An 81,001-nucleotide genomic window follows, 5' to 3' on the forward strand; every position below is an offset into this window, starting at 1 on the left:
CCGAACTCGTCGCCGACCTCATCCGCCGCACACGCGAACGCATCGCGGCGGAGACCGAGTTGCTCACCCGGCTGCGACGGATCGACGCCGCGGGACCGGCCGGCTGGGAGGAGGTGCTCCAGGTCGTCGCGCTGCTCCAGGCCCTGGAGTCGAAGAGCCCGGGGGCGCGGCAGCGCGCCGCGCTGTCCGCGGGCGAGGACGTCGCGGTGCCGGTGGAGGCGCTGGTCGAGGCCGTGCTGGGCGAGTCGGACCCGAACGTCGCCGGGGCCCTCCGCTGGGCGCTGGCACAGGCCGGCGGCGCCGGGGCGGCCCTGCTCGCGCAGGGCCTGCGCTCGCCCGCGGCCGAGGTGCGCGAACGTGCCGTACGGTCCCTCGCCGAACTGCCGGACGGCACCGCGACCGCACTGCTGCGGGACGCCCTCGGCGGCCCCGACGCCGTGGTCCGCAGGTACGCGGCGCTGGCGCTCGGCGCCCGTGGCGTCGCCGACGCGGTCCCGACGCTCATCGACATGATCGTCGAGGCGGCGAACGACGCCGACGCGGCCGACACCCTGGGCGCGCTGGCGAACGACCCCGCGCTGGCGGACCGGATCGCCACCGGGCTGGTCGACCGGCTCGCCCTCGACGGCGTCGGACCGGACGCCCGCCGGAGGCTGGCCCAGGCGCTCGCGGACGTCCCGGGGAGCACGACGTCGCGCGCCCTCGCGGAGCTGACGCGGGACGAGGACCGTGCGGTCGCGCTGACCGCGACGTACATTCTCAAGCTGCGCGACACGCGGTAGTCGCGACCGCGATCGGGGGATCCGATCGGGGCAGGGGTGACCGGGGGTTCGAGGGTGGGGGTGGCGTGACAGGGGCCGGGCGGTTCCGTCGGCAGCGGCGGCTGTTCCTCTCGGTGGCGATCGACACGTTCGGCTCCGGCGTCTTCCTGCCGCTGTCGCTGCTGTTCTTCGTCACCGTCCAGCACTTCCCGGCGGCCGCCGCGGGCACCGCCGTGACGGTCGGGTCGATCGCGTCCTTCGCCGTCGTGCCGCTCTGCGGACGGCTCGTCCAGGCGGCGGGGCCCAAGTCCTGTCTGCTCGTCAGCAACGTCCTGACCGCGCTCGGGTACGGCCTGTTCCTCGCGGCCGGGAACCTGCCCGCCGTGGCCGCCGTGAGCTTCCTCGTGACGGCCGCCGACCGCCTCTACGGGGCCGCCTGGCCCACGCTGGTGGCGCGGTTCGCGAAACCGGCGGAGCTCACCGAGTGGTTCTCCGCGGTCACCGTGCTCAAGACCACCTCGCTGGGGGTCGGCACGCTGGGGGCGACCGCCCTGATGGCGCTCGCCGGCGGACACGGCCTGCGGGTCGCGCTCGCCCTGAACAGCGCGAGCTCCCTGCTCGCGGCCGTCCTCCTGCTCGGGGTCACCGTGCCGGCCGCCGAGCGGCCCGCGCGCAGGGCAGCCAGGTCGAACACCCGGGCGGCGCTCCGCGACCGGCCCTTCATGTCCCTGGTCGCGTCCCAGACGCTGCTGTCGGCGGCCTGGCTGATCCCGACGGTCGCCTTCCCCGTCTACCTGGTGGAGAGCCTCCACCAGGCCGCCTGGTGGCCGACCGTCGTGGTCGCCGTCCGCTACGCCACCGCCACCGCCCTGCAGATGCGGATCAGCCGCCGGCTCTCCGGCTGGAGCCGCTCGCGGGTCCTGCGCCTGTCGATCGGCGCGGTGGCCGTCGCCATCGCCCTGACCGCGGCCGTCTCCACCGCCCCGCACGCCCTCCAGGGCCCGCTCGCCGTCCTGGTGGCGGCGGTCCTGGCCCTGGCCGAACTGGCCTCGAAGCCCACCGCGGCCGCGGCGGCGGTCGCCATGGCCCCCAAGGGCGACGAAGGCCCGTACATGTCCCTGTTCCAGCTGACCTGGACGGTGTCCTACGCGGTCGGACCGGCCGTCATCGGCCTGGGCCTGCAGAACCCCCCGCTGCTCTGGACCGCACTGGCCCTCTGCGTGGCCGCCGCCGCCCTGGCCCACCGCCTCCGCACCCCACTGCGCCGCCCCGCGGTGCAACTCCCGCACGCCGCACGCGATCTACGGGAGGAGGCCGAAGTCCCGTAGAGCGGCGCCACCCCTTCAACCATCCTGCCGCAGCGATCGGTCGGTGTCTCCGCACGCCGACTCCCCTGCACCGCCCGGGGGATCCGCACCAGCAGGCCGACCCTCCGGGGCCCGGCAGGTGTCAGCGCCGTACCGGCAGCTCGTCGACGAGCCCGTAGGCGCGCAGCTGGTACGGGAGCGCGGCCGGGCGGCGCCACTGGAGATCGAGACCGCAGGCGCCGAGGACGGCGCCGAAGGCGTGCCGCATCGCGTCCTGGACGGCGGTGCGGGCCCGGGCGGCGCGCTCCGCGGCGGGGGTGTCGCCGTCGGCGGCGGCGGACAGCTGGCGGGAGGGGTTCCAGTGGAGGTCGGCGACGCCGGTGGTGTCGTCCCCGTCCTCGACGGCCGGGCACGGCGTGAGGGTGATGCCGGGCGCGTGGAGGTGGTCGGCGACCGGCAGGCCGGCGAGCCCGGCGGTGCGGCGCACCGCGGCGACGACGTCCGCGCCGATGCCGAGGTCCTGCGGGCGGGAGCCGGCCGGGGCCGGGGCGGCGGCGTCCTGGCCGGTGGCCGGAGCGGGTCCGTCGGCCCGGCCGACCCTGGTCTCCCCGCCGAGCCGGCCGGCCACGACCTCGATGCCGAAGGCCGGCAGGAACTCGGCGAGCGCGTTCCGCATGGTGCTGCCGACGACCCGTCGGGCGGCGAACGCCGGCTGCTGGGGCTGTTCCATGGCCGCGGCGGCCGCCAGCCGGAGGCCGGGCTCCCAGTGCAGGGCGATCAGTCCGGCGCAGTCGTCGGAGTCGTCGTGCGGCCGGGCCGGGCGCAGGTGGACGCCGGGCCCGTGTCCGCCGTACCCGACGGGCAGGCCGGCCAGCAGGAGCGCCTCGGTGACGCGGTCGACGAGCACCGGGTCGGTCCGGTGCCCGCCCGGGGACGTGCGTTCCGCAGCCGTGTCCACGCCGTCCTCCTCCGGGCCCCGGGCGGCGGCCGACCGCCGGCGCCCCGAGCGTACGGCGTACCCGGACGGCCCGTCGGCGAATCCCGGAACCGGTCCGCGGCGGCCCCGCCCGGCCGGGAGGCGGCTACAACCAGCCGCGCCGGGCGGTCTTCAGCCCGGCCTCGAAGCGGCTCGCCGCGTCGAGGCGCTCCATCAGGGCGGCCATCTGCCGCCGGACGGTCCGCACCGAGACGCCGAGCCGCTTGGCCGCCGCGTCGTCCGTGAGCCCGGTGGACAGCAGCCGCAGCAGCTCGCGCTCCCCGGCGGTCAGGCTCAGCGGGGCCACCCCGTCCCGGTCGTCGGCGATCGGGACGGCGGTCTCCCAGGTCTGTTCGAACAGGGCGACCAGGGACGCGACGATCCCCGGCTCGCTGGTGCACAGCGCGCCGGCCCGGGTGTTCTCCGGGTCGATCGGCACCACGGCCGTGCTCCGGTCGAAGACCAGCATCCGCGGCGGCAGCACCGGCGCGGTCCGCACCTCGCCGCCGAGGCCGGCCATCCAGCGGACGTAGTCGAGGGTCTCCGGGGCGTCGTGGATGCTGTCCTGGTAGATGGTGCGCAGGCTGACCCCGCGCCGCAGGGCGTCCTCGTCCAGCGGCCGGGACGCGGCCAGGCTGGCCGCGGACTGGGCGCCGCCGGGCATCACCGCCAGGACCTCGCTGGTCAGCCGGGAGGTCAGCACCTCCAGCTTGTCCTGGATGGCGTCCAGGCCGAGCAGCCGCTCGCGGTCGCCCACCGGGTTGTCGGCCCGTACCTTCGCGTACTCCCCCAGGGCGCGCGCGACGGCGGCCTTGGAGGCGGCGACCTCCTGCTGCCGGCGCGCGAGTTCCTCCTCCTGACGGCGCAGCAGGATCTCCAGTCCGCGCTCCGGGCTGACCGGCCGCAGGGTGCCGGGCCGTTCGCGGGAGGCGCGCAGCAGGGTGAGGTCGGCGAGCCGGTCGAGGGCCGCGCGCACGGCGGCCTCGGGGAGGCCGAGCCGCTCGCAGAGTTCCGCGACCCCGCCCTCGGGGTCGGCGAGCATTTCCCGGTAGACGGCTTCCGCAGTGGCATCCAGCCCCAGCAGTTCCAGCACTTCTCGACCCCTGATCCCCGTGGACGGTTCCGTATGCCCGGTCGGCCCGGGGCTGATCATTCCTTCGGCCGGAACGCCCTCGCAAGGGCATGATCCGGTCAACGCCCCACCCGGGCCGTCGACGCCCTCGGCGGGGCCCGCACAAAGGCGGAATTCGGGCCGCTGCCCGGTGCGGTGTTGCAGCATGCTGCCTGTCCTGATCCTGCCCGCGGATTCGCTTCCCGTGACGGGCCGGGGAACGGGAGGATTCCCGGTGCGCGCACTCCCCGTCTTTCCGGACACCCAGAACTGCGGTCTCCCTCAGCGCAGTTCCCGCACAGAACAGGACTCTCCCGTGTCCGTCCGTCCAGTTGCCGCCGTCCTCCTGACCCTCGCCCTCGCCGGCTCCGTCGCGCCGGCCTTCGCCGCCGGTTCGACCGCCCCCGACGCCGCCCCGTCCGCCGCCCAGGGCCCGGGCGGGGGGATCGGCTGGGACGGCCCCGCCGCTCTCTCGATCGGCTGGGACACCCCCTCCACCCGGTCGATCGGCTGGGACGGCCCGTCGGCCGACGCCGCCGTCGGGCAAGTCTGACCTGCCGTGTTCGCGGTCCATCTGACGCTGCCGACCGATGCCGCCGCCTCCTCGGGGGAGGCGGCGGCCGCGGAGGTCCAGGTCGGGCTGTGGGCGTGCGCCGGCCCGGACGACGGTCTGGAGCACGTGCGCGCCCGCGCCGTCCCCGACGGCATCGGCCTGGTGCTCTACGTCCGCGCCCCCGACGAGACGGCGGCTCTGGCTCGGGCGCAGAGCCTGCTGGACCGGGCGCTGGCGCTCACCGGCCGGACCCCGTCCGGCCTCCAGTAGTCCCGCCGACCGACGGGGTCCGCGTCGGCCACCCGTCGTCCCGCCCGAACGGTTTCCGCTGTTCCGGACGGGTTTCCACCGATCCCATCCGGCCCGGAAGTTGGCCGGTTCATTGCTACCGCTTTACCCCGGCATGGCCGATGGGCTGTCGGCGGCCCGGCCGTGCCCCCCGTTCCTCCACCCCCCTCCCCTCCCGCAGAGAACAATCGAGGAGTTCCATGTCACGCCCCCCGGGCGGATCATCACGGCACCGGTCCGAAGCCGGCTCGCCGCCCCCCTCCACGCAGCGCCGTCGCAACGGCGTGCTGCGCAACACCGCCGTCGCGCTGGCCGTGGTGCTCTCCGTCGAGGCCGCCGCCGTCATCATGACGACCGGTCAGGCCGTGGCCGTCACCACGGAGCAGGCCCCGAAGCCCGCCAAGGCCCTGGGCCCGGCCGAGGCCAAGGACATCGCCACCGCCCACCTCAAGGCCCGGCTGGAGAACCGCCGGATCGAGGTCGTGGACGAGCGCACCGAGTCGACCACCACCTGGATCAACCCGGACGGCACCACGACCCTGGACCTCGCGTCCGGGCCGGTCCGCTACAAGGACAGGTCCGGCAGGCTCCAGCCGATCGACACCGACCTCGCCCGGCAGCCGGACGGCAGCGTCAAGGCCAAGGGCCACCCGCTCGACCTCTCGCTGGCCGGCGCCACCCCGCCCGCCGCCGCGTCGGCGTTCAAGGCGGCCGGCGCCCCGGCCGGGGACCCGAAGGCCCCGACCACCCCGCTGGTCTCGCTGGACAACGGCAACGGCACCGCCATGTCGCTGTCCTGGCGCGGCGCCCTGCCCGAACCCTCGGTGGACGGCGCCAGGGCCCGGTACGCGAACGCGCTCACCGCCACCGACCTGGTCGTCGAGTCCACCCGGACCGGCTTCGAGCAGTTCCTGGAGCTCAAGGACCGCTCGGCGGTGGCCGCCAACGGCAGCGTGACGCTCACCCTGGACGCGGCCGGCCTGCGGGCCCGGCAGAACCCGGACGACTCGGTGTCGTTCCTCGACCCGAAGACCGGCGAGGAGAAGGGCCAACTGCCCGCCCCGGTGATGTGGGACGCGCAGGTCGACGAGCGCAGCGGCGACCACACCCGCACCGCGCCGGTCGCGCTGAAGGTCACCCAGAACGGGAACGCGATCGACCTGACACTGACCCCGGACGCCGCCTTCCTGACCGACCCGAAGACCACGTACCCGGTCACCATCGACCCCGCGGTCAACATCGGCGTCGGCTTCGACACCTTCGTGCAGCAGGGCTACGCCACCGACGTCTCCTCGCAGACCGAGCTGAAGCTGGGCAACAACGGCTCCGGCCAGGTCGCGCGGTCGTTCCTGCAGTTCCCGATGGCGAAGATCAGCGGGAAGCAGATCACCGGCGGCAAGCTCAACCTGTGGAACTTCCACAGCTGGTCCTGCACCGCGAAGAGCTGGGAGGTCTGGGACACCGGCACGGCCACCACGGCCACCCGCTGGACCGCCCAGCCCGGCTGGAACAAGAAGTGGGCGACCTCCACCGCGACCAAGGGCTACTCCAGCTCCTGCAACGACGGCTGGGTGAACCAGGACATCACCTCGCTGGTCAAGGCCTGGGCCGCCAACGGGAACACCAACAACACCCTGGGCATCCGGGCCACCGACGAGAGCGACCCGTACGGCTGGAAGAAGTTCAACTCCGGCAACGCGACGTCCAACACGCCGTACCTGTCGGTGACCTACAACACCCCGCCGGCCGTCTCCACCCTGATCTCCCCGGCCGACGCCGCGCTCACCGGCGACTCCACGCCGACGCTGTCCGCCAAGGCGACCGACCCCGACGGCGGCAACATAGCCCTCGACTTCGAGCTCTGGGCGTCCAACGGCACGGCCGCGCTGCAGTCCGGCCGCACCGCCATGGCGGCCTCGGGCTCCACGTTCACCTGGACCCCGGGCACCGCGCTGCCGGCCGGCGCCTACAAGTGGCGCTCCCGCTCCTGGGACGGCACCGCCAACAGCGCCTGGTCCGCCTTCCGCACCCTCACCGTGGACACCACCGCGCCCGGCGCGACCACCGTCTCCTCCGGCGACTTCCCGGCCGGCCAGTGGGCGGGCACCCCGGACGCCAACGGCGACTACAGCGGCACCTTCACCTTCACCCCGCCGAGCAGCGACGTGAAGGACGTCCAGTACAAGCTGGACGGCGGGGCCTGGGTCACCGCGGCCACCACCGGCACGCCGGTCAACGCCAAGCTCACCTTCAAGGCGGGCGCCCACACCGTCACCGCGCACAGCCGGGACGCCGCGGGCAACGTCTCCGCCGACAGGACCTACGCCTTCTACGCCGGCAAGGGCTCCGCCCTGGTCGCGCCCGGCGCGGGCGAGCGCCCGGCCCGCCGCACCTCGCTGCAGGCCGAGGGCAACAGCACCTACACCGGGGTGCGCTACCAGTACCGCCGCGGCGAGACGGACGCCTGGAAGGACGTTCCGGTCGCCAACGTCACCACCACCGCCGGCCAGCCGGTGACCGCCTGGCCGCATCCCGCCCCCGGCGGCAAGGCGGCCGCGCTGACCTGGAACATCACCGACACCCTGGCCGAGAACGGCCCGGTCGACGTCCGCGCGGTGTTCACCGACGGCACCGCCACCGACGCCACCGAGCCGAACACCGTCACGGTGGACCGCAACGCGGGCACCGCGCCGGAGACCAAGGTCGGCCCGGGATCGGTGAACACCCTCACCGGTGACCTCACCCTGTCCGAGACCGACGCCGAGGCCTTCGGCCTGCACGCCGAGCGCTCCTTCTCCTCCCGCCGGCCCGCCAACGGCTCGGCCCAGGAGGGCCAGGCGGCGATCTTCGGCCCGCAGTGGAGCTCCGGCACCACCGCCGAGATCACCGACGCCGACTACTCCTACGTCCGCAAGACCTCGGCGACCTCCCTCTCGGTGGTCTCCGCGGACGGCTCCGAGGTCGGCTTCACCGCCACCGGCGCCGGCGGCTGGAAGCCCGAGCCAGGGGCCGAGAACCTCACCCTGACCGGCGCGTTCACCACTGCCTTCACCCTGAAGGACACCGAGGGCATCACGGTCACCTTCGCCAAGGTCGACCCGGCCGCCACCACCTGGCAGGCCTCCGGCTCCTCGCTGCCCAGCGACAACTCCACCACCTCGGTGGTCTCGGAGAAGGTCGTCTCCGGCGGAAAGACCCTGGCCCGCCCGAAGTACGTCGTCGCGCCCTCCTCGGCGACCGCCTCCGCCAACTGCGCCGCCGTGCCGTCCACGGCCGGCTGCCGGGTGCTGGAGTACGTCTACGCCGACACCACCACCGCCACCGCGTCCGCCCCGGGCGACACGGCCGGCCAGGTGAAGCAGATCCGCCTGTGGTCCACCGACCCCGGCGCCGCCACCGCCACCCCCGTCGTCGTCTCGCAGTACGCGTACGACGACCAGGGCCGGCTGCGCGAGGTGTGGGACCCGCGGACCGGCCCGGCGCTGAAGACCGCGTACGGCTACGACGCGGCCGGCCGGGTCACCACCGTGACCGACCCCGGCGAGCTGCCGTGGACCCTGGAGTACGGCAAGGCCGGCAACGCCGCCACCGCCGGCGACGGCATGCTGCTCGCCGCCTCCCGTCCCACCCTCAAGCAGGGCAGCAAGGACGTCACCGACGGCACCGCCACCACCTCGGTGGTCTACGACGTCCCGCTGAGCGGCGCCAACGCGCCGTACCCGCTGGCGCCGTCCGACGTCGCCGCCTGGGGCCAGACCGACGCCCCGACCGACGCCACCGCCGTGCTGCCGCCCGACGCCGTCCCGGCCACCCACGACGGCAAGGCACTCGGCACCGCCGGCTACAACCGCGCCTCGGTGACGTACACCAACGCCTCCGGCCGCGAGGTCAACACCGCCACCCCCGGCGGCGGCATCACCACCACCGAGTACAACGCCTACGGCAGCCCGGTGCGGACCCTCTCCGCGGAGAACCGCATCCTCGCCCTGGCCACCACCGGCAACGACCTCAACAAGCTGCGCGCCCTCGGCATCGCCGGCCGCTCGACGGCCGACCGCGCCCAGGTGCTCTCCTCCACCTCGCTCCACTCGGCCGACGGCAAGCGCCTGCTGGAGCAGTACGACCCGCTGCAGCTGGTCACCCTGGAGCACGACGTGGCCGCCTCCGGCACCTCCCCGGCGCTCGCCGCCGGCGCCGAGGTCGCGGCCCGCGCCCACACCGTCAGCGGCTACGACGAGGGCCGCCCGGCGGGCGCCGCGGTCAGCGACATGGCCACCTCGGTGACGGTCGGCGCCCGGATCGACGGCTACGCCGCCGACGCCGACACCCGCACCACCGCCACCGGCTACGACTGGGCCCAGGGCCTGCCCGTCACGTCCGTCCAGGACCCGGCCGGCCTGAAGATCACCACCGCCACCGGCTACGACGCCAGCGGTCGGGTGACCTCGCAGAGCCGCCCGAACTCCACCGGCTCCGACGCGGCCACCACCGTCACCACCTACTGGACCGGCACCGGGACCGGCGCCTGCGCCGGCCACCCCGAGTGGGCCGACCTGGTCTGCTCGATCGCCCCGGCCGCCCAGATCGCCGGCGGCGGCGGCAACCCGCCGCAGCTGCCGACGAAGACCTTCCAGTACGACCGCTGGGGCAACGTCACGGTCCAGACCGAGACCGCCAACGGCGTCACCCGCACCACCACCCGCAGCTACGACGCGGCCGGCCGCCCGGTGAAGATCTCGGTCAGCGGCGGCACCGGCACCGCGGTCGCCGACACCGTGCTCGGCTACGACCCCGCCAACGGCGAGCTGGCCTCCCTCAACAACGGCAAGGCCACCATCACCCAGGGCTACGACAGGCTCGGCCGCCAGGTCTCCTACGACGACGGCGCCGGCAACGTCACCACCACCGAGTACGACCGGCTCGACCGCCCGGTGAAGAAGTCCGACTCGGTGCCGTCCACCGTGACCTACGGCTACGACACCGCCAAGGACCCGCGCGGCCTGCCCACCTCGCTCACCGACTCGGTGGCCGGTACCTTCACCGCCGGCTACGACGTCGAGGGCCGGCTGGTCTCGCAGACCCTGCCCGGCGGCAACACCCTGACCAGCAGCTACGACAGCCGGGGCATCCAGACCGGCAAGACCTACACCAACCAGGCGGGCACCGTCCTGCTGGCCGACACCGCCGACTACACCGTCCACGGACAGCAGGCCGGCCGCACCCAGAGCGACGGCAACAGCACCACCAGCGGCTACACCTACGACGCCACCGGCCGCCTCACCAAGGCCGCCGACAGCACCGGCCTGGCCTGCTCCACCCGGACCTACGCGTTCGACAGGAGCAGCAACCGGACCAACCGCACCAGCGTCACCGACGACTGCGACCCGGCCACCGCCGACGCCGTCACCCAGGCCGAGAACCACGGCTACGACACCGCCGACCGCCTCACCGACACCGGCTACGTGTACGACGCCTTCGGCCGCACCACCGCCCTGCCGAAGGGCACCCAGGTCGGCTACTACACCAACGACCTGGTCCGCACCGAGACCCTCGGCGACACCCGCAGGACCTGGGACCTGGACGCCTCCGGCCGCCTCGCGGTCGGCACCACGGAGACCAAGGGCACCGACGGCACCTGGACCGTCACCGAGCAGGAGACCAAGCACTTCGACGGCGGCAACGACAGCGCCTCCTGGTCCAAGGACGCGGCCGGCAAGCTGACCCGCGACGTCCTGGACCTGACCGGCCAGCTCACGGCCGCCACCGGCACCGACGGCGGCGCGATCCTGCTGCTGACCAACCTGCACGGCGACGTGTCCGTCCAGATGTCCCCGGACGGCCTGGAGGACCTCGCGGTCTACCACTACGACGAGTACGGCAACACCGTCGACTCCACCGGCTCGACCGCGTACGGCTGGCTCGGCGGGGCGCAGCGCGAGGCCGACGGCCTCTCCGGCCTCACCCTGATGGGCGTGCGCCTGTACGACTCGACCACCGGCCGCTTCCTGCAGACCGACCCGGTCCTGGAGGGCTCGCCGAACGCCTACGGCTACCCGGTCGACCCGATCACCATGGACGACCTGACCGGTCTGAACTGGAAGAAGAAGTGGACGGCCTACTTCAGCCGGGCCGAGGGCAACACGATCGGTGCCCTGCTGTACGTCTCCGGCAAGATCGCCCAGGGCATCTCGAAGATCCTGCGCAGGCTCCCGCACATCGTCGCCCGGGCCGCCGGCTACGTCCTGTGGGCGCTGTCCTACCTGATGAAGAAGATCGGCAAGCAGTTCATCAAGGCGGCCAACAAGCGCGGCAGCCACGGTGTGATCTTCACCTTCGGGATCTGGCGCTCCAGCCACTGGTGGGTGCCGGACCGTCCGATCTACCGCGTGAACCCGCGGTACTGAGCCGGGAGGAGGCCTCTCCGACGACCAACTGATGCAGGACAGGTAAGGCCGGGCCCGGGGGTGATCCCCCGGGCCCGGCCGCTTGTGCACATCGATGATCATCCCGGCGTAGGCTCTCGGCTGATCACAGGGGCAGAGAGGGAGACCATGGGCCAGAAGATCATCCGGTTCTCGGACCTGACCGGCCGGCACGCGGAGAACGACCGGGACCTGGTGCGGGTGGTGGTGCTCCAGCACCCCGACCTGACGGACGGTCCGGTCGAGATCGACGCGCTCGCCGGGGAGTTGGGCGAGGTGCGGGAGCTGACGCTCGACCTGGTCACGATCGAGCTGCACCACCCGGACCGGGCGGAGCCGCAGACGGTGGTGATGGAGGCCGAGACCTTCAACCGGCTGGCCTCGGCCGCGCCGATGGCCGAGGTGCTGCGCGGCGCCAGGCCGGCCGCCCGGGCCGCCGCCTCCGCGACGGCCCTCGCCGGCAGCCGGGAGCGGGTCAACTACGCCAGCCTGGAACACGCCGGGCGGCCGCACAAGGGCCGCACCACCGACGCGGAGAAGCAGGTCGTCCAGCAGCACCTGGACGAGATCAACGAGCGGCTCGCCGCCGAGGGCGTCCGCACCATCGACCCGGACAACGCCGAGCACGTGACCCGCTACGGCCTGGACACCCTGGCCCGGGAGACCGGCGTGATGTTCGGCTGACCGGCCCGGCCGGCCGGGCGCTCCGTCGGGCTGGCCGGTCCGGGCGGCGCTCCCCGTCGGGCCGGTCGCCCGCGGCCCGCGCCATGATCGGCCCCGCCGCCCGTTCCGGCGACCGCGGTGCGGCCGGGCGGGCGACCGCCGAGCAGGTGAATCGCCGCGACCGCCCCTCGTGTCGCCGACCGGCCCGGCACGGCGATCGGCTGGACTGCGCGCTATGCGTATTCCACACCGGACCGGACGGATCGTCTCGGTCCTGGCGCTGGTGGCGGGCTCACTGCTGAGCAGCAGCGTGCTGGCCCCACCGGCCCAGGCCGCGATCTCCTTCACCAAGAGCGTCGACAAGGCGACCGTCTCCCCGGGGGAGAACGTCACCTACACCCTGCGCTACACCTGCTCCATCACCGAGTGCACGGGCGGGAACATCCTCGACACCCTGCCCTCGAACATGCAGTTCCTCGGCTGGACGCCGGACCCGTCCTCGGTGGACGTGGCCGCCTCCACCGTGCCCGCCGCGGGCGCGATGGGCGGCACGATGGACATCCGGCTGAAGGACCTGAGTCCGGGCACCACCGCCACCGTCACGGTGACGATGAAGTACCCGAACTTCACCACCCCGAACGGCGCCACCTCCACCAACTCGGCCACCATGTCGGCCAACGGCGAGCCCTCGCAGACCGCCACCGCCGACACCGCCGTCCAGGTGCAGCCGCAGTACACGGTGACCAAGGGCGTCCAGACCTCCAGCAGTGACGGACGCACCGTCACCTACCAGTTCAGCGCCTGCGCCACCGACAACGTGCCCAACGTCGACCTGGACACCAGCCGGCTGCTGGACACCCTGCCGCCAGGCGCGGTGGTGGACACCGGCCGCTCACCGGGCTGGTCGCCGGTGGCACCCGGCCCGAACACCTGGGGCTACGACATCGGCCCGTTCGTCTCCGGCAACGGGCGCGGCGGCTGCCGCATCCCCGGCGTCCTGGTCGTCAACTACCCGGAGGCCTCCTTCCCGGACGGAACGACCTCCGAGAACGTCGTGGCCCTGCACGGCGACCCGATCGGGCCGGACCCGGATCGCCAGCTCGACACCGCGAACGCCACCACCAGCCCGTTCCAGCCGCCGGCCACCGGCGTGGTGGTGACCGCCAGCAAGGTCTGGCGCGACACCACCGTCAACGGCGACCTCAACTCCTTCAGCCTGTCGGCCACCAACACCGCCGGACCGGCCACCAGCCTCACCGTCACCGACCCCGGGGCCGGCAGCACCGACGGCATCTACAACTGGATCTTCCCGCAGTCCCTCCAGCTGGAGCCGTGGAACCCCACCAGCATCCTGCTGACCCTGCAGTACCGCCTCAACGGCGACCCCACCTGGCAGACCTTCACCCCGGGCACCCCGTTCAACGGCTCCGACACCCGCCGGATCACCTTCGAACCGGGCGCGGGCGACCCGGCCAACGACGTGCTCGGCATCCCGGCCGGGCGCTGGCTGGACGGCCTCCGGTTCACCTGGAACGGCCCGATCCCCACCGGCTGGAGCCCGGGCAACGCGGTGCAGCTGGTCACCCAGGTCGCCACCCCCGGCCACGACGGACGCCAGGCCCCCGAGCCGCTGACCAACTGCGTGGACACCACCGCCACCGACGGCACCAACAACGCCTCGGCCAACGCCTGCGCGCAGACCACCATCACCCAGGCCACCAACCTCGGCGCGGCCAAGACCACCGTCGCCGGCGAGCTGTCCGCCCCCGGCGGCCGGGCGACCTTCCAGGTCATCCCGTACAACCGCAGCGCCCGCGACCTGGACCGGCCGCTGGTGCTCTACGACGTGCTGCCGGCCGGCGTCGTCTACATCGACGGCTCGGCCCGGCCCGACCCCAACTACCCGGACGCCAAGGCCCCTTCGTCGATCACCGTGACCCCCGGCCCGGACGGCCGGCAGATCCTGCGGATGGAGTGGCCGGCCGGCGCGCCGGACATGACGTACCTGCACGACCAGCTGGCCTACCGGATGCTCTTCGACGTCCAGGTCGCCAACAGCATCCGCTCCGGTGACCTCACCAACGACGTCTACGTCACCGTGGACCAGCCCACCGCCCCCGTCGCCTGCATGTTCTCCGGCTCCGACAGCGGCAGCACCCCGGACGTGCTCGACCTCAACGGCAACGGCAACACCACCGAGCTGCTCTGCCACGCCTCCTCGCAGATCCGGGTGGACGTGCCGTCGGTGCTGCGCTCGTACAAGGAGGTCAAGGGCGACCTGGACTCCGACTACGTGAGCATCGGCACCGCCACCCCGGGCGGCCGGATCTCGTACCGGATGACCGTACGCAACGACTCCCCCGACCCGGTCACCGACTTCATCGCCTACGACAGGCTCCCCACCCCGGGCGACACCTACGTGCTCACCCAGGACGCCCCGCGCGGCAGCGCCTGGACCCCGTCGCTCAGCCAGCCGATCACCAGCAGCGACCCGACCGTGCTGATCGAGTACACCACCGACCCCAACCCCTGCGTGGAGCCCGTCGTCGTCAACCGCACCGGCTGCAACAGCGCGGCAGTCTGGAGCACCACCTTCCCCGGCCCCGGGACGGCCACCTGGTTCCGCATCCACCGCCCCGGCACCATGGCCTCCGGCGAGTCCTTCACCCTGACCTGGCCGATGGTCGCCTCCTACGACGCGCCGGAGGGCGAGTACGCCTGGAACAGCTTCGCGTACACCGCCACCGACGCGGCCGGCCGCCAGCTGCTGCCGGCCGAGCCCGCCAAGGTCGGCGTCGCGGTCAAGCGGGTCACACCCTCCAACAACGCGCTGGGCGACTTCGTCTGGCAGGACAAGGACGGCTCCGGCGTCCAGAAGCCCGGTGACACCGGGATCGCCGGGGTCACCGTGCACCTGCTGGACGGCACCGGCCAGCCGGTGCGGGACAAGGACGGCAAGCCGGTCACCGCGGTGACCGACGCCACCGGCCACTACCTGTTCGACAACCTGCCGGACGGCAGCTACGCGGTCCGCTTCGACCTGGCCACCCTGCCCAAGGGCGCCACCGTCACCAAGCAGCACGCCGGCACCGACCCGGCCAAGGACTCGGACGCCGACCCGGCCACCGGCCTCACCCAGACCGTCACCCTCAGCGGCGGACAGCGCGACCTCGACCTCGACATGGGCGTGATCCTCCAGACCACCTCCCCCTCGCCGTCGCCCTCGCCGACCTCCTCCCCGTCGCCGACCTCCTCGCCCTCGCCGACCTCCTCGCCGACGCCGTCGCCGAGCCCGAGCCCGAGTTCGTCGCCGTCCCACTCGCCGTCCCACTCGCCGAGCCCGACGGCCACCGCCACCCACACGCACACCCACGTCCCGAGCCCGTCGGAGAGCGGCGAACTGCCGCACACCGGCGGCTCCTCCCCCGACACCCTCGTCGCGGCACTCGGAGCCATCGCCCTTCTCGGCGGCGGCACCCTCTGCTTCGTCGCCTACCGCCGACCGGGCCGGCACGGCTGACGCCCACCCGGACCCCGCTGAACGCCAGTGGCGCCGCCCCGTCGAGGGCGGCGCCGCTGGCGCGTTCGGGAGCGGGCCCGGCGGCGGTCCGCGACGGCCCCGGGCCGGCCGGCGGGCGACACGCCCGGCGTCACACGGCCGTCACGTTCCCGCTGGATACTCGGAAGGCCCACCGCCCGCGCCCCGTACGACGGAGGACCACCGCAGATGACCGCCGGCCCCGACCGCCCCGCCTTCCTCCTGGTCCACGGCGCCTGGCACGGCGCCTGGTGCTGGGACGCGGTGCGCACCGCCCTCGCCGCCGACGGGTGGCGCACCCACACCGTGGACCTGCCCAGCTCCGCCGCCCACCCCGATGCCGCCCGCCTCGACGGCGCCCACCCCGATGCCGCCCGCCCGGCGGGCCTGCTGGAGGACGCCGACGCGATCCGCGACCGCCTGCGGCGGATCGACGGCCCGGTGGTGACGGTCGCCCACTCCTACGGCGGCGCCCCCACCACCGAGGCCATCGCGGGCGCCGCCAACGTGGTGCGGGCGGTCTACCTCGCCGCCTTCCAACTGGACGTCGGCGAAAGCGTGTTCTCCTTCCTCGGGGCTCCCGTTCCGGAGGACGACACGGGCCGCACCCCGCCGAACGCCGACGCCCGCCGCGTGCACTACACCGACGTGCCCGCCGCCGAGGCCGACCGCGCCCTGGCCCGGCTGACCCCGCAGAGCGTCCGGTCCTTCACCCAGCCGGTGACCACGGCGGGCTGGCGCACCGTGCCGTCCAGCTACATCGTGTGCGAGCACGACCGGGCCCTCGAACCGTCACGGCAGCGCGAGCTCGCCGCCCGCGCCGACACCGTCCACCGGCTGCCCAGCAGCCACGCCCCGTTCCTGTCCATGCCCGGGGAGCTCGCCACCCTGCTGGGCCGGATCGCCGGCTCCGCCGCTCCGCAGGGTGCCGACGTCCGGAGTGACGAGGGGCGTTGACGGCGGGCGGGGCGGCCCGACCGGCTCCGGGCCGCCCCGCCCGCCCCGCCCCACGGTCTTCGGCTCGGTTCAGCCGGCTTCCGTGCGCGGCTCCAGCCGGGTGCCGCTGCGGAGGGTGATCGACATCAGGTCGCCGGGGGCGTCGAGCTCCAGCCGGTGCCAGCGCCCCCGGGGCACGATCGCGGCGGTGCCCGCCGCCAGCCGCACCACGGACTCGGCGTCGCCGGGCTCGACGGGGCGGAGGTGGAGGCGCACGGCGCCGGCCAGGCAGCAGACCGCCTCCTCCGCCTCGGGGTGCATCTCCCAGTGGTCGGCGTGGACGTCGGCGTCGCTCTCCACGTGGAAGGTCGCGATCTGCCAGACCCCGGCGTCGCCGGCGGCCATCCGGCGCCCGGCCGCCCGGACGTCGCCGTCGGGGTGGATGTGCAGGGCCGAGGCGAACAGGTCCACGGCCGCGAGCGGAGTGGTCGTCATGAGCGGGTTCCTTCCAGTCGGTTCGCTGCGGGGGTGAGCGGGGCGGGGCGCCCTGGGGCCTGCGGCCGCCGCCGGGGCAGCACACCGATCGCCACCAGCGCGGCGAGGGCGAAGAGCCCGGCGGTGACGGCCAGGCCGGTGGCGTAGCCGGAGTTGAGCGCCGACGGGTCGGTGGCGCCGCCGGAGCGGTGGGCGGCGACGGTGGCCAGGGCGGCCAGGCCGACGCAGCCGCCGAGCTGGCGGGAGCTGTTGAGCAGGCCGGAGGCCGTCCCGGCCTCGTGGGCGGCCACGCCGGTGGTCCCGGCGGCGGCGACCGGGGCCAGGACCAGCCCGGTGCCGATGCTGGTGACCAGGGACGGGCCGAGGACGTCGGTGAGGAAGCCGCCGTCCGGGCTGATCAGCGCGAACCAGGCCAGGCCCGCGGTGGCCAGCACCGCCCCGGGCACCAGGGCGGCCCGGGGAGTGCGGCGCGCGACGACGCGCGTGGCGAGCACGGTGCCCGCGACCAGTCCGGCCGAGAAGGGCAGGAAGGCGAGGCCGGTGGCGGCGGCGCCCAGGCCCAGCACCTGCTGGAGGTAGAGCGAGACGAAGTAGAAGGCCGTGAACTGCCCGGCGGCGGCCAGGAACACCAGGACGTTGGCACCGGCCACCCAGCGGCTGCGCAGCAGGCCCGGGCGGAGCAGCGGTGCGGAGGTCCTGGCCTCGGTGACGGCGAAGGCGGTCAGCAGCGCGAGCGCGGCGGCGAGCGTCCCCAGGGTGGCCGGGGAGCCCCACCCCCGGACATCGGTGCGGACGACGCCGAACACCAGCAGCCCGACCCCGGCGGTCGCGAGGACGGCGCCGAGCACGTCCGGCCGCTCCCGCCGTACGGCCGGCGCCTGGGCCGCTCCGGTCTCCTCGGCGGGACCGCCGGCCGGCAGCAGCGCGAGCGCCGTCGCCACGATCGGCAGGTTGACCAGCATGACCCAGCGCCAGCTCGCGTACTCGGTCAGCAGTCCGCCCGCCAGCACGCCCAGTGCCCCGCCCGCGGCGTTGGCCGCGCTCCACACGCCGAGCGCGCGCACCCGCCGGGGGCCTTCGGTGAACGTGGTGGTGAGCATCGCGAGCGCGGCCGGGGCCGCCGCCGCGGCGCCCGCACCCTGTCCGGCGCGGGCGGCGACCAGTTGCCAGGGCGACTGGGCCAGTCCGCCCGCCAGCGAGCAGAGGCCGAACACGGCCAGGCCCAGCAGGAGCAGCCGCCGCCGGCCGTACAGGTCGCAGGCGCGGCCGCCGAGCAGCAGGAGCCCGCCGAAGGTGAGCGCGTAGACGTGCACGACCCAGGAGAGGTCCAGCGGCGCGAATTCCAGGTCGGCCCGGATCGCGGGCAGGGCGACGTTGACCACCGACATGTCCAGGGCGAAGACGAACTGGGCGACCGTCACCGCCGCCAGCACCCGGCCCGGGCGCCCTCGTAAGTTTTTGTACATGTATAGAAAGTAGCCCCGGGCGACCCCAGCTGTCGAGCCCCGGGTGATGATGGGGGCATGCAGCAGCCCTCCGCCCCGCAGCCCGCCGGATCGCAGCCGACCGGACCGCAGCCCGCCGGGGCGCCCGCCGCCCCGCGGCCCGGCGCGCGGCGCAAGGCCACCGGTCGGCCGCCCCGGATCTCCCGGGAGGAGGTCGTCACCACGGCGCGCCGGATCGTGGACGAGGAGGGCGTCGAGCGGCTGACCATGCGCCGCCTGGCCACCGAGATCGGCAGCACGCCGATGGCGCTCTACCACCACGTCCGCGACAAGGAGGAACTGCTCGTCCTGCTGCTGGACGACTACGCCGCGCGGGCACTGCGACCGACCGAACTGCCGGCCGACCCGCGCGAACGGGTCGTCACCGCGGCGGCCGCCATCCACGAGGCGCTCGCCGCCTGCCCGTGGATCGTCGAGGTCCTGACCGGGGACAGCGTGATGTCCGCCCACTCCCTGTGGTTCGTCGAGCAGATCGTCGACGGCCTGGTCACCTGCGGCCTCTCACCGGAACGGGCCGTCCAGGGCTACCGCGCGATCTGGTACTACACCGCCGGCGAGATCATGGTCCGCGCCACGGCCACCCGCCGCCGGCCCGCCGACGACCGCCCCACCCACCGCCAGCAGGTCTTCGCCGACCTCGACCCGGAGCGACTCCCCCGCCTGGCCGGGCTGGCGGACCGCTGGGCACCGCTCACCGCCCAGGACACCTACCGGGACGGCCTCGACGCCCTGGTGGACGGCCTGCTCGCGGCCCGCTGAACGGGCGGACACCCCCACCGGAGACGGCCGCGCGGCGCGCCGGCCGGCGGGGCGCCACGCAAAGGGCGCCGGCCGGCGGGGCGCCACGCAAAGGGCGCCGGCCGGCGGGGATCCCCCACCGACCGGCGCCCACCCTGCGGACGGAAGCCCGACTCCGCCCATTTCCGGGGCCGTTGATCCCGTCAACTGCCGAAGAAGCCGAGCGCCCCCGCCGCGCAGACCCCGCCGGCCCCCATGAACACCGGGGTCAGCACCTTGAGCTCCACCCAGCTGCCGGCCCGGAACCGCATGCCCTTCGGCGGCCCGATCGGGTACCAGCGCCGGCGCCCGATCGGGATCGGCCACAGCACGGGGCAGCCCGAGACGGTCAGCGCGTCACCCAGGCAGTGCACCAGCGCGCCGAGCGCGATCGGCAGCCCGATCCACAGGTACTGCTGCCCAGGCTCCTCGAACAACCACTGCGAGCCGTTGCCGGGCTTGTCGAGGACCTCCGCGAGCATCCACGCGCTGGCCGCCCCCAGCAGCCACACCAGGACGTCACTGGAGACCCGGGCCTGCCGCCACAGCAGACCCTCGATCGCCAGCACCATGTGCACGAACAGCACCACCAGCACACCCCAGCGGCCGCCGAACACGGCCACCGCCGCGGCGCCCGCCCCGCACAGCACCGCCCAGAGCCAGGTGTGCGTCAGCGTCCGGTGCCCGCCCGAGCGCCTCGGGTCACCCTTGCCCCGGGTGGCCTTGTACACCGCGTACGAGAGGTTGTCGATCACCTCGCACAGCGCCCGGGACACCGGCCCGAACGCCCGGGATATCGTCGCCGCCTTGTGGTCCAGGTCCGGCGCCAGCGCCGCCCCCGCGCAGATCAGCGCCCCCGCGAGCAGGACCGGCCAGGGCATCGGCTCCCCCATCCCGGCCGCCACCGCGCCCACCCCCAGCCATGCGGCCGCACCCGACAGCGAATGCGCCGGTCCCATCATGTCCGTACACCACCGATCCTCATCAGCTCGGCCCTCACCGCGAGGACCTGACGTCACGGCAGCCTATCCGTCCAAGATCACCGACCCCGCCCCTCGCCCCCGCCCCACTCCTCCCCTCCCTTCCCCCCGATCCGGCCGGGCGGGCCCCACCCGCTCCGCCCCGCCGGACCCTCCGGCGCCCCGCGGATCAGGCCAGGGCCTTCTCCAGCGCGGCGAGGTAGCTGCGCATCATGTGGTCGCGGATGCCCTCGCCGTCCGGCGAGAACGCCGCCGCGCCCAGGCCCTTGGCCCGGTCGGTCAGCCCGGGGACCAGCCCGACCTTCTCCGTGACGCGGCCCGCGGAGTCGATGTGGCGCAGCGCCTGGACATGGGTGAAGGCGGGCTCCGGCGGCAGCTCGGGGACGATGTCGTTGCCGTGCACGAAACGGTAGGTGCGCCCCCGCAGGCCCTTGTCGTACGCGGCGGCGAGCAGCCGGTCGCAGGTCCGGGGCTGGCCGAAGGTGCAGACGCCGTCGGCCGCCAGGCTCGGGTCCTCCAGGTCGAGCCGGGCGGCGACGAGCATGGCGAGGGCGCCGCCGAGGCTGTGCCCGGTGAACCAGACCGTCTGATGGTCGGTCCGCAGATCGGAGACGGCCTTGGCGACGTCCGGGTAGATCGATTCGAGGGCCTCGGCGAAGCCGTAGTGGACGTAGCCCGTCCGGGCGGGGCCGGGCCAGGGCGGGGTGGTGGCGTCGGTGAGCCAGTCACGGATCTGCGCGGGTTCGGTACCGCGGAACGCGGTGACGATCATGTCGTCGCCGGCCATGGTGTAGGCCTGGGTGTCCTGGAGCGGGAACGGCGGGGTGAAGCGCGTCTGGTGGTGACGCACGGCGTCGAAGCCCCAGGCGTGGGCCTGCTCCTCGATCACGGCCTCGTCCTTGTAGGCGAGCTCGGCGGCCTTCGCCAGCCAGTAGGCGTGCGGGAGGCTGTAGCCGGTGGCCTGCTGGTCGAAGTCGGTGGGTACGGCCATGGGGGCACTCCTGTCGGGTCGTCGGACGGAACAGCGGATCGGCCCCCAGGCCCCGACCGGCATCCGCCGCCGGGTGCGCACCGCAGCGACCTGGTGACCAGGAGTGACGCTACCCCGCACGCAGTTCGTGCGCGACCGTGCCACGCCCTCGCCCCCAACCGCCGGGCGACCGCGGCACGACACCCACCCCGGCCAAGCCCGCCCCGCCCCGCCAAGCACCGGCACAGGGAGCCCGTGCTCCCGCGCCCGGATCACCCGCCGATGCGGCAGCCACCGCAGCGAACTGCGACCGACCTCCTCCTGGAACCGGCACGTCGAGGTGCACAACCTGGTCGCCGCATGGGCGGAAAGGGCTGCCCGCTACAACACCTTGCAACGATCGGTGGTCGGATCACCCCCAAGGCCCTGACCGAGCGCCTCCGTTCACTGGAGAGCAACGGCCTGCCGACCCGGACCGCAGGTCGGGAGCGTGTCGGTCAGGCGTCCGCGATGTCCGCCTTCGCCGTGCCGAGCACGAGGCCGGGGATCACGACGAGCCGCTCACCCGGCCCCAGGGCCACGCCCTCGGGGAGCCGGCCACGGTAGTCCTCCGTGAGGTCCCGACCGATCACGGCGACGTCGCCGTTCGAAAGCTGCCAGATGTCCGGGCATTCGTCCCTGCCGTCGGACATGCCGAGTTCCTTGGCGGACTTCCCCAGGCGCCTCTCGAACGAAGCCGAAGGATCGGCTTGCCATCCGCGGTCCACGACTGCCCCCATTGGTGCTTCTCCCGACACGGAGCCTCGCGCCGCATTCTATACCTGACGGAAAGTCAGCAGTCTGTTTTCGCATGCCCGTGCGCCCCTGCACGGTCGGCGTCGCGGCGCAGCGGCGTGGCCTCAGGGCGTGCGTGTTCCGTTGAGGTAGGCGAGGACGGCGAGGACGCGGCGGTTGTCGTCGTCGGAGGCGCCGAGGTCGAGCTTCGCGAAGATGTTGGAGGTGTGCTTGCTGACCGCGCCCTCGCTGAAGTGCAGCCGTTGGGCGATGGCGGCGTTGGAGCGGCCCTCGGCCATCATCGCGAGGACGTCGCGTTCGCGTGGGGTGAGGAGGGCGAGGGGCTGGTCATAGGCGTTGCGGGCGAGGAGGCGGGAGATGACCTGGGGGTCCATGACGGTGCCGCCGGCGGCGACGGTGTGCACGGCGTCGACGAACTGGTCGGCCTTGGAGACCCGGTCCTTGAGGAGGTAGCCGACGCCGCCGGTGCCGTCGGCGATCAGTTCCCGGGCGTAGAGCTGTTCGACGTGCTGGGAGAGGACGAGGACCGGCAGGCCGGGCCGTTCGCGGCGGGCGGCGAGCGCGACCTGGAGGCCCTCGTCGGTGTAGGTGGGCGGCAGGCGGACGTCGACCACCGCGATGTCGGGGCGGTGGTCGGCGATCGCGGCGGCCAGTTCGGGTCCGCTCTCCACCGCGGCGACGATCTCGTGCCCGTGGGCACCGAGCAGCAGGGAGAGGCCGTCCCTCAGCAGGACGAGGTCCTCGGCGAGGACAACACGCACGGTAGCTCCATGATCAGCCTGGTCGGACCCCCCGGGGGGCTGGTCAGCGTGAGCGTACCGTCGAACGGGGCGAGCCTGCGCCGGATGCCCTTCAGGCCGCTGCCGCCGTCCGGGTCGGCACCGCCGCGGCCGTCGTCGGTGACCTCGGCGCGGAGCAGTCCGGCGGCGTGGGTGAGGTGCACGGCGGCGTGCCGGGCGTCGCCGTGCTTGACGGCGTTGGTGAGCGCCTCGCTGACCGCGAAGTAGACCGCCGACTCCACCGGCGCCTCGGCCCGTCCGGGCAGTTCGGTCCGCACCTCGACCTTCAGCGGGACGTCCAGGGCCAGCGCCCGCACGCCTTCGGCGAGTCCGCGTTCGGCGAGGACCGGCGGGTGGATGCCGCGCACCAGGTCGCGCAGTTCCTGGAGGGCTTGGGTGACGTTCTCCTGGGCGTCGGTCACCACCCGCTTGGCCTGCTCCGGATCACGGTCGATCAGTGCCGCCGCCGCGCCCAGACGCAGGCTCACCGCGACCAGCCGGGCCTGCGCGCCGTCGTGCAAATCCCGTTCGATCCGGCGCAGTTCGGCGGCCTGGGCCTCGGTGGCGTCCAGCCGGATCTCGGTCAGCTGCTCGACCCGCCGGGCGAGCCGGGAGCGTTCGGTGGGCCCGAGCAGGGTGCCGGTCCACCGGCCGTGCAGGCGCAGCGCGGGGCGGGCGAGGGCGAGCCCGGCGACGATCGGTACGGGCGCGAGGAGGCCGAGGAGCAGTGCGGGCAGGCCGCCGAACGGCAGGTCGTACGGCAGCGGCGCCTGGACGATCCCGTACAGGCCGGTGCCGACCAGCAGCACGGGTACGGCCGCGACGGCGCCGCCGACCAGCGGGTCGGCGATCAGCCACAGGGCGTCGCGCCAGGTCGCCGGGTCGTTCCAGAGCCAGCGGACGCGCAGGGCCAGGCCCGCGAACCAGCGGTTCCTGTGGTAGTCGTGGCCGGTCCAGTACCAGCCGTGGAGGGTGCGTTCCAGGGCCGGGCGCGGCCGGTACGGCGGCGGTACGGGCACCTCCGACCAGTGGCCGGCCGCCCACCGGGCCGCCTCGGCGGCGGAGCGGACCATCCGGGTGGCGGCCGGGAAGAGCGGGAAGATCCCGAGGCAGCCCCAGAGCAGGAAGGACAGCAGGAAGACCGTCATCAGCACCACGCCGACGGGTATCAGCACCGTCAGGACGGCGAGCCGCCCGAGTGCCCGGGCGGCGGCGCGCAGCTCGCGGGCCGCGGCGCCCGGCTCACGGACGGCGTCGGCCCATGCGCGGACGGCGTCGGCCCGTTCGCGGGCTTCGCCGCCGGGCCGACGGGCGTCGCTGCCCGGCTCGCGGGCGGCTGGGGTCTGCGGGCTGCTCACGAGTCCTCCGGTCGGGTTCGGTGGTGCGGGTCGTTCATGATCGCAGTCGTCCGCCCGGGCAGCCGCGCCCGCACCCGGACCCGCACCCGGCTCCGCATCCGCCCCGGTGTCGAACGTTGCTGACCGCGGGTCAGCCAGTGGAACGACCCGCGCGGCAGGGGCAGCTCGCCCCCGTCCACGGCCACCACCGAGCCGAACCGCTTGCGCAGCCCCGACAACCGCAGTGCCGGGGCCCTCTGCCCCGCACCCGCCGCTTCCCGCACCTCGTCCTCCCCGCATCGTCACGGCCGCCCGCGGCATCGGGCGGCACGCGATCAACGCTAGGGACGGCGGGACGGCGGCAGAATCCACCTGCACCCCCGCCGGGGGTGGGGCTGGACCCACCCCGCCCCGACGCCTCCTTCGCGGGCGGGGCGCGCCGGGACGCGCGGAGGGAGGCACAGTGACGGGTTTCCCACCACGCACTCCTTCCCCCCGGGCCACAATGGTGAGCCCCAGCACCACCAGGAGGACGTCGTGAGCGACCGGATCCCGCGCGACCGGCAGGGCCAGTGGCGCAGGCAGCGAGGCCTCGGCTCCCGCGGTCCCACCAGGGTGCCCACCCACCCGCCGATGCCGTTGCCATTGCCGTTGCCGTCGCCGGACGGGATCGCGGCACCGGAGGAATCCGAGCAGCGGCCGTCGGGCAAGGGAACCGGCAGGCTCAGCGAGCCACCCCCGGACGGCCCGACCCCGACCCCGCCCGCCGACCCGCCGCAGTAGCCCGGGCCGCGCACCAGGTGTTACGCGGCCTCGAACTTGACCATCGCGTCGCCGGCCACCGCGGCCGCGGCGAAGAAGTCCCTCAGCCTGCGGAGGTCGGCGGTCAGAGCACCGGCCCACGCCTCGGACCACGGGGTGGCGAACCCGAGGGACACGACCTCGGCCGCCACCGCGGTGTCCACGGTCCTCACCAACCCGTCGACGCCCACCGCGTCCAGGAAGCCCGATGCCGTCCGGACCTCATCGGGCCGGAGCACCCACACCTTGATCTCGGTGAACTCGTCGTCACAGTCGGGATCCCCCTCGACGACCACCCGTTCCTCACCACCGAACACCGGCAGTCGGGCTGTCCGCGAGTCCGGGCCCGAGCCGCCGGCCGCCTTCGTCAGCGCGACGTCCATCAGGTACCCGTTGCGCTCCACGCCCAGCACCGCACCGGCCTCGTCCAGCGGCCCGAAGTCGTCGTCGAACCAGCCGGGCACCAGGGCATGGAGCTCCCTCGGCGACAGTTCGTCCAGAACCGCTCCGTCCACCCGCCGCCAGAAGAAGTCCACGCTCATGCCCCGCACTTTCCTGATCTCTGCGCCAGGTTACGCGGGCCCTCCGACAGTCGCCGGCGTGGACGACCGGGCGCCGCCCGGGAGCCCGGGCCTACGGGCGCCGGCCACGGAAGCCGCGGCTCAGGCCCACGGCGGCCTGCCCCGCCCGTCCGCCCACAGGGCGAGCGCCCGCTGGTCGACGGCGCGGATGCCGACCTGGGTGCAGAACGCGGCGGCGGCCTTGGTGAACGAGCTGGTCGTCACCACGGCGGCCAGGTCGCAGTGGTGGACGTCGCGGTAGGTGCCGTTGACCTTCTGGACGTCCTGGGAGCCGACGGAGGTCCGCGGCCCGTACCGCTTGGCCTGGATGAGGATCCGCTGCCCGGCCGGGGTGGTGGCCAGGACGTCCGCCGCGAGGTCGCCGGCCCCGCCGACCACCTTCACCTTCGTGCAGCCGTCCCGGCGGCACAGGTCCGCCAGCGCGTGCTCGAAGGCCTTCGGGGTCATCGCCAGGAACGGCCCGATGTGCCGCAGTTGGGCGGTCCGCGCATCCAACTCCCGCCGCCGGGCCCGCACCCGCGAGCGCAGCACGGCGACACCCGCGCCCGCGCCGGCCGCCAGCAGCACGGCGACCAGCACGAGGTGCTGGGCAAGCCAGCGGACCACCAGCGAGGCCAGAACGACCGCGACCAGCGCGACCGCCCCCAGCAGCGGCGCGTTCCGCTTCATCCACCGCACCCGGCGGGCGGTCATCGACCGACGTCGCCGAACAGGACTACGGGCCACGGCACTCCCCCTCACGCCACGGTATTCGGACGAGCGTAGAAGCAGCCGTGCCCGTACGCCCGCGATCCGGGCGAACTCCGGCTGCCGGACAGCCGAGTTGACCGAATCCCGGCAAACGACGGCCGAACCCCCGCCGCCCCGACCTCCCGCGCGTGCGGGCAAGGGCGCTCTCCGACCTGCGGCGCAGTACAGCCTTTGCCATTTCTTGACTATGCTGCGATGCCGAGGCTGCCGGGTCGGACGGTGCCATGAGGCGTGCCCATCACGCCCATCACGCCCATCGTGCCCGCCGTGCCCGCCGTGCCCGCCGTGCCACGCGTCCGGTGGCGAGGGGCAGCCGCGGACCTCCGCGTCGGCCCGCCGCACTGGATGTCGCCGCGTCAACCCCCTGGAAGGCTCAACACCATGACCCGTCTCTCCTGGCTGTCGCGGGCTGCGGCGACCGTGCTGCTCGTCCTGGAGTCGGTGGCGGTGGTGCTGTACTTCGGCATCGCGGTGCCGCTGCTCTACAACGGCATCGGGTTCGAGGACGAGGTGGCGCCGAGGTCGAAGGTGGTGCCGTACCTGCTCGCGCTCGGGGGGTACACGATGGCCGGGATCAACGGGTTGGCGGTGCGCGAGCTCTGGCGTCTGCGGCCCGGTGACGGCAGGGTCCTCGTCGTGGCGATGGCCGGGGTGCAGGTGCTGCTGCTGGGGTATGCGGCGTTGTCGGGCAACTACCTGTTCGCGATCTTCGCGGCGCCGGTGCTGCTGTTGCTGGGGGCGGTGGCCGCCTCCGAGTACCGGAGCGGTGCCCGCCGGGCCGCCGCGGGGTGACGGGGCCGGCCCGGGGCTTCCGCAGGGCCGGCGGCACCGTCCTGACGGTCACGCGCAGCGAGCCGCGGTCGGCTCAGGCCGGGCCGCTCGGCCCCCGTCCGCGTGCTTCGGCGTACTCCTTGAACCGCCTCAGGTCCCCCTTCACCCGGTGGTCGACCGCGGCCCTGGCCTCGCCGGCCTTCTCCCCCGGCCGCTCGTGCCGGAGGTCGACGGCGAGGGTGACCCGGGTGTGGCCCGGGTCGAGCCGCCGGAAGGTCACCTTCTCCTTCCGGTCCGTCTCGCCGTCCACGGCCCGCCAGGCGATCAGTTCCTCGGGCTCCTGGTCGACGATCTCGGTGTCGTATTCGCGGGTGACGCCGTCGATGCTGGTGCGCCAGTGGATGTGCCGGTCGTCCAGCCGGGTCACCGAGTCGACGCCCTCCATGAAGCGCGGGAACTCCTCGAACTGCGTCCACTGGTTGTAGGCGGTGTGCAGGGGCACGGCCACGTCCACGGATTCCTTCACCGTGCTCATGAGGACCTCCTCGTAGGCTGCGGCCGGGGCCTTCCCGCCCGTCTGTGCACCTGCCCGTCCGGCACCGGCGCAACCGTCCCGCATCCCGCCACCGGCCCCGCCCCGGACCGGACCGGTTCAAGCCGCCGGAGGCCCGGCCCGACCGGCCCGGCTCAGGGCGCGGAGCGCGGCCCGTCGCCCTCGGCCAGGTGCCGGGTCACGGTGTCGAGGTCCGTGCCCAGCCGTTGGGCGGCGCCGACGAGCAGGCTCAGCGCGGTGTGCGGGGTCACGTCGAACCGTTCGGCGGTGATGCCGATGGCGAGGCCGGTGGCGTGCCGCCGGTCCAGCAGGTCGGCGACCGCCCTGGACAGCGCGAAGCGGTCGAGGGCGGCCGACGCCTGGAGGGCGAGCACCTCCACCAGGCCGAGGGCCGGGGTGCCGGGCTCGACCGGGGTGCGCAGGTAGGCGCTGAACACGGTGCAGCCGTGCGGGTGGGTGCGCAGGTGGGCGCCGGCCACGGCCCGTACGCCGCAGCGCCGGGCCCGGTCGGCGAACCGGTCCGACCGGCCGGGGTCCAGCCGGACCACGACCTGTCCTTCGCCCTGGCGGCGGAGCCGGGGCAGCGGGCCCGCTTCCGAGCCGCCCTGCGCCCGTTCGAGGGCGAGCAGGTACGAGGGGGTCGCCGCGAAGGTCTCGACCGAGCCGTCGTCGTGCCAGGTGCTGACGGCGGCGCCCACGCAGTCCGGGACCGTGACCCGGGTCAGCTGCACCACGTCGTGCAGGCTCTGGAGGGGCCCGGACCGGACCCGTTCGTGGGCCGCGAGTTCGCCGAGTTCGGCCAGGAGCGCCGCGCGGGCCCGGTCGTTCGCCGGCGCCCCGGCCGCCGCCGTGGCGACGTCGGCCGGGCCTTGGCGTGCCAGCAGCAGGCGGGCCCTGGCGACCGCGCGGACCGCGTCGGCCTCCCCGGTGTAGATGCCGATCGTGTAGCAGACGTCGCGCAGCCGCTGCCCGGCTTCCGGCGAGCTCGACGGGGACAGGGCCTCGTACTCCGCGACCAGCCGGCCGAGCGCAGCGACATCCACCATGGGCATGAGCACCTCCGTGTGTTTACGGAAAGTATGCGCCGATCACGCAGCGAAACCGCGCCGTCGGTCGCCTCACCCCGGTGGTCGGCCCGCAGACGGCCGCTGACGGCCCGCCGGAGACCGTCAGCGGGCGTCGGGGGCCGTCGAGGGCGTCCGGCCGTCGGCGCAGGCGCGGAGCACCGCGAAGGCGGTCGCCAGCGTCAGGGCCCAGCAGCCCGCGAGGCCCCAGAGGAAGGGGGTCTTCGACGCCCCCAGTCCGGCGGCCAGGAGTCCCAGCGACAGCAGGGCGAGCCCGAGGACGGTCCGCGGCCGCAGGCCTCGCACCAGGTCCCAGGCCCGGCCGCGCAGGCCGAGCCGGACGGCGCGCAGCCACGGTTCCGGGGCGCGGTCGCGGCGCGGCGGCCTTCCGGTTCCGCGCGGTCGCGCCCGCTCGTGTCCGCCCATGGTGTCCGCCTCCTCGCCGCGCCGCCCCCCGTGGTCCCGCACCGGGTACCCCGGATGCGCGATCGCTAACGCCCCGGCCCCGGCCCCGGCCGCAGCCCGACCGCCCAGCGGCCCGACGACAAACCCGAGGCGGACCCGCAGAGGCCACCCGCCGTCTCAACCGGCGCCCTCGACCGCTCCGCCGATTCCGTCGGTTCCGTCGGTTCCGTCGGTTCCGTCGGCCCAACCCGGGGCGTCGCGGTCCTCCAGCTCCTCGCGCAGCCGGGCCAGGGTGGCGCTGAGCAGTCGGGAGACGTGCATCTGGGAGACGCCGATCCGCTCCGCGATCCGGGACTGGGTCCAGCCGTCCCAGAAGCGGAGTTCGAGGACGGTCTGCTCGCGTACGGGCAGCCGGGCCAACAGGGGGCGCACCGCGATGCGGAAGTCGGCGAGTTCGATGCCGGGGTCGCAGCCGCCGAGGTGGTCGAGCAGGGCGCTGCCGCTCTCGTCGGTGTCCTGGTCACGCAGGGCGTCCAGGGAGTTGGGGCGGTAGACGCGGCCCGCCACCAGTCCCTCGGTGGCCTGTTCGACGGTGAGGTCCAGGTCCTCGGCGATCTCCTCGGGGCGGGGCAGTCGGCCGAGTTCCTGTTCGAGGCGGTCCGAACCGCGGGCGACGCAGAGGTAGAGCTCCTGCATGCCGCGCGGGACCCGTACCGGCCAGGAGGTGTCGCGGAAGAACCGTTTGATCTCGCCGGTGATGGTGGGGATCGCGTAGGTGAGGAATTCGACGCCGCGCTGCGGGTCGTAGCCGTCGACGGCCTTGATCAGGCCGATGGTGCCGACCTGGAGGATGTCGTCCATGTCCTCGGCGCGGTGGCGGAAGCGGGCCGCGATGAAGCGCACCAGTGGCATGTTGAGCTCGATGATCGTGCCCCGCACGTAGCTGTAGGCGTGGGTCTCGCGGGCCAGCCCGGCCAGCCGTCCGAACAGCGCGTCGCTCAGTTCGCGGGCCTCGGACTTGCCCATCCGGCGCAGTTCGGCCGCCGTCGGTCTTCGCGGCAGGTCGGGGGGCAGGCCCTCGGGCGGGACCTCCCGGTCGGTCGTTTCCAGGTGGATGGACACGTGATCACTCCTGGGCATACGGGTGAACGCCCGGCGACGCGTGCGGATCCGCACCTCGTGCGTCGCGGACTTCTTCCACCAGGACCCGTGCCCGGTCTCTTCGAGCGCGGTCCCGGCGGCACCGTCCACGGTGCCGAGCGGCCGGAACGGTCACGGCCGCTGCATGAGTGTTCCTACCCCGGGGAGGCGTTTCCGAACTCACGTTCCGGGTGTTCTCCCGCCCGTCTTCCGCGCGGTCGCGCAACGGCACGGCCCGCGCGGGCGGTCGGGCGCGCCTCCCGACCGGTGTCCGCCCGGCCGGGAGGCGGCACGCTCAGTGGTCGAGCGGGCGGGGCCGTCCCGGCCAGGCGGGCCGGCCCGGCTCCCGGGGCCGCCTCGGCTGGACGTAGTCGACCAGCTGCATCATGCCGAGGTCCTCGTGCTGGAGCTGGTGGCAGTGCAGGACGGTACGGCCGGTGAAGTCCTCGTACTTGACCAGCAGGGTGACGGTGTCGCCCGGCTTGCCGCCGACCAGGTCGACGGTGTCCTGCCAGACCGGCGGGTCGAGCCGTCGACCGTTGCGGTGGGTGACGAGGACGTGGTTGGTGTGCAGGTGGAAGGGGTGGTGGAAGGCCGGCATGGAGTCGTCGGTGTGCAGGGTCCAGCGTTCGACGGTGCCGAGTTCCAGGGTGTGGTTGACGAACTCGGGGTCGAACAGGCCGTAGGCGGGGTCGCGGGTGAGGTCGCCGCCGGGGTCGGCCGCGGGGGTGGGGTGGCTGCCGAGGACGCGGTAGGCGTTGGGGAACGGCGGGTCGAAGACCTTCGCGTCGACGTGGAAGACCACCTCGCGGTCGCTGCCCGGGTCGGCGAGGTCCTTCTCGTCGAGGAAGGGTTTGCCCTGCGGCAGCGTGGTCGGCAGTTCCATCGGCGGCCGGACGGCCTCGCCCGCCACCTCGATCGTCATCAGCGGCACGGGCACGCCCTTGGCCCGCAGTTCGTACGTCCCGGGCTCGCCGCCCCGGACCAGCACGTCGGCGCGGTTGCCCACGGCCAGGGACACCGTCTCGGCGGCGACCGGCGCGGGGAAGGTCACGCCGTCCATCGCGATCTGATGCATCGTCAGTTTCTGCTCCCCGGAGGTGACCTGGAGCGAGAGGGTGGTGAAGGCGGTCGCCGCGACCAGGCGCCAGCGCTGGACCTCGCCGGGGCGCAGCGCGAGGGTGGGGTTGACCGCGCCGTTGACGGTGAAGGTGGGCGGGACGGCGGCCAGGGCGTCGCCGGAGGTGAACTCGGGGACCTTCCCGTCCTTGAGCCGGAGTTCGTTGACGCAGACGACCAGGTCGGCGGCGGCCTTGATCTGCGGCACCTCGTCGACGTCGCCCTCGACGATGATGACCCCGGCCATCCCTCCGGCGATCTGTTCGGCGGTGGCGCCGTGCGCGTGGGGGTGGTACCAGTAGGTCCCCGCCGGGTGGCCGGGCGGGATCTCGACGGTGGTCAGGTACCGCGGCTCGGGGGCGCCGGCCGCGGCCTCGTCGGCGCTGCGCGGCGGGAATTCGCGCAGGACGTTGTCGGCGTTCCCGGAGGGCGAGACGTGCAGGCCGTGGGTGTGCAGGTTGAAGCTGTTCGCGCGGTGCGGCCGGTTGTGCCCGCCGTGGTGCGGCGGGTTCGGCGGCAGGCCGTTGACCTGGGTCAGCCAGAGCGTGTCCCCGGCGCGCACCCGCAGGGTGGGCCCCGGGATGGTGCCGTTGTAGGTGCGCGTGGTGACCGTCCCGTAGCCCGGGACGGCGGTGTCCGTGAACCGGACGTCGAGCGCCTGGTCGAGCACCGCCCTCGACCCGTCGGAGGCGGACCGGGAGCTGCGGACGGCCGGCTGCGGGAAGGGGGTCGCGGCCGTCGCGGGCCCGACGAGGATCCCGTCGGAGCCCGCCACGAGGACGGCGACTGCGGGAACGGCCTTGAGCACCGATCGTCGACTGATTCCGACAATTTCTCTCATAGCCGGGCAATCTAGGTCGACTTCCGCGGGCCCCCGGTCAGGCACACCGCGTGCCTGCCGGGGGTTGGGCCTTCCGTACCACGCTACGAACGCTCCGGATGGGTCAGGTTGGCCCCGTCGCGGGGGTCGAAGACATGGATGCGCGACGTGTCCACCCACAGCTCCAGCGGGCCGCCCTCGACGGCGCGGGTGGCCGGGTTCAGCCGGGCCACCACGCGGTGCTCCTGCATGCCGGTGTCGGCCCGGCCCGAGTCGGCGGCGAGTTCGGCCAGTTCGGCAAGTCCACCGAGGCCGGCGAGGCCCTCGGTCGCCGCCGGTCCACCCGCCTCCGCGAAGTGGACGTAGACGTCCGAGCCGACCGACTCCCGGACCTCGACGGTCACGGTGACGGTGACCCCTCCGGTGTGCCCCTCGGCCAGGGCGGCGTCCTCGAAGTCCTCGGGGCGGATGCCGACGATCAGTTCGCGCGGCGCGTCCGCACGCTCCAGGGCGCGCCGGGTGCGGTCGTCCAGCGGCAGGTCGCCCAGCGAGGTGCGCAGGACGCCCCGCTCCAGCGCGGCGCCGAGGAAGTTCATCCCGGGCGAGCCGATGAACCCGGCGACGAAGAGGTTCACCGGCTCGTCGTACAGCTGCTGCGGCGAGCCGACCTGCTGGACGACCCCGGAGCGCATCACCACCACCCGGTCGCCGAGCGTCATCGCCTCGACCTGGTCGTGGGTGACGTAGACGGTGGTGGTGCCCAGCCGGCGCTGGAGGGCGGCGATCTGGGTGCGCATCTGCACCCGGAGCTTGGCGTCCAGGTTGGACAGCGGCTCGTCCATCAGGAAGACCTTGGGGTCGCGGACGATCGCCCGGCCCATCGCGACCCGCTGGCGCTGCCCGCCGGAGAGGTTGGCGGGCTTGCGGTCGAGGTGCCGGGTGAGGTCCAGGATCCGGGCGGCCTCCTCGACCTTGGCGGCGATGGTCGGCTTGTCGACCTTGGCCAGGCGCAGCGCGAAGCCCATGTTGTCGCGCACGCTCATGTGCGGGTAGAGGGCGTAGCTCTGGAAGACCATCGCGATGTCCCGGTCCTTGGGCGCGCGGTCGTTGACCACCTCCCCGGCGATCCGCAGGGTGCCCTCGGTGATGTCCTCCAGCCCGGCGATCATGTTGAGCGTGGTGGACTTGCCGCAGCCGGAGGGGCCGACCAGGATCACGAACTCACCGTCGGCGATGGTGAGGTCGACGTCGCGGACGGCGAGGGCGCCGTCCGGGTAGCGCTTGGTGATGCCGTCGAGGACGATCTCGGCCACGATCCGCCTTCCTGGTCCGCCGGGTGGGGCGGGCTCAACCTCGGGAACTCGATGCGGGAACTCGATGCGGGAACTCGATGCGGGAACTCGATGGAGGTCTCAGCCCTTGACCGCGCCGGCGGTGAGCCCGGCGACGATGCGGCGCTGGAACAGCAGCACGAAGACCACGATCGGGATCGTGATGATCACGGCGGCGGCCGCGATCGAGCCGGTCGGCTGCTCGAACTGGGAGCTCCCGGTGAAGAAGGCGATCGCCGCCGGAACCGTCCGGGCCGAGGTGGTGGAGGTCAGCGAGATCGCGAACAGGAAGTCGTTCCAGCAGAAGATGAAGACCAGGATGCCGGTGGTGAACACGCCGGGTGCCGCCAGCGGCGCGATGACCAGCCGGAACGCCTGCCACGGCGTGGCGCCGTCCACCTTGGCCGCCTTCTCCAGGTCCCAGGGGATCTCCCGGAAGAACGCCGAGAGCGTGTAGATCGCCAGCGGCAGCGAGAAGGTCATGTACGGGATGATCAGCCCGGCCCAGGTGTCGAACAGCCCGAGCGCCCGCTCGATGTCGAACAGCGGCGACACCAGCGAGATCGGCGGGAACATCGCGATCAGCAGCGACACCCCGATGAGCAGCCGCTTGCCGGGGAAGCGCAGCCGGGCCACCGCGTACGCGGCCATGGTGCCGAGCACGACGGCGATGGTGGTGGCGATCACCGCGATGCCGATCGAGTTGATCAGGGCGCGGGTGAACTCGGAGGTCTGGAAGATGCCGCGGTAGTTGGCCAGGGTCCACTGGCGGGGCACGAAGGCGCCGTCGGAGAGGGTGCTCGGCTCCTTGAAGGAGAGCGCCACGATCCACCACACCGGGAAGAGCGCGTAGAGCACGACCACCAGGTTGGCGATGCCCCAGCCGGTCAGGGTCCGGGCGTGCCGGCCGCTCATCGGTGCTCCGGTTCCGCGCCGGGCGCGGCCGCGCCGAACAGCTTGACGAAGACCAGCGCGATGAGGGCCACGCAGACGAAGATCAGCACCGAGATCGCCGAGCCGATGCCCAGGTTGAGCGCCGTGAAGAGGTTGTCGTAGCCGAGGATCGACACCGAGCCGGTGCCGTTGGAACCGCCGGTCAGCACGTAGATGTTGTCGAAGATCCGGAAGGCGTCCAGGGTGCGGAAGAGCAGGGCGACCAGGATCGCCGGCTTCATCAGCGGCAGGATCACCAGTCGCAGCCGCTGCCCGAAGCTCGCGCCGTCGACCATCGCCGCCCGGACCGTCTCGTCCGGGACGAGGGCCAGGCCGGCGAGCAGCAGCAGCGCCATGAACGGGGTGGTCTTCCACACCTCCGCGAGGATGATCAGGCCCACGGCCGGCCACTGCTCCGTCAGCGGGGCGCTGCCCTCCGGCAGCAGGGCGGCCAGGTAGCCGGTGCCCGGGGTCCAGGCGTACTGCCAGGAGTAGGCCGCCACCACGGTGACGATCCCGTACGGCACCAGCACCGCGGTGCGCACCGTGCCGCGCCCGAAGAGCGTCCGGTGCATCACCAGCGCGAGCGCCAGGCCGAGCACCAGCTCGACCGCCACCGACACCACGGTGATCAGCACCGTGACGCCGAGCGCCTGCCACCAGAACGGCGAGGTCAGCACCGCGCCGTAGTTGGCGAGCCCGATCCAGTGCGCCTGCTCGGGGAAGCGCAGGTCGTAGCGCTGCAGGGACAGGTAGACGGCGTAGCCGATCGGGTAGGCGGTGACGCCGAGCATCACGATCACCGCGGGGGCGCACAGCAGCAGGCCCAGCCGGCGTTCCTGGCGGGCCCCGCGCGAGGGCCCGGCCGGTTGCGGTGCGGCCGCGGCGGCGGTCTCGGTGGACGGTGTCACGGGATCAGCCCCTTCGAGCCGAGGGCGTCCTGGATCTGCCCGCGGAGGTCGGCCACGTCCTTCTCCGGGTGGATGCCGGCGGGCGGGGAGAGGGTGTGCGAGATGGCGATGGAGACGTTCTGGTAGGCCGGGGTCTGCGGGCGCACGCTGGCGGAGTCGAGGGCGGCCAGCACGTCGGCGGCGAACGGGTAGCTGGCGGTGAGCTCGGCCGTCTCGTACAGGCTGCGCAGCGAGGGCGGCAGGCCGCCCTTCAGCGCGTTGGTGAGCTGGTTGTCCCGGTCGCGCAGGCAGAGGGTGGCCTCGGCGGCGAGGTCGGGGTGCCGGCTGTACGCGCCCACCGCGAGGTCGATCCCGCCGATGGTCACGCTGGCGGGGCGGTCGGCGCTCACCGCGGGGTACGGGGCCCAGCGGAAGTGCGGGAACAGCTCCGGCCGGTTGGCCTTCATCGAGGGGTAGACGAAGGGGTAGTTGAGTTCGAAGGCGGCCGTCCCGGACTCCATCGCGAGCCGGTTCTGGTCCTCCATCTGGTTCGGCAGCGAGGGGTCGGCGGCCACCGACGTCGCCAGGTCGTGCATCACCCCGGCGGCCGTGACGGCGGGCGCCCCGAGCGAGGGCGCCTGCGCGTCGGGGGTGAGGATCGTGCCGCCCGCGCTGGTGACCAGCGTGTTGAACCAGACCGTCAGCCCCTCGTACTGGGCGCCCTGGATCTCCACGAAGTGCGGCTTGCCCTCGGCGGCCAGCTGCTGCGCCCGGAAGAGCATCTCCGCCCACGTCCCGGGCGGGGTCGGCACCAGGTCGTCGCGGTACCAGAGCAGCTGGGTGTTGGAGTTGTACGGCACGGCGTACAGCCGGTCCCGCCAGGTCGCGGTCCGCACGGCCGCGTCGAGGGTGTCGGCGGTGGCCCGCGCGCGCATCTCCCCGGTCCACTCGCGGATCCAGCCGGCCTCGGCGAACTCGGCGGGCCAGGTGACGTCCAGGCCCAGGACGTCCACCTCGGTGTCGTGCGCCGCCATCCGGCGCACCAGTTGCTGGCGCTGGCCGTCGGCGCCGCGGGGCAGCTTGTTGTAGCGGATCGTGTAGCGGCCGCCGGACTGCTGCCCGCAGCGGTCGGCGGCCTGTTGGAGGGCGCCCGAGTCGTCCGGGAAGTTGTACCAGTTCAGGGTGACCGGGCCGCCGCTCCCACCGCCCCCGCATCCCACCAGGGCGGAGGCGAGCACGGCCAGTCCGGCGGCGGCGCTCGCCCACCGCGAGCGGAACGTGGGGACCCTCGGCATCGTTCTCCCGCGCTGGGACGGACCGGTCCGGCCGACCCTAGCCGGGCTCCCCCGGCCCGCCCCGGCCTGCCGGGCCGCCGGGCCGGGTGACCAGCCGGACGGCGGAACCGGGCCCCGGGCTCCCGGGAGGCGCCGGTCCGGGTCGGCACGGATACTGGCCGCACCGAAACCTCCGGAGGCTGGGACCGCACCGGAACCGAGGAGCACGCCGTGACCGGACCCGTCGTCGTCGGATTCGACGGCTCACCCGAGAGCCTGGCCGCCGCCGCCTGGGCCGCCCGCGAGGCGCAGCGCCGCGGCCTGCGCCTGGACGTCCTCCAGGCCTGGCCCCGACCGAAGCAGATCGCCCCCGGGAGCAGACCCGGCGACCACCCCGCGCTGGCGCAACTCGCCGAACGGGAGAGCGAGTTGCGCACCCTCGCGCCGACGGTGGAGGTCGCCGCCACCTCCGTGGCCGCCGATCCCGTCGAGGCGCTGGAGGCGGCCGCGCACGGGGCCGCCCTGCTGGTGCTCGGCTCGCGCGGGCTGGGCACCCTGCGCGGCTTCCTGGTCGGCTCGGTGAGCCAGGAGGTGCTGCGCCGGGCGGACTGCCCGGTGGTGCTGGTCCGGGCCGGCGGGGACGAACCGGACGGCCCGGTGACGGTCGGCCTGGACCTGGCGCACCCGGCGGACGAGGTGCTGGCCTTCGCCTTCGAGGCCGCCGCCCTGCGCTCGGCGCCGCTGCGCGTCCTCCACGTCTGGTCCCCGCCGGCCGGCAGCGAGTACATGTCCTACGGGGCGATCGGCGGCCTGGAGGGCGAGGTCTCCGCCGTCGAGCGCAGCGGGCTCGACGGGGCCCTGGACCCCTGGCGGGCCCGGCACCCCGAGGTGACGGTGACCACCGACCTGATCCGCGGCAAGCCCGCCGTCGACCTGGTGGACGCCGCCGCGACGGCCCGGCTGCTGGTCGTCGGCCGCCGCGTCCGGCGGATGCCGCTGCGCCACCACCACCTCGGCCCGGTGGCGCACGCCGCGATCCACCACGTGCACTGCCCGGTCGCGGTCGTCCCGTACGGCTGACCGGGAGCCGGCCCGGGCGCGCTACAGTCCGGTGCCATGAGTGAGTCCGTACGCCCGCCCTTCGGGAACTTCGCCTCCGCCGTGGCCGCGCTGGACGCCGGCGCGGAGCTCGCCGCGCCCGTCGCCGACGCGCTGAAGAACTGGGACGACCAGGAGGCGGCCGCCTCGGTGCTCTACGTGGACAGCGATCCGCGGATGGCGGACACCGCCGTTTTCTGCGCGGCCTACGACACCCCGCCGGAGCTCTCGGCGAACTGTGTGGTGGTGGCCGCCAAGCGCGCCGGGGAGGTGACCCTGGCCGCGTGCCTGGCCCTGGCCACCACCCGGGTGGACGTGAACAAGGCCGTGCGCACCCACCTGGGGGCGCGCAAGGCGTCCTTCGCGCCGATGGACACCGCGGTCGAGCTGACCGGCATGGAGTACGGCGGGATCACCCCCGTCGGCCTGCCCGGCGACTGGCCGCTGCTGATCGACGAGGCGGTGGCCGCGGCCCCGTACGTGCTGGTCGGCAGCGGGCGGCGGCGGGGCAAGCTCATCCTGCCCGGGTGGGCGCTGGCGAAGCTGCCGGGCGCCCGGGTGCTGCCGGGTCTGGCCGGCTGACCGGCTGACCGGCTGACCGGCCCGGCGGCGCCCGGGCCCGGAGTCGGCGGGGCCGGAGCCGGCGGGCCCGGGGTCAGCGGGCCCGGGGGGCGAGACCGACCGGGCAGACCACCGGGGTGCCGTGCACCGGGTCGGTGAGGATCACGCTCTCCACCCCGTACAGCTCGCGCACCAGCTCCGGGGTGACGATGTCGCGCGGCGCGCCCTGGGCGGCCACCTCGCCGTCGCGCATGGCCACCATGTGGTCGGCGTAGCGGCAGGCGGTGCTGAGGTCGTGCAGGACGAGGACGACGGTGCGGCCGCGCCCGGTCGTCAGGCCGCGCACCATCTCCAGCACCTCCAGGGCGTGGCCCATGTCCAGCGCCGAGGTGGGTTCGTCCAGCATCAGGATGTCGGTGTCCTGGGCGACGGCCATGGCGATCCAGGCGCGCTGGCGCTGGCCGCCGGAGAGGGTGTCCAGCGGACGGTCGGCCAGCTCGTGCAGGTCGGCGGCGGTGAGCGCGTGCTCGACCGCCTCGGCGTCGGCGGCGGACCACTGCCGCAGCAGGCCCTGGTGCGGCTGGCGGCCGTAGCGGACCAGGTCACGGACGGTCAGCCCGTCCGGGGCGGTGGCGGACTGCGGCAGCAGGCCGATGATCCGGGCGATCGCGCGGGTGGACAGCGACGTCAGCGGCTTGCCGTCGAGCAGCACGGCGCCGGAGCGCGGGGCGATGGTCCGGGCGAGGCCGCCGAGCAGGGTGGACTTGCCGCAGCCGTTCGGGCCGACGATGACGGTGACCTGCTGCCGCGGCAGTTCGAGGTCGAGCTCGCGGACCACGATGGTGCGGTCGTGGCCGAGGCTGAGCGCGCTGGTCGCCAGCCGGGGCGCTCCGGCGGCGGTCCCGTCGGGCGCGGTGGTCCCGGCGGTCGCGGCGGTCGCGGTGGTCGCGGTACGGGCGGTCATGCGGTCCTCCGGGGACGGGTGGTGAGCAGCAGCCAGAGCAGGTACGGGCCGCCCACGACGGCGGTGACCAGGCCGGCCGGGACCTCGATCGGCGACAGGACGGTGCGGCCGATCAGGTCGGCGAGCAGGGTGAAGGCGGCTCCGGCGGCGGCCGAGGTGAGCACCGGAACGCAGCGCGGTCCGGCGATCCGGCGGGCGGCCTCGGGCGCGGCGAGCGCGATCATGCCGAGCGGTCCGGCGACGGCCACCGCCAGGCCCGCGCAGACCACGGCGACCACCAGGACGCCGACCCGCAGGCCGCGCACCCGGACGCCCAGCCCGGTGGCGACGGCGTCGGAGAAGCGCAGCAGCGACAGCCGGCGGCCGAGCAGCACGGCGGCGGGCAGGCAGGCCAGCAGGCCGAGTCGGAGAAGGCCGACGGCGTCGGCGTCCCGGCTGTTGAGGGTGCCGACCGTCCAGGCGTACGCGGAGTTGGCGGCGTCGATGGCGGCGCGGGAGAGCATCAGGTTGGTCACCGCGCCGAAGACCGCGCCGATGCCGAGGCCGACGACCAGGAAGCGGTAGCCGTTGCGGCCGGCCCCGCCACCGAGGGCGAAGGCGAGCGAGGCGGCGGTGGCGGCGCCCACCAGGGCGGCGGCGGAGGGCAGCAGCTGGGTGGCGACGCCGGTGACGGAGGCGACGGCGAAGGCGGTGGCGCCGTCGTTGAAGCCGACGGTGTCCGGGGTGGCCAGCCGGTTCTGGGCGAGGGTCTGCATCAGGCAGCCCGCGACGCCGAGGGCGGCGCCGACGGCCAGTGCGGCCTCGGCGCGGGGCAGCCGCAGCTTCTCCACCAGCAGCACGTCGCGTGCGGTGCCGTCGCCGAAGGCGGCGCGCAGGGCGGTCACCGGGTCGAGGTTCGTCTCACCGACGGCCAGGCAGACGGCGGTCACCGCGACCACGACGAGCAGCAGGGCGGCGCCGCCGAGCAGCGGCCGGACCGGGACGAGCACCGAGCGGCCGCCGAGGGCGAGCAGCCGGGTGCCGGGCGGGGTCGGCAGCCGGGTCGCGGCCGATGGCGTGTCAGGGCTCGCGGCGTTCTTCGCGGCGGCGGCTTTCGCGGTCTTCACGGTGGGGGTCACAGCGCGGGCATTCTGTGCGAGCGGACGACGGCGACCAGGACGGGGGCGCCGCACAGGGCGGTCATCACGCCGAGCGGCATCTCGTACGGGCGGGCCACCAGCCGGGAGGCCACGTCGGCGAGCAGCACGACGGCGGGCCCCAGCAGGGCGGAGACCACGAGCAGTCGGCGCAGGTCCGGGCCGACCAGGGCCCGGGCGGCGAAGGGCACCACCAGGCCGACGAAGGAGACCGGTCCGGCGATCGCGGTGGCGCCGCCGACCAGCAGGGCGACGGCGGTCACCGCGAGGGCGCGGGCCCGGCGGGGCTTGTGGCCGAGGCCGGTGGCGACGTCGTCGCCGAGGCCGAGCGCGGTCAGCGCCGGGCCGGAGAGCAGGGCCAGGACCAGACCGAGCAGCAGCACCGGCAGCACGGCCAGCAGTTGGTCGGTGCCGCGGCCGGCGACCGAGCCGATGGTCCAGAACCGGATCTCGTCGGCGGCCCGGGCGTCGGACAGCAGCAGGACCGAGGAGCCGGCGTTCATCAGTCCGCTCAGCGCCGCGCCGGCGAGCACCAGGCGGACGGGGTCGTCGCCGGCGCCGCGCAGCCGGGCCGCGCCGAGCGCCAGCAGGCAGCCGGCGGCGGCGCCCAGCACGGCGACGTACGGGCCGACGCTCGCGGCGCTGGCGCCGAGCACGATCGCGATCACCACGGCGAAGGAGGCGCCGGTGCTGACGCCGAGCAGGCCGGGCTCGGCCAGCGGGTTGCGGGCGGCGGCCTGCAGCACGGTGCCGGCCACGCCGAGCGCGAGCCCGACCGCGAGGGCCACGGCGGTCCGCGGGACGCGCAGGTGGAAGACGGTGAACCGGGAGTCGGAGTCGCCGTCACCGAGCAGGGTGGCGAACGCCCGTGACGGCCCCACGTCTCCCGCGCCGAGCAGCAGGCTCGCCAGCACGGCGAGCAGCAGTATCGCGCCGGCGGGCAGCAGTCCGCGCAGCAGGAGTGATCGGAATGTCACACCGGGCCTCCCCGTCAGGGCCTTACGTATGGTTAGGCTAACCTCAGAAAAACGGTTCGTCCGTAAACTACCATTCCTCGGAGAACACCCATGCTTGGCACCCGCTTTACCAAGACCCTGCTCGGAACGGCCGTCGTCGGCGCCCTCGCCCTGGGCCTGACCGCGTGCGGCTCCTCGGGTTCCGGCAGCTCCGCGGGTGGCTCCGACTCCTCCTCCACCGCCGCCAAGGGCGGCAAGCGCAGCATCGACACCGCCTTCGGCGCCGTGGAGGTCCCGGCCGAGGCCAAGAAGGTCGTCGCCCTCAACGACACCTCGCTGGACACCGCCCTCGCACTCGGCGTCACCCCGGTGGGCACCAGCGCCAGCCGCGGCGGCACCACCGCCCCCGCCTACCTGAAGGCCGACGCCGTCCCGCTGGTCGCCACGGTCAAGGAGCCCAACATCGAGGCCATCCTCAAGGCCGGCCCCGACCTCATCCTGGCCTCCTCGGGCATCGAGAAGTCCCAGTACGAGAAGCTCTCCGCGGTGGCCCCGACCATCGTCCCCAAGGCCGGCGACTGGCGCTCGGTGCTCGCCGTGTACGGCGACGCCCTCGGCCACAAGGACGACCTGACCGCCAAGCTGGACGCGCTGGACAAGCGCGCCGCCAAGGCCGGCGAGGGCAAGACCGGCAGCGCCGTCGTGATGCGCTGGATGCCCAACGGGCCGATCGTGATGAACACCACCAACATGCCCGGCGACCTGCTGAAGAAGGCCGGCGCCGGCACCATGCCGATCGCCGACGGCCTGGGCGCCCAGCCCCACTCGGACCCGCTGTCCCTGGAGAACCTCAACAAGGCCGACGCCGACCGGGTGTTCGTCGCCACCCTGAACGCCGAGGGCGAGAAGGCCCTGGAGACCGCCCGCAGGCAGGAGGCGTTCACCCGCCTCAAGGCCGTCGGCACCAACCAGCTCATGGGCGTCGACGGCCAGGTGTGGAGCAGCAGCTCCGGCCCGATCGCGGCGGAGAAGGTCGTCGAGGACATCGAGAAGGCCTTCGGCGCGAAGTAGTCGCCCCGGCCGGGGAATTACCCCCCCCCCCCCGAGCATTCTGAAGGGCCGTCATCGCAGCGCATGCGGTGACGGCCCTTCCGGCTGTTCCTACCGGCGGCGCGGGCGAGCGGCAACGCGTTGTGGACGGCGGACCCCCCGGGCAGTCGCCCGGGGGTCCGCCGTCATGCCTCCAGGACCAGCCGCAGGAGTTCGCGCAGCGACCCGCGCTGCTCGGCGTCGAGCCGGGCCAGCGGGTCGCCGGCGAAGGGCATGCGGGCGCGCAGATCCGCGGCGACCTCGCGGCCGGCGGCGGTGGCGGCGACGTGCTTGACACGACGGTCGGCGGGATCGACGCTGCGCTCGACCAGGCCGCGGGACTCCAGGCGGTCGACGATCACCGTCACATTGGACGGCTCCGCGTGCAGCCGCTCGGCGATCCGACGCGTCGGGACCGGGACCTCGGCGGCGAGCAGCGCCTTGGCCTGCAGCGCGGTCAGGTCGTGGGCCGCCGCGGCCGCCTCGGACTCCCGGCCGTAGCGGCGGTTGACGGCCGCGAAGAGTCCGACGATCTCCTGGGTGAGGTCATCCGGTGGGTGGGACATGGCCACCAGACTATCCAGGTGCTTGACAAAGTGAAATGTCAGCCCACATAGTTATGGATCATATTGGTTATGATCCATAAGCACTGGGAGTCCAGCGAGATGAGCGACCGGACCGTCCTGATCACCGGCACCTCCTCCGGCATCGGCCTGGCCACCGCCGTCGCCGCCGCCCGCGCCGGCTGGCGCGTCATCGCCACCATGCGGAACACCGCCAAGGCCGGCCCGCTGCTGGCGGCCGCCGAGGAAGCCGGGGTCACCGTCGACCTCCGGACGCTCGACGTCACCGACCCCGCGTCGGTCCAGGCCTGCCTGGTCGGCGTCGACCGGCTGGACGCGCTGGTCAACAACGCCGGCGCCGGCCACATCGGCACCCTGGAGCAGGAGAGCGTCGACGACGTCCGCGCCGTCATGGAGGTCAACTTCTTCGGGGTGCTGCACACCACGAAGGCCGCCCTGCCCCTGCTGCGGGCGAGCAAGGGCCGCGTGCTGACCGTGACCAGCGTCGGCGGCGTGGTCGGCCAGCCCTTCAACGAGGCCTACTGCGCCGCCAAGTTCGCGGTCGAGGGCTACATGGAGTCCCTCGCCCCGGTCGCGGCCACCGCCGGCGTCTCCGTCAGCGTCGTCGAGCCGGGCGCGGTGGCCAGCGAGTTCGTCAGCAACGTGGGCCTGACGGACGACGCGGCCGAACAGGCCGGGCCGTACGCCCCGGCCCTGGCCGCCTACCTGGACCGCACCCGCGGCGCCTTCGCCAACGCCCAGGCGGCCGAGGACGTGGCCGCCGGGATCCTCGACCTGCTCGCCGCCGAACGACCCGCCTTCCGGGTGCTCACCTCCGACGTCGCCCGGGCCTTCGCCGGGGTCAAGCTCAAGGACCTCGACGGCTCGGCCGTCCAGGGCCTCACCTCCGGCTGGGTCGCATAGGGCCTGGCCCGCGGATCACCGGGGCACGGGGCCCGCGAGCGGCGCGGTGGCCGGGCCGCCCCCGTCACCGGGCGGCGCGCCCGCGACGCCCTGGTCCGCCCGCCCGCGTCCGCCCAGGGGACCGGCCGGCCGGGGACCGGGGTGGGCGCGGCGGCCTTGCCGCGCCCACCCCGGCCGCCGTCAGCCGGCCAGTTCCTCGCGCAGCAGGCGGGCGGCGCCGACCAGGCTCTCCAGCGAGGCCCGGGTCTCCGTCCAGCCGCGGGTCTTCAGCCCGCAGTCCGGGTTGACCCAGAGCCGCTCCGCCGGGATCGCCGCCAGGCCCGCGCGCAACAACGAGACGGCTTCGTCGGTGCTCGGGACGCGCGGGGAGTGGATGTCCCAGACGCCGGGGCCGACCTCGCGCGGGTAGCCCGCCTCGGCCAGCTCGCCGGCCACCTCCATGCGGGAGCGGGTGGCCTCCAGGGAGATGACGTCGGCGTCGAGTTCGTCGATCGCGGTCATGATCGCGCCGAACTCGGCGTAGCACATGTGGGTGTGGATCTGGGTGTCCGCGCGGACGCCGGAGGTGGCGAGGCGGAAGGCCTCGGTGGCCCAGGCCAGGTACGCCGGGCGGGCGGCGGCCCGCAGCGGGAGGGTCTCGCGCAGCGCCGGCTCGTCGACCTGCACGACGGCGGCGCCGGCCGCCTCCAGGTCGACGACCTCGTCGCGCAGGGCGAGGGCCACCTGCCGGGCGGTGTCGGCGAGCGGCTGGTCGTCGCGGACGAAGGACCAGGCGAGCATGGTGACCGGGCCGGTCAGCATGCCCTTGACCGGGCGGTCGGTCAGGCCCTGCGCGTAGCCGAACCAGTCGGTGGTCATCGGGTGCGGACGGGAGATGTCCCCGGCCAGCACCGGCGGGCGCACGTACCGGGTGCCGTACGACTGGACCCAGCCGTGCCGGGTGGCGAGGTAGCCGGTGAGCTGCTCGGCGAAGTACTGGACCATGTCGTTGCGCTCGGGCTCGCCGTGCACCAGGACGTCCAGCCCGGCCTTCTCCTGGTAGGCGACGACCTCGCGGACCTCCGCCTCCATCCGCTCCCGGTAGGCCGGGGCGTCGATCCGACCCGCCGTCAGATCGGCGCGGGCGGTGCGCAGTTCGGTGGTCTGGGGAAAGGAGCCGATGGTGGTGGTCGGCAACAGCGGCAGCCCGAGCCGGGCGCGCTGGGCCTCGGCCCGCTGCGGGTACGCCTGGGCGCGCCGGGTGTCGTCGGCGGTGACGGCGGCGGCGCGGGCGCGCACCGCCGGGTCGCGGGTGATCGGGGAGTTGGCGCGGGAGGCGAGGTCGGCGCGGTTGGCGGCGAGCTCGGCGGTGATCGCGCCGGTGCCCTCGCGCAGGCCCCGGGCGAGCAGTGCCGCCTCGCCGGCCTTCTGTCGGGCGAAGGCCAGCCAGCGGGCGATCTGCGGGTCGATGTCGCGCTCCGCGGCGGCGTCGATCGGCACGTGCAGCAGCGAGCAGGACGGCGCCACGTCGACGGTGCCGGCGAGGCCGAGCAGGGTCGCCAGGGTCACCAGCGACTTCTCCAGGTCGTTGATCCAGATGTTGCGCCCGTCGATCACCCCCGCCACCAGCCGCTTGCCGGGCAGACCGCCGGCGGCGGCGAGGTCCTCCAGGTTGGCGGCGGCCGGGCCGGTGAAGTCCAGCGCCAGGCCCTCGACCGGGGCCTTGGCCAGCACCGGCAGCGCCTCGCCGAGCCGGTCGAAGTAGCTCGCGACCAGCAGCTTGGGCCGCTCGGTGAGACCGCCCAGCTCGCGGTAGGCGCGGGCGGCCGCGTTGAGCTCGGCCGGGGTGCGGTCCTGCACCAGCGCGGGCTCGTCCAGCTGCACCCACGCGGCGCCGGCGGCACGCAACTCGGCCAGCAGCCGGGCGTAGACGGGCAGCAGCCGGTCCAGCAGGGTGATCGGCTGGAAGTCCGCGCCCACCCCGGGCGCCGGCTTGGCGAGCAGCAGGTAGCTGACCGGCCCGACCAGCACCGGCCGGGCGGCGTGGCCGAGCAGCAGCGCCTCGCGCAGCTCGCCGACCGCCTTGGCCGGGTTCGCGGCGAACACCGTGTCCGGGCCCAACTCCGGCACCAGGTAGTGGTAGTTGGTGTCGAACCACTTGGTCATCTCCAACGGAGCGACGTCCTGGTTGCCGCGCGCCATCGCGAAGTACCCGGCCAGCGGGTCGGCGTCGACCGCCTCCCGGTGCCGCGGCGGGATCGCGCCGACCGCCACGGTGGTGTCCAGCACGTGGTCGTAGAGCGAGAAGTCGCCGGTCGGCACTTCTGCGACCCCCGCCTCGACGAGCTGCGCCCAGTTCGTCCGACGCAGGTCGGCGGCGGTCGCCAGCAGCGCCTCGGCCGCGACCGCGCCCTTCCAGTACCCCTCGATCGCCTTCTTCACTTCACGGCCCCGGCCCTGGCGGGGGTAGCCGTGGGCGGTGGCGACGCTCGCCGCGGCTGCGGACTTCGTGGTCAAGGGACTCTCCTTCGCGAGTCTGGATCCTCAAGTGCCCGGTGACGGCACGAGGACGCGAAGGGATGACGGACCGGACGGACGACCGCACCCGTGCGCGGCTCCGCCCGATATGGTCGCCGACCCGCCCACGAGGTCACCGGATGGCCGCGCGCGAACGCTCGCGCACGGGCAGTGGCAGGTCTTCGGACTCGCGGGCACACCCACCTCGGCCGAAACCGGGGCGGACACCTACTGGCCGTCGCTTCCCAGACCCGTCCCGGGTCCAGTGCGTATGACGGCGGTCGTTCCCACTCACCGCTGCGGGGCAGTCCCGGATTCCCACCGGGTTCCCTCTTGCGACGCGCCTGCCTGGCGGACAGGGCGAACCAGCTGCACCGCCAGCTTAGGGGCAAACCGTCGGCGTCGAGGCGGAAATCCCGCAAGGCGTCCGCGTGGTGAGACGCAGACTCCGCGCCCGGCCCCGGGCGGCGCACCCGGGGGCGGACGGCAGAATGTCTCCCATGCGGCACATCTTCGTCATCGGCATCGGCGCGGGCGACCCCGACCACCTCACCCTGCAGGCGATCAAGGCGATCGGTCGCACCGACGTCTTCTTCATCCTCGACAAGAGCGAGGAACGGCAGGACCTGATCGGGCTGCGTCGCCGGATGCTGGCCGACCACGGACGGCCCGGGCACCGCGTGGTCGAGGCGCCGGACGCCGAACGGGACCGCGCCACCTCCGCGTACGCGGCCGCCGTGGACGACTGGCGCGTCCGCCGCGCCGATCTGGTCGAACGGCTGGTCGCCGAGCACCTCGGCCCGGGCGAGAACGGCGCCTTCCTGGTCTGGGGCGACCCCGCCCTCTACGACAGCGTCATCGCCGTGGTGGACGACGTGTCGAACCGGGGCGGCGTGCCCTTCGCGTACGAGGTGGTCCCGGGCATCAGCAGCGTCTCCGCGCTCGCCGCCCGGCACCGCACCACGCTGACCCGGGTCGGCCGGCCGGTGCAGATCACCACCGGCCGCCGCCTCGCCGAGGGGTTCCCCGAGGGGGTGGACGACGTGGTGGTGATGCTCGACGGCCGGGCCGCCTTCGCCGGGATCGACCCCGAGGGGCTGGAGATCCACTACGGCGCCTACCTCGGCACCCCCGACGAGGTGCTCGTCTCCGGTCCGCTCGCCGAGGCCGCCCCGCGCATCCGCGAGCTGCGTGAGCGGGCCCGGGAGCGCAAGGGCTGGATCATGGACACCTACCTGCTGCGACGCTCGGACGGCTGACCCGACGCCTGCCCGACGCCTGACGGACGCCCGGATCGCCGGGCGTCGCCGACGGCGATGGCGATGGCGATGGCGGAACAGTTCCCGAACAGCCCGCACGATCGGCGTGCGGGCCTGCGAAGAACGGCGATTGACGGACCATCAAGGGCAGTGGGCCCCGGCGGTCGGCAGCACGGCAGCGGAACGGGAACAGCGGCCCGGACTCATGCATGCTGTCTCCGTCCTCGCGGAAAACACGGATCACCCGCGGCCGGTGTCCCGACTCCCGGATCCACGCCCGCCGCGTCGGGCGGCAGCCCTCAGTCCAGGAGCTTCGCCATCACCCGGTCGAGCGCGCGGAGGTCCTCCGGCGGCAGCGCGAGCAGCGCGTCCGGCGGCGTGGCGAGGATCCCGGTGGCGAGCGCGGCCTTGGCCTCGCCCTCCTCGGTGAGGTGGACCAGCTTGGAGCGCCGGTCCGCCGGGTTGGTGATGCGCTCGGCGAGCCCGCGCCGCACCAGGTCGTCCACGATGACGCTGGTGTACGGCGGGTCGGCGGTCAGCCGCTCGGCCAGCTCCCGCAGGGTGATCGGGCCGGCGGCGAGCCGGCGCAGCGCCCTGACCCGGCTGAAGCTCATGCCGAGGGCTTCGGCGACGGTCCTGCGGCGGTCGTGGCGCTCCAGCACGAGCGCGTACATCCCCTGCCAGACCCGGGCCGCCGTCGCGGCGTCCGTCCCGCTCCCCTCCGGGTGCCCACCGGTGTCGAGGCGCTCCATCAGGCGTCCACCGTCTCCTTCGTCTCCGTGCTTCCCTCGGTCGCCTCCTCGGCGGCGAGCCGCCGCGCCGTGCGCTCGGCCGTCGCCCGGGCCCAGCGGCCGGAAGTGAGCGTACCGGTGACCAGCACGGCGGCGCCGCAGCCGGCGATGATCCACCATGCCGTCCGGGCCGCCCCGATGAAGGCCGCCGGGTCCGCGAGGGCGCTGCCGGCCATCAGGGCGCCGGTGACCGCGACGCCCAGGGACTGGCCGACCTGTCGGCTGGTGGAGGCCACCGCCGCCGCCACCCCGGCCTGCGAGCGGGGCATCCCGGAGACGGCGGTGTTGGTGATGGGCGCGTTGACCAGGCCGAAGCCCGTGCCGAAGAGCAGGAAGGCGAGGACCAGCAGCCAGGCCGGCAGGTGCTCGGAGTAGCCGACCGCCTGGAGCACGGCGCTCGCGGTCAGCGCCGCCCCGGCCAGCAGCAGCGGCGTGCGCGGCCCCCGGGCGGCCACCATCCGGCCGGACAGCGGCGCGGTGAGCAGCGACATGACCGCCATCGGCAGCATGAACAGTCCGGCGTGCAGCGGGTCGAGCCCGCGGACGTCCTGGAGGTACAGGGAGGTGAGGAAGAGGAAGCCGCCGAGGCCGGCGAAGGCGGCGACCGCGATGACGGTGGCGCCGGAGAAGGGCGCGGAGCGGAAGAACCGCAGGTCGATCAGCGGGTCGGTGCGCCGGGGTTCGTACCGCAGCAGGCCCAGCAGCGCGCCCAGGGAGGCCGCCGTGCAGCCGAGCACCACGGGCGAGGTCCAGCCGCGCTCCGGTGACTCGATGATCGCGTAGGTGAGGGCGGCGAGCACGACGACGACCAGCAGCTGGCCGACCGGGTCCACCCGGCGGGTGCGGGCCGCCCGCGACTCCGGCACGTAGCGGGTGGTGAGGAAGAGGGCGGCCAGGCCGATCGGGACGTTGATCCAGAAGATCGCCCGCCAGCCGGCCGACTCCACCAGCGCCCCGCCGATGATCGGCCCGGCGGCCATGCTGATGCCCACCACGCCGCTCCAGACGCCGATCGCCCGGGCGCGCTGCCGGGAGTCGGTGAAGGTGTTGCTGATGATCGACATGGCGACGGGGTTGAGCATCGATCCGCCGACCGCCTGGAGCATCCGCGCGGCGATCAGCCAGCCGAGCCCGGGGGCCAGGCTGCACAGCAGGGAGGCCGCGGTGAACACCACCAGTCCGATCCGGAACACCCGGCGGCGGCCGATCCGGTCGGCGGTCGAGCCGGAGAGCATCAGCAGGCTCGCCAGCACCAGGGTGTAGGCGTCGACCGTCCACTGCAGGCCGGACACCGTGGTGTCCAGGTCACGCCGGACGGCGGGCAGGGCCACGTTCAGGATGGTGTTGTCGAGGCTGACGATCAGCAGGCTCATGCAGCAGATGGCGAGCACGAGCCAGGGCCGCGGTCGAGCGGCATCGGGCATGGCGAACGCTCCAGAGTTATTTGTGTTGTTGTAATCATTGTGATGCTACAACTAATCCGGGCGGCGGCTCCACCCCCGACCGGCCCCGGACAGCGCAACGGCCGCGCCCCGCCGATCTCCTCGACGGGGCGCGGCCGCTGGGGGCCCGCGGATCAGGCCTTCTTGACCACGCCGGACTTGAGCTGCATGGCACCGAAGCCCTCGATGCGGCAGTCGATGTCGTGCCCGTCGACGCCGTCCACCAGGCGGATGTTGCGGACCTTGGTGCCGGCCTTGATGCCGGAGACGCTGCCCTTGACCTTCAGCGCCTTGACCACCGTCACGGTGTCGCCGTCGCTCAGCACGTTGCCGACGGCGTCCTTGATCACGCGCTCACCGGCCGGCGCGCCGGCCTGGTCGCCGCCGCCGGGCACCCACTCGTGGGCGCACTCGGGGCAGACCATGAGGGCGTTCATCTCATAGGTGTACTCACTGGAGCACTGCGGACACGGGGGAAGGTTGTCGCTCATGTGTTCAGGATATCCAGCTGTTCGGAGCTGATCCGGGCACGAGTGAGGAGGTCAGCGGGGGTGCCGGCACCGGTCGGCCGCCGCTTCCGGTGGGCACGGGGTCATGCCCGGCGGCCGCACCCGCCCGGCCTTCCCCACCCGCCTCCGCCGCCGGGCCGTCACCCGCCCAGCGGCGCGGGCAGCGGACGGGAGTGCAGGACGTCCAGCCGGGAGACCGCCCGCGTCACCACCACGTACAGCCGGTGCAGGCCGCGCGCCTCGGCCTCCACGATGGCGGCCGGCTCCAGCACCACCACGTGGTCGTACTCCAGCCCCTTCACCAGCGAGGCCGGCAGCACCGTCACCCGCGCCGTGGTGCCGACCTGTTCGGCCGCCCCGGTCGGGATCCCCGCCGCGAGCAGCGCCTCGGCGGCCTCCGCCACCGCGCCGTCCGCCGCGATCACCGCGATCGAGCCCTCGCGCTCCAGCGCGGCCCGCACCGCCGCGACCACCGCTCCGCCCAGGCCGCCCCCGGCCACCCGCCGCACCGTCAGCTCCCCGTCCTGCCGCAGCGACACGGCCGGCGGCACGTCCACGTCCAGCGCGCCCAGCAGGGTGTTGGCGAGGGCCGTCACGGCGGCCGGGACCCGGAAGCCGGTGGTCAGCGGCACCACCGCGGCCTGCGGCTTGCCCAGGTGGGCGAGCTGCTCGGGCCAGCTGCGGGCGGCCCACGGGGCGGTGGCCTGGGCGAGGTCGCCGAGAACGGTCAGGGAGCCGAAGGCGCTGCGGCGGGCGATCGCCCGGCACTGCATCGGGGAGAGGTCCTGGGCCTCGTCCACCACGACGTGGCCGAAGCCGGCCGGGCGCTCGATCAGGCCGGCCACCTCGTCCAGCAGCATCAGGTCGTGCTCGGACCACGTGGCGCTCTTCTCCGAGCGCGGCGGCCGGCGCCACAGGATCGCCGCCTGCTCCTCGGGGCCGAGCACCCCCTCGGCGGCCTCGGCCAGCAGGGCGGGGTCGCTCAGCAGCGCGGCGACCACGGCCTCCGGGCGCAGATTCGGCCAGGCGGCCTCCAGGAAGGCGGCCACCGGCCCGCAGCGGCCGATCTTCCGCGACCAGGCGCCGGACCGGACGCCGGTCCGCCGCTCGGCCTGGTCCTGGAGCATCGCCACCACCCGGGTGCGCAGGCTCTCCCGGCCGATCGCGTACGGCGGCGCCTGCTCGCGCAGTTCGGCGACCGTCCGCTCCAGCCGCTCCGGGGGCACCCGCCACCGGTAGGAGCCGTCCGGTACGACCAGCGGCTCCGGGCCCGTCGCCCGGATGCGGCCGTACAGCGCCCGGCGCAGCACCGTCGCCATCCGCGCGTCCTGCTTGACCGCGGCGGCCCGCTCGTCGTCCACGGCGGCGACCGGCCGGGTGGCGACCAGGTCCTCGACGGTGCGCTGGGTGACGTCGATCTCGCCGAGCGCGGGGAGCACCTCGGCGATGTAGCGCAGGAAGGTCCGGTTGGGGCCGATGACCAGCAGGCCGCCGCGCTGGATCCGCTGCGGGAAGCTGTACAGCAGGTACGCGGCGCGGTGCAGCCCGACCGCGGTCTTGCCGCTGCCGGGCGCGCCCTGCACGCAGACCGACTCGCTCAGCTCGCCCCGCACCAGCACGTCCTGTTCGGGCTGGATGGTGGCGACGATGTCCCGCATCGGGCCGGTGCGGGGCCGCTCGATCTCGGCGGCCAGAATGCCGCCGGCACCGCCCTCGCCACCGTCCGCCGCACCGTCACCCGCCGCGTCGCCGTCCGCCGGGCCGTGCCCGCCGTCCGCGCCGAGGGGTTCGTCCTCCAGCCCGGTCAGCTCCTCCGGCGCGCCCAGGCTCCACGGCGCCCAGCCGAACCGGCGGCGCCGCGCGAGCCCGAGCGGGGCGTGGGCGCTCGCCTGGTAGAACGCCCGGGAGACCGGGGCCCGCCAGTCGACCACCAGCGGCGGCACCGTCGGATCCTCGGAGATCCGCCGGCGGCCCACGTAGTAGCGCTGTCGCCGGTGGTCCCCGGCCTCCGCGGTGTCGGCGAAGTCGAGGCGGCCGAAGAAGGACGGGCTCTCCGGCAGCTCCGTCATCCGCTTGGCGCGGGTGCGCAGGTACCGGCCGAGCGCCTCCGCGCTGGCACCGTCGCCGGAGACGTCCTCCGCGGCGACGACCTGGTGGCCCGCGTCCTCGACCTGCCGGGCCGTCGCGACCCGGCAGACCTCGACGTAGGCCCGCTCCCGTTCCAGTTCGCCGTCCAGGTTCCGGATTTCCGAGGTCATCGTTCGCGCCCCTTCCCGCACAACGGGCTCATCTGCCGCTCGGAGTCCAGCATAACTTAACTCAGTAAAAATACTGACTCGGTTGCTGCTCCAGGGGGCGGGTTCGGCCCGGGCGCCTCAGGACACCAGGGGCGCCTCCTCCAGCTCGGTCAGCGTCACGGTGCACAGGCCACCGCGCTCCGCCCGGACGTCGGTGACCTCCAACTGCGTGCCGGGCAGCAGGATGAACTCCTCCTCGCCGGTGAACGCCGAGAAGTTCCTGATGCCGGCGGCCCGCACCGGACGCACCTCGAACAGCGTCCGCTTGCCCCGGCTGCCCAGGAAGGACCGCGCGACCCCGAGCTCGGAGGTGCAGGAGGAGACGCCCCACCACGTCACCGTCCTCCCGAGCGGGTACTGCCGCCGCAGGTCCAGCGAGACCCCGCGCCACAACGGCGCGGTGCGGACGGGCAGCCGCGACACCGCCGCGAACAGCAGCCGCAGGTACGGCAGGTAGGGCACCAGCCGGCTGCGGTCCGGCGAGCGCAGCACCGCGTTGATCTCCCGGTAGAACGCGGACTCGCAGGTGTACAGGTACAGAACGGCGATCTCGTCGGCGGACAGGCCGGTGGCCGCCTCGTCCACCCGCCGCTTGCCGAAGTCGTGCGACAGCGACACGTGCCGGTCCAGGCCGCGCAGCAGCTCGGCGACCGGCGACACCGCCTCCCGGAAGCCCGTCGGCGGGGTGTCGAACACACCGGTGATCGCCGGCAGGACGAGGCCCTCGTCCTTCACCCCGGCGAGTCGGTCCAGGTAGAGCTGGTGCAGCTCCATGGTGGAGGCGATGAAGGCACCCATCCGCTCGGCGACCCCGGCCTCCGCCCCGCCGCCCTGCGCCGACGGCGCGTTCCACCCCGTGCTGGGCAGCCAGTCGACCTCGTCGGCACCGAGCGAGGCCAGGGCGGCGTTCACCGTGGCGAAGTGCTCGCCGTCGCAGAAGATGTCGCCCTGGGCCGCCGGGTTGGCGTGGTCGATGTGGCGGACCTCGACCTCGGGGTACTTCTCCTGCAGCCGCAGCACGACGTTCTTCAGGCTGCGGGCGTGCGCGCCCCACCAGGCGAAGACCACGTAGCGGTCCTCCTCGGCGGCCCGCTGCTTGGCGCGGAGGATCTCCTCGACGATCCGCTCGGCGACCGGCCGCCAGAACCCGGTGTGCTCGTCCGGCCCCATCGCGCCGTCGCTGCTCGCGGTGAGCGCCGCGTTCAGCAGCAGCACGCCCTGGGTCAGCATCGCCTGGAACCACTCCGGCGGCTGGACCGTCTCCTGCTTCTTCAGCAGCGCCCGTATGTCGGCGATCGGCGTCTTCCTGGGGATGCCGTACTTCCACATCGCCGCGGCCTTGATCAGGCAGCGAATGCTGATCACCCGGCCGAACTGGCTGTCCTTCCAGTCGTGGAAGGTGTTGTCGAACATCGCGATGCCGGTGGCGCTCTCCGGCCTCGGGTACGGGTTCTGGCCGAAGACGACGACCTTCCACCGGTGCGGCGCGTGCGGCTTGAGCGCCTGGAAGGTCAGCTCGCGGACCGGGACGACCTCCGGGCCGCGACCCGGGCCGATGAACGAGGCCGCACCGGGCTGCGCCTCGATCACCGGCTTCAGCAGCGGCAGCCACGGCTCGCCGCCGCCCGTGAAGAGGTCGGCGAGGGCGAGCGGGTCGTTCGGGTCGGGCTGGGTGGCGGGGGTGTCGACAGCGCTCATGATGGTGCGACTCCGGCTGATCGGGACCGTACGAATGTCAGACGAACGGCAGGTGATGGACCGTCAGCTTCCCTGGCGGACACCACAGTCCTACCAGCAGGGTCCGACAGTCCGGCCCGCGCCGACCGGCCGCCGACCGGCGCGGGCGAGGTGCCGACGGGACGCCGACGGAGCCCGGACGGAGCCCGGACGGAGCCCGGACGGATTGTCAGTGCCGGGCGCTAGCTTCGTCGGTGTCACCAAGAAACCGGCCCACCGGGCACCCCCGACCGACAGGAGCCCAGCATGACCACGGACCGCACCGAGCCGCCGCTCAAGGTGGTGCTGACCGACCTCAACGCGACGGTCGTGGAGTCCTGGCGGGCGGCCTTCGCCGACGTCCCCGGGATCGACATCCGGCACGCCTCGCTGCTCACCGCGAAGGCGGACGCCTGGGTCAGCCCCACCAACTCCCGCGGCCGGATGGACGGCGGAACGGACGCCGCGATCAAGCGCCACCTGGGCGCGGGCATCCAGCTGCGGGTCCAGAAGGCGATCCGCGAGCAGCACGCCGGCAGCCTCCCGGTCGGCAGCGCGGTCTGCGTCCCGTCCGGCGCCGTCAACCCGGCGTTCCTGATATCGGCCCCGACCATGCGGACCTCCTCGCAGAACGTCAGCGAGACCTTGAACGTGGCCCTGGCCTGCGCCGCCGCGTTCCAGGCCGTCCACCGGCAGAACCGGCTGCGGCCGGGCTCGATCCGGTCCGTCGCCCTGGTCGGCATGGGCGCCGCGACGGGCAAGGTCCCGCCCCGGGTCTGCGCCAACCTGATGTGGTCCGGCTACACCCTGTTCAACGACCACCACTTCGAGGACGACGACGACCTGCGCGCCACCGTCCTGGCCCAGTTGGACGACCTCGAAAAGGCGCCCGCCACCGAGCGGGTGCGCATCGTGCCGCCCGCACGCCGCGGTTCGCCCGCCCGCCGGGCCTGACCCCGCCCCGGAGCGGCCACCCGCACCGCCGCCCACCGCCGCACGGCCGCCGTGCGGCGGTGCCGACTCCGCCCCGCTCGCCCCGGCCGCCCTCCGCCCGGCCCCGGCCGGACACCCGCCCCGCCCCGCCCGCGAGCCCTCAGCCCGCCGTGAGCGCCAGCCGGATCCAGCGCTCGGACTCGGCGACCGCCAGCCCCACGTCAAAGGCCTTCGGAGCGGCCGCGGCCTGCACCACCAGCCCCTTGAGCAGCCCCACGAAGGCCAGCGCGAAGGCGCCCGGGCCCACGCCGGGGCGCAGCTCGCCCTCCCGCTGCCCCTGCCCGACCACCTCGGCCGCCCACGCCCGGGTCCGGGCGTCCAGTTCCGCCACCGCGGCGGTCAGCTCCGAGGCCCCCGCGAGCGCCTCCGCGCCCAGCACCACGAAGGCCCGGCCCAGGTCGGTCGGGTTGCGCACGCCCTCCAGGCAGCCGCGCGCGAACCCGCACAGCTCGTCCACCGCGCCCGCCCCGCTGCGCTCCGGCGCGGCCGCCGCCATCGCCTCGGCCAGCGCCGCCTCCTGGAGCCGGGCGAGCAGTGCGGCCTTCGACCCGAAGTAGTGGGTGGCCAGGCCCCGGCTGAAGCCCGCCTCCTCCCCCACCGCGGCCAGCGTGACCCCGGTGCTGCCGTGCTCGGCGATCAGCCGGGCGGCGGCGGCGATCAGCGCGGACTCGGCCCGGGCCCGCCGTTCGGCCTGGGTGCGGCGCGCGGGCGCCTCCCGGAGCGTCCCGGGTCCTCCGGTTCGGCCCTCATCGTGCGTAGACATGCCACCATGCTACGGTGAACTTGCTTGTTGGATAACAAGTAACTTCCGGAGCGGCGGACACTCCCCCGGCCCGTCGCCCCCGCGAGAAGGGAAGTCCTGATGACCGCCACGATGCTCGCCGGCCGGCTCGACGTCGCCAAGGGCGCCTTCGCCGTGGAGGAGGTCCCCGTCCCGGTGCCCGGTCCGGGCGAGGTGCTGATCAAGGTCGAGGCCGCCGGCGTCTGCCTCTCCGACGTCCACCTGATCGAGGGCATGCTCAAGCCGCTCTTCCTCGAGGGCGACAAGGTCACCCTCGGCCACGAGGTCGCGGGCACCGTGCACACCGTCGGCGAGGGCGTGACCACCGCGGCCGTCGGCGACCGGGTGCTGCTGCAGGCCGGCGAGAACCGCGACGGCGTCGTGCACACCCGCGGCGTGGACTACGACGGCGGCTGGGCCGAGTACGCGCTCGCCACCGCCACCACCCTGGTGCCCATACCGGACGAGCTCCCCTTCGAGCAGGCCTGTTTCATCCCCGACGCGGTCTCCACCCCCTGGGCCGCCATCACCGCCACCGGCGCCGTGCGGCCCGCCGAGGCGGTCGGCGTCTGGGGCGTCGGCGGCCTCGGCGCCCACGGCGTGCAGCTGCTGCGGGCCATCGGCGCCTTCCCGATCGTCGCCGTCGACCCGCTGCCGGCCGCCCGTGAGCGCGCCCTGGCCTTCGGCGCCGACGCGGCCCTCGACCCGACCGACCCCGCGTTCGCCCAGCTGCTGCGCGAGGCCACCGGCGGTCGCCCGCTGTCCGCCGCCTTCGACTTCGCCGGGGTCGCCCCGGTGCGCGAGCAGGCCATGGCCACCCTGGGCGAACACGGCCGCCTGGTGCTGGTCGGCCTCACCGACAAGCCGCTGACCGTCACCAACGGCACCCTGGTCAGCTACCTGCGCCAGCAGATCCGCGGCCACTACGGCTCCGAGGGCCAGGACGTCGTCGACCTGGTCAACCTGGTCCGCGGCGGCCGGCTCGACTTCTCCCGCTCGGTGAGCGGCACCTTCCCGCTGGCCGAGGCGGCCCGCGCGGTCGAGGCGCTGGAGCGCAAGGAGGGCAACCCGATCCGCCTGGTGCTCAAGCCCTGACCCGGCCCCGCCGACCCGGCGCCGCACCTCCGGACTGAGCCCGGCGGGTGCGGCGCCGCCTTTTCCCCGGCCGCTCCACCACCGGGACCCGCGGCACCGGGCCCGGCCCCGTCGCCGCCACCTCGGCCGGCTCCCGGGACAGCACGCCCCCGCACCTCGACCCCACGCGCCCCGACCCCGCGCCCCGACCCCGGAGCACGCAGCACGCAGCCCAAACGCCCCAACTCCACGCCCTCGCACGGAAAATGGCATGCACGCCACTAGCCAACCGGCCAGTAGCACCCCTACCGTCGACTCTTCCGTGAGACTTCGACGGAGGAGTCCGCCTTGCGTTCACGCCAGCGCCCCCGCCCCCGCTCCCTCCGACTCCCGGCCGCCGCCCTCGCCTCGGCCCTGCTCGTCACCGCCGCCCTGACCACCAGCCCCACCGCCACCGCCGCCCCCACCCCGGCGGCGACCGCCGCCGCCAACGACTACTGCGGCGGCCACTGCGCCGACATCCTGCCGCCCGGCGAGAACGGCAACGCCACCCTCGCCGACATCCTGCTCAACCGGGCCTTCGGCACCCGCCCCGCGCACACCGACGACCAGCTCGGCCCCTACGCCGCCCTCGCCTCCGGCTACCCCGGCCTGACCGAGGCCAAGCTGCGCGACTTCTTCAACGACGCCTCCTTCGGCGTCCCCGCCGACCAGGTGGCGAGCACCACCAGCCCGCGTCCGGACGTCACCATCGTGCGCGACAAGGCCACCGGCGTCCCGCACATCTCCGGAACCACCCGCTACGGCACCGAGTTCGGCGCGGGCTACGCCGCCGCCCAGGACCGCCTCTGGGTGATGGACCTCTTCCGGCACGTCGGCCGCGGCCAGCTGTCCGGCTTCGCGGGCGGCGCCGCCGCCAACCGCCAGCTGGAGCAGACCTTCTGGCAGGCCGCGCCGTACACCGAGGCGGAGCTGCAGCAGCAGATCGACGCCATCGCCGCCCGCGGCGGCCGGGCCACCCAGGCACTCGCCGACGCCAACGCCTACCTCGACGGCATCAACCAGTACGCCAAGGAGTCCTACAACGCCCGCACCTTCCCCGGCGAGTACGACCTCACCGGGCACATCGACCCGATCACCAACGCCGGCTCGATCGAGCCGTTCAAGCTGACCGACCTGGTGGCCCTCGCCTCCGTGGTCGGCGCGCTGTTCGGCTCCGGCGGCGGAGGCGAACTGGCCTCCGCCCAGGTCAAGTCGGCCGCCGAGGCCCGGTACGGCAAGGACGCCGGGGACGCGGTCTGGAAGTCGCTGCGCGAGGCGGACGACCCGGAGGCCGTCCAGACCCTGCACGACGGGCAGAGCTTCCCGTACGCGACCGTCCCGGACCAGCCGCAGGGCGCGGCGCTGCCGGACCCCGGCTCGGTGGTGCCCGAGCGGGTCGTCTACGACGCCACCGGCTCGGGCAACTCCGCCACCACCCAGGCGAACGGCGTCCTGCCCGGAAACCTGCTGACCGCCAAGCACGGCATGTCCAACGCCCTGCTGGTCTCCGGCGCGCGCACCGACGACGGCCACCCGGTGGCCGTGTTCGGCCCTCAGACCGGCTACTTCGCCCCGCAGCTGCTGATGCTGGAGGAGATCCAGGGCCCCGGGATCAGCGCGCGCGGCGCCGCCTTCGCCGGCCTGAGCTTCTACGTGCAGCTCGGCCGCGGCCAGGACTACGCCTGGAGCGCGACCTCCGCCGGCCAGGACATCACCGACACCTACGCCGTCCCGCTCTGCACCACCGACGGCTCCCCGGTCACCACCGCCGCCAACTCCTACCTGTGGCACGGCCAGTGCCTGCCCTTCGACCGGCTGGAACGCAAGAACGCGTGGAAACCCACCACCGCCGACTCCACCCCGGCCGGCTCCTACACCCTGGTGATGTACCGCTCCAGGTACGGCCTGGTCAGCGCCCGCGGCACCGTCGACGGCGCGCCCGTCGCCTTCACCTCGCTGCGCTCCACCTACCGGCACGAGGCCGACTCCATCATCGGCTTCCAGGAGCTGAACGACCCGGGCGCGGTGCAGGGCGCGGCGGGCTTCCAGCGGGCCGCGCAGGACATCAACTACACCTTCAACTGGTTCTACGCCGACTCGCGCGACATCGCGTACTACAACTCCGGCAGCAACCCGGTCCGCGCCCCCGGGGTGGACCCGGGGCTGCCCGTCCAGGCCCAACCCACCTACGAGTGGGCCGACTTCGACCCGGTCGCCAACACCGCCCGGTACACCCCGGCGGCCGAGCACCCGCAGTCCGTCAACCAGGACTACTACATCTCCTGGAACAACAAGCAGGCGAACGGCTTCACCTCGGCCGGTTTCGGCAACGGCTCGGTGCACCGCGGCAACCTGCTGGACGACCGGGTCAAGTCCCTGCTCAGGAACGGCGGCAGGGCGAGCCGGGTCTCGCTCACCCAGGCCATGGAGAGCGCCGCACTGGCCGACCTGCGGGCCGAGGACGTGCTGCCCGACCTGATCCGCGTGCTGCGCAGCGCGCCCGTCACCGACCAGGCCGCCCTCACCGCCCTGCAGCAGCTGGAGGCCTGGCTCACCAACGGCGCCCTGCGGAGGGAGACTTCGGCGGGCAGCCACGGCTACGCGGACGCCACCGCGATCCGGGTGATGGACGCCTGGTGGCCGCTGGTCGCCGAGGGTGTCATGCGGCCTGGCCTCGGTGACCCGCTGTTCGGCGCGCTGACCGGCGCCCTCCAGATCAACGAGTCCCCCTCGGGCGGGCAGGCCGGCTCGGCCACCGGCCCGGTGAGCGCCAACGAGGCCATCCCGCACAAGGGTTCGGCCTTCCAGTACGGCTGGTGGAGCTATCTGGACAAGGACCTGCGCGCCGTCCTCGGCGACCAGGTGGCCGGCCCGCTGGCCCGGCCGTTCTGCGGCGGGGGCGACCTCGCGGCCTGCCGGACCGTCCTGCTGAACACCCTGAAGCAGGCCGCCGCCCAGACCTCCGTCCAGGTCTACCCGGGCGACGCGGACTGCTCGGCCGGCGACCAGTGGTGCGCCGACACGATCATCCAGCGCCCGCTGGGCGGCGTGACGGACGACAGGACCACCTGGCAGAACCGCCCGACCTACCAGCAGGTGGTCCAGTTCCCGAGCCACCGCTGACCGACGCGGCCGGTGCCCCCGGCGAGGGGCACCGGCCGCCGGTCACTCCGCCGCGCCCACCCGCTTCGCGACCGCCGCCGTGTCCTCGCGCAGGTACCGGGGCTGGACCCGCAGCCGATCGGCCACCTTGAAGTAGGCCTTGCGGCTGTCGGGCGTGGTCATCCGGTCCGAGGCGGCGGCGGCCAGATCGACGATGGCCTCCATCAGCCCGGCGAGCGCCCCCAGCAGAGCCGCCTCCTCCTTCTCCGGAACCCTCTCCCGGCTGCTGTCCCGCGCCTTCGGCAGCGCGTTCTCCCGCAGCTGCCGCCGCGCCTCGTCCACCGCGTCGACCATCGCCCGTACGCCACTGTCCATCGCGACCCCCTCGTCCCTTCGCTCCTCCGGTGTACTCCGCGAGCCTTCCCACCTCGCCCCCCACTCAGACCCGACCCGACGCGCGGCCCGCGGGAACTGCCCCTAGCGTGGTCCGGGGACCGCCCGACCACCCCCCGGGCCGAGACCCGGGCCCCGCACCAGGAGGCATGCCGACCATGACCGCCAACCTCTCCGAGCTCACCGGCGACTACGTCCTCGATCCCACCCACACCCGGATCGGCTTCGTCGCCCGCCACGCCATGGTGACCAAGGTCCGCGGCGCGTTCCACCGGTTCGAGGGCACCGCCCACCTCGACGGCGGCGACCCGTCCAGTTCCTCCGGCCAGGTGGTGATCAAGGCCGAGAGCATCGACACCGGCGTGGAGCAGCGCGACCAGCACCTGCGTACCAACGACTTCCTGGACGCGCCGAACTTCCCCGACATCACCTTCCGCTCCACCGCGGTCGAGGTGCGCTCCGGCACCGACTACCGGGTCACCGGGGACCTGACCATCAAGGACACCACCCGCCCGGTCACCATCGACTTCGAGTACACCGGCAACGTCGTCGACCCGTACGGCAACCTGCGGGTGGGCCTGGAGGGCTCGGTCACCATCAGCCGCAAGGAGTACGGCGTCACCTGGAACGCGGCACTGGAGGGCGGCGGCGTCCTGGTCGGTGACAAGGTCGTCCTGGAGTTCGACATCTCGGCGATCCGCCAGGGCTGACTCCTCCCCCGAACGGCCGGAACCGGTACCGCCACGAACGGGTTTCCGCCGCGGCCCGCCAACCGCCGGACCGCTCGGCGGCCGCCCGGTTAGTCTCCTGGCATGCCAACAGAAGACTCCCTCGCGACCGGCCAGCGCTCCCTCGGCGACCCCGCCCTCGACTACCCGCTCTGGCCCCCGCTCACCGCCGGCTGCCCGCGCACCGGCACCGAGGACGTCTCCTACCCCGTCGAGGTCGACTACGCCTACGACAAGGCCGACCCGGCGGGCCTGTTCGCCCCCGCCCCGGTGCGCGGCGGCCTGGAGCGCTGGGCTCCGCTGCTGCCCCCGCTGCTCGCACCGGGTCTGGGCGAGGGCGCCACCCCGACGGTGGAGATCGAGCCCGGGGTGTACGTCAAGGACGAGTCCCGCAACCCCACGTGGAGCCACAAGGACCGGCTGAACCGCTGCACCACCAGTGCGGCCGTGGGCGTCGGCGCGCCGGGCCTCGCGGTCGCCTCCTCCGGCAACCACGGCGCCTCGGCCGCCGCCTACGCCGCCCGCGCCGGACTGCGCTGCGTGGTGTTCACCGGCCCGGACCTGCCGCCGAACGTCGACGCCTTCCTCAACGCCTACGGCGCGGTGGTGCTCCCGGTGCCGTGGGAGGCCCGCTGGCCACTGCTGCGCCAGGCGGTCGACCGGCTGGGCCTGCACCCGGTCAGCAACCTGACCACCACCCACACCGGGCACGCGTACGGCCCCGAGGGCTACAAGACCGTCGCGTACGAGATCTTCCAGGACGTCGGCCTGCCGAGCGCGGTGTTCGTCCCGACCGGCTACGGCGAGCTGCTGTTCGGCGTATGGAAGGGCTTCACCGAGCTGCGCCGGCTGGGCCTGACCGACCGCGTTCCGCGCATCCACTCCTGCGAGACGGCCGCCTCCGGGCCGCTCGCCCTGGCGATCGCCGAGGGCCTGCCGGCCGCCCGGGTGACGGTCGGTCCGAGCGACGCGTACGCGATCGCCTCCCCGGTCAGCGGCTACCGGGGCGTGCTCGCCGTCCGGGAGAGCGGCGGCCGGGCGCTGACCCTGGACGACGCTCAACTCGCCGACGCCCAGCGGGAGCTGGCCCGGGCCGGGCTCTGGACGGAGCTGTCCTCGGCGGCCGGCCTGGCGGGGCTGCGCAGCCTCGGCGAGCCGGACCTCGCCGAGGGCCCGGTGGTCTGTGTCTCGACCTCCAGCGGGTTCAAGGACAAGGGCGTCGGCACCGGTCGGACCGAGCCGGTCGCCCCCGACTGGGAGGCGGTCGCCCGCCGCCTGCGTGCGGCCGGCATCACCGGCTGAGCCCGGTCCTCCACCGCCGCGAGGCCCGCTGTTCGCCCGCCCGCCCACGCTCGTAGGGTCTCCGTAGGGTCGGTGTTCGCCGAGCGCCAGCAGGCTTGCACTCTCCGTCAACTCCCGTCACCTGCCGAAGGGTAGCCACCGTGTCGCGTTCCCTCCGCCGCCTGCTGCCGCTCGCCGTCGCCGTCGCGGCGGTGCCCGTGCTCGCCCTGCCCGCCCTCCCGGCCGGCGCGGTCTCGTACGGCACCCCGACGATCACCTTCTCGGCCGGATACCTGTCCGGCGCGGTCGGCGCCACCGGCGACCCGACCGTGACCGTGACGGTCGCCCAGTCCGGCGCCGCGGCCTCGGCGCTGACCGTCGCCGCCTCGGCCACCACCCGCAGCTCCGTGGCCCGCACCGGCGACGTCACGGTGACCGGCACCGGCGGCACCCGCACCCTGGCGGTCGCCGCCCAGGGCGTGGGCTACGCCGACCTCACCGTCAAGGTCACCGGCCTCGGCGGCAAGAGCGCCACCCGCACCCTGCACTACGCGGCCTCCCCCGCCGTGCAGTCCTCCGCCACCAGCCGCTACCTGACCGGCTCCAGCGACGCCTCGGCCGCCGTGGACGCGGGCGGCGGCTACATCCTGGTCGGCGACGACGAGTCCAACACCCTGCGCCTGTACGACCGCGACAACTCCGGTGCGCCGATCCGCACCTGGGACTTCAGCTCGGACCTCGGCGTCTCCAAGGAGATCGACATCGAGGCCGCCACCCGGGTCGGGAACACCGTCTACTGGACCGGCTCGCTGGGCAACAACAAGGACGGCGTGGTCAAGCCCGACCGGCACACCGTCTTCACCACCACCGTCACCGGCTCCGGCGCCGACACCCAGCTGTCCCTGGCCGGCTCCTACCACGGCCTGCGCGACGACCTGATCGGCTGGGACAACGCCCACGGCAAGCGCTACGGCTTCGCGGCCGGCGCCGCCGACGGCCAGGCGCCCAAGCAGATCGACGGGTTCAACGTCGAGGGCCTGGAGTTCGCCCCCGGCAGCACCAGCACCGCCTACATCGGCTTCCGCGCGCCGCTCACCCCGGCCGTCACCGGCGGCCGGGCGCTGCTCGTCCCGGTCACCAACCTCCCGTCCCTGCTGAACGGTTCGGCCGCCCACGCGACCTTCGGCGACCCGATCGAGCTGGACCTCGGCGGGCTGTCCGTCCGCGACATCCGGCGCAACGACCTCGGCCAGTACCTGATCGTGGCCGGTTCCTGGGCCGCCGAGGACAACTCCGCCCCGTACGCGCTCTACCGCTGGAACGGTCAGCCCGGCTCCGCCCCGACCAAGCTGATCGACCTGCCGACCAGCGACTACGGCGCCTGGGAGGCCCTCCCGGACGTCCCGGACCTGGACGCCCCCGGCGCCCGCGCCCAGCTGATCACCGACGACGGCTCCGCCGACCTCTACAACGACGCCACCGCCGCCAAGGACCTCACCCACCCCGAGTGGAAGAAGTCCCGCAGCACCTGGTTCACCCTGAGCTGACCGTCCCGCACCGGCCGCGCGCCGGGGCCCTTCGGCACATCCTCCGAAGGGCCCGCGGGCGTCCTGGAACGAACACGCTCAGAGTTCGACCAGCACCTTCCCCTTGCTCGCCGACCGGTCCCGGTAGAGGCCGCGGTAGGCCGCCGGAATGCTGTCGAACCCCCGGTGCACGGTCTCCTGGTAGGTCAGCTCCCCGCCGCGGACCAGCGCCCCGAGGTCCCGCCGCAGGGCGGCCCAGTTCTCCTCGGTGAACCACTCCAGCGAGAAGATGCCCCGGATCGTGGTGCGCGGGAACATGATCATCGGCAGCAGTCGCGGCCCCGCCCAGTCCCCGCCGACCTGGCTCCCCCACTGCCAGCAGACGGCCACCCGGCTCTCCACCGCGAGCATGCCGAAGACCACGTCGGTCAGCGTCCCGCCGAGGCTGTCGAAGTAGCGGTCGATGCCCCCCGGGGCCAGCTCGGCCAGCTCCTTCTCCAGCCGCTCCGGCGCGTCGCCGTCGCGGTACAGCAACACCCCGTCGAAGCCCAGCTCCCACAGCCGCGCCGTCTTCTCCGGCGACGCCGTGGTCCCGATCACCCGTGCGCCCCGGTGCTTGGCCAGCTGCCCGACCAGCGAGCCGACCGCCCCGGAGGCGCCACCGACCAGCACCGTCGACCCGGGGCGCACGTCCAGGAACTTCTCGACCGTCCCCCAGGCCGTCATCCCGGGCCCGCCCAGGATGCCGAGCGCGGTGGACAGCGGCAGGTCCTCGTCGTAGTCGGCCGGGTCCAGCCGGCGGAAGGCCGGGAAGACCATCGGGAACGTCCCGGTCTGCCAGAGCCTGGGCGCGCCGTTGCTGACCAGGTGGCTGCGCCAGCCGCCGAAGCCCTGCACCAGGTCGCCCGCCGCGAACCGCGCGGCGGGCCCGGCGTCCAGCACCTCCATGATCGAGTCCGCGCCCATGTGGTCGCCGATCGGCGTGTCCAGCGCGATGCCCTGGAGGTACGGGTCGACCGAGACGTACCGGGTGCGCAGCAGCATCTCGTCCGCCGCGAGCCGGACGTCCAGCTCCTCCACGACCTTCCGGTACATCCGCTCGACGTCCGGCACGCCGTCCACGTGCTCCCCGACGACCCACTTCTCGATCCTCACGAGGTGACTCCAAACTGGCGGTCGGCGGGGCCGACCGGTTCGATGAGCACGGTGGGCAGCGGTGCGCTGTCGTCCACCTCCGCGGTGAAGGGCTTGCCGTCGTCCCGGCAGATGAACTGGACGACGTGCCGGCCGGCCGCCGCCGCCCGGATCAGTCCGCCGGTGGTCGCCCAGACCCCGGAGAGGTAGAAGTTCGCCAGGCCGGGCAGCCCCGGGCCGTTGCGCTTGACCTCCTCCTCCAGCGTCTCGCCGCTCTCCACGAAGGGCTGCCAGCCCAGCACCGTCCCGTTGTAGTTGCCGGTGTAGCGGACCTGGGTGAGCGGGGTGGAGACGTCCTTGACGGCCACCGCCTCCCGGAGCCCGGGGTGGTGGCCGTCCAGGAACTCGACGATGGCGTCACGCACCCGGCGCTTCTGCCGCTGGTACTCCCGCCCCCGGCCGACCGGCAGGGTGTGCAGTTCCTCGCCGCGCCGCACCCGGGGCTCCTGCTCCGGCCCGGTGCTCAGCTCCCGCCAGGGCTCGATGTCGCAGAAGTAGCTGGCGTACACCACGGTGGTGTCGGCGGGCGACAGCTCCGGGTAGTGGCGGCTGCGGAACTGGACGTTGATGCTCGGGTGCCGGATGCCGGTGAGCCGTTCGGCGACCTCGTCCTCCAGCAGGTAGGTGGTGCACGGGTCCCCGGCCGGGAAGGGCCGGCGCAGGCCGAGGAAGACGGTCACGTAGCCGGGGAAGACCATGCCCGGCTCGGTGATGGTCTGGGTGTACAGCCGGCGGTAGGTGTCGCTCAGGTAGCGGCCCTTGAGCAGGTCCATCATGGTGGTCCGGCCGTCGCAGGCGGCCACCACGATGTCGGCCCGCACCTCCTGGCCGTCGCTCAGCCGCACCCCCACCGCCCGGTCGCCCTCGATCAGGACCTCGGTGACCTTGGTGTTGTACGTGATCTCGCCGCCCAGCCGCAGGTAGCGCTGCTCGATCGAGTTGGCCAGCCCCAGCGAGCCGCCCTCCGGCACCCCGGCCGACTGGCCGGCGTGGCAGGCGAGCTGGAAGTAGTTGGGCAGCACCGGGAAGTTGGGGTGCTTCTCGTACAGGATGAAGTTGAAGGCCTCGCGCAGCAGCGGGCTCCTGAACTTCGCCGAGTAGTCGCTCATCAGCACCGTGATCGAGCGCCGGATCACGTTGAAGTACGGCAGGAAGGAGGCGAGCATCCGCGTCCGCTCCCACCGGCCCATCAGCCCGACCGGTTTGAGGAAGGGGTAACGGGCCAGCGCCAGACGGAACTTGCGCAGCCCCGCGCAGAACTGCCGGATCTGCCGGGCGTCCTCCGGGGCCAGTTCCAGCAGGTGGGCCTCCAGCCGGTCGGGGTCGGAGTAGAAGTAGACCGCCCCGCCGTCCCGGGTCCGCACCACGTTGAAGACGTCGAAGTTGCGCATCCGCTTGCCCTGCAACGCGCCGAGTTCGAGCCAGATCTGGTGCATCTCGTTGCCGGGGCCGCTGCCCAGCAGCCAGCTGATGCAGCAGTCGAAGGTGAACTCCCCGCGGTCCCAGCCGGTGCAGCAGCCGCCGGGGATCTCGTGCATCTCCAGGATCCGGGTGCGGTAGCCGTTCATCCGCGCGAAGCAGCCGGTGGACAGGCCACCGAGCCCTCCGCCGATGATGACCATGCTCTGCCGGCCGCCGGTCGTCGTCCCGCTCACTCCGCCACTCCCACTTCCGGCGCTCCCACGGTGGCCCGGCCGAGTTGCGGCAGCCGGCCCCACTTGCCCGCGTGCCAGGGTTCCCGGTTGTCGCTCGGCCAGGCCCGGAACGGCCGGCCGAGCTCCTGGCAGAGGTACTGCGCGGCGAACCGTCCGCTGGTGGCGGCCCGGATCAGCCCGCCGAGCGAGGTCCACTGGCCCGCCATGGAGAAGCCGCTCAGCCCGGGCAGCCGCATCCGGTCCCGGTTGACCAGCCGGTTGGCGGCGTCCTCGGCCTCGGAGAAGGCCTGCCAGGCGAGGATGCTGCCGTAGGTGTTGCCGGTGAACCGCTCGGTGGTCACCGGCGACGCCACGTCGACGAGTTCGATCCGCGGGCCGAGCTCGGGGTAGGTCCGCTCCAGGAACTCCCGGACGAACGCGGCGACTTCCTGCTTGCGCGCCCGGTAGGCCCGGCGGTCGCTGCTCCGCAGGTCCTTCCAGGAGCGGTAGTCGCTGAAGTAGGTGCAGTGCAGCACCGACTTGCCGGGCGGGGCGAAGCCGTCCGCGTAGGTGGAGCGCAGCTGCACCACCAGGCTGCGCTGGAGCGAGCCGGGCAGTCGCGCACCGTCCTCGGGCGACAGCAGGTAGGTGGTGCTGTGCGGTTCGCCCTCGGGCAGCGGGCCGTCGACGCCGACGAAGGCGGAGACCACGGCCGGGTACAGGTTGCCCGGCTTGTCGAGCAGTTCGCCGTACAGCTTCTCGGTGGCGGGGCTGGAGTACCGGCCCTCCAGCAGCCGGTCGAGCACCGTCGGACCGTCGCAGGCGGCCACCACGTGGTCGGCGAAGTGCCGGGAGCCGTCCTTGAGTTCCACTCCGATCGCGCGCCCGTCCTCGATCAGGATGCGCTCCACCCGGCAGCGGTAGCCGATCACCCCGCCGAGCGAGGTGTAGCGCTCCTCCACCGAGCGGGCCAGCCCGAGCGAACCGCCCTCCGGGAACCCCGCGTTGCCGTTGTGGGCGGCCGCCAGGGTGTACAGGTACGGCAGCAGCGGGAAGCCCTCGGGCTCCTGGAGGAACATGTTGGGGAAGGCCCGCCGCAGCAGCGGGTCCTGGAACCGCTCGGCGAAGCCGCTCATCGGGGTGGTCGCGGTGCGCCAGAACAGCCGGAACGCGGGCAGGACGGTGCGTAGGGTGCGCAGCCGTTCCGCCGTGGTGCGCAGCGGCGGCGGGGTGAGGTCCCAGGGGAGCTCGATCGCGGCGTAGCGGCGCAGGTCCCGGCAGAAGGCCCGGATCGGCTTGGCGTCGCCGGGCGCGAGGGCCAGCAGGTGGGCCTCCAGCCGGTCCGGGTCGCCGTAGAAGGTGACGGCCCGGCCGTGTTCGTCGACCACCCGGTTGAAGGTGTCGAAGCGGGTCACCGACTTGCCGTCCAGGGCGCCGAGTTCGCTCCAGACCTGGTGCGCTCCGGTGCCCTCGGCGGTGCCGATCAGCCAGTCGATGCAGTAGTCGAACAGGTAGCCGTGCCGGGACCACGCGGTGCAGCAGCCGCCGGGCAGCACGTGCTTCTCGAAGATCCGGGTCTCCAGGCCGCTCATCTGCGCGTAGCAGCCGGTGGCGAGGCCGGCCAGGCCGGCCCCGATCACGATCACCCGGGGCGGGCCGCCGGCGGCCCGTTCCCTGGTGGACCAGTCCGGCCCGCGGTCAGCCGAGGACATCGGCGGTGCCCCCGGCCAGGATGGCGCCGGCCAGTTCGGCGTTGCGGGCGGCGAAGTCCCCGTCGAGCATCTCGGCGTGGGCGCCGTGCCCGACGTACACCGCGGTGCCCGTGGTGGAGGCGCCGTGCCAGGCGCCCGGTTCGCCGCCCACGTGCACGGAGAGCCGGTCGCGTTCGCAGACCACGTCCAACTGGGCCCTGACGGTTCCCGTGTTGGGCGTCCGGCTGCTGAACTCCAGGTAGTCCCTGGCCTGTTCGATGGTCTCCCGGGCGACGATCCCCGAGCCGGTGTGGCGGTGCAGGTGCTCGTGGAGTTCGCGTTCGAAGACGGCCAGGTGCTCCTCGCCGAGGTCGAAGGCCTCGGTGACCCGGTAGGCGTCCACCAGCAGCACCGAGGCCACCGTGCGTCCGCGCCGCTCCAGCTCCTTGGCCACCTCGAAGGCGAGGTTGCCGCCGAGCGAGTAGCCGAGCAGGACGTACGGCCCGGCGGGGTGCAGCTCCTCGACCAGGTCCGCGTAGCGGGCGGTCTTGTCGTCGCCGGTCAGGTAGTTGAAAGAGGCGATCCGGTGCTCCGGCAGGTGCGCGGCGAGCTGCCGGTAGACCAGCCCGTGGCCGCCGGCCGGCGGGAAGCAGAAGACCGTGCGGTCCTCGGGCGCCGCGGCGTTGAACCAGAGGTAGGGTTCGCTGCCGGCCACCTCGCCGGTGATGATCTGCTCGACGGTGCGGGCCATGCCGTGCAGGGTGGTGACCTTGAACAGCAGGCCGACCGGGATGCTGATGTTGAACTCGCTCTGCAGGTGGTGGATCAGCTCGATGAGCCGGATCGAGCTGCCGCCGAGTTCGAAGAAGTCGTGCTGGAGGCCGACTTCGTCCAGGCCGAGCAGGTTCTGCCAGTGCTCGGCGACCCTCGTCTCGTAGAGCGTGACGGGCGGTTCGTGCTGGGCCCCGGCGGTGTCGGCCTTCGGCTCGGGCAGGGCCGCGAGGTCCACCTTGCCGTTCGGGGTGAGCGGCAGGGCGGGCAGTTCGGTGAGGTAGGAGGGGATCATCACGGTGGGCAGGTGCTCGGCCAGGTGGCGGCGCAGCTCGCGGCGGTCCAGCACGGTGCCCTCGGCGGGCACCACGTAGGCGGCGAGGGCGGCCTCGCCCCGGGCGTCCTGGCGGACCGCCACGCAGGCCTGGGCGAGTTCCGGACGGGCGGTGAGATGGGCCTCGATCTCGCCGAGCTCGATCCGGTGGCCGCGGACCTTGACCTGGTTGTCGATGCGGCCGAGCAGGTGCAGGGTGCCGGCGGTGTCCCAGTGGCCGAGGTCGCCGGTGCGGTAGAGCCGCGCGGGTGCGCCGTCGAGCTCCAGGGTGACGAAGCGCCGGGCGGTCTGCTCCGGGTCGTTGGGGTAGCCGGCCGCGACGCCCGCGCCGCCGATCCACAGCTCGCCGGGCACGCCCACCGGGACGGGCTCGCCGTACGGGTCCAGGACGTACACCGTGCTGTTCGGGAACGGCCGGCCGATCGGCACCATCCGGCCGGGTTCCAGCTGCTCGGTCGCGCCCTCGTAGTAGGTGCTGTCGACGCTGGCCTCGGTCAGCCCGTAGGAGTTGACCAGCCGGGTCCGCGGGCCGCACAGGGCGCGCACCCGCTGGTGCTCGGCGGCCTTCCAGGAGTCGGAGCCGACGATCAGCAGCCGCAGGAAGTCCAGCGTCAGGCCCTCGCGCTCGCAGTGGGCCAGCAGCCCGCGGGCCACGGCGGGCACGAACTCGCCGCCGTCCACGGCCTCCTCGCGCATCACCCGGTACAGCCGGGCGGTGTCGAAGAGCAGCTCGCGGTCGACCAGGACGAGGGTGCCGCCGGTGCTGAGCGCCCGGGCGAAGTCCCCGGAGAAGACGTCGAAGGCGGTGCCGGCCATCTGGAGGTGCACCCGGACCTCGGTGTCCAGCCGGTACTCGGCGCGCCAGCCGGCGGTGACGGCGGCCAGGTTCCGGTGGTCGACCCGGACTCCCTTCGGCCGGCCGGTGGAGCCCGAGGTGTGGATCAGGTAGGCGGGCCGGTCCGGGTCGGCGGCGGGCAGCGGCACGGCGCCCCCCAGGACCGGCCGGTCCAGCTCCTCCAGGGTGACCGGCTCGGCGGGCAGGTCGGCGGGGAGCGGGCGCCGCTGGTCGACCACCACCAGCGCCGCTCCGGCGTCCGTCACCTGGTGGGCGAGCCGGTCGGCCGGGTGCCCGGGGTCGAGCGGCAGGTAGGCGGCGCCGGCCCGCCAGATCCCCAGCAGGGTGGTGATCAGCTCGGGCGACTTGTCCAGGCAGACCGCGACCACCGAGCCCTCGCCGACGCCGAGTTCGCGCAGTCTCACGGCGGTGCGCTGGGCCTGGCGCTCCAGTTCGCCGTAGGTCAGCCGGCGGACGCCGTCCCGGCCGGGCGCGACCACCGCGACGGCCTCGGGCCGTTCGGCGGCGGCCTTGGCGATCAGCTCGGGCACCGGGGTGTCGTGTTCGATCCGGCGGTCGGCGCCGCTGAATCCGGTGAGGATCTCCCGCCGTTCGGCGTCACCGAGCATCCGCAGCCGTCCGACCGGCTCGTCCTCGGCTGCGCGGGTCATGGCGTCCAGCAGGTTGCGGTAGTGCGCGGCCAGCCGCTGGACGGTGGCGGGCTCGAAGAGGTCCGAGTTGTACTTGAAGACGCAGTGGAAGCAGCCGTCGGCGCGGTCCTCGTAGGCGGACAGCGTGAGGTCGAACTGGCCTTCCTCCTCGGGGAGTTCGATGTACTCCAGGCGGTAGCCGAAGCGCTCCACGGCGACCTTGTGGGTGAGCAGGATGAACATCGCCTGGAACACCGCGGAGCGGCTCGGGTCGTGCTGGAGGCCCAACTGCTCGACCAGCAGCGGGAAGGGGTACTCCTGGTTGTCCAGCCCGCCGAGCACGCTCTCCCGCACCCGGCCCAGCAGCTCGGCCACGGTCGGCTCCCCGGCCAGGCTCACGTGCAGCGGCAGCGGGTTGACGAAGTAGCCGTAGACGGAGGCGAACTCCTCCTGGGTGCGGCCGGTGACGGGGCTGCCGACCACGATGTCCGGCTGCCCGGACCAGCGGTGCAGCAGCAGGTAGTAGGCGCTGAGCAGCACCATGAACGGGGTGGCGCCGTTGGCCCGCGCCAGCTCGTGCACCCGGGCGGTGAGTTCGGCGTCCAGCTGGAAGAACTCGGAGGCGCCGTTGTGGGTCTGCACGGCCGGGCGCGGCTTGTCGGTGGGCAGGGCCAGCACCGGCATCTCGGCCGGCAGGTGGCCGCGCCAGTAGTCGAGCATCCGCCGCGCCTCGGGCCCGGCCAGGAAGCGGTTCTGGCGGTTGAGGAAGTCCAGGTAGCGGGCGGGCACCGGGGGCAGTTCCGGGGTGCGGCCCTGGCGCAGCGCCTCGTAGACCTCGAACAGTTCCTCGATGAAGGTGAAGGTGGAGATCGCGTCCGAGACGATGTGGTGGACGGCCTTCATCAGCACCCAGCGGTCCGGCCCGCGCCGGAACAGCCTGAGCCGCACCAGCGGGTCCTCGGCGAGGTCGTACGGCCGCCGGTACTCGTGGACGATCAGGTCGTGGATCTCCTCCCACGGCCGGCCCTCCACGTCGAACAGCCCGGTGTCGGCCTCGGCCTCCTCCCGGATCCGCTGGACCGGGCGGCCCTCCTCGGCGGTGAAGGCGGCGCGCAGCTCGGGGTGCCGGGCGACGAGGTGGCGGAAGGCCCCGAACATCAGCTCCGGGTCGAGCTCCGCGCGGACCTCGACGGCGCCGCCGATGTTGTACGCGAAGCCGTCCGGGTGCAGCAGGCGCAGGAACCAGAGCGCCTGCTGGTTGTGGGTGAGCGGGAAGCGGGACTCGTCGGCGTACAGCTCGACCTCGGCCTCGGCCGGGCCGCCGTCGGCGGTGAGCCGCTCGGCCAGGCCCTCGGTGAGCAGGTCGACCAGGTCGCCGACGGTGCCGTTGCTGAGCAGGGCCACCACCGGCAGGGCGACGCCCTGTTCGCCGTGCACCCGGGCGCGCAGCTCCATCGCGAGCAGCGAGTCCAGGCCGTGGGCTCCGAGCCTGGTCTCCGCGTCGATCCGTTCGGCGCCGATCCGCAGCACGGCCGCGGCGGCGGCGGTGAACCGTTCGACGACCAGCTCCCGGCGGGCCTGCGGGTCGGCCGCGCGGTAGGCGTCCAGGAAGCCTCCGGTCTCGGCCGGGGCCTGCTCGGCGGCGCTCGCCGCCAGGTCGGCGACCAGCGGCGGCGGCGCCGGGTACCAGGCGAGGAAGGTCGGCCAGTCGACCACGGTGGCGACCAGCAGCTGGGCGCGGTCCTGGCCGAGGACGCGCTCCAGGACGGCCGTTCCGGCGTCCGGCGGCAGCGAGCTCATGCCCCGGGCGTCGCGGTAGTGGGCGACCAGGCCCAGCTCCTCGATCATGCCGGTGGCCCAGGGGCCCCAGTCCAGGCTGAGCCCGGGCAGCCCCTCGGCCCGGCGGTGGTGGGCCAGGGCGTCCAGGAAGGCGTTGCCGGCCGCGTAGTTGGTCTGGCCGGCGGTGGTGAGCAGCGAGGCGACGGAGGCGAACAGCACGAAGTGGTCGAGCGGTTCGTCCCGCAGCAGCCGGTGCAGCAGGTGGCCGCCGATCACCTTGGGGGCGTAGCCGGCGTCGAAGGCCGGCCGGTCCATCTGGGCCAGCAGAGTGTCCCTGACCTGTCCGGCGAGGTGGAACACGCCCCGGATCGGCGGGAGCTGGCGCTGCCGGTAGTCGGCGAGCCAGTCGGCGAGGGCGGCCTCGTCGGTGACGTCGATCGGGGCGAGCAGCGGTTCGGCGCCGAGCGCCTGGAGCTCGCGCAGGAAGGCGATCCGCTCCCCGACGGGGGTGTCCGGTTCGGTGTACGCCCACTCGGAGCGCTCGGGCAGGGCGGTGCGGCCGACCAGGATCAGCCGCCGGGCGCCGCGCCGGACGAGGGTGCGGCAGAGCAGCCGGCCGAGGGCGCCGAAGGCCCCGGTGACCAGGTAGCTGCCGTCGGGACGCAGGACCGGCGGCAGCGGGCGGGTGAGGCCCTCGGCCTGCCGCAGCCGGCTGGTGAGCCGGCCGCCGGACCGCAGGGCGATCTCCTGCTCGTCCCGGGCGGCGAGTTCGGCGAGCAGCGCCTCGGCCTGGTCGGCGGCGTCGACGGCCGGGTCGAGGTCGATCAGGGTGCCGCGCTGGGCGACCAGCTCCTGCTGCCACAGCACCCGGCCGATGCCCCAGGCGGGGGCGCCGAGCGGTTCGACCCGGTCGCCGGGGGCGGCGGGCTGGGTGCCCCGGGTGACGATGTGCAGCCGGCCGTCCGGGCGGGCGGCGGGCAGGGCCTGGGCGAGGGCGATCAGGGAGTAGGCGCCGAGGGTCGCGAGCGGGCCGAGCCGGTCGGCGGTGGTGGCGGCCAGGGCGGGCTGGTCGAGGTTCCAGAGGTGGACGACGGTGGCGAAGCCTGGGTCGAGGTCGGCGAACAGTCGCCGGACGTCCTCGGCGGAGTCGGGCCGTACGGTCGAGTGTCCGTCGCCGTGCCGGTACTCGGTGCCGGGCCGGACCAGGTGGCAGCGGGCGCCCCGGCCGGCGGCCAGGGCGGCCAGCCGCTCGGCGAGGCCTCCCTCGTCGGCGAACAGCAGCAGGTCGCCGGGGGTCCCGTCGACGGCCGGCGCGGCGGCCTCCACCCAGTCGACCTCGGTGAGCCAGCCGTCGATGGTGGCCAGCCCGACGGAGGCCGGGGCCTGGGCGACGTCGGCGACCCGGAAGCCGGTGACCCGGCCGACCGGGGTGCCGTCCTCGGCGTAGAGCGCGAGGTCGCCGACGAGTTCCTCGCCGCTGTCCCGGGTGACGGTGGCGTGCACCCACAGCGGGCGGTCGCCGATCTCGTCGAGCCGGACCTCGGCGATCGAGACGGGGAGCCGGACGCTGCCGCCCTCGGGCTCCTCCAGCCGGGTGGTGAGCAGGGTCTGGAAGCAGCCGTCCAGCAGCACCGGGTGCAGGTGGTGGTCGGCCGCGTCCGGGCCGAGCTCGGCGGTCGGCCGGATCCGCGCGAGCGCCTCGCGGGGGCCCGCCCACACCTCGGCGATGGCCTGGAAGGCGGGCCCGTAGTCGTAGCCGCGCGCGGCCAGCTGCCGGTAGCAGTCCGGGCCGTCGAGGTGTCGCCCCCGGGCCCGGAGGGCGTCCGTGTCCAGTGCGGGGCCGTAGCCGCGGCGCTGGCCGGTGCGGACCCGGCCGCCGGCGTGCACGGCGGGCTCGCCGCCGGCGGGGGTGGAGGCGATGGTGAAGCGGGCGTCCTCCGGCGCGTAGCCGAGCTGGACGGGGACGGGCTCGGTCTCGGAGAGGAACAGCGCCCGGTTCAGCTCGATCTCGGCCAGCGTCACCTCGGTGCCGCCGGTCAGGGTGCGGACGGCCTGGGCGGCCATCTCCAGGTACCCGGCGGCGGGGAAGACGACCTGGCCCTCGATCCGGTGGTCGGTCAGGTAGGGCAGCCGCTCGGGGTCGAGCGCCACGGTCCAGCCGGGCTGGGCGCTCGCGGTGCGGCGGCCGAGCAGCGGGTGGTCCAGCTGCCCGAGCCGGACCTGCTCGACCGGCTTGGGCTCCACCCAGTACCGGTCGCGCCGCCACGGGTAGGCCGGCAGCGGTACCGGGCGGCCCGCCGGGTGCAGCGCGTCCCAGCTCAACTCGACGCCGAGGGTGTGCAGTTCGGCGAGGCTGCGGGCGAGGCGCTCGGGCTCGTCCTGCTGCCGGCGGATCGACGGCAGGACGTGCGCCCGCTCCGCGCACTCGCGGATCGCGTGGCCGAGCACCGGGTGCGGGCCGATTTCCAGGAACAGTCCGTGGCCGTCCTCGGCCATCCGCTCGACGGCGGCCCGGAAGCGCACCGGGTTGCGGACGTTCTGCCACCAGTACTCGCCGTCCAGCTCCGGCCCGCGGGCGAGCCCCTCGCGGGCGGTCAGGTAGAGCGGCAGCCGCGCCTCCTGGGGCTTGATGACGGCGAGCGCGGCCACCAGCTCGTCCCGGATCGGGTCCATCCGCACGCTGTGGTACGGGACTTCGACGTCCAGCAGGCGGGCGAAGACGCCCTGCTGCCGCAGCTCCTCGGCCAGCTCGGCCAGCGCCTCGGCGTCCCCGGCCAGGGTCACCGCGGAGGGGCTGTTGATCGCGCCGAGCGAGATCCGGGAGCGGTACGGGCGGATGCGGCGCTCGGCCTCGGCCTCCGGCAGACCGACCGCGAGCATGGTGCCGCTGCCGGCCAGGCGCTGCTGGAGGCGGCTGCGGGCGAGCACCACCCGCACGGCGTCGGCCAGGTCGTACACCCCGGCCTCGTGGAAGGCGGCGACCTCGCCGGTGCTGTGGCCGACCACCGCGTCGGGGCGCAGGCCGTGGCTCCGCCAGAGCGCCGAAAGCCCCACTTGGACGGCGAAGTTGGCGGGCTGGGCGAGCCAGGTCTCGGCCATCCTGGAGTCCGCCTCGTCCCGGCCCAGCTCGGTCAGCAGCGACCAGCCGGCCTGCGCGCGGATCTCCTGGTCGACGGCCTGCACGGCCTCCCGGTAGACCGGCTCGTGCTCGTACAGCCCACGGCCCATGCCCCACCACTGCGGTCCCATACCGGTGAACACCCAGGCCAGCCGGCGCTGCCGGCGTTCCCGGGCGCGGCCCTGGACCACTCGCGGGTGCTCCTCGCCGCGCGCGTACGCGGCCAGCGCCTCGTCCAGGTCCTCCCGGGTGGAGTAGACCACCCCGAGCCGCTCGGGCAGGTGCTGGCGGCGGTGGGCCAGGGTGTGGCCGAGGTCGGCCAGGGTGGTCCCGCCGGCGAGCTCCTGCCGTACGGCGTCGGCCAGTTCGGGAAGTGCGGCGGTGTCCTTGGTGCTCAGCGGCAGCACCGAGCGGACCGGCCCGGCCACCGGTGCGGCGGGATCGGGCCGCGGCGGCTCCTCCAGCAGCACGTGGGCGTTGGTGCCGCCGAAGCCGAAGGAGTTGACGCCCGCGCGGGCCGGCCCCCGGTGCTCGGGCCAGTCCACCGGGACGGTCGGGATCTCGAACGGCAGCGCGTCCAGGTCGATGCCGGGGTTGGGCCGCTCCAGGTTGAGGTGCGGCGGGATGCGGCGGTGCTTGATCGCGAGCGCGGTCTTGATCAGCCCGGCGACGCCGGCCGCCGCCTCGGTGTGCCCGATGTTGGTCTTGACCGAGCCGACGTAGCAGCGGTCCCCGGGTCGGCGGCCGATGCCGAGCACCCGGCCGAGCGCGGCGGCCTCGATCGGGTCGCCGACCGGGGTGGAGGTGCCGTGCGCCTCGACGTACTGGAGGCTGCCGGGCACCACCCCGGCCTCGGCGCAGACCCGCTCGATCAGGGTGACCTGGGCGTCCGCGCTGGGGACGGTGATGCCGTTGGTGCGCCCGTCCTGGTTGACGCCGGTGCCGAGGATGACGGCGTGCACCGGATCCCCGTCGCGCAGCGCGTCGGAGAGCCGCTTGAGCACGACCACGCCGACGCCCTCGGCCCGGACGTAGCCGTCGGCGGAGGCGTCGAAGGCGCGCGACCGGCCGTCCGCGGAGAGGAAGCCGCCCTTGGTCTCGGCGATCGTGTACTGCGGCGCCATGTGCAGCAACGCCCCGCCGGCCAGGGCGAGTTCGGTCTCGCCGCGGAGCAGGCTCTGGCAGGCGAGGTGGACCGCGACCAGCGAGGAGCTGCACGCGGTGTCGATCGAGACGCTGGGCCCGCGGAAGTCGAAGCAGTGCGAGATCCGGTTGGACACCATCGTCATCATGGTGCCGGTGGCGGTGTGCGCCGCGATGGTGCCGAAGTCGAGGTCGGCGAACTGGAGGATCTTCCAGTCGAGGGTGAAGGCGCCCATGTAGACGCCGACCTCGCGACCGGCCAGTTCGCCGGGGCGCAGGCCGCCGTCCTCCAGGGCCTCCCAGCTGACCTCCAGGAGCTTGCGCTGCTGCGGGTCCATGTGTTCGGCCTCGCGCGGGCTGATCCCGAAGAAGTCCGGGTCGAAGGTGTCGAAGCCGTCGATGTAGCCGCCCCGGCCACCGATCAGCCGCCCCGGCTTGGCCCGGTCCCTGCTGCCCAGGGTGCCGGTGTCGTAGCGGTCGGCGGGCGTCTCTGCGAGACAGTCCCGGCCCTCGATCAGGTTGCTCCAGTAGGACCGGTGGTCGTTGGCGTGTCCTGGCAGGCGGCAGCCGATACCGGTGATCGCGATGCGTTCGCGGGGCACGGCGAAGGGCGAGGAGGTCATGGTCCAATCCGGGGGTGATGGCGTGGCGCCGGGGACACGGGCAAGTGGGAGCGGCCGCTCGGGCCGGGGTTCAGACGGACTGCTCGGTGGTCTTCGCCCGGCGCCAGGGGTGCAGCAGAGTGGCACCGAGCTCCCCGGTGGTGGGGAACGCGGCCGGGTCGGTGAGGCCGACAGCCTTCGGTACCCTGCCGGGCCGCCAGGTGAAGCTCCCGAACACGTGGTCCCAGAGCGAGAGGTCGGAGGCGTAGTGGCCGGCTTCGGCGAGGTCGGTGCTGTGGTGCAGGCGGTGGAGTTCCGGCCCGGCCAGGACGTGGCCGAGCGGGCCGATTCGGACTTCGATGTTGGCGTGGACGAAATACCCCTGAGCCAGGACGAATATTCCGACCACGAACACTGAATCCGGCGAGAATCCGATCAGCGCCAGCGACAGTTGGACCACGGACTGTGCGACGAGCACGTCCAGGAAATGATTCACGCCGTTGTTCGCGACGTTCACCTTGTCCGGGACGTGGTGCACCCCGTGCAGCCGCCAGAGCCACCGGTTGCGGTGGGACCAGCGGTGCACGAGGTAGTCGCCGAGCGAGCCGACCAGCAGCGCGAGTGGGATCTCCATCGCGAACGGCAGCGCCGGGTGGGCCGGGCCGAGCACTTCCACCAGCGTCGCCACCAGCCCCTGGGCCAGCGCTCCGCCGACCATGCTCAGCACGAAGTAGACGCTGTACCAGCCGAGTTCGCGTCGGCTCGGATGCCAGTCGATCCGGTACGGGATCACCCGTTCCAGGACTGCCAGGTATCCGAGGACGGCGACCAGGAAGAGCGGGGAGACCCGGTCCGGCGCCCAGTGGAAGTGCAGGGTCGCGACGGCCGTGCACAGCACGCCCAGGAGCAGCAGCGGGTGGGCGAGCCGGCGGGCAATGGCTGACAGCACGCGCCCCCCGTTCTTCGCGGACTAACGACTGGAAACGTCAGAGACTCTAGCGGCAGACGCGCGCCGTGACAGTCATTCGACGTGTTAACTCCATGAATGACCCGATCGGCGGACTATACGCTCACGAAGTTGACGTTCGTACGGCGTGAAGGGGGCGCATTTTCGAGAAGGTGTGGGAATTGGCGGCGTGCGACCGCATCCGTCCAGGTCTGCGGGCGCTGGTGTGCGCCCCTTCCGCGCCACCCCGCGCGGCCACCTGATCCAGCCAAACGGGCGGCCGTCGCCGCGGCCCCCGGAGCACCGCCCGATCAGGAGCGGGCCGGCTCCGCCAACCGGTGTGCGGCACGGGGCGCGTGCGCCGCGAGACGGTCGCGCAGACCGCGCAGCTCGTACTCGACCAGCGCGGGCAGGGCGGTCACGCCGGTCGCCTCCAGGGCGGGGCCGAGCAGTTCGACGGCCGTCGCCGGGTCGTGCGCGCAGACGTGGCAGTCGGCCGCCCGGACGATGAAGAGCAGTCGGCTGGAGGGCAGTTGGTCCGGACCCAGCAGGCCGAGGGCGGTCTCGGTGGCGTCCAGCGCGCGGCGGGCCAGCCGGGGGTCGTCGGTGGCGGCGGCCAGGTCGCGCAGCGCGGCGGCCGCGGCGGACTCGACCCGCATCCGCATCGAGGCGATCGAGAGCCAGGGCACGTCGACCTCGTCCTCCGCGCCGATGTGGTCCAGGTGCGCCCGCGCCAGCCCGATCTGCCGGACGGTCGCCCGCACGTCACCGGTGAGCGCGTACGCCCGGGCCCGGCTGATCCGGCCCATCGCGCCGGCCCAGTGCCGGTCCGGAGCGACCCGTTCGATCTCGCGGGCGTAGCCGAGCGCCGCGACCGGGTCGCCGTCCAACCGGGCCAGGACGCTCATGTCGCTGAGCGTGCCGACCTGGGTGGCCCGGTCCACGGCCAGCCCGGCCCAGGTGAGGGCGCGGTCGTAGCAGGCCATCGCGGTGGCGTTGCGACCGTCCTGCATCCGCAGCGCACCGGCCGCGTGGGCGTGCTCGGCGGCCAGCCGGACCAGCGGACCGCGCTGCGCGGCGGGGGCACCGGCGAGCCGGGCGAGCACCGCGTGCAGGGTGCGCTCCACGGCGGCGGCCAGGCCCGGCCGGTCGCCGGTCTCGCCGGAGCGCAGGTGGGCGGCGAGCAGCCCGGTCAGGGCGTGCGCGGTGACGTCGTCCAGCGGGCGCCCGGCGGCCGGGTCGGCCAGGCCCTCCTGGGCGCAGAACTCGGCGTGCAGGGCGACGAGTTCTCCGGCCTCGGGGACCGCGCAGCCCTCGGCGCCGTGCAGCGGGCAGAGCAGGCCGTAGTCCGGCAGTCGCAGCGGAGCGGGGGCCGGGGGCGGGACGGGCGCGCCGGGCGCCGCCCCGCCCGGCAGCGGAGGTCGGAGCAGAGCGGGTGAGAGGGCGTCCAGCACGCACAGCTCGGCGCTCTCGGCGCGCTGGCAGGCGGCGCTCAACTCGCCTTCCGCGCCGAGGAGCTCGTCGATCCGGTCGGCGACCCGGGGGGTGACCCGGCGGGCGCCGTGCTCGATCTTGCTGACCGCGGTGTGGTCGTAGCCGATCCCGGCGCCGAGCTGCGCCTGGGTGAGTCCGGCCCGGCGCCGCCAGTGCCGCAGCCGGGCACCGAACTCGCGCCAGGCGTCCTGCCCCCGGCCGGTCGGCGGTGCCGGCACCGCCGCCGCGGGAACCACACGGTTGCGCTGCACGGCTGCCTCCCCGGGCGGGTCGTCCTCGGCCGGTCGCAGGGACTGCCGACGGTTCCAGTGATTCCGACGACTCCGATGACGAGGACGGTACTCGATCGCCACCGGCTCCGTACATGAGGTGGTCTCAACCACGTGAAGGAAAGCCCAGCTTGACGCAAAGCCGGACCTGCGGGCTTGACGGAATTCGCCAACCCGGCGCCTCACGCGCACCAG

General features: G+C 74.0%; 61 protein-coding genes and 1 riboswitch (1 of these 62 only partly in view). Of the genes, 22 read left to right on the top strand and 39 right to left on the bottom strand.

Features of this window, described 5'->3' with window-relative positions; genetic code table 11:
* Nucleotides 1-782: the 3' portion of a HEAT repeat domain-containing protein gene (locus ACZ6EM_RS21030; RefSeq protein ID WP_401051699.1), read on the top strand. 223 nt of this gene lie to the left of the window's left edge; only the last 782 of its 1,005 coding nucleotides appear in the window; its start codon lies off the left edge, out of view; it ends in the stop codon at nt 780-782.
* A 65-nt stretch (nt 783-847) separates the two neighbouring features.
* On the top strand, nt 848-2,089 hold the full coding sequence (locus ACZ6EM_RS21035) for an MFS transporter (RefSeq protein ID WP_465772976.1): 1,242 nt from the start codon (nt 848-850) through the stop codon (nt 2,087-2,089).
* Between the two features lie 121 nt (nt 2,090-2,210).
* Here the strand turns inward: ACZ6EM_RS21035 and ACZ6EM_RS21040 are convergent, their stop codons facing one another.
* Complete coding sequence (locus ACZ6EM_RS21040) at nt 2,211-3,026, bottom strand: hypothetical protein (protein WP_465772977.1); 816 nt, start codon at nt 3,024-3,026, stop codon at nt 2,211-2,213.
* A gap of 124 nt (nt 3,027-3,150) precedes the next feature.
* Complete coding sequence (locus ACZ6EM_RS21045) at nt 3,151-4,137, bottom strand: LuxR C-terminal-related transcriptional regulator (RefSeq protein ID WP_401054151.1); 987 nt, start codon at nt 4,135-4,137, stop codon at nt 3,151-3,153.
* A gap of 334 nt (nt 4,138-4,471) precedes the next feature.
* Between ACZ6EM_RS21045 and ACZ6EM_RS21050 the strand changes: the two genes are divergently transcribed.
* The 6 genes from ACZ6EM_RS21050 (at nt 4,472) to ACZ6EM_RS21075 (ending at nt 16,576) form a co-directional block, all read left to right on the top strand.
* On the top strand, nt 4,472-4,708 hold the full coding sequence (locus tag ACZ6EM_RS21050; RefSeq protein ID WP_359898286.1) for a hypothetical protein: 237 nt from the start codon (nt 4,472-4,474) through the stop codon (nt 4,706-4,708).
* 6 nt (nt 4,709-4,714) lie between these two features.
* A complete protein-coding gene (locus ACZ6EM_RS21055; RefSeq protein WP_465772978.1) occupies nt 4,715-4,978 on the top strand; it encodes a hypothetical protein in 264 nt (87 codons plus the stop codon).
* A gap of 302 nt (nt 4,979-5,280) precedes the next feature.
* Nucleotides 5,281-11,400: a DNRLRE domain-containing protein gene (locus tag ACZ6EM_RS21060; RefSeq protein ID WP_465772979.1), complete on the top strand. Its 6,120-nt coding sequence runs from the start codon at nt 5,281-5,283 to the stop codon at nt 11,398-11,400.
* A gap of 147 nt (nt 11,401-11,547) precedes the next feature.
* The gene (locus ACZ6EM_RS21065) at nt 11,548-12,102 is read left to right on the top strand and encodes a hypothetical protein (RefSeq protein ID WP_401054318.1); all 555 of its coding nucleotides are present in this window, start codon (nt 11,548-11,550) and stop codon (nt 12,100-12,102) included.
* 214 nt (nt 12,103-12,316) lie between these two features.
* The gene (locus tag ACZ6EM_RS21070) at nt 12,317-15,601 is read left to right on the top strand and encodes an SdrD B-like domain-containing protein (protein WP_465772980.1); all 3,285 of its coding nucleotides are present in this window, start codon (nt 12,317-12,319) and stop codon (nt 15,599-15,601) included.
* Nucleotides 15,602-15,808: 207 nt separating this feature from the next.
* Complete coding sequence (locus ACZ6EM_RS21075; protein ID WP_465772981.1) at nt 15,809-16,576, top strand: alpha/beta fold hydrolase; 768 nt, start codon at nt 15,809-15,811, stop codon at nt 16,574-16,576.
* Between the two features lie 69 nt (nt 16,577-16,645).
* Here the strand turns inward: ACZ6EM_RS21075 and ACZ6EM_RS21080 are convergent, their stop codons facing one another.
* Nucleotides 16,646-17,050, bottom strand: coding sequence for a cupin (locus tag ACZ6EM_RS21080; protein ID WP_452180146.1), 405 nt, complete (start codon nt 17,048-17,050; stop codon nt 16,646-16,648).
* Complete coding sequence (locus ACZ6EM_RS21085; protein ID WP_465772983.1) at nt 17,047-18,516, bottom strand: MFS transporter; 1,470 nt, start codon at nt 18,514-18,516, stop codon at nt 17,047-17,049. Before ACZ6EM_RS21085 ends, ACZ6EM_RS21080 begins: the two co-directional genes overlap by 4 nt.
* Before the next feature lie 177 nt (nt 18,517-18,693).
* On the opposite strand from ACZ6EM_RS21085, the gene ACZ6EM_RS21090 reads away from it, so the two are divergent.
* On the top strand, nt 18,694-19,314 hold the full coding sequence (locus tag ACZ6EM_RS21090) for a TetR/AcrR family transcriptional regulator (protein WP_452180148.1): 621 nt from the start codon (nt 18,694-18,696) through the stop codon (nt 19,312-19,314).
* A 182-nt stretch (nt 19,315-19,496) separates the two neighbouring features.
* Here the strand turns inward: ACZ6EM_RS21090 and ACZ6EM_RS21095 are convergent, their stop codons facing one another.
* The 6 genes from ACZ6EM_RS21095 to ACZ6EM_RS21120 form a co-directional block, all read right to left on the bottom strand.
* On the bottom strand, nt 19,497-20,294 hold the full coding sequence (locus ACZ6EM_RS21095) for a metal-dependent hydrolase (protein WP_380541675.1): 798 nt from the start codon (nt 20,292-20,294) through the stop codon (nt 19,497-19,499).
* Between the two features lie 187 nt (nt 20,295-20,481).
* The gene (locus tag ACZ6EM_RS21100; RefSeq protein ID WP_401051778.1) at nt 20,482-21,303 is read right to left on the bottom strand and encodes a lipase family protein; all 822 of its coding nucleotides are present in this window, start codon (nt 21,301-21,303) and stop codon (nt 20,482-20,484) included.
* 476 nt (nt 21,304-21,779) lie between these two features.
* A complete protein-coding gene (locus ACZ6EM_RS21105; protein ID WP_452180147.1) occupies nt 21,780-22,049 on the bottom strand; it encodes a hypothetical protein in 270 nt (89 codons plus the stop codon).
* A gap of 132 nt (nt 22,050-22,181) precedes the next feature.
* Entirely contained in the window at nt 22,182-22,838 is a 657-nt protein-coding gene (locus tag ACZ6EM_RS21110; RefSeq protein WP_359898300.1) for a response regulator transcription factor, read from the bottom strand.
* Nucleotides 22,802-24,214: a sensor histidine kinase gene (locus tag ACZ6EM_RS21115; protein WP_465772984.1), complete on the bottom strand. Its 1,413-nt coding sequence runs from the start codon at nt 24,212-24,214 to the stop codon at nt 22,802-22,804. The genes ACZ6EM_RS21110 and ACZ6EM_RS21115 overlap by 37 nt, the downstream gene beginning before the upstream one ends.
* A complete protein-coding gene (locus ACZ6EM_RS21120) occupies nt 24,211-24,477 on the bottom strand; it encodes a hypothetical protein (protein WP_452180143.1) in 267 nt (88 codons plus the stop codon). The genes ACZ6EM_RS21115 and ACZ6EM_RS21120 overlap by 4 nt, the downstream gene beginning before the upstream one ends.
* 253 nt (nt 24,478-24,730) lie before the next feature.
* On the opposite strand from ACZ6EM_RS21120, the gene ACZ6EM_RS21125 reads away from it, so the two are divergent.
* Nucleotides 24,731-24,976 carry a hypothetical protein gene (locus ACZ6EM_RS21125; protein WP_452180142.1) on the top strand — a complete coding sequence of 82 codons (246 nt, stop codon included), beginning with the start codon at nt 24,731-24,733 and terminating at the stop codon, nt 24,974-24,976.
* A 20-nt stretch (nt 24,977-24,996) separates the two neighbouring features.
* Here the strand turns inward: ACZ6EM_RS21125 and ACZ6EM_RS21130 are convergent, their stop codons facing one another.
* Together ACZ6EM_RS21130 and ACZ6EM_RS21135 are read right to left on the bottom strand one after the other, a co-directional pair.
* Nucleotides 24,997-25,536: a hypothetical protein gene (locus tag ACZ6EM_RS21130; RefSeq protein WP_465772985.1), complete on the bottom strand. Its 540-nt coding sequence runs from the start codon at nt 25,534-25,536 to the stop codon at nt 24,997-24,999.
* 120 nt (nt 25,537-25,656) lie between these two features.
* A complete protein-coding gene (locus ACZ6EM_RS21135) occupies nt 25,657-26,244 on the bottom strand; it encodes a restriction endonuclease (protein ID WP_401055583.1) in 588 nt (195 codons plus the stop codon).
* A gap of 462 nt (nt 26,245-26,706) precedes the next feature.
* Between ACZ6EM_RS21135 and ACZ6EM_RS21140 the strand changes: the two genes are divergently transcribed.
* Nucleotides 26,707-27,117 carry a hypothetical protein gene (locus tag ACZ6EM_RS21140; RefSeq protein ID WP_465772986.1) on the top strand — a complete coding sequence of 137 codons (411 nt, stop codon included), beginning with the start codon at nt 26,707-26,709 and terminating at the stop codon, nt 27,115-27,117.
* Between the two features lie 73 nt (nt 27,118-27,190).
* On the opposite strand, the gene ACZ6EM_RS21145 is transcribed toward ACZ6EM_RS21140, so the two are convergent.
* The 9 genes from ACZ6EM_RS21145 to ACZ6EM_RS21185 all read right to left on the bottom strand — a co-directional run bounded on the left by ACZ6EM_RS21145 (nt 27,191) and on the right by ACZ6EM_RS21185 (nt 36,646).
* Complete coding sequence (locus ACZ6EM_RS21145) at nt 27,191-27,631, bottom strand: SRPBCC family protein (RefSeq protein ID WP_452180140.1); 441 nt, start codon at nt 27,629-27,631, stop codon at nt 27,191-27,193.
* A gap of 152 nt (nt 27,632-27,783) precedes the next feature.
* Nucleotides 27,784-28,695: a DUF5133 domain-containing protein gene (locus ACZ6EM_RS21150; RefSeq protein ID WP_359898307.1), complete on the bottom strand. Its 912-nt coding sequence runs from the start codon at nt 28,693-28,695 to the stop codon at nt 27,784-27,786.
* Nucleotides 28,696-28,818: 123 nt separating this feature from the next.
* Nucleotides 28,819-29,139: a hypothetical protein gene (locus ACZ6EM_RS21155; protein ID WP_465772987.1), complete on the bottom strand. Its 321-nt coding sequence runs from the start codon at nt 29,137-29,139 to the stop codon at nt 28,819-28,821.
* A gap of 156 nt (nt 29,140-29,295) precedes the next feature.
* A complete protein-coding gene (locus ACZ6EM_RS21160; protein WP_465773007.1) occupies nt 29,296-30,258 on the bottom strand; it encodes a SigB/SigF/SigG family RNA polymerase sigma factor in 963 nt (320 codons plus the stop codon).
* 295 nt (nt 30,259-30,553) lie between these two features.
* Nucleotides 30,554-32,218 (bottom strand): multicopper oxidase family protein, encoded by a 1,665-nt coding sequence (locus ACZ6EM_RS21165; RefSeq protein WP_465772988.1) that lies wholly within the window; start codon nt 32,216-32,218, stop codon nt 30,554-30,556.
* Between the two features lie 83 nt (nt 32,219-32,301).
* Entirely contained in the window at nt 32,302-33,510 is a 1,209-nt protein-coding gene (locus ACZ6EM_RS21170) for an ABC transporter ATP-binding protein (RefSeq protein ID WP_465772989.1), read from the bottom strand.
* Between the two features lie 99 nt (nt 33,511-33,609).
* Nucleotides 33,610-34,443, bottom strand: coding sequence for a carbohydrate ABC transporter permease (locus ACZ6EM_RS21175; RefSeq protein WP_401048913.1), 834 nt, complete (start codon nt 34,441-34,443; stop codon nt 33,610-33,612).
* Nucleotides 34,440-35,372, bottom strand: a complete 933-nt coding sequence (locus ACZ6EM_RS21180) for a carbohydrate ABC transporter permease (RefSeq protein WP_359898313.1) — start codon at nt 35,370-35,372, stop codon at nt 34,440-34,442. The genes ACZ6EM_RS21175 and ACZ6EM_RS21180 overlap by 4 nt, the downstream gene beginning before the upstream one ends.
* A complete protein-coding gene (locus ACZ6EM_RS21185; RefSeq protein ID WP_380541637.1) occupies nt 35,369-36,646 on the bottom strand; it encodes an ABC transporter substrate-binding protein in 1,278 nt (425 codons plus the stop codon). The genes ACZ6EM_RS21180 and ACZ6EM_RS21185 overlap by 4 nt, the downstream gene beginning before the upstream one ends.
* Nucleotides 36,647-36,856: 210 nt before the next feature.
* Between ACZ6EM_RS21185 and ACZ6EM_RS21190 the strand changes: the two genes are divergently transcribed.
* Nucleotides 36,857-37,705 (top strand): universal stress protein, encoded by an 849-nt coding sequence (locus tag ACZ6EM_RS21190; RefSeq protein WP_380630835.1) that lies wholly within the window; start codon nt 36,857-36,859, stop codon nt 37,703-37,705.
* A gap of 36 nt (nt 37,706-37,741) precedes the next feature.
* Nucleotides 37,742-38,305 (top strand): YbaK/EbsC family protein, encoded by a 564-nt coding sequence (locus tag ACZ6EM_RS21195; RefSeq protein WP_452180136.1) that lies wholly within the window; start codon nt 37,742-37,744, stop codon nt 38,303-38,305.
* A 73-nt stretch (nt 38,306-38,378) separates the two neighbouring features.
* Here ACZ6EM_RS21195 and ACZ6EM_RS21200 read toward each other — a convergent pair whose 3' ends face one another.
* From ACZ6EM_RS21200 to ACZ6EM_RS21210, 3 genes are read right to left on the bottom strand one after another with little or no spacing between them, the layout of a single operon-like run.
* Nucleotides 38,379-39,248, bottom strand: coding sequence for an ABC transporter ATP-binding protein (locus ACZ6EM_RS21200; protein WP_465772990.1), 870 nt, complete (start codon nt 39,246-39,248; stop codon nt 38,379-38,381).
* Nucleotides 39,245-40,366 carry a FecCD family ABC transporter permease gene (locus tag ACZ6EM_RS21205; protein WP_401052146.1) on the bottom strand — a complete coding sequence of 374 codons (1,122 nt, stop codon included), beginning with the start codon at nt 40,364-40,366 and terminating at the stop codon, nt 39,245-39,247. Before ACZ6EM_RS21205 ends, ACZ6EM_RS21200 begins: the two co-directional genes overlap by 4 nt.
* Nucleotides 40,363-41,361, bottom strand: a complete 999-nt coding sequence (locus ACZ6EM_RS21210; protein WP_401052148.1) for a FecCD family ABC transporter permease — start codon at nt 41,359-41,361, stop codon at nt 40,363-40,365. Before ACZ6EM_RS21210 ends, ACZ6EM_RS21205 begins: the two co-directional genes overlap by 4 nt.
* 90 nt (nt 41,362-41,451) lie before the next feature.
* Here ACZ6EM_RS21210 and ACZ6EM_RS21215 point away from each other — a divergent pair, with 90 nt between their 5' ends.
* Nucleotides 41,452-42,411: an ABC transporter substrate-binding protein gene (locus tag ACZ6EM_RS21215; RefSeq protein ID WP_401052151.1), complete on the top strand. Its 960-nt coding sequence runs from the start codon at nt 41,452-41,454 to the stop codon at nt 42,409-42,411.
* A 164-nt stretch (nt 42,412-42,575) separates the two neighbouring features.
* Here ACZ6EM_RS21215 and ACZ6EM_RS21220 read toward each other — a convergent pair whose 3' ends face one another.
* Nucleotides 42,576-42,995: a MarR family winged helix-turn-helix transcriptional regulator gene (locus tag ACZ6EM_RS21220; RefSeq protein ID WP_401052153.1), complete on the bottom strand. Its 420-nt coding sequence runs from the start codon at nt 42,993-42,995 to the stop codon at nt 42,576-42,578.
* A gap of 69 nt (nt 42,996-43,064) precedes the next feature.
* Here ACZ6EM_RS21220 and ACZ6EM_RS21225 point away from each other — a divergent pair, with 69 nt between their 5' ends.
* Nucleotides 43,065-43,916: an SDR family oxidoreductase gene (locus ACZ6EM_RS21225; RefSeq protein WP_465772991.1), complete on the top strand. Its 852-nt coding sequence runs from the start codon at nt 43,065-43,067 to the stop codon at nt 43,914-43,916.
* Nucleotides 43,917-44,096: 180 nt separating this feature from the next.
* Here the strand turns inward: ACZ6EM_RS21225 and metE are convergent, their stop codons facing one another.
* Nucleotides 44,097-46,412: a 5-methyltetrahydropteroyltriglutamate--homocysteine S-methyltransferase gene (gene metE / locus ACZ6EM_RS21230; RefSeq protein ID WP_465772992.1), complete on the bottom strand. Its 2,316-nt coding sequence runs from the start codon at nt 46,410-46,412 to the stop codon at nt 44,097-44,099.
* A 156-nt stretch (nt 46,413-46,568) separates the two neighbouring features.
* A riboswitch (cobalamin riboswitch) is annotated at nt 46,569-46,798 on the bottom strand.
* 114 nt (nt 46,799-46,912) lie between these two features.
* Between metE and cobF the strand changes: the two genes are divergently transcribed.
* Nucleotides 46,913-47,671 carry a precorrin-6A synthase (deacetylating) gene (cobF, locus tag ACZ6EM_RS21235; protein WP_465772993.1) on the top strand — a complete coding sequence of 253 codons (759 nt, stop codon included), beginning with the start codon at nt 46,913-46,915 and terminating at the stop codon, nt 47,669-47,671.
* 299 nt (nt 47,672-47,970) lie between these two features.
* Here cobF and ACZ6EM_RS21240 read toward each other — a convergent pair whose 3' ends face one another.
* The 5 genes from ACZ6EM_RS21240 to ACZ6EM_RS21260 all read right to left on the bottom strand — a co-directional run bounded on the left by ACZ6EM_RS21240 (nt 47,971) and on the right by ACZ6EM_RS21260 (nt 54,408).
* Nucleotides 47,971-48,423: a MarR family winged helix-turn-helix transcriptional regulator gene (locus ACZ6EM_RS21240; protein WP_465772994.1), complete on the bottom strand. Its 453-nt coding sequence runs from the start codon at nt 48,421-48,423 to the stop codon at nt 47,971-47,973.
* Complete coding sequence (locus ACZ6EM_RS21245) at nt 48,423-49,886, bottom strand: MFS transporter (protein WP_465772995.1); 1,464 nt, start codon at nt 49,884-49,886, stop codon at nt 48,423-48,425. Before ACZ6EM_RS21245 ends, ACZ6EM_RS21240 begins: the two co-directional genes overlap by 1 nt.
* Nucleotides 49,887-50,038: 152 nt before the next feature.
* A complete protein-coding gene (locus tag ACZ6EM_RS21250; RefSeq protein ID WP_380545188.1) occupies nt 50,039-50,395 on the bottom strand; it encodes a zinc ribbon domain-containing protein YjdM in 357 nt (118 codons plus the stop codon).
* 158 nt (nt 50,396-50,553) lie between these two features.
* Nucleotides 50,554-52,671 carry a HelD family protein gene (locus ACZ6EM_RS21255; protein WP_465772996.1) on the bottom strand — a complete coding sequence of 706 codons (2,118 nt, stop codon included), beginning with the start codon at nt 52,669-52,671 and terminating at the stop codon, nt 50,554-50,556.
* A 117-nt stretch (nt 52,672-52,788) separates the two neighbouring features.
* Complete coding sequence (locus tag ACZ6EM_RS21260; protein ID WP_465772997.1) at nt 52,789-54,408, bottom strand: ADP-ribosyltransferase domain-containing protein; 1,620 nt, start codon at nt 54,406-54,408, stop codon at nt 52,789-52,791.
* A gap of 285 nt (nt 54,409-54,693) precedes the next feature.
* On the opposite strand from ACZ6EM_RS21260, the gene ACZ6EM_RS21265 reads away from it, so the two are divergent.
* The gene (locus tag ACZ6EM_RS21265; RefSeq protein ID WP_380545184.1) at nt 54,694-55,380 is read left to right on the top strand and encodes a macro domain-containing protein; all 687 of its coding nucleotides are present in this window, start codon (nt 54,694-54,696) and stop codon (nt 55,378-55,380) included.
* 139 nt (nt 55,381-55,519) lie between these two features.
* Here ACZ6EM_RS21265 and ACZ6EM_RS21270 read toward each other — a convergent pair whose 3' ends face one another.
* On the bottom strand, nt 55,520-56,182 hold the full coding sequence (locus ACZ6EM_RS21270) for a TetR/AcrR family transcriptional regulator (protein WP_465772998.1): 663 nt from the start codon (nt 56,180-56,182) through the stop codon (nt 55,520-55,522).
* Between the two features lie 99 nt (nt 56,183-56,281).
* On the opposite strand from ACZ6EM_RS21270, the gene ACZ6EM_RS21275 reads away from it, so the two are divergent.
* Together ACZ6EM_RS21275 and ACZ6EM_RS21280 are read left to right on the top strand one after the other, a co-directional pair.
* On the top strand, nt 56,282-57,295 hold the full coding sequence (locus tag ACZ6EM_RS21275) for a zinc-binding dehydrogenase (RefSeq protein WP_465772999.1): 1,014 nt from the start codon (nt 56,282-56,284) through the stop codon (nt 57,293-57,295).
* Between the two features lie 327 nt (nt 57,296-57,622).
* Nucleotides 57,623-60,439: a penicillin acylase family protein gene (locus ACZ6EM_RS21280; protein WP_465773000.1), complete on the top strand. Its 2,817-nt coding sequence runs from the start codon at nt 57,623-57,625 to the stop codon at nt 60,437-60,439.
* 42 nt (nt 60,440-60,481) lie between these two features.
* Here the strand turns inward: ACZ6EM_RS21280 and ACZ6EM_RS21285 are convergent, their stop codons facing one another.
* Nucleotides 60,482-60,793 (bottom strand): hypothetical protein, encoded by a 312-nt coding sequence (locus tag ACZ6EM_RS21285; RefSeq protein ID WP_401050892.1) that lies wholly within the window; start codon nt 60,791-60,793, stop codon nt 60,482-60,484.
* Between the two features lie 176 nt (nt 60,794-60,969).
* Between ACZ6EM_RS21285 and ACZ6EM_RS21290 the strand changes: the two genes are divergently transcribed.
* From ACZ6EM_RS21290 to ACZ6EM_RS21300, 3 genes are all read left to right on the top strand, one after another.
* On the top strand, nt 60,970-61,521 hold the full coding sequence (locus ACZ6EM_RS21290; RefSeq protein WP_401047150.1) for a YceI family protein: 552 nt from the start codon (nt 60,970-60,972) through the stop codon (nt 61,519-61,521).
* 102 nt (nt 61,522-61,623) lie between these two features.
* On the top strand, nt 61,624-62,841 hold the full coding sequence (locus tag ACZ6EM_RS21295) for a threonine synthase (RefSeq protein WP_465773001.1): 1,218 nt from the start codon (nt 61,624-61,626) through the stop codon (nt 62,839-62,841).
* 140 nt (nt 62,842-62,981) lie between these two features.
* Nucleotides 62,982-64,367 carry a hypothetical protein gene (locus tag ACZ6EM_RS21300; RefSeq protein ID WP_465773002.1) on the top strand — a complete coding sequence of 462 codons (1,386 nt, stop codon included), beginning with the start codon at nt 62,982-62,984 and terminating at the stop codon, nt 64,365-64,367.
* Between the two features lie 78 nt (nt 64,368-64,445).
* On the opposite strand, the gene ACZ6EM_RS21305 is transcribed toward ACZ6EM_RS21300, so the two are convergent.
* The 6 genes from ACZ6EM_RS21305 to ACZ6EM_RS21330 all read right to left on the bottom strand — a co-directional run bounded on the left by ACZ6EM_RS21305 (nt 64,446) and on the right by ACZ6EM_RS21330 (nt 80,788).
* Nucleotides 64,446-65,501, bottom strand: a complete 1,056-nt coding sequence (locus ACZ6EM_RS21305; RefSeq protein ID WP_465773003.1) for a zinc-binding dehydrogenase — start codon at nt 65,499-65,501, stop codon at nt 64,446-64,448.
* The gene (locus ACZ6EM_RS21310; protein ID WP_359898345.1) at nt 65,498-67,162 is read right to left on the bottom strand and encodes a phytoene desaturase family protein; all 1,665 of its coding nucleotides are present in this window, start codon (nt 67,160-67,162) and stop codon (nt 65,498-65,500) included. Before ACZ6EM_RS21310 ends, ACZ6EM_RS21305 begins: the two co-directional genes overlap by 4 nt.
* A 29-nt stretch (nt 67,163-67,191) precedes the next feature.
* Nucleotides 67,192-68,886, bottom strand: a complete 1,695-nt coding sequence (locus tag ACZ6EM_RS21315; protein WP_401047144.1) for a phytoene desaturase family protein — start codon at nt 68,884-68,886, stop codon at nt 67,192-67,194.
* On the bottom strand, nt 68,873-78,118 hold the full coding sequence (locus tag ACZ6EM_RS21320) for a non-ribosomal peptide synthetase/type I polyketide synthase (RefSeq protein WP_465773004.1): 9,246 nt from the start codon (nt 78,116-78,118) through the stop codon (nt 68,873-68,875). Before ACZ6EM_RS21320 ends, ACZ6EM_RS21315 begins: the two co-directional genes overlap by 14 nt.
* A gap of 70 nt (nt 78,119-78,188) precedes the next feature.
* Nucleotides 78,189-79,046: a sterol desaturase family protein gene (locus tag ACZ6EM_RS21325; RefSeq protein ID WP_401049501.1), complete on the bottom strand. Its 858-nt coding sequence runs from the start codon at nt 79,044-79,046 to the stop codon at nt 78,189-78,191.
* Between the two features lie 308 nt (nt 79,047-79,354).
* Complete coding sequence (locus ACZ6EM_RS21330; RefSeq protein ID WP_465773005.1) at nt 79,355-80,788, bottom strand: helix-turn-helix domain-containing protein; 1,434 nt, start codon at nt 80,786-80,788, stop codon at nt 79,355-79,357.
* Nucleotides 80,789-81,001: the final 213 nt, after the last annotated feature.

Source organism: Kitasatospora sp. NPDC041917 (assembly GCF_055589745.1).

Coding starts and splice junctions, on each gene's coding strand:
- ACZ6EM_RS21150 (WP_359898307.1), bottom strand. CDS start 28,695: ATGGTGGATGTCGCTGCGCTCGGCCGGCTGGTCGCGGAGTACGAGGCC.
- ACZ6EM_RS21295 (WP_465773001.1), top strand. CDS start 61,624: ATGCCAACAGAAGACTCCCTCGCGACCGGCCAGCGCTCCCTCGGCGAC.
- ACZ6EM_RS21285 (WP_401050892.1), bottom strand. CDS start 60,793: ATGGACAGTGGCGTACGGGCGATGGTCGACGCGGTGGACGAGGCGCGG.
- ACZ6EM_RS21275 (WP_465772999.1), top strand. CDS start 56,282: ATGACCGCCACGATGCTCGCCGGCCGGCTCGACGTCGCCAAGGGCGCC.
- ACZ6EM_RS21200 (WP_465772990.1), bottom strand. CDS start 39,248: ATGACCGCCCGTACCGCGACCACCGCGACCGCCGCGACCGCCGGGACC.
- ACZ6EM_RS21225 (WP_465772991.1), top strand. CDS start 43,065: ATGATCCATAAGCACTGGGAGTCCAGCGAGATGAGCGACCGGACCGTC.
- ACZ6EM_RS21175 (WP_401048913.1), bottom strand. CDS start 34,443: ATGAGCGGCCGGCACGCCCGGACCCTGACCGGCTGGGGCATCGCCAAC.
- ACZ6EM_RS21310 (WP_359898345.1), bottom strand. CDS start 67,162: ATGGTCATCATCGGCGGAGGGCTCGGTGGCCTGTCCACCGGCTGCTTC.
- ACZ6EM_RS21250 (WP_380545188.1), bottom strand. CDS start 50,395: ATGAGCGACAACCTTCCCCCGTGTCCGCAGTGCTCCAGTGAGTACACC.
- ACZ6EM_RS21255 (WP_465772996.1), bottom strand. CDS start 52,671: ATGACCTCGGAAATCCGGAACCTGGACGGCGAACTGGAACGGGAGCGG.
- ACZ6EM_RS21245 (WP_465772995.1), bottom strand. CDS start 49,886: ATGCCCGATGCCGCTCGACCGCGGCCCTGGCTCGTGCTCGCCATCTGC.
- ACZ6EM_RS21145 (WP_452180140.1), bottom strand. CDS start 27,631: ATGAGCACGGTGAAGGAATCCGTGGACGTGGCCGTGCCCCTGCACACC.
- ACZ6EM_RS21080 (WP_452180146.1), bottom strand. CDS start 17,050: ATGACGACCACTCCGCTCGCGGCCGTGGACCTGTTCGCCTCGGCCCTG.
- ACZ6EM_RS21220 (WP_401052153.1), bottom strand. CDS start 42,995: ATGTCCCACCCACCGGATGACCTCACCCAGGAGATCGTCGGACTCTTC.
- ACZ6EM_RS21260 (WP_465772997.1), bottom strand. CDS start 54,408: ATGAGCGCTGTCGACACCCCCGCCACCCAGCCCGACCCGAACGACCCG.
- ACZ6EM_RS21195 (WP_452180136.1), top strand. CDS start 37,742: ATGAGTGAGTCCGTACGCCCGCCCTTCGGGAACTTCGCCTCCGCCGTG.
- ACZ6EM_RS21165 (WP_465772988.1), bottom strand. CDS start 32,218: ATGAGAGAAATTGTCGGAATCAGTCGACGATCGGTGCTCAAGGCCGTT.
- ACZ6EM_RS21135 (WP_401055583.1), bottom strand. CDS start 26,244: ATGAAGCGGAACGCGCCGCTGCTGGGGGCGGTCGCGCTGGTCGCGGTC.
- ACZ6EM_RS21065 (WP_401054318.1), top strand. CDS start 11,548: ATGGGCCAGAAGATCATCCGGTTCTCGGACCTGACCGGCCGGCACGCG.
- ACZ6EM_RS21085 (WP_465772983.1), bottom strand. CDS start 18,516: ATGTACAAAAACTTACGAGGGCGCCCGGGCCGGGTGCTGGCGGCGGTG.
- ACZ6EM_RS21075 (WP_465772981.1), top strand. CDS start 15,809: ATGACCGCCGGCCCCGACCGCCCCGCCTTCCTCCTGGTCCACGGCGCC.
- ACZ6EM_RS21215 (WP_401052151.1), top strand. CDS start 41,452: ATGCTTGGCACCCGCTTTACCAAGACCCTGCTCGGAACGGCCGTCGTC.
- ACZ6EM_RS21290 (WP_401047150.1), top strand. CDS start 60,970: ATGACCGCCAACCTCTCCGAGCTCACCGGCGACTACGTCCTCGATCCC.
- ACZ6EM_RS21265 (WP_380545184.1), top strand. CDS start 54,694: ATGACCACGGACCGCACCGAGCCGCCGCTCAAGGTGGTGCTGACCGAC.
- ACZ6EM_RS21095 (WP_380541675.1), bottom strand. CDS start 20,294: ATGATGGGACCGGCGCATTCGCTGTCGGGTGCGGCCGCATGGCTGGGG.
- ACZ6EM_RS21100 (WP_401051778.1), bottom strand. CDS start 21,303: ATGGCCGTACCCACCGACTTCGACCAGCAGGCCACCGGCTACAGCCTC.
- ACZ6EM_RS21315 (WP_401047144.1), bottom strand. CDS start 68,886: ATGTCCTCGGCTGACCGCGGGCCGGACTGGTCCACCAGGGAACGGGCC.
- ACZ6EM_RS21070 (WP_465772980.1), top strand. CDS start 12,317: ATGCGTATTCCACACCGGACCGGACGGATCGTCTCGGTCCTGGCGCTG.
- ACZ6EM_RS21240 (WP_465772994.1), bottom strand. CDS start 48,423: ATGGAGCGCCTCGACACCGGTGGGCACCCGGAGGGGAGCGGGACGGAC.
- ACZ6EM_RS21155 (WP_465772987.1), bottom strand. CDS start 29,139: ATGGGCGGACACGAGCGGGCGCGACCGCGCGGAACCGGAAGGCCGCCG.
- ACZ6EM_RS21270 (WP_465772998.1), bottom strand. CDS start 56,182: ATGTCTACGCACGATGAGGGCCGAACCGGAGGACCCGGGACGCTCCGG.
- ACZ6EM_RS21320 (WP_465773004.1), bottom strand. CDS start 78,118: ATGACCTCCTCGCCCTTCGCCGTGCCCCGCGAACGCATCGCGATCACC.
- ACZ6EM_RS21160 (WP_465773007.1), bottom strand. CDS start 30,258: ATGCCCAGGAGTGATCACGTGTCCATCCACCTGGAAACGACCGACCGG.
- ACZ6EM_RS21185 (WP_380541637.1), bottom strand. CDS start 36,646: ATGCCGAGGGTCCCCACGTTCCGCTCGCGGTGGGCGAGCGCCGCCGCC.
- cobF (WP_465772993.1), top strand. CDS start 46,913: ATGCGGCACATCTTCGTCATCGGCATCGGCGCGGGCGACCCCGACCAC.
- ACZ6EM_RS21140 (WP_465772986.1), top strand. CDS start 26,707: ATGACCCGTCTCTCCTGGCTGTCGCGGGCTGCGGCGACCGTGCTGCTC.
- ACZ6EM_RS21130 (WP_465772985.1), bottom strand. CDS start 25,536: ATGAGCGTGGACTTCTTCTGGCGGCGGGTGGACGGAGCGGTTCTGGAC.